The sequence below is a fragment of the Vibrio sp. 2134-1 genome (assembly GCF_033339495.1).
Genome location: NZ_JAWOUS010000011.1, coordinates 1 through 115,343, shown reverse-complemented (window position 1 = coordinate 115,343; position 115,343 = coordinate 1). Strand labels below are relative to the sequence as shown.

Sequence of the window (115,343 nt, the reverse complement as noted above, 5' to 3'; positions counted from 1 at the left end):
CTAGGCGTGACCGATTTAGGGCAAAACTCTGACAATCTAACACGGTAACCACGTTCTTCAAGATAAAGCACTTTATCTAATGCGAGCCAGATCTCCAACGGACGTTGAAAAACAAGTTGCACTAAGCTCATTCTCTCCATTTGCCAGAAGCGTTGTTCGCTTAACTTTTCAAAATGAGAGAAATCGATTTCTTGAGGAAGAACAATGCCTTTTTGCTCCGCTGCCCAGCGACATAAAGATTCAAAACCATCACTTAATTGCGACTTACGGATACTCGGCACAGGCTGATACTCTGCCATTCCCAAAGCTTGTCGCGTGATCAAATCAAACCCAAGACGAAACATCATTTCCTGCTGACGATGACGACGCACGCGCTCTCCTCCTGTCACCGTTTGTTGTAATGGGATACGCAGTTCTTGCTTAGACAATGAGAGAGAAGAAGCCCTGCCCGATTCCGACATCGGCTGGTATTGTTCCGACTGAATCAAGTGGTAACAACAAGGTGATATGGTCATCGCAGCAATCCCATTTTCACTGCCGTACTGCATTAGACGAACGTGAAGGTCACCGCATGCATGCAGTGCTACTGCGTGTTGCGTTGGCTTAAACACGGCTTTCGCTTTGCTATCAAACGCGTCGCCTTGAATAAACGTCATCTTCCAATGATGTTCATTGGCTGCTTGTTGCCCCGAATCGCACAGTGCTTGTTGGTATTCAAAGCTGGTTACAGGCTGATCGGTTTGCGTTGTCAGGATTCGCCCCAAGTAACCTTTACCTGAGCACCATTCTAGCCATTCTTCGCCACAGTGTTGTTGAATTGCAGCTTCACCCATCGAGCTAATTTGCTCCAACTTACGTCCCGGAATACCGTTATCTAAACCACGAGCGAGTTCCAAGCCGTTTAACGACAAAAGCTCTAAATGAGTCAGTTCTGCGAGTTGTTCAAGCTCAGGCAAAAACGGACTAAGTGCTTTTAACGCGAGTTCTGGTGCTGCTTTGTATTCTTCGATTTGAGAGGGAGTAAGAGACGCTAGCCATTGGCACAGTCGAGGATGTTGCTCCTGCCAAGGTAATGATGTGTGAATGCTGCTTTTAAAAGGCTCGAATCGCCACAAAGATTGGTTTTCGATTAAGCAGTCATTAATAAACTGAAATTGCGTTTTCATAGCTCCCCCTACAACGAGCGCATTGTAGAGGGAATCGAAACATCAATGAAGTGTTATCTCACCGGAAGCTCGATGTCTTTAAACATCTCTTCGATTTCTGCATTAGACTTCAACGAAATCGCCTGCTCAACCACTGGACGCGTTAAGTGCGGTGCAAAACGCTCCATAAAATCGAACATGTAAGAGCGTAAGAATGTACCACGGCGGAAGCCGATGCTCGTGGTGCTCGCGCCAAACAAATGGCTCGCATCTATTGCAACCAAGTCACCGTCCTGCTCTTCATCCACAGCCATGCTTGCAATCACACCCACACCAATACCCATACGAACGTAAGTTTTAATGACGTCTGCATCAGTTGCCGTGAACACCACTCGCGGGGTTAAACCTTCGCGGTTGAATGCTGTATCCAGCTCTGAACGACCAGTAAAACCGAACACGTAAGTGACTAATGGGTAAGCGGCAAGATCACTGATCGTTACTTTGTCTTTCTTCGCTAGTGGGTGGTCTTTAGGCACAACTATTGAACGATTCCAGTGATAACAAGGCAGCATGATGGCATCTTGATATAAGTGAAGCGCTTCTGTCGCAATCGCAAAATTCGCTGTGCCTTTAGCTATCGCCTCAGACATTTGTGACGGTGTACCTTGGTGCATGTGTAACGACACTTTTGGATAACGAGAAGTAAAACCTTTGATGACATCTGGCAGTGCATAACGAGCCTGCGTATGTGTCGTGGTGATATTCAGCGTCCCCATTTCTGGATGGGTGTGCTCTCCAGCCACCGCTTTGATACTTTCTACACGAGCGAGAATTTCTTGCGAGATACGTACAATTTCTTCACCAGCTGGCGTCACTTGCGTTAAGTGCTTACCGCTACGTTCAAAAATCTGAATGCCTAACTCATCTTCCAGCAACCGAACCTGTTTACTGATACCTGGCTGAGAGGTATATAAGCTTTCCGCCGTTGCAGATACATTCAGATTATGGTTTACAACCTCAACAATATACTTCAGCTGCTGCAGTTTCATCGTAATCCCTTACTTATTCATGAGAGAGTTTATTGGCCACTCAAGCGAGCGATATAATAATTAGTTATAACGCGTTCAAATCGAAATGAACAGCAATTTCTAACTTATACCTCAATCACATACTAATAATCTTCAAGCAAGAAACAATATGCACAAAGTTGAGCCAATAAATGACCGAAGTTCTATGATGTGACTTCTATCAGTAACTAAAACGTGGGAGAGACAAAATAATCAAACAAATAAGGTGCCGAGTAAGATAAGATTCATGTATTCTTTAACGCTAGCCGCAGAAAAGTAAAGCAGACGCAAAGATATGAATATTGGTTTAATAATCGCTTTGGTAGCCATCCTACTGGTGTTAATCCTAGGCTATAACATTATGTTGCAATATAAGGTTAAAGTTGAAACCGCAAAAAGGCAGGAATCAGCGCGATATGTAGCCTTGATAGATGGTACTGAAGAGTTGATTGGTCATGCGCACCATATCCCTTTTAGTAAAGAGCTGTTGCTGTGTCTAAACAATCGTATTCTTGACGCGCTAGAGAGCATGCATGAGCTGGACCCGAAGAACAAGCAACTTGCTCAACGTATCGAAAATATGAAGCAGCAGATTACGCAGCTAAAAGAGAATGGTCCTACTGGCGAGAGTACCACTTTCAAGATGCCGAGTAGTGACAAACAAGCTATCGTCATGCTTAAGCTGGTTAAACGACTTCGCGACACTATCCGTAACGAGCACAACAAAGGCCGATTGGATACCCAGACTTACGTCACTGAAAATGCGCGCTTGGAAACGATGCAAATTCGCATCAACATTGAAAATGTCATCAAAAGAGCAAATGACTCTATCGCTCGTGGTCAACCAGGCACCGCACTTCAACTGCTGCGTAAAGGTATCGATGCTTTGAGCACTAAGAGCGATCCTTATTCTATTCAAGCGAAACAAAAGCTTGAAGAGATGTTAGGTGACTTAGATAAAAAGCGCCAAGATAAAAGCGATGCCGAAATGCAGCAGATTGCTGACAAAGAGCGTGACAATGACATGGAAGCTCTCTTCGGCGAGAAGAAAAAGTGGTAACATTCACTTCAGGTCAAAAAAGGCTGCAATTGCAGCCTTTTTTCTATCCGCAAGACAACGGATATGCCCAATAAAAATGTGAAGTACTAAAACTAAAATGATGAATCTAGACGCCTATCAAGATCTTCTTGCTCCCATTAACCAATTTCTGCAATGCAGTACACCTGATGAATGGGTAGAGGAAGCAAAGAAACCAGAGAACCTTCAAACCATTTTGTTAGACCACCTACTGTGCGAACTAAAAGCAGGCCAATCTGCCATGTTTTTAATTCGTAAGTATGCCGTTGACCAATCCAGTTCACATGCTCTACTTGACTGGTTTAAGCCCTACGAAGATTTTGCTTACCGTAACGTAGGCTCATTGGAAACTTTAAAAGGCAAGAGCAATATTTCTAAGTCAATCATGGCTAAGTCCGACTCACCATACAGCCAAGATTTGATCGATAAGATGGTGCTTTTGATAAAAGAGGAGTTACACCACTTTTATCAAGTTTTAGAGATCATGGAAAGTCGTGGAATTGAGTATAAAAATATTCCAGCAAGTCGCTATGCTAAAGGACTGATTTCGCATATGAAGACTCATGAGCCAGAAACGCTGATCGATAAACTCATCATTGGTGCGTACATCGAAGCCCGATCTTGTGAGCGTTTTGCCAAACTAGCACCACATATGGATGACGATATCGCAAAGTTCTACATTTCTTTATTACGTTCTGAAGCACGCCATTACCAGGATTATCTTGTATTAGCGGAGCAAATCGCAGGCAAAGATATCAGCGAGCGCATCGCCTACTTTGGACGTATAGAGGCAGATTTAATTTCTACGCCAGATACAGATTTTAAGTTTCACAGTGGTATTCCAGCCTAGCGAGCATATTCTCCCAAGGTTGAGCATACTCTGAACTTATATAGACAGAGAATAAATAAGCCGGACATTTCGTCCGGCTTATTTATTGTAGCAATGAGGTTAGGAATAAAGCTGAAACACAACAGCTAGAGCTGGAATGAACCCATTCGAGTTTTCAAGTTGTGCGCTAGGCTACTAATCTGCTGACAAGCCACAGCCGTTTGTGAAGCTCCCTCAGCCATCTCTGTTGAAGCACTATTAATATGCTCCACACTGCGATTCAGCTCTTCGGATACAGAATTCTGCTCACTGCACGCCGTTGCGATTTGTGTGCTCATTTGCGCTATGTTATCGACAGAATGTTCAATTTCTTTTATCTGGCTATCAGCATCATTAACTTGCTCAACACACTGAGAAATACCCTCCTGACAATCACGGCTTGAATGCCCTATTTTACTGCTGCTCTCTTGTAGCTGATTAACAATTTCCACAATTTGTGAAGTGGAGTCTTGAGTGCGTTGCGCCAGAGAACGAACCTCATCTGCCACAACAGCAAACCCACGTCCTTGTTCACCAGCCCGAGCGGCTTCAATTGCGGCGTTCAGTGCTAACAAGTTTGTTTGCTCCGCAATCCCGCGGATCACATCGACGACCACATTGATATTGTTTGAGCTCGATTCAAGCTCACGTGCCAGTTCATCTGATTCTTGGATCGTATGTGATACACGCTCAATTACTGCGATAGTTTGTTGTAACGTCACCGTTCCTTGCTTTGCCACTTCCGCAGCCGAATAAGCAGAGGTTGCGCCAACTTCGGTACTTTGTGCCACTTCACTTACAGCAGCTTGCATTTCTGTCATCGCAGAAGCCACCGAGCTAAGTTCAATTTGTTGATTTTGCATACCAGAAGCGGTCTGAGAAGAAATAGCACTCACTTCCTCTACTGCTGCCGTTAGCTGAATCGTTGAGTCATTAATCTCAGAAACCAACAAATGTAAGTTTGTTTGCATACCGACAAGCTCTTTGAGCAGCGTTCCTAACTCGTCTTTGCTCAATTCGCTTTCGTCGATTTGATTATTCAATTGACCCTTGGCGATTTTGGAAGCGAATTCCAGTGCTCGATCAACAGGCCCGCAGATGACTCGAGAAAGCAACATGGCAGACATTACCATGACCAATGCGACGACAAGCGCACCAACAGCAGCGCTGTATTGTGTAAATGCCGCTTCACTTTGTACTTCTTCGCCAATCAAATTCACCAACTCATCGTTCAACGCGAGGGTATCATCCAAGCTGCTCAACGCTTTTGAGTAGGTATCGAAACTTGATAAAATTACATCATTTGCACTTTCAGCATCGCCTTGGCTTAGCAATACGTTGTAAGTCTTCGTTTCTTTGATGTATTGATTCCAAGTTTCTTTAAAAACGCTAAAGGACTGCGTTTCACGCTTATTAAGGTCGAGCTTTTCGTATTCTGCAATACCAGCCTGCACATCAGAACGCCATTGGTCGAGGCCTTTTAACCACTCACCAATTTTGGGGTGATTTGCGTTTGGCAATAAAGAGAACTCATCTTTACGCACTTTAGTAATATCAACTTGGATACCTTTCAAAATCGCAACAGAAGGTAAACTTTTATCTGTTAACACTGAGATGTCTTTATTCAGTGTTAACAAACCTTGCACCAACATTACTGACACTAAACCAAACACGGCAAAAACGGTTAAATAACTAACCGATATTTTCTTTACGACACTTAAGTCTTTAATACGCATGCACTTTCTCCCCGCAGCCTTTCCAAACCTCTCACTTAAGTGAAAGCTTAACCTCTAAAACACACTGTTTTTTGCGCTCGATATCATTGAACGCTCTTATATACATCGGCTTGAGAGATCAAATCTTGACCAGTAATTGATAGTTTTATCACATGCTATTTTAGAGATAGGCTCGTATGCTCCGTATTGTGTCTACATCTTTTCATGAGCGCTTCTCGGCGCAGATCCAAGATCTCATCGATGAGCTTTTCTTTCGCGTTTATCCCAAAATGCTGGGCATAATTTTTTACTTTTGCTATCTCATTAGGCTGCAAGCGGTACACCTCTTTCTTTAAACGCGCTTCTGCTTCACTTCTAATCAGACCTTGCTCTTGTAACAATTTAATGATGGTTTCATCGGTTGGATTTACTGCTCTAGCCATGGTGCTCCATCTATCAATTTGAGTTCTAGCCATATGGCTAGATGAATGACGCCGCACAACTTATAGAGCAAAGATGACAGCTTGATTGCAGTGAATGCAATTCGTTGACTGTTGGTATTATTTTCCACCGCTTCAACGGCAACACACTCAATACCTCCACCCTCACCATTGAATAAAGATCACATTCTGATAACAATTTTCAGCACTGACTTAGATGTCATCCATATTTAACGTGCAAGTAACATTTATAAACAAGAATGATTACTCTAGTTCAAATGATGGAAAAATAAGATGAAATTTTCGCAGTGGAGCCTTTTATTAAGTAGCTTGATAGCGTTACCCAGCATTGCAGATACCGACGTTTACCTAACGAATAACTCTGATCAACCGTTAACTATTCAAGTAAAACATGAAGGCAGCGATTTGCTTCAATACGGAGACGAGTGGCAACAACATGTGCAGGTACTTGGTCCGTGGGAAACTAAATCTGTATTAAGCTTCAACCGCTGGGAGGGCGTGAAATCAAATCAAACTTACCGTTTTGAAACTGTGGTTTCTAGCCCCGAAGGTGAAAGCATAACACTCAATCAAATAATGGAAGGCCATTGGTACAATTCGACCATTGAATACGGCTTATCCGCAGCCGATGTCGAGTTATCTCTCAAAGATGATCGTAACATTCATCGTGCCAACACTAACGCTTTTGGTACGAGAGAAACCGAACTGGCATTTAAGTCAGACAGTACCGCTCGATATGATGATCTTTACTACACCATCACGCCAAGCAAGGTAGCGGAGTCTGTCGACAACGAAGAACAAAACCTTAAGTTGATGACTTATAACATCTGGGCGTTGACGGCTATTGCATCGCACATTGGAGATCGTTACGAACTGATTCCTCAACATGTAAAAGGTTACGATGTTTTGGCGCTGCAAGAGGTGTTTGCCAGCGGCCGTGAAGCATTCTTACGTGAGTTAGCCAAGGAATATCCTTACCAAACAAAGATGTTAGATAAAGAAGGCGTTAATATTCATGATGGTGGCGTAATCATAGTTAGTCGCTACCCTATCGTGAATGAAGCGCAATATGTCTTTCCCGATTGCTCTGGTACAGACTGCTTTGCCGATAAAGGCGTAAATTATGCGGAAATAATTAAAGGTGGTCAGGCTTACCATGTGTTTGCTACCCATACCGCATCTTTCGATACAGACACCGCCCGTGAGTATCGTCAGCGCCAGTTCAAACAAATCCGCGCACTCGCCCAATCTCTTGACATTCCTTCAAGCGAAACTGTGGTATACAGCGGCGACTTTAACGTAAACAAAAGAAAGTTCCCTGGTGACTACCAACAAATGATCGCTAACTTAAGTGCCATAGAGCCTCACTACTCTGGTTACACGGAGTCAACCTTTGATCCCCGTATCAATAACTTCGCAGGTGAAGCGTTATCAGGTGGCGAAAACGTGGAATACCTTGACTATGTTATGGTGAGTAGTGAATACGGGGTGAAATCATTCAATGACAACCGTGTAGACGTGCCGCGCACAACCGTAGAGAGTTTATGGAAACACTACAACCTTTCTGACCATTTCCCAGTAAGCGCAACAATCAAGCCATGAAGAAAATCGCTTTGATAATCATGTCCGCCATTATGGCGGGCATGATATTTTTAACTTTCAGTCACGATGTTCAAAAAGAAGAGCTCGCTTCCTCTCCTTCCCCTAAGACAAAAAATCAGAATGTCTCCAGTACATCACCACAAACAAGCAGCTTCGTGCCCGATACGGATACTTCACCACAAACAGCTAACCTCCCTTCCACAGTTCAAATAACGACTGAGCGATTAACTCAACTCAAAGGCAGGAAACTTGTCGCTGAACTTGAGACGTTTTGGCATGAGTGTATGTTGAACCGTAGTTGTGAAGAGCAGATCGCCTTGTTTGAGGCGCATTTATCTTTAGCTCGATTCCAGCTTTTGGCGAACTACCCTCAGCTCAGCAGCCAATGGCAAGAGAGTGTAGGAAATTTGTTATTTGATGAGCAGCAATCACTGGCGTCGCGTATTGCACAGCTGAAGAACGAAGCAAGACGCATCTGGGGAGAATTGGCTGATGTTGTTTTCGCGGATGAGTTCGCGCTGTACGATTTCAACTTAGAAGCCCAAAAGCTGGACACTCAAAGCCCAGATAACTTTTTGCGATCTTTCGAGCAACTCACCATTGACTGGCAAGAACATGCAGATGCTATCGGGCTAACAAGCGACCAGGAAAAATATGAGCGTGCAGTCGCCCTGATACCCAATAGCATGAGCTTTCCAGATCGCCAAACTATCATCGCAGAGCTGCAAAAAACTTACTTAACGAAGGACGAAAGCGAAGAGATTCACGCTCGTGAGCAACAAATTGCTGAGCAAAAAGAGCAAGTCAGAGGTTACCAACAAGCATTGCAACAACTTGAGTCCAGGCTCAGAAAAGAGAGAGCCACAAGCCATTCAAATTTGTCAGAACCGGAATGGCAAAGCTATTACCAACAAGAAGTCGCGGATTTTCGTCGTGAATTTTTTTCTTCTTAACAATGCGCTTTGACTGACTGGGAACTTAAAAAGGCACGTTGCTAACCAGCCGTCGTGCCTTATGTTCAACTCTCTACTTTTAATTCAGAATAAATTTAAACCAAATACATCTTTCACATCAAATAGCACTTTTTCGGTTTTCTCGCGAGAACGCTCACTACCTTGTTTTAAAATATCAATCAGCTGCGCTTTATCATTCAAATACATAGCGCGCTTTTCTCGAATAGGGCGAAGCATTTCTTGTAAGCATTCTTCTAACACTTTCTTGGTCAAACCATCACCTAATCCACCTCGTCGATAATGGTCTTTTAGCTGTTCGACATAATTTTTATCAGGATGAAAAGCATCGAGGTAGATGAATACAATATTCCCTTCGACTTGGCCAGGGTCCTCAATTTTCAGATGATTGGGATCGGTATACATAGATTTCACTGCCGCGGAAATCTCCTTTTCGGAGGCGCCTAAGTTGATTGCGTTCCCCATGCTTTTAGACATCTTATTTTTACCGTCAGTACTCGGCAAACGAGGTGCATCGCTAAGTAATGGACGGCATTCTCTAAGAACCTCTTTTCCACCCAAATGGTTTATTTTTCTCACGATTTCATTAGTTTGCTCTAACATCGGCAGTTGGTCATCACCCACTGGTACTAGCGTCGCATGAAACCCCGTAATATCAGCAGCTTGAGAAATTGGATACGTTAAAAAGCCTGCGGGAATAGAGCGTTCAAAACCTTTACTCTGAATCTCATTTTTAACCGTAGGGTTTCTCTCTAATCGTGCGATAGAAACAAGATTACTGTAATACATTGTCAACTCGGCTAACGCTGGAATTTGAGACTGCAACGTGATCGTAGTTTGAGCGGGGTTGATACCAACAGCCAAATAATCTGCAACGACATTGAGAATATTAGAGAATACCTTTGATGGGTTATGCGCGTTATCCGTCAGCCCTTGCATGTCCGCAACCAAGATCGTTTGCTCGTGCTCCGTTTGCAATTTGACTCGTTGTTGCAATGAACCAATATAGTGCCCGAGGTGTAATGGACCTGTTGCTCGATCTCCGGTAAGTATAATTTCACGCTGAGATGTATTTTTATGGCTATTCATATTTGTCTCCAAGTATTTAATAGATCGCTACTGGAGATAAAAAGATCAAACACTCTTAGCTACCATCCTGCAGCTTAAGAATGTAAGTATTCCGCGCCGCTCTATTTAGAGCGCCACCAAGAGAAGGTTGTTAATGAAGGGCGAACGTGTATTTTCATGTTTTTTAAACTAACAGCACACACCGCAGAACTCAATCTGTTTTGTACTGAATTAGTGTGAGTGTTCCAACAGCCAATTAAGAGGATTACATTGGTAAAGACATCGCAATGACCAAAACCGCACCAAATACCGAACCAGAGACAAACGCACACAGTACAGTTTTGTTGTGTTTCCTTTTCATTGATGAACTCCTATCCATAACTACGATGACCAGCCCTCACATCTAATACGCATGTGGATGCATCACGACAACGAGTTAACCAACATATCGCTCGTAGGACCAGTACCGCTTTGTTAAATTGGGACCTCGTCCATAACTTGGAGTGTAAATGACTCCGGAACCTACAACAGAAGAAAATTTCATCACGTTACTGTCCTACCCTCCGGGTTTGTGGCTTAATAGGCAGCAGGAACACTTTTTTCTTTTACTGCGGATACTTACATGGAAGCTGTTTTACATCAGTTGCAATTCTCTTTGTCGATAACCGGACCTATCTGTTTGATGTTGGTACTTGGCGTTCTTTTTAAGCGCTTTGGTCTAATCAACGATAATTTTATCGAAGTAGGCTCTAAACTGGTGTTTCAAGTTACCTTGCCTGCAATGTTATTTGTCAGCATTGTGGCTTCAGAACACGACTTTTCCGCGGCAAGTGGATTCGTCAATTTCGGCGTCATCGCTAGTATTTCGTTTTTCATTTTCACCTACCTTTCCGTCAAACTTCTGTTCAAAGCGTCGCCTGACCAAGGCGTTCTCATCCAAGGTGGGTTCCGAGCAAATACAGGTATTATTGGTATCGCTTACGTTGCCAATGCGTATGGTTCTCAAGGTGTGGCGCTAGCAGCGCTCTATGTCGCGGTCACCACATTTATTTATAACGTCCAAGCGGTAATTTGCTTATCGCCCAAGGGGGCAACGTCTGCCTCGCAAGCAGCAAAGATGATGGGCCGAACACTGACTAGGAATCCGCTCATAATCTCCATTGTTCTAGGAATGGCTTTTTATTTACTCGCTATTCCAGTACCGAATGTGGTTATTGATGCAGGAGACTACTTGTCCAAAATGACATTGCCTTTGGCGCTGTTGTGTACGGGTGGCTCACTTGACTTTAGCTTGATGAGAAAAGAGAAAGGTCCATCTTGGTTTGCGAGCAGTTACAAGCTCATCGTAGCGCCAGTCATCATCACCATGGGAGCTTACTTAGTAGGATTTCGAGGAATTGAGCTAGGTATTCTTTTCTTTATGAACGCCTCTCCAGTCGCTGCTGCCAGCTATGTCATGGCGCGTTCCATGGGGGGCAATGCCACATTAGCTGCAAATATCATCGCACTCACTACGGTGCTTTCTACCGTGACCTGTACGTTGGGCATCCTATTTCTTAAGTTCTACAACTTAATATAATTGGCCAGCGATAAAATAAAGACGCTAGACGGCATTGATGTAAGTTACTGGTCGTGATTCGCAAAAGTGAGCTTTCTTACCAGACGAAAAAATTCACTCGCTTCAGATTCCGACAAACAAGAAAAAAACTCTTTCTGTAAATTCGTCATGATTTGATGAACTTGCTTTAAAGCATTTGCCCCCTCTTTTGTCATGCTTAGCATTTTAAGGCGCTGATTCGATTTACTTTTAGAAACTTGAACAAACCCTCTCTTTTCCAGATTGTCCACCATCCGCTTTGCTACACTTCGCTCAGTTCGAACCGCATCAGCTAACGCTTGCTGGCTCATAGGCTGAAATTCTTCTAAAGCGGCCAGTGCACTTGCCATTTCTAGTGTCATCAAATTTTGCCGAGAGAGCTCGGCTTGGGCACGATTGCGGTACATGCGCTGCATCACACCACAAACAAACATAGGACTTTGATCCAAAACGGAAATTGGGGAAATTTTCTGATCTTTCATCGTCGTTTTTCTTCTTTAGGCTTTCATTCGGCCGAAAAGGCTGTGCTGATACTGCACACAACACGCCGTCTTTCAGGCTCGCGTCATAGACGGTAACCACCAAGTGAAAACATAAAATAAAGAGCGCCGAAGCGCCCTTTAATCGTGTTTATTATCACTAGTATAACTCAGTTAAAACAACCAAGTCCTACTCGCTTTGCTGAGTGGGTTTAGTGCTGGTCTCAGACAACTCTGCCTCCGACTCTTTTCTCGCACGTCGATCAAACAATCGCTCAACCACTACAAAGAAGATTGGGACGAAGAATATACCCAATATCGTGGCACTGATCATGCCACCAAGTACGCCGGTACCCACTGCGTTTTGACCTGCCGATCCCACACCTGAACTGATAGCAAGTGGTACCACACCCAAACCAAAAGCAAGCGATGTCATGATAATTGGGCGCAGACGAACGCGAACAGCATGTAAGGTTGCTTCGATAAGCCCAGCGCCTTTCTCATAGTAGTCCTTTGCAAACTCAACAATCAGAATGGCGTTTTTGGTTGCCAAGCCGACCGTCGTTAATAAGCTCACCTGGAAGAACACATCGTTATCCATACTGCGCGTCATTACCGCAAGCACAGCACCAAGCACACCAAGAGGAACAACTAACACCACGGCGAAAGGTACTGACCAACTTTCATACAAAGCGGCAAGAACTAAGAATACGACGAGGATAGATAGCGCATATAGCATCGGCGCTTGGTTTCCGGAAAGGCGCTCTTCATACGAAATACCATTCCAGTTCACCGTGAAGCCTTCCGGTAGCTTTTCTACCATTGCTTCAATTTCTTCCATGGCTTCACCAGTACTTACACCAGGAGCTGCACCGCCTTGAATATTCATTGCTGGCAAACCATCAAAGCGCTGCAAAAGAGGAGAACCATAGGTCCACTCGCCACTCGCAAAAGCAGAGAAAGGCACCATCTCTCCTTTAGCGTTGCGTACGTACCATGAATCGAAGTCTTTTGGCTGCATGCGGTATTCCGCATCACTTTGCACCATCACTTTCTTCACACGACCGCGGTCAATATAATCGTTAATGTAAGCCCCGCCCCATGCAGCTGACAGGATTTGGTTTACGTCATTGATACTGACATCCAAAGCACGAAGTTTGACGTGGTCAATGTTCACTTTGTACATTGGCGCATCTGCCTGACCGTTTGGACGAACACCAACAAGTTTCGGGTTTTGTGCTGCCATGCCCAGAAGTTGCCCTTGAGCCGCAACTAATGCATCGTGCCCTTTATTCAACGAGTCTTGGAGATAGAAATCGAAACCTGTCGAGTTACCTAGCTCTTGAATCGCTGGAGGGGCGAACGCAAACACCAAAGCTTCTTTAATAGTAGAGAAGTACCCCATCGCTCGGCCCGTAATGGAAGCGGCATCGGCGCCTGGCGCTTCACGCTCAGACCAATCTTTCAGGCCGATAAATGCCATACCCATATTTTGGCCTTGGCCTGCGAAACTAAATCCAGCAACGGAGAAGACAGATTTTACATTGTCTTTTTCGTCTACTAGATAAAAGTCACGCATTTTCTCAAGTGTTTTTTCCGTCTGCTCTTGTGTTGAGTTAGGCGGCAAAATAGCCATTGAGAATACTGTGCCTTGGTCTTCATCTGGCAAAAATGACGTTGGAAGGTTCATAAATAACCAGCCAGCACCTGCACTCATTGCCAAAAATACAACCAACATGCGACCTGTGCGTTTTAAAAGTTTAGCAACACCGGTTTCATAGCCAGCTGTCATCGCATCAAACTTGCGGTTAAACCAGCCAAAGAAGCCTTTCTTTTCTAGAAGCTCAGCATCGCCTTTTTTCAGTAATGTTGCACATAATGCTGGAGTCAGAATTATCGCAACCAAAACGGAAAGCGTCATAGCCGCCACAATAGTTATTGAAAACTGACGGTAAATAACCCCGGTAGAACCAGACATAAACGCCATAGGGACGAATACCGCTGAAAGCGTCAACCCCACACCAATCAGGGCACCAGTGATCTGCCCCATCGATTTTTTGGTCGCTTCTTTGGGCTCCAACCCATCTTCATGCATCACACGCTCGACGTTTTCCACCACAACGATGGCATCATCCACCAGCAAACCGATAGCCAGAACCATCGCGAACATGGTTAACGTGTTTACGCTAAATCCAGTCGCGTACAAAATAGCGAAGGTTCCGAGCAATACGACAGGCACTGCGATCGTTGGAATGATCGTCGCACGGAAGTTCTGCAAGAACAGGTACATGATTAAGAACACAAGAAGAATAGCTTCTAATAGCGTTTTAACCACTTCTTGAATCGAGGCTTTGACGAATGGCGTTGTTTCAAATGGGTACGCAATCTGCAACCCTTCTGGGAACGTTGCACTCAGTTGTTCTAAGCGCTCTTTTACCGCATTGGCTGTCTCAAGCGCGTTTGCGCCAGTACCTAATGAAATACCTAACCCCGACGCTGGGAAGCCATTATATTGGCCTCGAATATCATAACTTTCTGCACCACGCTCAACGCGAGCTACATCTTTCAAATAAACATTCGAACCACTGGCGTCGGACTTAAGAATGATGTCTTGGAACTCTTCTACACTGCTCAAACGACTTGCAGAAGAAATCGTAGCATTCAACAACTGACCTTCCTGCGCAGGTGCCGCACCCAGTTGACCTGAAGAAACTTGCGCGTTCTGTTCACTGATCGCGTTCGCTACATCGATTGCGGTCAAGTTGAACTGCGTAAGCTTAAATGGATCCAGCCAAACTCGCATCGCATACTGCGCACCAAACGCCTGCACTTGTCCTACGCCAGTTACACGACTTATCGGGTCTTGAATATTCGTTACAACAAAGTCGCCGATATCGTTTTCTGTAAAGTCAGGATCTTCAGAATAAACTGCGACAACCATGAGAAATGCCGTATTGGATTTATTGACGACAATACCTTGGTTTTGTACCTCCATCGGCAATGAAGTCAATGCCAATTGCAGTTTGTTCTGCACCTGTACTTGCGCGATATCAGGATCAGCTTCGCTATCAAACGTCAGGGTAATTGTCGCATTACCAAATGCATCACTGCTCGATGATAGGTAGCGAAGGTAATCTAATCCCGTCATGTTTTGCTCGATAACTTGCGTTACCGAGTCTTCAACGGTTTTTGCTGATGCACCTGGATAGCGAGCACTGATGGTGATCGTCGTCGGTGAAATCGTTGGGTATTGCGAGACGGGTAAATTGAATAATGACATTACCCCCGCCAACATCGTTAGAATCGCGAGAACCCAAGCAAATACCGGACGATCGATAAAAAATCGTGCCATGATTACTCCTGTTCACCGTTTTGGATAGTTACCGAACTGCCTGGCCCTACCTTTTGTAAACCGGCGGTAATGACTTTATCACCCGCGTTCAAACCATCAATAATGCGCCATTGGCTATTGATCGCTTCAGCAGTCTTCACTGGTTTCGCTTCCACTTTGTTCTCGCCATTAACCGTCATCACTGTCGCTTTACCTGTCGCATCACGAGATACCGTATTTTGTGGTATTAGAATCGCATCAGGGTCGACACCAGTAATGACCGTCGCACGAACAAACATTCCAGGTAGCAACAAACCGTCAGGGTTTGGGAATTCGGCACGAAGCGTCACGCTGCCCGTACTTTCGTTCACATTGACCTCAGTAAATTTCATTGTGCCTTTGTGTTCGTAAGTGCTGCCATCTTCAAGCATCAATGTAACTTGCGCAGAGTCATCTTCTTGCATATGGCCTTGGGAGAGTGATGCTTTCAAACGCAGCAGTTGCGCGGATGATTGCACAATATCAACATTGATAGGGTCAAGCTGCTGAATGGTCGCTAATTTGGCAGCTTGGTTAGCCGTAACCAACGCACCCGCTGTCACACTCGATTTACCGATCACCCCGCTAATCGGAGCTTTGACTTGCGTATAATCTAAGTTGATTTTTGCTGTGTTGATCTTGGCTTTTGCGACTAGGACCTGCGCTTTCGCTTCTTTGTATGCCGCTTCTGCTTCATCCAAGTCTTGTTGGCTGATGGATTTTTTGGTGATCAAGGTTCTGTAACGCTTCACCGTGGCATAGGTCGACTCTGCCGCAGCTTGCGCACGGATTAATTCCGCTTCAGCGCTCAGCAAATCCGCCTGAAATGACGAATCATCAATTTGATATAGCGACTGTCCTTGTTCAACAAATCCACCTTCAACAAAATTTCGTTCCGAAATAATGCCAGTAACTTGCGGACGAACTTCTGCTTCTTTGAATGCTCGGCTACGACCCGGCAACTCTACTGTCAATGCTTGGCGCGTTGGCTGCACTGTTAACACTTCTACTTCGGTTGCGGGCGCAGGACCACCACCTTGGCTCGATCCTTCTTCGCTAGGTTGACATCCAACCACAAAAAGGCTCGACGCAATCAGCAGAGATAGCGTGGTTTTACGTCTCATGAATTTTTCTCTCTTATCTACCGACAAGCCTTCAAGATTCCTTATTAAAAGCTTCTAGAATGACTTAATAATGACTAAAGGATGTATATCCAGAACAAATTAATTAGGATGATAAATACCCAGTGTTGTACATACAACAAAATTTACAGTTCTATACGCTTACGAAAAACGTTTATGGTAAAGGTGTTATGAAGTTCTCAAATTTGAAGATTTTGGGTTGGAAATCACATTTTCCTGTGTGCAATTGCAATGGTTAAAAAGCAGCAAAAGTGATGATAAAAGCATCATCACGCTGTACAGAGTTTGTTACCGCTGTCTAGGGTTATTTGCCCACTCTGGTATACGAACTAAAGTGAGAAAGGAATGTAAATATAGTCGAAATTTCACAAGTCAGGTTCGCCACTTATCTAAAAAATAACCCGCTAAGAAGCGGGTTATTTCGTCAGTGAGATTGCTGTTCTCAAGCTTATACTTTGAACTGACTGACCTGATGATCTAAACGTTGAGTTTGCTCTGACAACATGGCTAAAGAAGCTTGCGCTTGGTTTACGATTTCCACAATTGAAGTGCTACTGTCTGCAATGCCTTGTACGTTGCTATTTACTTCGTCACTTACTGTACTTTGCTGGCTCGCAGCCGTTGCAATGTGTGTATTCATCTCGTTCATACGTGAAATCGCGTTCAAGATTTCAGAAAGGGATTCACTCGCTCGGCCAGCGGACTTGATCGTTTCATCACTGCTATTTTGGCTACCGCGCATCACTGCTACAGCTTGTCCTGCACCAGATTGTAGCTTTTCAATCATGGTTTGGATTTCTCCCGTACTCTGTTGCGTACGACTGGCTAAAGAACGAACCTCGTCCGCTACCACAGCAAAGCCTCGCCCTTGCTCTCCAGCGCGAGCCGCTTCAATGGCTGCGTTAAGCGCTAATAAGTTTGTTTGCTCGGCAATACCACGAATTACATCCAGTACGGACGCAATGTTACTCACATCATGATCCAATGTGTTAATGACGTGGCTTGCGCTTTCGATTTCACTTGCGAGGCTACGAATTGAGCTAACCGTTTGATCCAAAATAACATTGGTATTGGTAAGTTCATCATTCGCTGTTTGGCTCGCAACCGCAGCTTCGTTAGCGCTATCGCTTACATTTCTGCTGGTGACTTGCATTTCATGCACTGCCGCCGCTACCGCCTCACTATCTTTTTGCTGAGAAACGGTCGAGTTCGCGATGGTCGTGGTCAACGAGCTAAGATTTGCCATTTCGTTACGTAAGGTATTTGAGCTTTCAATTACCTGAGCGACTGTCATTTGAATTTTGGACACAAACTGGTTAAATGCGTCTGCTAAATTGCCAATTTCGTCTTGTGTTTTTACATCGATTCGCTGACTTAGATCACCTTCACCGGACGCAATTTCTGTCATCGCATTTTTAATATCATTGATAGGCTTCACAACCGTTTGTAACAACAAAAAAGCCATCGCGATAGCGGCAAAAATAACAATCACAATGCCAGCCTCAAGAATGAGTTCTGCTCTTGTTGCAGCCGCTGATATCTCGTCCTTCAATTGGTTTTGCTTTTCTTCTATTGCATCTTTTACAACGTTAAGCTGCGCTCTAACCTCGATAAATTGGTCTTCAAAGGTATGTTTGTGCTCATTATAGTAACCACGCCATTGAGATTGAGGTAAACGTAGCATCGCTTCATAACTTACTAACCATTTTTCACCCAAAGAGACAAGCGTTCGAACTTCATTACCATGTGTAGAAGGCATCACACCGGCTTGTGATAGCTCAATCATTTGTTCCATACGTGGCAGTGCTTTGTAGGCGTTGTCTTTGTATTCACCGATGTGATGATCAATATCGTTTTGAGTATCAGAAAGAGCAACACCTTGGATTGCAGATGTAGCTTGGTAAAGATCGCGGTAAGCATCCTCAATCGTTAATAAGTTCGGCACGATCTGTTCGTTGAGTGTCTCACTCAATTCAGATTGCTTCCAACCTGTCATAACGTTTAATACAGAGCTCACAATAAACAATCCAATAATCAATGACAGCGGAATCACTATCTTCTGCTTGATCGTTAAGTTCTGGAACATGAATAGACTCTCTTTATTTATGGTATACAAACTGCCGAAAATTATATCAAACAAATAGAGTATACTATTAGGTAAAATAGACTATTCAACATGAAATCTAATGACTTTTTGACAAGGGTTCTAATTTCAACAATTAGTTGATTTTATAGAAAATTTAACAAATAGATCTTTTCAAAATATGCAAATTAAAATGCTCTTTCAAAACGAAAAATATGTAACAGAAAGTGAATTAAAAGGGACCACATTTTGAAGAATAGATCGAATCAATGATTTACTGAGAACACATACAAAACACAGTTCTTGGATTGAGCACCACCGCGGAATATGCAAAGGTCCGAACATTTCTTCTAAAGCTCAAAAAAACCATTGTTTATCTGACGTGTTTAAGGGTACTCCTTGATGATGTTAGTCGTGATGTTGGCAGACAGGATGCTTACAAGTTTTCGAAGTTAACCAGTAGCACAGTGAACGATTCAGATTTTCTTGAGCGCCAAGGCAATAAAAAAGTTTGCTATTTTCCTCTCAAGAGACGCATTAAAGAAAATAATGCAACCTAGTCACAAAGTCTTGCTACATCTTCAGAAAAGAATGATGTTGCTAAACAAATCTGGTGCAGCATACACATTGAAGCTAAACTCGTTTAAGGAACTTTTTCATATCAATATGAGAAAACATAGATTTCTCAAAGTTACATCAACCATTCAACGATTAAACTAATGTTAGCGTACCGGTACGTCCGAAAACTCCATGCATGAACCATTTAAAAGAGCCAAAATGTTCCAACCCAACTTCGCCTCAGTGGAGTGGCGAGTCGTTTCGCTCGCTCTCCTACTCTCTCTACCTCATACTGCTCATGCGGATCCACTAGATAAGGAAATTAGCAACCTTCTTCAACAACGTTTTTCTATCGCGGTGTTGCTGTCCGATACTGACGCAATTGCGTTTGGTATTGGCGACTTTGATCCGAATGCATTATTTGATACCGCCAACCCAGAGTTCGGGACTGACGAGTCAATCAATGAACGTCGAAGCAAATCCGTATATGTTCTCCCTTACACGACTAACTTTGACATAGAGGGCAGCGAGGATTTACATGAGCTGTCGTTTAAGGCATTTACGATACAAACAGAGAATGATCTCAAACTATTCGGCACAAGTAAGGATCTTCTCAAGGAAAGGACATACGGTGCATCGATTGGTTATGGGTATCTATACAAAGCAAGTGAAAACGTCACCCTTAGCACCAGAACGACGACTCACCTTATGCGTTATGAAAACTCATTCTCTACCGATAATAAACTTTCCTCCATCATTGGAAGAATCCTAGACGGCCGTGCCGTTAACGTTTCAGCATGGGCGGCAATAGTTCAACCATCCATTAAAGCCAAATACACGTCTCCCACAAGTTGGGGGAAATGGCATGCCAGTTCGACATTGAATTCATTCATTGGGCACAGCTGGGGAAGCGCAAATAACGGCAATATAGGCAACCCTAAAGGTTGGTACCTATCTAATGAAATCACCGGTTACTACAATATTTATCACGGTGAGCAAGCTTTATTTACTGGGATTAAAAGAGTCGACCTTTCGCATGATTTAAGCGATGAACTGGGAAGTCCGCATTACTACGAAGCTTCTATAGGATGGCTATTTTATGCACCAAAGCCCTTTGATTGGTTGGACAATTTCGGCATAGGCGTTAACTTCAACTACGGCTCGACTCTCAGAGGTGGCAGCATTCAACTTTACTACAACAAACAATAACGCTGTCAGTACAGGAACCAGTTGGTAGCATATATAACAAGAAGAACTAGAAGACACAAAAGGAATGGCAGAGTTAGCGTCTTCGCAAACTTTTTCATGAGACTTGGGTTATCAAACACCACACCTTCCGCTTCTCTTACCCTTCGCTCTTCGTCAAAATGCCATTTAATGGCTAAGTAGGCTCCTATCCCTAATACAATAAGCTTAAAAGCTCCAGCAAAGTAAGGAAAGAAATTAGCCCAACTGTCGTTCATTATCCATCTCCATCAAATTCAATATCAGCTTTGCGGTGGCAGAATCCAAGATTCATGTAGAATGCCCCCCCCTCAAAGTCAGACTCTCTGGCTAGCGTCAGTCTACTGCTCGAGATAGCTGTCCACAACTCTCTTTACCATATCGGCATTTATTAATTATTTAATAAATAACAAGAAAGACACTAGCACACTTGCTGAAAAGTAAGTGTCAGTTTGGATTGAAACTCATCAGGAATCGAAAATGGTCCACAGTCGACTTGTTGATCTAGTGAAAGCCGAATTACCTAGCTTTAAATCGTTCGCTAGTATAAAAATGTAGCCTATCGCACTTCTGGTCGAGTCCTAACAAACTTATGATGCATATGTCATTAGCGGTGCAATTTTAAGTTTATCAATTAGCTAAAGTTTCCCACCTTAACTGTCAGTAAGCTTGCTGTGTTTGAGACGATCTCGACATGACTAGTGTATAAATAGTATGGAGGTTCAAAGTGAAGGCAAGGCAAATTTCCTTACTAAAAATATTGTTTCTGTAATTTTATTTCAGGATTATCGAAACCATCATAAGGATAATTCGAACTAATCTTAATCCATGCTCCTTCAGTTACATTTGCTTTCTTTTACTCACTTCTCGCGACTATTAGTGGTATTTTGAGACAATTTCCTACACTCCTTTCTTTGTCTTAGTTGATATAAATCATGGTTAGAAGAAAACAGAATCACCTGTATTTCTCGATACATGAATCCAAACTGCCCGACTTTTCGTAACTAAATTACAGATAGACACGATTTTTAGTATGGCACGTTTTTGAGGAACCAAGATGTTAGATACCCTCATGCTGTCGCGGATCCAGTTCGCGGCCAATATCAGCTTTCACATTCTCTTCCCGACCATCACCATCGCGTTGGCATGGATGTTGGTGTTTTTCAAGTGGCGATATAACCGCACACAAGCCCCCGTATGGCTCGATGTTTATTACTTCTGGGTCAAGATATTCGCTCTCACTTTCGCCTTGGGTGTGGTATCCGGCATTACGATGAGTTTCCAGTTTGGTACCAACTGGCCAGGCTTTATGGAACGAGTCGGAAACGTAGCTGGACCATTGCTCGGATACGAAGTGATGACCGCCTTCTTTATGGAAGCCACCTTCCTGGGTGTAATGCTTTTTGGACGAGGACGAGTACCGGAATGGGTTCATACTCTCGCCACCGTTCTGGTTGCTGTTGGGACAAGTATGTCCGCATTTTGGATTCTGGTGCTTAACAGCTGGATGCACACACCAAGTGGCTATGAAGTGATTGACGGCATTGTTCATGTGACCAGTTGGAAAGAAGTCATTTTCAATCCTTCTTTACCGTACCGTCTTCTACACACGCTATTAGCATCGGCGCTGACTGCCAGCTTCTTGATTGCAGGTATCTCGGCTTATCAAATAATGAAAAAGCCAGATCACCGTTCAGCCAAACTTAGCCTAAAAGTCGCGCTGTTCGCGGCGGCTGGATTTATCCCGATACAAATCTTTGTCGGTGACCTGCACGGGTTAAACACGCTTGAACATCAACCTGCAAAAATAGCAGCAATGGAAGGTGTGTGGGAGACCGAGCAAGGCGCGCCCCTTCTTCTGTTTGCGATGCCAAATGAAGAAACTCGCAGCAATGATTTTGAAGTGGGCATCCCAAAGCTGGCGAGTTTGATTCTTACGCATGACTTAGACGGGGAAATCCAGGGACTTAACGAGTTTGCGCCTGACCACCCGCCAGTGAAGCCCTTGTTCTTTGGTTTCCGCGTGATGGTTGGTGTGGGTGTTCTTATGCTGCTGGTTAGCTGGTATGGCGCGGTGAAGCTAGCACGCAAAAAAGCGCTACCTAAACCTTACCTATACACAGTATTAGCTATGACGTTCTCTGGTTGGATAGCCACACTGGCGGGTTGGTATGTTACTGAGATTGGTCGACAACCTTGGTTGGTCAGCGGTGTATTGCGAACATCCGAAGCCGTCACCACGGTTGCGAGCAGTAGCGTGATGACTTCGCTCATTATGTACTTAGCCATTTATGCTGCATTGCTGGTTGCGTACATCCATACCCTATTCTATTTGGCGCGCAAAGACGTTGCAGCCCATGAAGTCCCACTGACACAACAAGAGGCCTAATCATGCTCAACTATCTACCAGAAATTTATCTTCTGCTGCTTGGCTTCTCGGTCTTTATGTATGCCGTGCTCGACGGCTACGACCTTGGCGTCGGTATCCTGTTGCCAAGTGATAATGAAGCGCAACGTGACCGAATGATAGCCTCTATCGGCCCTTTCTGGGACGCGAACGAAACGTGGTTGGTGTTAGCCGTTGGTATTTTGTTGATTGCCTTTCCTACCGCTCACAGTTTGATTTTAACGGAGCTTTATATGCCTACTGCCATAATGCTTATCGCACTGATCATGCGTGGCGTAGCGTTCGACTTCCGAGCCAAAGCCAACTCGGATCATAAACCTCATTGGGATTGGTGCTTCCGAATTGGCTCACTAATCACCGCACTAACTCAGGGTTACATGGTGGGTCGTTACATCATGGGATTTGAACAATCAACCGAAGCATTTGGCTTTGCTTGGTTAAGCGCACTTTGTGTAGCGGCGGCGTACGTTTACATCGGTGGCGCATGGTTAGTACTAAAAACGGAAGGTGATTTGCAAATACGCTCGGCCCGTTGGTCTCGCCGTGCTGGTTGGTTAGCGGCCTTAGGAATTTTGGTGGTTAGCGTTGTAAACCCGATTGTAAATCAACAAGTTGCCTTGCGTTGGTTCAGCTTCCCAGAAATCTTGTTGCTTGCCCCAGTTCCGTTAATTGTATTGGCAACCATCTTCCTAGTTGATCGCTATTTGCGTCAGGTTCCAATGGTGAATGATCTGGGTGTGCGCTGGCCTTTCTTTGGTGTCACTGTCATTTTCGCGTTGAGCTTTCTCGGGCTTGCGTATAGCTTCTTCCCAGAAGTTGTGCCGGGATTAATGACCGCACAAGAAGCCGCCTCCTCGCCTGCGACGTTAATAATCGTGGGCTACGGTGTGATGATTGTTATGCCGGTGATATTGCTTTACACCTTTGTGGTATACCGGATCTTCAAAGGCAAAGCGACAGAACTTAGCTACAAGTAGGAAAGGGAATTCCTCAACAAAGCGCCGCTGCTCATGCGGCGTTTTTTTTGCAGTACTCAACGACTAAAGTATCTACCCAAGGCGACTGAGTGGGAACGCTGAGAGAATGTAGCGGCAGCCAGTAGTTTGTTCCTAACTAGAACGAGATAACCGTTTCTCAACTATAGCGATACAGGCACAAAAACAGAAAGAATATTTGATGTTACAGAAGGTAGACCGCCACTTTAAAACGCTTTGAGTATTTTTTGCGCTCAATGAGGTGCAAGTATACTTATGCTTTTTATGACTTGTGAACACTCAATTGCATGTTATGTTGCTGTTGAAATCGTACATGAAATAAGGACAAGAACATGAAGATAAGATGCAAAACGACGCAAAGCATTGAAAAATTTAACCCTGATGACCTCAATCCAAACACAGATCTCTTTGGTATGATTGCTGTTGTATTCGTGTTCATGGCTGTTTTGCTTAGCATCTAGTAGTGCTACGTTCATTCTTATGGCCGTATTCATACCTCATGTGATATGGGTGCTAAATTCTAGATTAAAGCGGATAGGCTAACCCGCACCAATCAGATTATGGCTGCCTCTGTATAGCATCTTCAATTTTGGCGTTGTATCGAGGTGAGATGTGAATAGTTGGCTTGTAGATAGAATGGCGCTTGCACCTTGAGCACTCTTGTGTACTTTCAATGACGCATTACTTTAGTGTAGATACGAAAAAAGGCCTGATAAATCAGACCTTTTAGAATGTGGCGGTGAGTGAGAGATTCGAACTCTCGATACGTTGCCGTATACACACTTTCCAGGCGTGCTCCTTCAGCCACTCGGACAACTCACCGAATCAAATTTTGGTTAGCATCATTGGCTAACGAGGCGCTAATTTAATGATTATGTGCCTGATGGTCAAGGCTAAACATAAAAAAAAGCGCCCTTTTCGAATCGATTGCTCACTAAGTAACTAAATTGAGCAAAACTGGGGCATTTACATGCTTTGAGAATAACCGGGAACACGGAACCAACGGCGGCACATGTCCAAGAAGTACCCATACAACACACCCATGCCACAAGAAATAACAGCGTTACTTGCCACTGCGGTCACAATTTGATCTGTAGACGCGCCAACTGCGAATAAAATACCCGCATAAACTGGAGATTGAAATAGTACATAAGCGACCAGATCAGAGATGTTCTTCATAAAGGAAGACGGTGACACCTTACTACCTTGATGCAGCACCCAATCACGAAAAACCCCATACGGCCAAGCAATAGCGATATTCACTGGAATCGATAGCGTACGCGATGCTAGAGATTGCTCAAATGTCATCCCTGAAATCAAAATCTCGACAATCATCCCTGTGATAAAGCAAAAAACAACCATAGCAAAGGTATCCGCTGCGGCGTGACGAATACAAAATGGTCCACGAGACTTCATTTACAAAACCCTTAAAATCAAACACTGCAATTAATAAAAATAATAAAACTATTAACCACTAAAAAGACATCAAGCCAGTTAATGATGCAATTAGAACACACACAAACTAGCTTATGGCTCTGTATTTAAAATTAAGTTGTAAATTTATAACCAACTTTTAAAGTAAAAGTAGTTTTTTTCACCAATGGCGAGTAAAAACGCCTAAAATCACGTAAAAATGGTACAAAAACACGGATTTCACTTACATAAAAAGGGGTTACGATAATTATTTTGACGTAAAGTTAGAACAAAACTCGGACTGTAAACAGTCACTCCTATAGCTTATGCTACCAAGCTGCGAAAATTCAGAGTATTACCAATATAATCACAGTAGAAGGTCTTGCTGTTTTACTCGTAAAAGTAAAACTGCAAGCCTGTTCATTGCGGGTTAGAAGAGTTTGTGACGAAGCTGGATGACGTATGAATAGTAAGAACAATTCACAGTTGCGCCATATTGATTCAGTTATGGTGAGGCCAGCAAAATCGTTAATGTATCGATATCATCTTGGTCTGGGGATTGCTGACGCTTTAAGTTACTTCTTATCCGTTCAGCGACTGAAGAAACGTCGTCACTGAGTTCAAGGGGAGCCTCCGCAATGATCGCTGAAATAGCCTCAAGTGCTTCATTAAGATGTCCATTATCTAGAGCGACATAGAAGTTGAGTAACCACTTTTCAGCATTAAAGCTATCTGCTGCATTTCCATCAAAGTCCGATTGGTACTGATATAACTGTGTCGCATGAAGATACAGTGCATCATTTAATTCAGACTCCACTATTGGTTTCGCTATTATGTGGTCTGCTCCTACATTAATCATACGTTCTTGTGTTTCTTTGAACACATCCGCTGTACAGCCAAAAATCAGTACCGACTTAGCAGGTGAACTCATTGCTCGAATGGCTGATATGGCCCCAACGCCATCTAGAACAGGCATATGATTATCCATCAGTATCAAATCAAATGGTTTGATCGCAACCTCATCGACTGCAAGCTGACCATTTTCGACACTTGTGCACTCAAAGCCCTTGGCTCGGAGGAAAGTTTCCATAATGATCGCATTTGTTCGGTTGTCTTCAACAATGAGTGCTTTCAACCCTTTACAGTTCAATTTATGTGTATTGATTGACTCTACTTTACCTGGCTTGCAAGGTGTAAGGGCAATTTCGACAGTAAAAGTCGTTCCAGCGTCCTCCTGACTCTCTACAACCACTTGCCCACCCATATGTTCCGCGATTTCTTTGACTATTGCTAAACCAAGCCCTGTACCACCAAACCGCCTAGTCGTTGATGACTCCGCTTGCTCAAAAGGACGAAAAATGCGTTTTTGTGCCTCTTTTGAAATACCAATTCCTGTATCTTTTACCTTTAGTATCAGCTTGGTGCCTGCCTTACTCGATTTCTCGGCTAGCTCTACCTCTACGATGCCACGATCGGTGAACTTAACAGCGTTATTGAGTAGATTGAACAGTACTTGACGCAAACGGGCTTTGTCATTGTTGTACCAACGACCCGTTGGTAAATGCGAGACGACTCTAAAGCGAAGACCTTTTTCTGCACATAGAGTTTGATAAACACTCTTGATACTGCCGATAATCGACTCAATTGGGAAAGGCTTATTTTCAAACTCAACATGCCCTTGTTCAATTTTTGAGTAATCTAAAATCTCATTGAGTAATGTCATCATGTGATCACCTGAATCATAAAGTGTTCTCAGGTGCTTACGCTGCTCATCGGTAAGTGGTGTTTTTAACAGTATCTGGGCAGTTCCTAGTACACCGTTCATTGGTGTGCGAATCTCGTGGGACAATGTGGCTAAGAATGCCGTTTTAGCGTTTGTCGAAGCCTGAGCTTTTATTCTCTCCTGCTCTAAATAGATCGTCTTTTCATTGAACTTCTCGATAAGCTGTCCGATTTCGTCATCGCTATCGTAGTCAATATCTATGATCCCACCAGTTTTCGAGTCATCAATCTTAGCGGCAATGCGAACAATTGGTTCAACAATATAGCGATTCAGTAAGTAGTAACCGACCAAGACACACAAGAGCAAAAATGGAATGATCCTCCCCTCAACGCTCATCACTTGTTCAAACACTTGATCGGCGACTTTAGCTTTTGCGTTGACAACTTCCATGCGCCAATCGAACTCTCCGAAATCAAGCTCGCTGACATAAATTTCGTCCGTCAGTTGAAAGTTGTGCTCAATAATCACGTTTGAGTCAGCATCGCGAACCACTACCCCCAAAGAATGCTGGTTCGTGTGCTCTCGAATAAACTGAAAAAGTGCATCAAGTGATAGGTCTACCGTTACAACTCCAGCGAATCGACCGTTTTGGTAGTACGGAGAAGACGCGGTAATCATCTGGACCTGAGTAAAGGTATCGATGTAAACCGTAGACCAACTAACAGAACCTACCGGAGCATCGGCGGCAGCGACATACCAGGGTTCATTATCATAACCGCCAGATTCGGGGTTATTGTAGGAGTGAATTTGGTCAATACCACTATCACTGTTTTTATTGAAGAATAGACTTTTATATCTCCATTGTTCTGCTTTGAGTTCGGGTTTAGGCCATACGCCACCACTAACAAGCATCTTGTCACTCAATTGAAGTATATGTGGAATTATTGTGTTGAGAGATTGAATATTTTCAGTCCCTTGGGCTAGCCCTACTAAGCTGCTCAATACACCTGTAGAACTGAGGAGGGGCTCTTTTATCTCAAGAGCCAGGAGTTGGGTACGTAACTCTAGGTTTTGCTCTAGCTTTTGTCTAACCGGTGGCTCAACAACCAAATAGGCGACAGAACCGATAGTGGCGATAAAGAAGCACAGGTAAAGTGTTAGGGCGAGAATGCTTTTTTTTCTAAGTGATGAGCGAATTTCCATAGATGTGTGAATCATTCCCTAATATCGATTTATCACTAATTGATTGGTAAGATGAGCGCAATCAACCAGCCCATTAACAAATGGTATTCTATTTTGAAACTACAAGACATCCTTTCTCTCCCAGAACTTGACGGTAAACTACTAAACCTAGCAAAAACTCAAGGCTTTGTAACAGCGATGGCTGCAGCGCCAAACGTATTAATGCCTCAAGAGTGGTTGCCATTCTTATGGGGTGGAGAAGAAACAGCGCCATTTACTGACGGTGAGCAACTAGAGCAATACATTGACGAGATTGTACAAATGTGGAACCAAACTCGTCCCGCTCTCCTAGAAGGCACTTGGCAGTGGCCTGCAGGGTGCGCGCTAGATGAGCAAGACATTGTAACAAGTCAGGCTCGCGATTTCTGTGAAGGTGTATTACAAGGCTGGCAACTTGCGCGTGATGACTGGGAAACGTTGATGCCTGAGGATAGCGAAGATAATGCCCTACTCGGTGGTGTTTTACTTTCTCTTACTATGCTTTACGACCCAGAAACGACCATTGAAACATTGGCCGAACAAGGTATGGAAGGCTTAGAGCAGTTTGAGGAAATCTTCAATGCAATGCCAGTGATGTTATGCGGTCTTACCCAGCGCGGTGTTGCATTAGCTGAAGAACAATAGACGCAACGCTGTCGACCATCAAGATTGAACGGCTGAATAGACAAAAAGCTCTCCAAATGGAGAGCTTTTTTGATCATGTTAAAATTACATGTGGAATATACCGCGCCATATCTTGAGTCACTAAGCTACTGTCTTCCCTAATCGAAATACCGGCAGCTCTATCATTGACCAACCAACTGCCAATTAACGTATGGTTTTGCCCAAACTTAGGTAGTGGATGGTATTGCTGGACGATATTGAATTGAGATTCATAAGGCCCTGACGTTTTAACAAAACGTTTTCCATCGATGACGATCTCGATGTTCGCGCCCTCTCGAGAAAATAGTGGCTTGATGACATAATCTCTCATAGTGTTCGCTTTTGAATCGTTAGCAAAATAAGCGGGCAAAAGGTTCGGGTGGTTAGGAAAGCGCTCCCACAATAACGGTAAAAGTGCTTTATTGGATAGAATCGACTTCCACATCGGTTCTAACCAGTTTACGTTCGCAGTCGCTAAGTACTTCGCATATTCCTCTTCAAACATAAACTCCCAAGGGTAAAGCTTAAACATCCAACGAATCGCTCTGTCGTCAGCATCCACAAACAGACCATCTTCCGTCACTCCAATATCTTCGACATGCACGAATGCCGTTGCTAACCCTGCCTCTCGCGCGCAATCCTCTAAATACTGGACAGTCCCTTTATCTTCTTCAGTGTACTTGCAGCAGCTAAAGTGAAGTGTTTGTCCTGGTTGGTATTTTGCTATTTCGGCAAAGCGCTCGATCAAAAAGTCTTGAAGAATATTGAATTGATCCGCGCTCTGGTGAACTCGACCTTTATTTACAACATCTTCTAGCCACACCCACTGCCAAAAGCCAGTTTCAAACAAGCTGGTTGGCGTATCCGCATTGTTTTCCAGTAATTTTGCTGGCGAGGTCCCGTTGTACGCGAAATCCAGCCGCGAATAAAGCGAAGGTTCGCTTCGTCTCCATGAAGAAGCGACCTGCTCCCACATAGATTCAGGGATCGCACATTGCGTCAGCAACCGCTCACTCCGAACGACTTCATCCACAATAGCCAGGCACATCTGATGCAGCTCTTCAGTGGGCGCTTCTATATCGCGCTCAATTTGCTCCAGCGTGAATTGATAGTAAGCACTCTCATCCCAATACGGTTGGTCATACATGGTATGGAAACCAAAACCAAACTGGCGTGCTAATTCACGCCAGTTTTCGCGCTCTTGTATTTCTCGTCGAAACATAGTGCTTTTTAACCGCCTCGACTGACCGACACCGCTTTACCAAACCCGCCTCGAGACATCGCCCTGCCAATGGTGCCGCCACCACGTTTGTTAAGGCTATTCGTCGCGACTTTGGTCGGCTGATTTCGGTAGGAGCCAAAGAATTGTCCTGCTCCATTATAGAATTTGGATTTATAACGGTACATCGGCTCTGAGTAATAGCTCTTGTTATAACCTTTCAACCCGCTTAATGAGCGACTGTAAAAAAAACCGCCAAAGTTAGGTACATAAGCTCGGGAACTGGAACTGTAGTAACAATCATCCTCGTAGAAATCATTCTCGCATTCGAACTCGCTGCGGTAGCGAGGGGCATTTTGTTCGGCACGAGCTAAAGCTTCTTGGTATGCAATGTCACACTGTTCACTAAACTCAGGCGAGTTAGATTTACACTCATCGGCATCAGAAAAAATGTACCCTTCTGTTTTTGACTCGTACGTAGCAAAGAAGAAAATACCACCAAAGGCAGCAAAGGGAAGAATTTTCCCAAGCTTTAAGCTTTTGTCCATGGAAGAACGTTTAACGTTAGAACTCCGCTTCATCGTTCCTCCTAGTAAGTCATGCAAGCGGCATTCAATACGCCGACCGAAACAGAAACTGCTGCTAATACGATACCGGCTGGCAGTTCATCTTTTTCGATACGCTCTGCCACTTTCGGAAGTAAAATAAAGCGTACAATTGCAAATGCGATAATTTGAGCAAGCATTGCGACAACGCCCCAAACCATAAAATCGACGATATTGACTGAGTTTTTTGCCGCCCCCGAAATCGCGAGACAGTAACCAAGGAAAGCCCCACTTAGCGCAATCGCTGCTGCTGTATTTTGTTTTTCTTTAATCAGATGCCACTCATCGTATGGCGTCAACTTGACGTAGATGAACTTAAACGCCAATACAAAAATAATAGAAACAGAGAAATAGAGTAAAAAGTTTGGGAAGCCTGCTAACAGGCCGGCAATCATGTGCATTATTGTTCCTTGTTCATTTCTTTCCAGGCAAAATCTTCAATACGTTCATCTGCAATGTAAAACAGCTTGGTACTCGCGGGTACTTCAGCATCTAAATCTGGGTTGAGTTGAATACCATCGCCAATATCAAAAGCAATCAGCGTGGCATGATGGCGTCTTTTGAGAAAAACGAAGAGATTCTCAATAGTGGTGGCAGACTGCCCCTCAGGATAAATAACTGAGTATTGCGTCATACCTCGTGTTGAAGCCAAAAGCTCCTGATGAAGCGCACTTGAGCCCGGGTCAACCGCCGCTTTTGCCAACATTTCTGCGCCAACAGCAGGTATGCATTCCGCTTTCGGGCAATGCTGACTTAGAAGTCGGCCTAGCGCTTCATCTTTAAAGTAAGCGACCAAATGAGCGGAAGGGTTTACAGATGCGCAGTATAGAGCGGCTGACAAGGTAATGTCGTCCGAGAGATTATCCACAATAATGCAAGCGGCTTCGGCAATATTGGCGTTTTTCATCTCTTGCGAATCGGTATAACTGGTCACTTTGATAAAACTGATTTCGCCAGGTAACGGGTTCTCTATTTCTGAACGGCTGCATAAAACAATCGGGCGCTTTCCCTCTTCTTCATGTTGTAACATGCGAATAAGGTGCATCGTTCTCGATCCATTCCAGCCCAACAATACAATATGGTTTTCCACTCTTACTCTCCGTTTTCCTAAAATACCCGCTCGCCAATAGTCCATCGCTGCTCCAGCGACACGCCCCAATAATGCGGCGAATAAGCTCAAACCGCCGGGGATTACAAATAGTACGACAACCCATTTACCCATATCTGTTACTGGAGAATGGTCGCCATAACCCACCGTACTCGCCGTAACCATGAGGTAATAGATAAAGTTAGCGAAACTGTCTGTTAATGCTGTTTCACCAGCGAGAACCAGCAGCCACCATGAAAGGCTCACATATAAGCCACTAAAGATGAGAAGGCTTCGGTTGCTCAATTTAAAAAGGTGGGAACTAAGCCACTTTTTAACTACTAACCACACCGCCATAAATTTATGACCTCGATATTCATTGATTGCATCAATAGTAACTCATTGATAGTAAGACACAAAAAAACCAGCCATATTCGGCTGGTTTTTGAGATTTACTTTCAGTTACGCCTACTTTTTAAGCATTACCTTTCACTTGCATATTTAGCTGCTCAGCAAAATCTAGCATGCGGTTCAGTGGGATAAGTGATTTCACACGTAGCGCTTCATCAACAAAAATTTCGTGCTCTTCACCACCTTCACTAAGCGCTTTCTCAATTGCTTTCAAACCGTTCATTGCCATCCAAGGACAGTGTGCACAGCTGCGACATGTTGCGCCTGCACCTGCGGTTGGCGCTTCGATAAGTTCTTTCTCTGGCACAAGTTGCTGCATTTTAAAGAAAATGCCTTTGTCTGTCGCAACGATCATTTGTTTGTGAGGAAGCTCTTTCGCTGCTTTGATCAGCTGACTCGTTGATCCAACGGCATCGGCAAGTTCTACGACGCTTGCTGGTGACTCAGGGTGAACCAAAATAGCCGCATCTGGATACACGCTCTTCATTTTTCGTAGCGCATCAGCAGAGAACTCATCATGAACCACACACTCACCCTGCCAAAGCAGCATATCTGCGCCAGTTTTGTTAGCGATGTACGATCCTAGGTGACGGTCTGGTCCCCAAATAATTGGCTTATCTTCAGCGTCTAAGTGTTCCACGATTTCAAGCGCAATGCTCGATGTAACGACCCAGTCGGCACGGGCTTTAACCGCTGCTGAAGTATTTGCGTAAACTACAACCGTATGATCAGGGTGAGCATCACAAAACTCGCTGAACTTATCCGCAGGACAGCCAAGGTCAAGCGAACATTCCGCTTCCAACGTTGGCATTAGAATGCGCTTTTCTGGTGTCAGAATTTTGGCCGACTCGCCCATAAAGCGAACACCACCAATAATCAATGTACTTGCAGGGTGACGATTACCAAACTTCGCCATTTCCAACGAGTCACCAACAAACCCGCCAGTGTCTTCAGCTAGGGCTTGAATCTCAGGGTCGGTATAGTAGTGCGCGATAAGTACCGCATCTTTTTCTTTGAGTAACTTTTTAATACGCTCAATGTAAGATGCTTTTTCTTCTTCGCTTAATGGAACTGGTTTCGGTGGGAATGGGTAAACAGTGTCGATTTTATCTAATATATGGCTCATTGCTCTTGCTCTACGCAACTTCCTTTAATCCGAGTATTGTAACCTCGTTAATTTTCAAAAACCAACTTGTCGCGGGGATTTCTAGCGGTCTAGCCGTATATCTTTGTTACAGGTAGCATTTCCGAGTAGCGAAATTCGGTGCAACATAAGGTCAGAGGCTCTGCATCATTGCTATCGACTTAGCCGTTCTGCACCAACAGAAAATGGAAAAGAAAAAGGAAGCCGAAGCTTCCTTTTCAAAACATAACGTCTTACAGCTTAGAGCTGGCAAGTTTTGCAGATGCACTACCTGGGTATTCATCAACCACTTGTTGGTAGTACTTTTTCGCTTGAGCTGCATTGTTATTACGCTCAGCGATTTCGCCTAACTTAAGCAACGCATCGGCTCGCTTATTGGAGTCTTTATAAGACACCACAGCGGCAAAACTTTTCACTGCATCCTCATCCTGCTTTTTAGCGAAGTACAACTGACCTAACCAGTAGTGAGAATTCGCTGAATATGTAGAATCAGGATAATCTTTCTGGAACTGCTGGAACGCTGCAATTGCGCCAGTGTAATCACGCTTTTTGAGAATGAGGTCAACTGCATTCTGATATGCCGTTTGCTCATCAACATTTGGAGTGTACTGACCACCTGTTTTCACAGGTTGTGCTTCTTGTGCAGGTGCGGATTTTATCTCTCCACGAACACGATCCAGCTCGACAAACAACTCACGTTGACGTTGCAACATTTGTTTCATTTCGTAGCTATTTCGCTCTAATTGACCACGCAATTCACTGATCTCTTGTGACATTTGGTCAATTTGCTGTTGCATTTGGAGCTGAACGCGATTGCGATTTTGTAGCAAACGTTCTAGACGCTCTACTTCCGTTTCAGATGAACGGCTCTTAGAGACGGATGATGTGCTGTTGAGATCGGATACTGGAGCTGGTGCAGCGAACGCAAAGTTCGCTGCACTTGCCAGTAACGTAAGCGCAACAGCGCGCTTAGTGTTACTGAACATGAGGATTACCTCGAATTAGTATACTAGAACCGCGCGACGGTTCTTAGCGTAAACTTCATCTGATTGACCTAGAAGAAGTGGCTTCTCTTCACCGTAGCTAACGATTGAGATTTGGTCAGCTTGAACACCTAGTGCTTGTAGGTAGTTCGCTACTGCTTGTGCACGACGCTCACCTAGAGCGATGTTGTACTCAGGAGTACCACGCTCATCAGCGTGACCTTCGATAGTTACGTTAAGTGCTGGGTTCTTGCTTAGGTAAGAAGCGTGAGCCGCTAGCATCTCTTCGTAATCTGCTGCAATTGTTGAGTTGTCAAAAGCAAAGTAGATTGTTTGAGTTTCACGTAGCGCTTGCTCTTTTAGCTCTTGCTCTGTCAACTGACCGCTTTGATCAATTGGCGTAGCTACTGTTGTTTCCACTGCGCCATTGTTGTTTGTTGCTGCACCAGTGTTAGAAGCAGCGTCGTCGCTTGAACTACACGCTGTAACAGCCATTACAGGAAGCGCGATTAGTAGCCCTTTTAGAACCTTGTTCAGTTGCATCTTATTTTCCTTTATTAATCAAACTTATTACTACAAAAACGGTGACCATGCAGGCGCTCGAACACGCCCATTTGTTGCCGGTAATCTAGCTTTGAATCGACCATCAATTGACACCATCGATAGTACGTTTTTCTTGTTGTAAATCGAGCTATACACAACCATGCCACCGTTTGGGGCAATACTAGGAGACTCATCAAGCAAGGTCTTAGTTAAGACTTGAAGAGCACCAGTTTCCAAATCTTGTTTCGCCAAATTAAATCCTGCGTTGCTGCGGTTCACCATAACTAGGAATCGCCCATCAGGAGTAATCTGACCACCCAAATTTTGGCTGCCTTGCCAAGTCAAACGGTCAATAGAACCGCTGCCCAAATTTACTTGATAAATCTGTGGTTTACCACCCCTATCCGATGTGAAAATCAACGATTTTCCATCCGGATGCCAGAACGGTTCCGTATTATTTGATCTGCCACGCGTAATTTGCGTCAGCTTACGAGTGTTAAGGTCAAACGTATAAACATGAAGCGAGCCTGTTTTAGAAAGAACAATCGCTAACTTATTGCCATCTGGCGAAAATCTTGGCGCACCATTGTGACGTGGGTATGAAGTAATTTTCTCACGTTCACCGGTGTAGATGTTCATGATGAAGATTTCTGCTTGGCCATTTTGGAAGCTAACATATGCAAGCTTTTTACCATCGGGTGACCACGCTGGTGACATTAATGGTTGCTTAGAGCGTAAAACCAGACGCTCATTGTAGCCATCGTAATCAGCGACTCGAAGTTGGTAAGGGAAACGGTCTTTATCGTTCACTACCACATATGCGATACGAGTCATGAAAGCGCCACGGTCGCCAGTTAACTGCTCATACACCAAATCAGAGATACGGTGAGCGTACTCACGCATACGAGGCCCTTGAACAGTGGCTACTTTATTGAACAGCACATGATCTTTTGACAGGACTAATTCACCGTCACTACCAAGCGCCTTACTCTTCCCACCTGTTAACTGACCACGCACAATATCAACAAGTTGATAGTTGATAACGTAGTCACCTTGGTCGTTTTGCTTGATTGAACCAGTCAATAGCGCATCCACACCTAAATTGGTCCAAGCATCAAAATTAACTTCTGATTCACTGAACGGTGTTTGTGGCATTTTGCTCGTTGGAACTGGGCTGAATTTACCACTACGTTGTAAATCCGAGGCGATAACAGCAGAAACATCCGTTGGAAGCGCTTGTGTGCCCTCCCACTTAAACGGAACAACAGCAATTGGTCGTGCTGAATCAATACCATCGGTAATGACCAACTCTAATGCGGCATTCGCCACATTTGTCATACTGCTAAACAGTACAAACATTCCTAGTAAAAGGCGTCTAATCACGTCTTATTCCTTATTCTAGTATTCAACGGTTAAGTTGATATCTCTAACTTTATCAATAACATCTCTATCTTTAGGCATCGGAAAGTTGCCAACTTGGGCTACTGCACTTTTGGCTGCACTACAAAGACGAGAGTCACCGTTTAACACAGTAACATTACTCACAATACCATCAGTCCCAGTTGGAACTAGCTTCACATTAAGCCTACACGACTTTCCCACAAGATAATCGTCCTTAATGATACGACTCTCTATCAATTGTTTGTAAATTGCACCATAGCGGTCAACTTCAGATTGCACATGTTGATTTTTCGCTTGCTGATTCTGTTCTGACTCACTCTCGAGACCCGCAAAAATATCATCTAACGCGGCTTCTTGAGCTTTACGCTCACGCTCGGCACGCTCAGCTGCTTCTCTCGCTTTACGCTCTCGCTCCGCTGCCTCTTTTGCCGCTTTCTCTTTTGCAATGCGCTCTTGTTCAGCTTTTTCAGCAGCTTCACGCTCACGACGTGCTTTTTCTTCCGCTTCTTTTGCTGCTTTTTCACGAGCTAAACGTTCTTGCTCAGCTTTTGCTATAGCCGCTTCTTTTGCTAAACGCTCCTGCTCAGCTTTACGCACGGCTTCTTCTTTTGCCTTGCGCTCTTTTTCTAGCTTAGCAGCTCGCTCTTTTTCTTTGCGAACACGTTCTTCTTCCTGCTTGCGCTCTTGCTCTTTTTTCTTACGTGCAGCTTCTGCTTCTCGTGCCGCTTGAGCATCTTTCGCTTGCTGCTCTTTCAACTTGCGAATTTGCTCTTCTTCAGCTTTGCGGTTTTTTTCTAGCTGCTCTGCTTCGCGTCTCAGTTTATCAAGACGCTCTTGTTCTTTTTTCGCTGCCTTTTCGCGTTGCTGGCGAATTTCTTTCGCTTGTTGCTGCACAAGTTTTGGATCGATGACAACAGCTTGAACCATTTGCCCTGTAGGCTCTGGTTTAGACATGTTGAAGTCCGTCCCCCAAAGCAGGGCTGCAACTAGAATTGCATGCAAACCAACCGATATTGCTATCGGTTTGGCGTATTGGTTGGGTTTCTTCTTGTGATCTTTCATAGATAATTGATGTCTATTCCCTGATATCGGTCATTAGACCTACCTTAGGGATACCAGCTCGACTTAGTTCATCTAGCAATAGAACAACATCGGCATATGGTGTTGCCGCGTCGCCACCTACCGCAACTGGTGAATCCGGCTTAACCTCTCGCTCCGCTTTCACTCGCACAATAACATCTTGCAACGACAAACCTCGCTGAACTTCTTCATCATTTACGCTTAGGCCTAAATTACCCTCGCTATCAATTTCGATGATAATAAAGCTACTGTCAGTCTCGCCAGCAAGGTCTTGCATAGATTCTGCGGTCGATGTTTTCGGAAGATCAACGTCGACGCCTTGAGTCACAAATGGAGCGGTCGCCATAAAAATGATCAACAGTACGAGCATTACGTCGATATACGGAACAACGTTGATCTCCGCTGTCATTTTTCGCTTTTTAGGTTGATAACCCGCCATGCTTTATTCCTTATCCGCGCTGTCTCGGCCAGCCATCGCTTGACGATGAAGGATGCTGTGGAATTCTTCAGAAAATGTTGCGTAAGTGTGCTCTAGTTTACTCACTTTATTGCTTAGGCGGTTGTACGCCATTACTGCCGGAATAGCCGCAAATAGCCCCATCGCTGTCGCGATAAGTGCCTCGGCGATACCCGGTGCAACCATAGACAACGTAGCTTGCTTTACTTCACCCAGCGCAATAAAGGCGTGCATGATGCCCCAAACGGTACCAAATAGGCCGATATAAGGGCTTATAGAACCGACTGTTGCCAAAAACGGTAAGCTTGTTTCTAGCTCATCTACTTCACGAGAAACAGCAACGCGCATTGCGCGGCCAGTGCCTTCCATGATGTAAGCTGGTGAATTTGCGTTGCTCTTACGTAGGCGAGCAAACTCTGTAAAACCTGCGTAGAAGATTTCTTCTGTGCCTTCAATTTCGTCTTTACGCGCTTTTACTTTTTGGTAAAGCTGAGAAAGATCAGTACCCGACCAAAATTTGTCTTCAAACTGCTCTGCATTTTTTGATGCTTGAGAAAGCACTTTGCTGCGCTTGATGATCATTGCCCATGACACAATTGACATGCCAAGCAACGTCAGCATCACAAGCTTTACCAACAGACTGGCCTGAAGAAAGAGATCTAAAATGGAAATATCAGCAGTCACTATTTGTTAGCTCCGAATTTATAAAGGTTGGAATAGCTATTGGTTTCATTTTCTTATTATCGATACATGCTACCTTAACCGAGGCCTTGCACAATATCTTGCCTTGATCATTGACCAACTCTTGACAGAATTGCAGAGAAGCACGTTTTATTTCTGACACTCGGGTTACGACTGTCAGATGCTCGTCCAGCCTAGCCCCTTGGTTGAAATCGATATCCATGTGTCGGACAACAAAGCCGATATTTTGTTCCAGTAACACATGTTGAGAAATGCCTTTAGCACGTAACATCTCTGTCCGTGCGCGCTCAAAGAATTTTAGATAATTAGAATGATATACAACACCGCCCGCATCAGTGTCTTCATAGTACACGGTGATCGGCCAGTGAAAGAGATTTGATGTGCCTTGCAAGGGAGTACCAATATATTCAATTCTTTAAAGTAATTACTATAACTGAAGCGACAGCAATTGGTACCGAGCTAAGGAAATATTTTTGAAATTTGTAGAAAAAATAAAAGCTAGGCGAGATACCTAGCTTTTATTCGATGATTTAGTAACCGACTTTATTACAGCATATTTCAGCCTAAATGAAATAAAGTGCCGTTAGATAAATTAAGATAGCTAACGAGAAATAAGGACTAAACAAAACTTGCCAGTACCAGTTTCTTGGCTTGAAGCCCACCCCATACACCATGCTTGAACATACAGACCAAATCAGTGCTGGTGCGATGATTGAGTTAAAACCACCAATTGCTTGATGGTAAGCTTCAGGGTCCCACATCACCAATCCTACGTGCATAAAGCCAAGGATGAGAGATAAGACTCGTAGCAGAGTCTTATCCATTGGTGCGTGAAGTTTCGCTACCTTATCAGCGAGGTTACTCACTGTCTTTATCCATCATTTCTGAGTGCTCTAGCCAAAGAGCGTTGATGATACCGAATGCACAAGCAAGTAGTACACCTAGAATCCATGCGAAATACCACATAGTAAATGCTCCTTAGTAAAGTGAGTTTTTGTTGTCTTCAATGTACTGGTCATCAAGGCGACCAAACATCTTGTAGTAAGTCCAAGATGTGTAGCCAAGGATGATTGGCACCATAACAAACGCAACGCCTGTCATTAGGTTCAGAGTCAGCTCAGATGACGTTGCATCCCACATTGTTAAGCTGTGGCTTGGCATTAAGTCTGAAGGCATGATGAATGGGAACATCGCAAAACCTGCAGTAAAGATAACACCAGCAACACCCAAGCTTGAAGTAATGAACGAAATCGCACATTTTTCAAGACGAGATGCCAATACAGCGAGAAGCGGCATTGCAACACCTAATACAGGAGCAGCCCATAGTAGTGGGTAGTTTTCAAAGTTCTTCATCCACGCACCAGCTTCACGGATAACCTCTTTGTTTAGAGGGTTAGAAGCAGCGTTAGTGTCGATACCGCCAACAATGACGTAACCATCGATATTTTGGATCCAGAAACCAGCCGCTACAAACGCAGCAACCGTCAGTAAACCAGCCAACTGAGCAACGTTGCGCGCACGCACATGCACTTCGCCTGTTGTTTTCATTTGTAGCCAAGTAGAACCTTGCATCAAAATCATGAACAAGCTTACTAGACCACACAACAGTGCAAATGGGTTTAGTAGACCAAAGAATGAGCCATGGTATGTTGGCATCAAGAACTCACTCAATTGGAATGGTACACCTTGTAGAAGGTTGCCAAACGCTACACCAAAGATGATTGGCGGAACAAAACCACTGATTGAGATACAGATATCCCAGGTATTGCGCCATTTTGGATCTTCGATTTTAGAGCGGTAGTCTAGGCCCAGAGGACGAAGCCATAGCGCTGCTAGTGTCAAAATCATCGCTAAGTAGAAGCCTGAAAATGACGTTGCGTAAACCAAAGGCCAAGCTGCGAACAGTGCACCACCAGCAGTGATAAGCCAAACTTGGTTACCATCCCAGTGAGGAGCAATTGAGTTAATCATGACACGGCGTTGCGTGTCGTTTTTACCGATGATAGGTACAAGCGCGCCTACACCCATATCGAAACCGTCTGTTACTGCAAAACCAACTAGTAGAACACCGATTAGTACCCACCAGATGAGTCGCAAGATTTCGTAATCAAACATCTTGTTATCTCCTTACCTTACGCTTCTACTTGGCGACTAACTTTGTCTTCAACAGAGTCAGCATTTTGCTCGAAGTGGTAGCGACCCGTTTTCAGGCTACTTGGGCCTTTACGAGCGAATTTCAACATTAGGTAAACTTCTGCAATCAGGAATACCGTGTATAGCGCCAGAATTGCGAAGAGTGAAGTCCAGATTTCACCTGCAGTTAGCGCAGAAGCTGCAACATGCACTGGTAGAATTTCACCTACAGCCCAAGGCTGACGGCCGTACTCAGCGACGAACCAACCCGCTTCAATTGCAATCCAAGGTAGTGGAATGCTAAATAGTGCAGCTTTTAGAATCCATTGTTTCTGTTCAATCTTCTGACGACACGTTTGGATAAACGCCGCACCAAAGACAAACAACATGATGAAGCCACAAGCAACCATGATACGGAATGACCAGAATAGCGGCCATACTGTTGGGATTGAGTCGTCCGCAGCAGCTTGGATTTGCTCTTCTGTTGCATCAACAACATTGTCTGTGTAGCGCTTTAGAAGTAGACCGTAACCTAGGTCACCTTTCACTTCATCAAACGCAGTCATGTTTTCTTCTGACTTATCGCCCGCACGAAGCTTCTCTAGAAGTTCATAAGCGTACATGCCGTCACGAATACGATCGACGTGTTCATCACGTAAATCACGAAGACCTGTTACTTGCTCATCAAAAGAGCGTGTCGCGATAATACCCATTACGTAAGGGATCTTAATTGCGTAATCGGTATGCATCGTTTCCTGGTTAGGAACACCAAATAACGTAAATGCGGCAGGTGCAGGTTCAGTGTGCCACTCTGCTTCAATTGCAGCGAGTTTCACTTTTTGAACTTCACCAAGCTCGTAGCCAGATTCGTCACCAAGAACGATGGTAGATAAGATAGCTGCAATACCGAAAGAAGCAGCAATAGCAAACGAACGACGAGCAAACGCAATGTCACGACCTTTTAATAGGTAGTATGAACTGATGCCTAGAATAAACATTGCGCCACAAGTGTAACCAGAAGCAACCGTATGCACGAACTTAACCTGAGCAACTGGGTTTAGTACAACCTCAGAGAAGCTCACCATTTCCATTCGCATGGTTTCGAAGTTGAAATCTGCGCCTACTGGGTTTTGCATCCAGCCGTTTGCGATAAGAATCCAAAGAGCAGAGAAGTTAGAGCCTAGTGCCACAAGCCAGGTAACCGCTAAGTGTTGGCGTTTAGATAGACGATCCCACCCGAAGAAGAATAGACCAACAAAAGTTGACTCCAGGAAGAATGCGACAAGTGCTTCGATCGCTAGCGGTGCACCGAAGATATCACCTACATAGTGGGAGTAGTAAGACCAGTTCGTACCAAACTGGAACTCCATGGTAAGGCCTGTCGCCACACCAAGTGCAAAGTTAATACCGAATAGCTTACCCCAGAACTTGGTCATGTCCTTATAGATTTGCTTGTTCGTCATTACGTACATCGATTCCATAATGGCCAGAAGGAAGGCCATACCAAGGGTCAATGGTACGAATAGGAAGTGATACATCGCTGTCAGTGCAAACTGCAACCGCGATAGATCAACTACGTCAATCATGGTAACTCCTATGTGTCGGCTGAATGACACTCTCTACATATTGCAATCCATATTCAGGTGTTATTTACACTTGAAAAATGTTGAATTATCACAACTCATTGTTGCAAAAATGTGCTTCATTGGTTAGTTAATTGTTAAGCATCAGCTAATATAGCTGGGGCTAATATTACTTGTAAAAACAGATTGTTTCAAAAGGTTTATAGCCGTAACGCGCTTTGATATACATCAATGTTTATGCGCGGATTTTGCACAAAAATCCATCACATTGATCTAGATCAACCAGTATTGGATACGGATGTTAAGAGAGAGTAATCAGGAGAGAAATTAACCAGTTGCAAGCAAACATCGAGTTAACAATCAATGCTTTTTACTTACTAAACCAGTATGAGAAAAAATTCAAAAAATGTGAGTTTGGTCAACTTTAATGAAGCGCTGGGCAACAAAGGCCCAGCGAGGGAATCTTATTTTTCAATTCCGAAATGCAAATACGCACGATCTGTCGCGATTCTTCCACGCGGAGTGCGTTGTAAATAACCTTGCTGAATAAGATAAGGTTCAAGAACGTCTTCAATAGTGTCCTTTTCTTCACCTATCGCCGCTGCCATGTTGTCGAGCCCGACCGGACCACCACCAAATTTTTCCATAATCGCGAGTAGTAGCTTACGGTCCATGTAATCGAAGCCTTCGGCGTCCACATCAAGCATATTCAACGCCTTATCGGCAACATCGGCACAAATGTGACCATTGCCTTTTACTTCCGCATAATCACGAACACGGCGTAGCAAACGGTTAGCAATACGTGGTGTGCCACGCGCACGTCTTGCCACTTCCAATGCACCTTCAGGTTCCATTGATAAACCTAAACAATCCGCGCTTCGCTGCACGATATCTTGGAGGTCTTTTATCTTATAAAACTCAAGGCGCTGAGTAATACCAAAGCGGTCGCGCAATGGTGACGTTAAAGAGCCCGCTCGGGTCGTCGCACCAATTAACGTAAATGGTGGTAAATCGATCTTAATAGAACGAGCGGCCGGACCTTCACCGATCATAATATCCAGTTGATAATCTTCCATCGCCGGATACAGCACCTCTTCAACCATCGGGCTCAAGCGGTGGATCTCATCGATGAACAACACATCGTTTTCTTCGAGGTTGGTTAACAGCGCGGCCAAATCGCCTGCTTTCTCAAGTACAGGGCCTGAAGTAGTGCGAATGTTCACTTCCATTTCATTGGCAACGATATTCGCAAGTGTGGTTTTACCCAAACCTGGGGGACCAAAAATCAAAAGGTGATCAAGTGCTTCGCTACGTAACTGAGCAGCTTTAATGAAGATCTCCATTTGGTCACGGACATGGTCCTGACCTTGGTAATCCGCTAATTTTTTTGGCCGAATAGCACGATCAATGACATCTTCATCACGAAAGGCAGGGTTTTCTGGCGCGATTAAACGATCGGCTTCAATCATCTTTTTACCTTGAAAAATGGTTACCTGAGAGAATAATGCCGCTCGTTTAACAGCAAGTGGCATATTTCTATATCTCGTCATCCTGTACAGCGACGAAGGAGCGTGATACAGGATCTTCTATCCGAGCGATTTATGGTCAAATTGTTTCATTAACCGCTCAGCGTGCTGCTATTAGATTCCCAGTCTCGCCAGGCTCGCTGGAATGACACAAAAAAACATCGTTAAGCGATTGGCATTAACCTTAGAGAATGAGTTATCTTGAACAAATGTTCACTGTGCAACCAGCGTTACACCATTGATTTTAGAGCTTCACGGATCATTTGCTCACTGCTCATGTCCGGTTTAGCGATCTGAGATACCACTTTCGACGCTTGAGTCGGCTTGTAACCTAGAGCTAGAAGCGCACTGATTGCCTCTTCTTCTGCGTTGTTGGATGTTGCACCAGAATCCGCAGGAGCAGCATCCGTAAATGGCGTAAATAGATCGCCAGCGCCCCACCCTTTCAAGCGGTCTTTCATTTCAACAACCAATCGCTCTGCGGTTTTCTTGCCAACGCCTGGAAGCTTAACCAGCGTAGAAACGTCTTCATGTTCCACACAAGTAACAAATTGCGTTGCTGTCATACCAGAGAGAATACCAAGACCGAGTTTAGGACCAACGCCATTGGCTTTGATCACTTCACGGAAAAGTGCTCGTTCTTTTACCGTGTTGAAACCGTATAGCAATTGCGCATCTTCACGGACAACAAAGTGAGTATAAATAATGGCTTCTTCGCCAACATTTGGCAGTTCGTAAAAACAGCTCATTGGCATCTGGACTTCATAGCCAATGCCATTAACTTCAATTAATACTTCAGGTGGTTGTTTTTCAATCAGTATGCCACGAAGACGTCCAATCACTATAAATACTCTTGGGAAATGAATTTGCGACAGGATAATAAAGAACTGGATAGACATCCAGTTAATTTTATCGATAGCGCCCTTTTCTGGCACTGGTTGCTTTGCCCGCTAACGCAACGAGAGTCTTGTTAGTATTGGCATGACAAATCGCCACACCTAAAGCATCGGCTGCATCCGCTTGAGGCTTGGCGGGCAGTTTAAGCATCTGCTGAACCATATGCTGAACTTGCGCTTTGTCCGCACCACCAGTACCGACGACAGCTTGCTTAATAAGACGCGCGGCGTATTCGTATACCGGCAACTCTGCATTCACCGCAGCAACAATTGCGCTGCCACGAGCCTGGCCAAGCTTTAATGCTGAATCCGCATTTTTAGCCATAAACACTTGTTCAATCGCAAATACGTCCGGTTGAAACTGAGTAATGATTTCCGTGACGCCAGCGTAAATCTGCTTAAGACGGCCCGGAAGTTCTTTTTCTGAAGTACGAATACAGCCACTACCAAGGTATTGCAAATGGCGTCCATTTTGACGAATGACCCCATAACCGGTAATGCGTGAACCTGGGTCAATGCCCAAAATAATTGACATGAATGTTCCTAAAAAGGAGGCCGAATACGGCCTCAATTTCTTATTATTACTTCTAGCTTACTTTCTAACTTCGGAGCGAATACCGCTCACCGCACATTGAGTTTACTCTAGAGAGGCTGCAACGTCGTCAGAGATGTCACCGTTGTGATAAACCTCCTGAACATCGTCCAGATCTTCTAAAGCGTCAATCAAACGAAGCAGTTTTGGCGCAGTGTCCACATCCAGTTCTGCTTTCGTTGAAGGGATAAGCGACACTTCGGCGTTTTCCGCCTCAAAACCTGCAGCATCAAGGGCATCTTTTACGAGTCCAAAATCGCTTGGCGCGGTGTAAACATCAATCGAGCCATCTTCTGATGTTTCGATGTCATCAGCGCCACTTTCTAACGCCACTTCCATCACCGCATCTTCATCTAAACCTGGGGCGTATGAGATCACGCCTTTCTTGTCGAAAAGATAGTTTACACTACCATCCGTACCCAGATTGCCTCCTGACTTCGAGAACGCATGGCGTACGCCAGATACTGTGCGATTTCGGTTATCCGTCATACATTCGACCATGACCGCAGTGCCACCCGGACCATAACCTTCATAGATTACGGTTTCCATATTGTCATCGCCTTCACCACCAGCACCTCGGCTGACAGCGCGGTTGACAGTGTCACGCGTCATGTTGTTAGACAACGCTTTATCAATTGCAGCTCGCAAACGTGGGTTATTTTCTGGCTCACCGCCTCCCTCTTTTGCAGCAACAACGATTTCACGGATTAATTTGGTAAAGATTTTGCCGCGCTTCGCATCTTGCGCTGCTTTACGGTGACGAATATTCGCCCATTTACTATGACCTGCCATAATTCACCTTTTAATGTATTTTGACGCTTAATAGCAAACATGAGCTAAAAAGCGTTGCTTGGGAAATTGCTTTGGAAGTTTCTTAGGTTTATTTAAACAAAAACTCCCGCAGTTGCGGGAGTTTTCTTCAAATGTTGTGCGCTTATTCTGCGTCTTTTTCTTTCGCTGCAGTCACTGCGATTGCTAGCTCTTCTAGCGCTGCTGGGTTCGCAATACTTGGTGCGTCTGTTAGTAGACACGCCGCTGCTGTTGTTTTAGGGAACGCGATAACATCACGGATGTTCTCTGTGCCACATAGCAGCATTACTAGACGGTCTAGACCAAATGCAAGACCAGCATGTGGAGGCGTACCGAATTTCAGCGCATCAAGCAGGAAGCCGAACTTAAGCTGTTGCTCTTCAGGTGTGATGCCTAGAATATCAAATACGGCTTCTTGCATATCTGCGTTGTGGATACGAACAGAACCGCCGCCCACTTCGTAACCATTTAGAACCATATCATAAGCGTTAGAGTTTGCCGCAGCTGGGTTCGCTTTTAACTCTTCCGCAGTCACACCTAGAGGCGATGTGAATGGGTGGTGCATCGCGTGTAGGTTGCCTTCGTCATCTTCTTCGAACATTGGGAAGTCAACAACCCATAGTGGAGCCCATGCTGATTCGTCAGTTAGCTCTAGATCTTTACCTAGCTTCAGACGCAGTGCGCCCATAGCTTCTGCAACGATGCCCGCTTTATCAGCGCCAAATAGGATGATATCGCCAGATTCCGCTTGAGTACGATCTAGAATGCCGTTGATCACGTCTTCATTTAGGAACTTAGCGACTGGAGATTGGATACCTTCCATGCCCGCTGCACGGTCGTTAACCTTCATCCAAGCTAGACCTTTCGCACCGTAGATGCCAACGAATTCACCGTAGCCATCAATTTGCTTACGAGTCAGAGAAGCGCCACCTGGAACGCGAATAACGGCAACACGGCCTTTTTCGTCGTTTGCTGGACCTGAGAATACTTTGAACTCAACATCTTTCACTAGGTCAGCAACGTCTACTAGTTCCAGTGGGTTACGTAGGTCTGGCTTGTCCGAACCGAAACGACGAATCGCTTCGCTGAACGGCATTACTGGGAATTCACCTAGGTCAACGTTTAGTAGCTCTTGCCACATTTCACGAACCATTTTCTCAGTCGTTGCACGAACTTGGTCAGCCGTCATGAATGACGTTTCGATATCGATCTGAGTGAATTCTGGTTGACGGTCAGCACGCAAGTCTTCATCACGGAAACACTTAACGATTTGGTAGTAACGGTCAAAACCAGACATCATTAGAAGCTGTTTGAATAGCTGTGGAGACTGAGGAAGCGCGTAGAAGCTGCCTTTGTGAACACGGCTAGGTACTAGGTAGTCACGAGCGCCTTCTGGTGTCGCTTTTGTTAGTACTGGTGTTTCGATGTCTAGGAAGCCGTTGTCATCTAGGAAACGACGAACAAAGCTAGACGCTTTAGCACGTAGCTTGATGCGGTCGCTCATTTCTGGACGACGTAGATCTAGGTAACGATACTTCAGGCGCTGCTCTTCAGAGTTCTTTTGGTTGAAGTCTAGAGGCAGAACATCAGAACGGTTGATGATTTCAAGACCTTTCGCAAGGATCTCGACTTCACCTGTTGCCATGTCTTTGTTTGCTTGGCTCTCTGGGCGAACGCGCACTTCACCCGTTAGTTTGATACAGAATTCATTACGAAGTGTGTTCGCCACTTCATACGCATCCGCCATATCTGGATCAACAACTACCTGAACGATACCTTCGCGATCTCGCATATCAATAAAAATAAGACCGCCTAAATCACGACGACGGTTAACCCAGCCGCAAAGTTCTACAGTTTGTCCTGCAAGGGACTTGTTCAGGTGACCACAGTAATGGGTACGCATAATGAAATTCCCAATCTCTCAAATGTTGTTAACTACGCTCTGTCAGCCTCATTGCTAAGCAGAGTAAAGATTCAGTTATACGCTGAATGTCCACGAAAATCGACTACTCAACATACAATTACGTGTGTTTTATCATTCACTGGTGCTTTTTAGTACAACAAATGTTCAAAAGCGCACCAAAGCGAAAAAATTGGGGAGGATTATAGCGTGAAATTACCTATTTCAGCAAAACTCTCGTAAAGTATTCACACGAGTAGCAAGCAGTAAAGAATAATGGATAACTTACCTCTTCGACTTGGATTGACGATGTGGTCGCACAATCAATGGCAACAAAGTTTTTACGGCAGCGGGACAAAGCCCGCTGAACGTTTAGAAAGGTATGCGCAAGTGTTTCATACCGTGGAAGGCAACACGACATTTTATGCCACACCGACGCTCAATACAGTGCAAAACTGGAGAGCCGCAACCCACGATGATTTTCGCTTTACTTTCAAACTTCCTAAAGCCATCACTCATGAGCAAATGCTAAGAGGTTGCAGCGAACAACTGAGAGACTTCATGAAGGTCATGGAGCCTTTGCATGACCGTGTGGGCCAATGGACAATTCAATTACCAGCCGCATTTGGTCCTGAGCACCTTGATCGACTGAAAAAGTTCTGTGCGAGCTTTCCACCTAACTTCCCTCTCGGTGTTGAGGTTCGTCATATGGCATTTTTCTCCAAAGGCGAAGAAGAGCGAGCACTTAACCAATGGTTAGTAGAGAATAATATTGACCGTATTATTATGGATAGCCGCCCAGTCTTTGCCGCTAAGCCCGACAATGAGGCGATTATTGATGCACAAATGAAAAAACCACGAGTCCCTGTTCACGCCATTGCTACCGCTTCACACCCTTTGATTCGCTTTATTGGTCATCCAGAAGAACAGCAAAACTACGAGTTTTTTAAACCATGGCTCAGCAAGTTGCCACAATGGATTGCCGAAGGTAAACAGCCATATGTCATGATCCATACCGCAGACAATATAATTGCGCCAGAGTTGGCCGCAAACCTATATAAAGACATACAAAAGCGTATCACACTCCCTGAGTTATCACCTTTCCCAGCTGACGATGGCAACTCGCAGTTACAGATGTTCTAACGCAACACATGACAGAGGCGCGAAATTCCCATAAAATACGCGCCTTTTTTGGTGCCTGACATTTTCAGGCGGCTTGTATGCAGAGACTTAGTTATGAACCCTAAGAGCAATCCAGATACTATTTTTTCGGCTCCAATCGATAAAATTGGGGATTTCACGTTCGATGAACGCGTAGCGGAAGTATTTCCTGACATGATTCAACGATCGGTACCGGGTTACAGCAATATCATTTCTGCAATCGGTATGCTGGCAGAGCGTTTTGTAAAACCTCACTCAAACATCTATGACCTTGGCTGTTCTTTGGGTGCTGCAACATTGTCTATGCGTCGCCATATCAAACAAGAAGGTTGCCAAATCATCGCAGTGGACAACTCTCCAGCGATGGTTGAGCGTTGTAAACTTCACGTCAACGCTTACCGCAGTGACACTCCTGTGGATGTAGTAGAAGCAGACATTCGCAATATCGAAATTGAAAACGCATCCGTTGTGGTATTGAACTTCACACTGCAGTTCCTTTCTCCAGAAGACCGCTATGCTCTACTAGAGAAAATCTACGCGGGTCTGCGTCCGGGCGGTATTTTGATTCTGTCTGAAAAGTTCGTGTTTGAAGATGAAGTGTCGAACGAACTGTTAATTGACCTTCACCACGACTTTAAACGTGCGAATGGTTATAGCGAACTAGAAATCAGCCAAAAGCGCAGCGCGATAGAAAACGTAATGCGCCCAGATTCAAAGAAAGAACATAAAGAGCGTTTCGCTAAAATTGGCTTTTCTAGCTACGATGTTTGGTTCCAATGCTTTAACTTCGGCTCCATGTTCGCGATTAAATAGACCATGCATACAAAGCCTGAACCATACCGATTTCGGCTTTTGTTAATAATTTATACCCATCAACTCAGCGATTAACTAACTATGTTTAACTTTGCAAATTTCTACCAATTGATTGCCCAAGACACCCGTCTTCAACCTTGGCTTAATGTGCTTCCACAACAGCTAACGGATTGGCAAAATGCAGAGCACGGTGACTTTGGTCGCTGGTTGAAAGCCCTGAACAAAATCCCAGCGGGTAGACCGGACAACATCGACATTGTTGATTCTGTCACGATTTCAAACAATGAGCCCATGCCTCAAGGGGAACTTAAAAAGCTAGAAAGCTTACTTCGTACATTCCATCCTTGGCGCAAAGGCCCATACAACGTACACGGCATCCATATTGATACTGAGTGGCGCAGTGATTGGAAATGGGACCGCGTGCTTCCGCATATTTCACCATTAAAGAATCGCAGCGTACTCGATGTTGGTTGTGGTAACGGCTACCACATGTGGCGCATGCTAGGCGAAGGTGCACGCTTAACTGTCGGTATCGATCCATCTCACCTGTTTCTAATTCAGTTCGAAGCAATTCGTAAACTAATGGGCGATGACCAACGTGCGCACCTATTGCCATTGGGCATTGAACAGCTACCTAAGTTAGAAGCGTTCGATACGGTATTCAGCATGGGCGTTCTTTACCATCGCCGCTCGCCTCTCGATCATTTAGTGCAACTAAAAGATCAATTGGTATCTGGTGGTGAACTCGTATTGGAAACACTCGTTATTGAAGGTGATGAGAATGCAGTACTGGTCCCGACTTCTCGTTACGCGCAAATGCGTAATGTCTATTTCTTCCCTTCAGCAAAAGCCCTAAAAGTGTGGTTAGAATTGGTCGGTTTTGAAGATGTTCGTATCGTTGATGAAAACATCACATCCGTAGATGAACAACGTACCACAGATTGGATGACGCATAACTCTCTACCTGACTACTTAGATCCGAACGACCCAAGCAAGACTGTAGAAGGCTACCCTGCCCCTCGCCGCGCGGTTCTTGTCGCTCGCAAATCATAATTCGCTGAGATTCCTGACATTGTCTTAACTCATTTTACGAGTTAAGACATTACCCTCTTTCCTCGTAATGAGCGAGTTTGTTTTTTGAATCCATTTGTCACGTCAAAATATAAGCACGCTCTAAATAAGGATGCGCTTTTATGTCCTTGATTTTTGGCTTTTCATCACTATTCCTCAAACAATAAGTAATAGAGAAACATTCTTACTTGTGAGGCTTTATCGATATAAGCTAAACTCCTAAAAAATAAACAACTTAATCCAATCCCAAGGTTTTCAATGTTATTACGATTGACCCCGATTGTTGCCATCGCCTTACTATCTGGATGCTCACTAACCAAAGGCGAACAGTACCACCAAGAAACGTTAGCGGCGATTCAAAATTCAGAAGCGAATGTCAATAATCGCATTACCAACCTAGAGCTACAGCTCAGCAACCAATCGGACTATATCGACAGCCTTGAAGAACAAGTCGATAAACTACAGGTTGAACTTCTTACATTTCGCGATGAAGCAATGGCAGAAGTAAAAAAACCGAAAGAGCCGATTATTGTCCAATCTCCCGCTCCTGTGGAACCAACCCCAACTCACGATATTGTCCTTGGCTCTATCGAAAAGGTCACGGTAGAGTCGATTAAGCAAACTTTTGATGCACGTATCGACACTGGTGCTGCGACGTCGTCTTTAAATGCCGTTGATATTGAAGAGTTCGAAAGAAATGGCAAAAAATGGGTCCGATTCCACTTAGCAGACACCAGTAAATCCGAAGAAGAGAAAAGTACTTGGATCGAAGCTCCTGTCATTCGCTACGTCAAAATCCGCCAGGTTACCAGTGAAGAGTTAGAACGCCGCGCTGTGGTAGAACTTTGGGTGCGCGTTGGAAAAATTCATGAAAAAGCGCAATTTACGTTGGCAGATCGCTCACATATGAACCATCCTATTTTACTGGGTAGAGAATTTATGCGCGACATAGCACTTGTCGATGTAAGTCGTACCTATATCCAAACGGACGAAGATAAAAAATAATAAGGTAGATTATGACGTCAAAAATACCGTTTTACCTTTCTATCATCTTATTGGTGATTGCGGGCATTGCTCTGAGTGTTTTCAGACATGAAAACTACGGCGTGCCTTGGACGCCAGGCGAAACTCGCCAGGTGTGGGATGTAGAAGCTCGTATTGAGTTCAATGCTAACGGCAACGAAGTAAAAGCGTCACTTGCAGCACCTCATACGCAAAGTGGTTACACACTTATCGGTGAATCTGCTTCTTCATCAGGTTATGGCGTTTCCTACATCAATGACGATTCAGGCCGTCGTGCAGAATGGTCAATTCGCCAAGCTCAAGGGCCACAAACCATATACTACAAAGCCCAGTTCTTAGTAGACCCTCAGGCTAAAGTCACTCCGTTACCGCCAACGGAAGACATTACGCCACCAACGCTATCAGCACCACAAGCAGCAGCGGCAAATGCCCTTATCGAACGTGCGATGAGTCGCTCAGCCGATAATGTGACGTTTACTCGTGAGCTTATCAAAGCGCTTAATGACCCTGATAGCCAAAACTCGTCGCTACTACTGAACGATTTCAGCCGTACTGATGCACTGCATAACATTTTGCTTACCGCAGGTATACAGAGCAAAACCGTCGGTGTTATCGAACTAGAAGATGGTCGTCGACGCCAAACAATTCAACCAATGGTTCAGGTTTGGTCAGGTAAAGATTGGGTACTGTTTTCGCCAAAATCCGAACAAAAAGCAGTGAAACCCAACTTGTTAGTGTGGGATGAATCAAACGTATCCTTACTTGACCTTGTTGGTGGTAAAAATAGCCAAGTGCATTTCTCGATGATTAAGCAAGAAATGACACCACAACAAGCTACAAACAACAAAATAGAAGCAGATGGATTACTGAATATTTCAATTCATAGCCTACCTTTGGAAGAGCAAGCGATGTTCAAAACCATCATGCTCATCCCTATTGGTGCTCTGATCGTTGTGTTCTTGCGTGTGATTATCGGCCTGAAAACATCCGGTACCTTTATGCCTGTGTTGATTGCCGTTGCTTTTGTTCAAACTCAACTATTAACGGGTATTGTCGGTTTCTTGCTAATTGTAGGTACAGGCCTGATTATTCGAAGCTATTTGTCTAGGTTGAACTTATTGCTGGTAGCAAGGATATCTGCGGTCATTATTACCGTTATTATGATCATCTCGGTGTTCACCGTTGTTGCGTTTAAAATGGGCTTAACAGAAGGCCTAACAATTACCTTCTTCCCTATGATCATCTTGTCTTGGACGATTGAACGTATGTCAATCCTATGGGAAGAAGAAGGTGCGAAGGAAGTTGCTCTGCAAGGTGGTGGTTCATTGCTGACAGCGGTATTAGTTTACCTTGCAATGACGAACTCATACATTCAACACTTAACCTTTAACTTCATTGGTCTACAGTTGATTGTTCTGGCCGGTATTCTATTACTAGGTACTTACACCGGTTACCGCCTCACTGAGCTACGACGCTTCAAACCACTAGCGGAGGACTAAACGATGTTCGAAAGTTTTACTTCGCCGTCTAAGCTTCGCCATAAAGGCATTATGGGGATGAACAAGCGTAACCACAGCTATATTGGCCGTTACAATGATCGTTCTAAATACCCACTTGTCGATGACAAGCTAAAGACCAAAATTATTGCACAGGCAGCAGGAGCAACAGTTCCTGCCCTGATCGGTGTCATTCATAACCAAGCTGAAGTTAAGACTATCCACAAAATGGTTGAGAACTGGCCTGGTTTTGTAATCAAACCTGCACAAGGTAGTGGCGGTAAAGGCATTCTGGTTGTTACGTCTCACAAAAACGGGGTATATACCAAACCCTCCGGCTCTACAATTGGTAGGGATGAGGTCGAGCGTCACATTAGTAATGCGCTTGCTGGCCTTTTCTCTCTTGGTGGTAAAAATGACGTTGCTGTGGTTGAAAACTTAATCAAGTTTGATGACTGTTTTGATGGCTTCAGTTATGAAGGCGTACCAGATGTTCGGATCATCGTATTTAAAGGTTATCCAGTTATGGCGATGATGCGCTGTTCTACAGCGGCTTCCGACGGCAAAGCAAACCTTCACCAAGGTGCGGTAGGAGTAGGCATTGACATCGCGACAGGTAAAGCCGTCAGAGCGGTGCAGTTCGATCATCCAGTGACTCATCACCCTGATACAGGTAAAGACCTTTCGACCCTTCAAGTACCGCATTGGGAGCGCTTGCTGGAGCTTGCGTCAAGTGCCTGGGAAATGACAGGTTTGGGATACATGGGTACGGATATGGTGCTGGATAAAGATGAAGGGCCTATGGTTTTAGAGCTTAACGCTCGCCCTGGTCTGGCAATCCAAATCGCTAATGGTGCAGGCTTGCTTCCTCGTTTGAAACACATAGAGAGCCTTGGCACACCTGCTGAGTATCCAAAACCGATTGAACGCGTCGCTTACGCGGCAGAGCAGTTCGGTGTGAAGCCGTTGTTCTAACCCTTCGACATAATGTTCGTTATTACTCGCCAGTAATTGTCATGATTACTGGCGTTTTTGTTCCCGCATCCAAAAACCTTGCACTTGCTCTCCTTATTAAACACATCCTTCTCATATATAAGTTGAATCAATGATCGAGCTAACAAAATCAACATAGATCGTTTCTTTTCTACTTTGCCTTTTGAGTATGATGAGAGCTCCCCTTACTCAACTTGAGAGGTTGGGAAATGCTAATAAAAGAAACAAATAATGATGAACCAGAGCTTGAAGAACAAGAGAGCTTAGACCAACACCTACAACGCTTGTCTGAGCTTTCTGTCCAAGCACTTGAAGAGCTTGCTGAAATGATCGAAGTCAGGGACGATATTCCAGAGGAATAAACGTCGCTTCCTCATTAAGTTCCGCTAATAAGCCGAGACTGCCGTCCTACAGTCTCGGCTTGTCTTATGTTGTTCGAAGCCTGCCTCGCAAACAGATACAAAAACGCCCGCGTTCATTGCGAGCGTTTTGTTAGATTCGAAGTTTACGATTCAAACTCTTCAATCATCTCTTGTGCTTCAGTCTTAGGCTTATCCGTTTGACCAAAACCACGCAGACCAACCACGTGTACGTGTTCGTGATCTTTAAACACCTTACGCACCAGTTTGTAGGTCGTACCTTTCTCTGGGCTGATGTTTTCAGGCGCCGCGATAAGAAGCTGCATATCCAGACGGTCACACAATTCGAACAATGTCGCGATCGATTTCGCATCCAGACGCGCTGCTTCATCCAAGAAAAGCAAACGACAAGGCACAATGTCTTTGCTGCGTAGACGACGAGACTCTTCTTCCCAGCTTTGAACAACCATCAGAAGGATTGACTGACCGGTACCGATCGCTTCACCTGTTGATAGCGCGCCAGACTCTGCTTGTAGCCAACCGTCTGTACCACGGTTCACTTCTACACTTAGCTCTAGGTAGTTACGGTAATCCAGTAGCTCTTCACCCAGAACCTGAGGAGAACGTTGACCCATATCGATATGTGGGTTCACGCGTTGGAACAGTTTCGCCATTGCTTCAGAGAAGGTAAAGCGAGTCGATTCAAACAGATCTTTATGCTGCTCTTGCTGTGTCGCTAGTCCGTTCAGTAGCACTTCGTGACTTTCACGAATCTTCACGTTTAGACGTACGCCCTTCACCTGACCAAACGAGATGTTCGACAAACCTTGGTTCAGCATACGAATACGGTTTTGCTCACGCTGAATCGTCTTCTTAATGATACTCGCTACTGACTCAGAGCTGATCGCTAAGCGGTTTTCACGTTGCGTTAGCTCTTCCGTTAGACGCGCCAGCTCGACTTCCATCTCTTCGATCGCTTCTACTGGATCATCAGTACGGATGATATCCTGACGAATACGTTCACGAAGATGTTGGTAAACCGCAATGTAGAACAGAACTTTACGCTCTGGGCGAGCGTTGTCTTCTGATAGACGCAGCGCATCACGCAGGTCGTCATTGTTCGCAACCGCTAGACGCAGCGCACCCAGTGATTTATCCGACATCGAACGCAGTTCATCCGCTGACATGTAAGCCAGTTCACGCTTGTGTAGACGACGCTCAACATCGTTCTCACGCGCCAAACGAAGTACTGAACACCAGCCGGCTTTCGCTGCAACAACAAAGGTACGCAGCTCAACGTATTCTTTCTGAACTTTCTTCAGACGTTTCGCCAAGCCTTTCATCTCGAGTTCAGTAGAGGTGATCGTGCGCTCGTATTCGCTCTTACGGCTGCGAGACGTGTGTAGACGCTCGTGCAATTCGTCACGACGACGCATTGCGCGCTCTTCTGCACCTTCGTCAGCGTTCACGCCAAACTCTTGAAGCTCTTGTTTGAACTCTTGAACCGTTTCCAGTTTCGCTTGGTGTGAACTCTTCAATGAAGCTAATACTTGGTTGTATTGGTTCATTTGACCTTGCGATTGCTTCAACTCTTCACGAGAGCGTGTACGCATTTGTTCAGCTTGAACCAGTTTAGCTTTTAGCTGCTCGCTCAGTTCGCTGCTCTTGTTCAGTAGGTCTACTGAATCTGAGTAAGCGAAGTAGTGACGACGTTCAACGAGATCCGAGAGTGCAAAGATTTGCTTCTTAAGATCTTGTAGCCGCTCGTCTGCCGCTTTGTATTCTGCTTCTAGTGCATCGAATTGCTCTGGGTCAGCATCAAGCGCAGACGCAATATTCTCTAATTGCGCGACGGCTTTTGCATGGTTGCTTAAGAAGTTCTTCGCCTCTGCAAGCTGAGCGATTTTCTCTTCTAGCTCATCAAAACGCGCTTGCAATGACTCATCTTCAACAAGCACCATGTGTGACGCTAGCTTGTCCAGAGAAGACAACGCTTGCTTGCTGGTTTGAAGCTGAGAACGTTGTTGTTGCTCTTTCGCATCCAGATCCGCCAGCACGCGAGCAATTTGGTTACGCTTATCACGAATAGTTGCCAGTGCTTGTTCTGGATCGGCGTCAAAAGCAACCTGAATGTGGTTAGACACAAATAGGTTAAACGCTTGGTACAAGCGCTGCATTTTCTGAGAATCAAACGCCGCTTTTGCGTGTTTCTCTACCACTTCTTCTCGTTCGTTACGCAGCAACTCTAGACGCTGCTCACGTGCCGCACGGCCAAACAATGGGATCTCAGGCAAGCGAGAGTAACGCATTTGGCGATCGTTCATACGAACGCAAACCGCGCCCTCTAACTCTTCTGCATCGAACGAGCTGTCATCAAAGGCATCGATGTCACCTTCAATGATGTACAAGTCTTCTGGACAGTCGTCTAGCTCTACCAGTTTCTCTTCGATGCCTGACAAGTCAGAAACAACGATAGCGTGACGAGCCGGACCGTACATCGCACTGAAGTAAGGCGCGTCATCAATCGTGATGTCATCGTAGATCTCAGACAGCAATACACCGCCCAGCGTATCTGCCAAACCTTTCAGGCGAGGGTCATTTGAACCACCAGGAGAAGCAAGACGCTCAATCTCAGAGTCTAGCTGGCTACGGCGCTCAGCAAGCTTATCTTTAGCTAAAGACAGCTCCCTTTCTTGTTCAAGGACAACTTGCATGTGGTTCATTACCGCATGGCGATCCTCAAGCTCTTCACCGCTCTGCTCTCTCAGTTTCTCTAGCGCATCGTTCGCCGCAATCCAAGCTGGTGCTATTGCTTCAAGCTTACTGATTTCTGCCACCGCGTTTTGCTCTAGACGGCGCTGTTCACCACGCTGATCACGAACTTCTTCTTGAGCTATCTCTAGTGATTCGATTTGCGTCGCATGACGTTCACGTTCTTGTTCAAACGTAACCTCATCGGTTAGTTCAACGTGATATTGCTTTTTGTATTCAGCAACCAGTTCACGTGCTTGACGCTGCTGGTTAAGGCTGCGTTCGAGATCACGGTGTTGTGCTCGCCATTGCTGTTCGTTTTGCGCGATTTGTTGTGACTCACGCGCTTTCGCAATTGCGGTTTTCGCATGTTCAGACGCGTCTTTGCGCTCAACTTGACCAACGATGCTTTGTACTAGTTTAAGCGCGGTTTCAAACTGCTCTGCCGCTGCAGAAGACATGTCCAGCTTGTGCTTAACCGATAGCAACGCATTGGTGTTTTCTGATTCTTTGCTCTTAAGCTCAGAGACAAGCGCTTGAGCCGATTCCGCCGTTAGGCTGTCATCGCCAAGTAGCTTCTTCGCTTTCTCCAGCGCTTGAACTGCTTGTTGATATTGAAGGGCGCGAGTTTGCTGAACGTCAAGAGCTTGCTGGTAATCAGCAAGTTGCGTCTTAAGGCTATCCACCTCTTCTTCTGCAACGGTAGCTTGCTCTTCAGCCATCATCACGCGTTCTTGCGCTTCTTCCACTACCATCATTTGTTCTTCAAGACGCTCGCTCAGCTCTTCAAGATCTTCTTGGTAGCGTTCGATCTTCTCTTGCTGACGCAGCGCGTTTTGCACAAGTTGCAAGTGATCAGAAGCCGCTTGGTAGTCTTGCTCTAAAGAAGATTCTGACTCGATCAGCAGTTCCAGCTCTTCTTGAACGCGGTTAAGCAGATTGTTTTGCTCAATCAAGGTCTCGCGAGAACCAAATAACTCTGAACGCAAAGACAATGTCTGTTCTAGTTTTTTACGGCGCTCGTTGGCATGGCGCATATAGTCCGCCGCCACGTAGTTGGTCGACTCTGTAATCAAGTGTTTGAACAAGTCACGGTCTGCTTGCGTGGTTTTGATCGCTTCTAGCGTCATGCGGTTTTCACGCAACGCCGATTCCATATCTTGGAACGCTTTCTTCACGCCGCCGTTTTGTGGCAAAAGGTAGTCACGTAGCGAGCGTGTAATCGCACTTGAGATACCACCGTAAAGCGATGCTTCAATCAGGCGGTAGAATTTAGAACGGTCACCAGAGTTACGCAGTTTCTTCGGAATCACACCGAATTCAAACATTTGCGCGTGGTAATCCACGATAGAAGAGAACGCTTTGAACTGAACACCTTCAAATTCCGCGATCGATTCTTTTACTTCGTTGATTTGACGTACACGAGCTTGAGTCGCAGATACGCTTTCAACCAAGATATCCGTTGGTTTCACATGGCTTGGAAGACCTTGGATAACAAACGGTTTGATGTCTACCTTCTTATCACGACCCGCAACTTGCTGCAGTTTTACTGCAAACAACAGGCGTTGGTTACGTGAGTTCACCACGTCTAGCGCCGCATAACATGCGCCCGGCTGTAGCTTACCGTACAAACCTTTGTCGCGAGACGATTGGCTGCTGCCTGCTTCTGTCGTGTTACGGAAGTGCAGCAGCGTTTGGTCAGGAATCAATGCGGTGATGAACGCCGCCATTGTGGTTGATTTACCTGCACCGTTACCACCTGATAGCGTGGTGACCAGACCATCGATGTCAAACGTACGGGCAAAGAAGCCGTTCCAGTTGACCATGGTCAGCGATTGGTATTTACCGCGTTCAATCATGCTCATGCTTCACCCTCTTCTGTTGTTTCTTCTTGGGCTTGATCGTCTTGATCTTCTTCAGACAATAAGCTGCCTTGGCTTGGCTCTTTGGTGTGCACTACTGCTTCACCATCACGGATCAGACGCAGCTGCGCTTCACGCATGTCATCGCCAATACGTACATCGGCACCAAAGCGGAATACCGCTTCACTGATGCTGAATTTACCGGTTTCACCGATGTTGATGATCATGCCTAGGCGACGCAGACGACGAAGTGACGTACGTACTTTTTCAAACAGCTTTTCTTTATCGAGGTCAGAACCAGTCGCACGGTTCGTCACTAGCTTCATCAGCTTGTTTTCATCTGCTAGAGCAAGCAGTTCGTCGTACAGCTCTTGGTTAGTGAAGATGCCTTCGTGCGCAAGACGCTCTGGGCTTAGATAAAGGAAACACAGTACCTTACCCACCAGCATATCCAGTTCAGAAAGAACACTACGGCCAATCAGAGACGTTGAACGAGGACGAAGATAGAAGAAACCTTCTGGCGCTTTCACCAATTCGGTGTTGTAGCGTTGGTAGAAAGAAGAAAGCTCAAGTTCGAAATCCGACAGCAACGCGTGGTTGTCTAGATCTTCACTTGAGATATGACGCCCTGCTCGAAGCATGCTGTCTAGCGCTGGGAACAGAGGGTTAGAAATTGCTTTTGCCAGATTCTCTGACATGTATTCATTAGTATCGGTCGATGACATTCGCTTGTACCTTTGCCCCAAATTCGTTGATTGCTTTCCAGTCTGGTTGAATCGCTTGGTAATCCGATTCTGAATACCCTAGACGTACAGCTTGATCGACGATAATGCGAGCTAAATCAAAATGATGAGTGTAAGGGTGCTGTGCAAGGTAATCTCGCAGTACCACACTCAAATCGATTGGTGTGCCTTGATCTTTATGCGCTTTTAGCATGTCACCAATTCGTTCAGACAGCTCATCATTGACTTGTTGAAACTCTTCGTATTCTACTTCCATCGGAACTTGACCCGTGACCTCGTCATCACGCAGTACTAGGGCCTCATCACGAAGGTCAGAAAGCCTCTCCGCATCTGCATAAGTCAGATACCAAGGCGCATCGAAGTAATCTTTGACGGATTGACGCAGACGCGAGCTAAACGCACGGTTCTTATCCATATCGATTGCAGTACGAATAAACTTGTGCACGTGTCGGTCATAACCAATCCAAAGGTCGATCGCTTGCTGGCCCCAGCTTGTGATTCGGTCCAGCTTCATTTGCAGACCAAACAAGGCTTCTTCGATAAACTCCAGCTCAGGGTCACCGTAAACAATTTCTTGAATATCGAGGATCTGAGTTTGCAGTTCATCACTGGCGGCTTGCAGCGTATCTTGAAGTTCACGCAACGTGCTTGATGTTTCTGACAGAAGTGCTTCACAGTTGTTGATCGCTTCGCGCCAGTCCTTGTTAAGCAGGTCAGCAATCTGTTGTTTCACTGACTGTTGCTGCTCATCCATAACACGTTGGTTGAGGTCAATTTGATCGAAAATTTCGCCTACAGAATATTTTAAAACACCGTATACGTTTTTCTTCCAGTGACCCGGTGTGCCACCTTTTTGTGCTGCCTCAATCGCTTTCGCCATTTCATCCGCTACCATGGATAGCTGGATAGATAGACGCAGTTTTGAGAACTCACGATGACGCACGTAGTAGTCGGTTATTCCTATCGCTAATGGCGACAAGCGGTAAATGCTCGCTCCGTCAGTAATCTCACTGACAAAACGGCTCATAAGACGCTGCTTAACCATCTCGTTGATCGCATTGTTCGCACGAAAAGCGGAGGCTTCGCCGGTCTCATCAAATAGTCGAGTGACGATGGCAAATGCATCATGCAGTTCACCTTCACCCAGTTCTTCATCGAACCTTTCATTACTCAGTACGGCAATGGCTATCAAAAATGCCAATCGCTCTGTGGTCAGGTTCAACGAGAAATCGTGCTGCTTAACCCAGCCAACCAGCTCATCGATTGGTTGCTCTGCAGCATTGAGAGTCATCTCACTCATTGTTATTCCTGTTTATCGTTCTTTTTAGCCCACACATGAATGTAGCGGCCTAATGAGAGGTATGGCTCTTGTCGACAAAGTTGTTTTTCTAGCGCCAACACATCTTCAAACTCGTAATCACCCATGTATTCCATATTGCCTATGTAATCACTAAATGAGCGAATACCAGATTTGCCACAAATATTAAAACCTGAATTTTCTATCCACTGGTAGACTTCTTCAGGTTTTAAGCCTTTTTGCGGCTGTAGTTTAAATCTTTTTCGGTGAGGCATGCCGTCTAATATATGAGGAATGTTGCCACAAACCACGTTTTTATAGACTAAACCGTGGTGGTTGTAGAACATGACTGATGCGATGCCTCCCGGTTTTACTTGTTCTAGAACTGTTTCAAGTGCGGCCTTAGGATCAACCAGCCACTCCATCACAGCGTGGAACATAGCCAGATCGACCCGTCCATCCATATGTTCACCGATGGATTGGACAGGCGAATGAATCAGGCGATACTGCTCAAGCAAACCGTTTTTTTCAATATCCTGCTTAGCCAACTGCAGCATTTCCGAAGATAGATCACATAAAGCGATTCGATGTCCGAGCTTAGCAAGCTTTTGCGACATTTGTGCCAAACCACCACCAGCGTCTAACACTTCTAGGGGTTGCTGGTCAGCATCTAATTCACTTAGAATCTGTAGAAAATCTTCCCACACAATGATTTGGCGGATCTCCCCTTTATCGGAGCCGTAAATATTTTTTGCAAATTTGTGGGCGATATCGTCGAAATTGCGGTCTTCTGTCACTTCTGCTGAGTTATCATAACGGATTGTGCCGCTATTCTGGCACAAGGAAAGCAGGAATAAAGAGGGATACCCTCATTTTTATTATCAATTGATGTTTTTTCGGACTATTTATGTATGTTTGAGCTGAAAAAAGTAGTGTCAGCCATGCTTATGCCCCTTCCGGCATTGCTGCTGATAGGCTTGTTGGGTCTTGCTCTCATTAGTTTTACTACAAAACGTAAAACTGGCTGCTTCGTTGTTCTATTCTCTTTTGTTGGCATTTTTCTTGTTGCCTTCCAACCTGTTTCAACCAAGCTTCTTATGCCGTTAGAGCGAGAGCATAAAGCCTTTTTGCCAGTTTCTGGCACCATCGACTACGTGATGGTTTTAGGGAATGGTCATGTTATCGATGACGAAATTCCACCCACCTCGCAGTTAAGCCGTGCAGCATTAATGCGCTTAACTGAGGGCATTCGTATTTTAAGAATGTATCCAGGCGCGAAATTAATCTTATCCGGCTATGCTGGCGGATCTGAAATTAGCCACGCGAGAATGATGGCGAACGTTGCCCTAGCCTTAGGTGTAGCAAAATCCGATATCATTTTATTAGAGGATGCAAAGGATACGTGGGAAGAGGCACGTCAAGCGGCTGCATTCGTTCAGCAAAAGGAGATTGTGTTAGTCACCTCTGCAAGCCACATGAGCCGTGCATTGTATGAGTTCAACGCAGCAGGCATTAAACCAATCCCAGCTCCGACCAACTTCTTAGCTATTAGCGAAATCAGTCAACCTTGGGATAAATACTCACCTAAAGCGCGTTACTTAGAACAAACAGAGCTTTATTGGCATGAGTACTTGGGCAGTATTTGGCAAAGGTTGCGTGATACTGTCGGCCAAACACCAATGGTTGAAGCAAACTAGTATTATCTTGAAGCCACAAAAAAGGAGAGCCGAAGCTCTCCTTTTTCTTTTTACGATTGAGTTATGTTCAAACTAGTCACCAGCAAACATATAGCCCTCGCCGTGTACCGTTACAAAAATCTGTGGGTTCTTAGGATCGAACTCCATTTTTGCGCGCATACGTCGAATAAGAACATCAATGGTGCGGTCATTCGGCGCATCCACTCGATGGCTGATCATGTTCAAAATACGCTCACGACTTAACACCTGGTTAGGGTAAGACGATAATGCCACCAAAAGTTCATACTCTGCTTTAGTTAGTTTTACTGGCTCACCGTTGCGGCTAAGTGCGCGACGTTGAATGTCGAATGTCCACTCCCCAAAGCGCACAATGTGCTCTTCACTGGTTTCATTCGCTTTCGAGCTGCCACTGCGCGCTGCTGAAATACGCCACAGCAAGTTTTTAACGCGAACTAACAGCTCTCTCAGTTCAAAAGGTTTTGTCACATAATCGTCAGCACCCATTTCTAGGCCTACGATTTTATCAATGCTATCCGTGCGTCCTGTTACTAATATGATACCAATATCCGATTGGCTACGTAACTCACGAGTAAGCATCAGGCCGTCTTCACCAGGCAGGTTAATATCCAGCATGATCAGGTCTACATCGCCCGCTTGCAAAACTTCACGCATTTCCGCGCCACTCTCTGCTTCGCTGACTTGGTAGCCCTCATTTTGGAAATATCCCGCAAGCTTACTACGAGTTACAACATCATCTTCTACGACTAATACGTGATAGCTCATTTACACCACTTTTCTGTCTTCTTATTATCCAAGACGTATTCTATTCATAACTAGTAACATTTCTAGTCATAGATACATTAAAACGCAAGATTTAGCGTTTTTATTGATTCAAAACAAGCTTACCCACTGCTATTAATAAACGGTCATTTTTGACCATAAAACATAACAATTATAGTTACTGCTATTCATTTTAATTGATTACACTTAGGGGATATCCCTAATTGACTTTGTGATGCATGACTTGAAGCATCATTCAGGAGCCCAAAATGCAAGAAGTGAAAGCTTTTAATGAAAAACGCGCTGAAATTTACTGGTGGTTTTCGAGCTTGTTCGCAAAAGAACTAACAGAGAAAGAATTGGAAGCCTATCACAGTGTTGAAATTCGCAGTTTTCTCGCAGGCTTAGGTGAAAATGAGTCGCTGAAACCAGCCGTTGATAGCCTAGTTGATGCGCTGAATCGGTTACAAGATCGTGAAGATGCACAACTAGAGCTTGCAGCTGACTTTTGTGAACTGTTTTTGAAGACAGAAAAATACGGCGCTCTTCCTTACGCATCCATGTACATTGGTGAATCAGGTTTACTGAATGACAAGCCAGCTGAGGAAATGGAAAAGTTGATGGCTGAATTTGGCGTTCAAGTAGACGAAAACCTAAAGGAACCTGCGGATCACTTAGCCGTTGAGCTCGACTTTCTCGGGAACATGATTATCCGCTCAAACGAGCTTGAACAAGAAAAACACATGGAAGAAGCCTTCGTTAAACAAAACGACTTTATCCAGCAACAATTGATGTCTTGGTTACCTCAGTTTTCAGACAAATGTAAACAATTCGACGAATTTGGATTTTACTCGAGTGTCGCGAAACTATTAGTTGCATTTTGTAAACTAGACAGCGCCTACCTTCTTGGTGAATAATTGCCGCCTATTTTTAGGGAGCCTGCCTATCGGGCTTCCTGTATGCCGAAAGTGACCAATTGTAAGTAACTTGGGTATAATATTCGTTTGCCTTAACTTAGCGCAAAGACGCTTGGTTATTTAGCAGTCAAAATGTGACTTCAAATACACAAATCTCGTGCTGAAAACATTGCTAGTCAGTCCACATAGGGCTAAAATGTGAGCGCAAACGATTAAATATGATTTATATGTAAACCGCTGAAATATAGCGGTTTTTGTGTTTTCTTAACAGGTTGATGGCAATTTCTCATCAGATAGAAAAAAGATAAAATTCATCGACCGATGCTGCTACGCACCCTTTTGTCGCACTTGGATCAACCGCTGCCGAGACACTTAGCGCCAATTTTATATTGCTAGGTGTGAAACCATTAGAGCATCAGGTACATCCAATACGACATATTTCAGTAGCTCGATACAGGACACCATTTATGGCCACGATAAAAGACGTTGCTCGCTTAGCCGGCGTTTCCACTACGACAGTTTCGCACGTTATCAATAAAACGCGTTTCGTTGCAGAAGCAACGCAAGAAAAAGTAATGAAAGCCGTTGACGAGCTGAATTACGCGCCAAGTGCCGTTGCACGCAGCCTAAAATGCAACTCAACTCGTACGATTGGCATGTTAGTAACTCAATCAACTAACCTATTTTTCTCAGAAGTGATTGATGGCGTTGAGAGCTACTGTTACCGCCAAGGCTATACTCTGATTTTATGTAACACAGGCGGGATTTACGAAAAACAACGCGATTACATTCGTATGCTGGCTGAAAAGCGCGTTGATGGCATCCTAGTGATGTGTTCTGACTTAACCGAAGAACTAAAAGAGATGCTTGACCGTCATGCGGACATTCCTAAAGTGGTCATGGATTGGGGCCCAGAGAGCTCGCAAGCAGACAAAATCATGGATAACTCAGAAGAAGGTGGCTACATTGCGACCAAACATCTGATTGACAATGGTCATACGGATATCGCTTGTCTAAGCGGTCATTTTGAAAAGCTTGCTTGCCAAGAGCGCATTGCAGGTTTCCGTCGCGCAATGAGCGAAGCGAACCTAGCTGTAAATGAAGACTGGATCCTTGAAGGTAACTTTGAATGTGATACGGCCGTATTAGTTGCAGATAAAATTACCGCAATGGACAAGCGCCCGACGGCGGTATTCTGTTTTAACGACACAATGGCTCTCGGCCTAATGAGCCGCTTGCAACAAAACGGGATCAAAATTCCTGAAGATATTTCAGTGATCGGCTACGACAACATCGAGCTTGCAGAATACTTCTCTCCACCGCTAACGACTATCCACCAACCTAAACGTCGTGTTGGTAAAAATGCATTCGAAATTCTACTTGAGCGTATCAAAGATAAAGAACACGAAAAACGAATTTTCGAAATGCAACCTGAGCTTGTAATTCGAAATACTGTGAAAAAAATGAACTAAATTTCACTGTATTTAACACGGTTAAATAAGCGCTCTACAGGGGCGCTTATTTTTTTGGAAAAATTAAGCATTCTCTAATACTTCACACCACTCTAATAACAATTGACTAACGTTAACTCCCTGTTTTATATAAATGTAATATATATTAAGAACTCCTTTTCAAAGGCCAATTTGCACCTTTCCATATGCAAAATAGAGCATTCAATCTATCATTTTTATTGAACCGAAATCACACTTTTAACGCTAAACCGTGATGTTAATTCAATATAAGAAGTATGCTCATTGTGTCACGCACAGGGCAAACCATTCGAAAGAGTGGGACGCAAAGCCTCCGGCCTGAACCATATTACGATATGGAAGGTAGCGGGGTTACCGATGGCAAGTGTGTAAGCAATGACTTTACTCTGTAATGACATTGTTTTTACGCATGTTTGCTACTCTCTCGGACCTGACTTTTGGTGGCGTAATATTAATTACACCGAGATAACAAAACATGGATAAACCGATACTCAAAGACTCTATGAAGCTATTTGAGGCACTTGGTAATATCAAGTCGCGCTCAATGTTTGGTGGCTTCGGACTATTCGCTGATGAAACAATGTTTGCACTAGTGGTAAACAATCAGCTTCATATCAGAGCAGACCAAAAAACTTCATCTGACTTCGAGAAACAAGGGCTAAAGCCTTACGTTTATAAAAAACGTGGCTTTCCAGTCGTTACAAAGTACTACGCTATTTCCAGCGATTTATGGGAATCAAGCGAACGCTTAATCGAAGTAGCGAATCAATCATTGAAAAAGGCAAAGCTTGAGAAAGAACAGCAAGCAAGTACAAAGCCTAACCGTTTGAAAGATTTGCCTAACTTACGACTGGCTACCGAGCGCATGCTAAAAAAAGCCGGCATCGAATCCGTAGAGAAGCTTGAAGAGGAAGGTGCGCTTAACGCCTATAAAGCGATAAGAGATACGCACTCTGCAACCGTCAACATTGAGTTGCTATGGGCACTAGAAGGTGCTATCAACGGCACTCATTGGAGTGTGGTACCTCAAGCTCGCCGAGATGAGTTGATGAACGGCCTCCAATAAAAGTCGGCCTAAAAACTATCTTGTAAAACCGCAGTCTAATCTGCGGTTTTTTTGTGAAATTTTTTCGGTTTTCCTACTGTCTTATTACATATATCCCAAATTGGAATCAAAATTATGAATAAGAAACTGATATTAGGTCTCATCCTACTAGCGGCTATCGTCTTTTTAGGTATTAACTTTGGCCAGTATTTAACCTTAGAGAATGCAAAAGCCCAACAAGAAGCACTAACTACATACATCGATCAGAATTTTGTATTCTCGGCTGCGATTTACTTTTTTACCTACATTGCAATTACCGCTTTTTCTATCCCAGGAGCGGCAGTAGTCACCTTACTTGGTGCAGCCTTATTTGGTTTTTGGACAAGCTTGCTACTGGTTTCTTTCGCTAGCACTATGGGGGCAACACTGGCCTTCTTGAGCAGCCGATACTTATTGCGTGACTGGGTACAAAACAAATTCGGAAATAAACTCAACGCAATTAATCAAGGTGTCGAAAAAGACGGAGCTTTTTATCTATTTTCCTTGCGTCTAATCCCTGTATTCCCTTTCTTTCTAATCAACTTACTGATGGGCTTAACGCCGATGTCTGTAGGTAGATTTTATCTCACTAGCCAAATAGGTATGCTGCCAGGCACAGCCGTATATCTGAATGCAGGTACTCAATTAGCAACAATTGAAAGCCTATCGGGCATTGTTTCACCCGCAGTATTAGCGTCTTTTGCGCTATTGGGACTATTTCCAATCATCACTAAATGGGTTATGGATAAAGTAAGGCCGACACCAAGTCAGCAAAACTCGTAATTGGTGAAGTGGGTATTTTGATGAAAATATTTATCGCTAAAAACCCAGCAGAAGCACACATTGTATGTGAGCTGCTTAAAGTGGAACAAATTTACTGTGAAGTTCGTGGAGAAGGTATTTTCGGCTTAAAAGGAGAACTGCCGTTTGGTGATGATACCGATCCTTATGTGTGGCTTTTTGACACTGCACAAAAGATGAAAGCTGAAGAAATAGTAAAAGCATATCGAAAACAATCCGATAGGCATGAGTATCAAGATTGGCAATGCCCAAAATGTCATGAAATAAACGAAGGGCAATTTGGTGCATGTTGGCAATGTGGATATCAACTAGGAGAGCTATAGCGGCTCTCCTATTCAGTGGATACACTCAGTTTTAAGCACATACAGCTTGCTGTTTAATAAACTCGATGGAGTGTTGATTGAAGTCTTCTGGACGCTCTACATTGCATACATGACCACAATTCGGGATTTCTCGTAGAATGCTGAGCTTATGTGCTGCAACCATTTCTTTGACAGGTTTAATAAACATGTAATCCCTGTCGCCCATTAAGTAGAGAGTCGGAATGGGTAACTCTCGATCTTTAAAATATTTCATTAACGGATTTACATCAGCAGCAAGAATAAACCAACGTTTAAATTCTTTTTGGCAAAGCTTCTTGGCTTCGCGAATAAAAAGGTGGCGAGATTCTCGTTGGCTTCTTTGAGGCATAACAATATAAGCGAACAGTTTGTAGAGCCACATGTACGGTAGGATATGCTTACAAAAATTACCTAATTTCACCAATATCTGAGAACGAGTGTTAAGCCTTGTGACAGCACCGCCGAGCACCATCGAACGTACGCGCTCTGATGACAATTCAGCAAGGTTTCGAACAATAATGGTACCAAGCGACATACCGACAAAATGAGCGGATTGGATCTTTAAATGGTCCAATACTTTCAAAATATCTTGAGTAACTTCCGTAAAGGTATAACGGCTAGCAATGAGCTCTTTAAGTAACTGATTTGACTTTCCATGCCCTCTTAAATCGATCAACAATAAGTTAAAGTGTTGCTTGTAAGCTTTAATTTGCTTGAACCAGATAGAAGAGCTACCACCAGCACCGTGCACAAATACAACCCACTCATGACTAGTAGGGTGCAAATAGGTTTTATGAAAAAGTAGCGGCTGGGTCATATTCAGTATCAAAAAGATCGTGCTATTGAGTAAAAAGCCATCCTACCACACTCCCCTTACTCAAGATAATAAAGGCACCTCATTCGGCGCCTTTCGTTACAATTTTAAGTCAAACTAACGCTGAGTGGTAAAGCTGCAAATAAGATTCTGCGGCCTTTTGCCAACAAAAGTCTTGTTGCATCGCATGCAACTGTACTTTATTCACTTCAGGCTCGTTTTGAGCGTAGAGCAACAGTGCCCTTAGCATCGTTAACAACAATGCCTGCGGTGTCGGTTCGAAAAAAACAAACCCCGTTGCTTCAGATGGGTTTACATCATAATCGCTAACGCTGTCCTTTAAGCCACCAACACCGCGTACTATCGGCAATGTACCGTAAGCCATACTATAGATTTGATTCAAACCACATGGTTCAAACTCAGAAGGCATCAAGAAGAAATCAGAACCAGCTTCAACGATATGCGCAAGTTCATTGTCATACGCTTCTACAAAGGCAAATTTGCTAGAAAACTGCGCGGTAACCTCTCGTAGCTGAGCGGCAAGAACAGGGTCTCCGGTCCCAACGACAACTAGCTGAACATCGTGCTTCAAAAAATCGGCCAAAGCAGGCAACAAGTAATGAACGCCTTTCTGCTGGGTCAATCGACAAACCATACCGAACATAGCTACATTTTTTTCGGGCAAATTTAGTCGTTGTTGTAATGCTTTTTTACAAGCTTTCTTCCCTTGCGACATACTTTGCTGGTCGGCGCAGTAATTAACCGGCAAGTAGGTATCCGTTTCCGGATTCCAAGCGCTGTAATCACAACCATTCAAGATGCCGACTAAGTCCTGTGCACGTTGCTGAAACTCCCAAGCCATGCCGTGACTGCCAAGCTCTGTTTTTAGTTCCTCTGCGTACGTAGGGCTAACCGCGTTTATCTTATCTGCATTCATTACGCCAGCTTTAAGCATCGTAATATGCGTTGCACTCACCGCAGCATCGGGAACGTTTCTACAATGAAACTCTGGCAAACACTGCACGTCTTCATAACTAAATACGCCTTTAAAGACCGCATTGTGAATTGAAATGACGCTTTTAGTATGAGCAAAGAACGGATCATTGCCATACCTGTGCTTGAGCAAAAATGGAACAAGACCTGTGTGCCAATCGTTCGCGTGTATGATATTAGGTTGAAAGGCGAGCTTGGGTAACATGTCGAGACATGCTGCACTAAAAAACGCAAAGCGCTCGCCGTTATCAGTATACGCTTGGTTGTTCTCCGCATACATTGATGGTCGATTGAAATACGGCGGACAATCAATCAGGTAAACAGGATTTTGACCTAACATGAGCCGCAAAACTCGATACTCCGTATGCGGCCATGATGTTAATTTTGTTTCTAATACAACTTCTGCGTCTGCGAGTTTATCAATACTACTGTACGCAGGGATGGTAATTCTTACGTCTTGCTGTAGGTTTTGAAGGGCTTCCGGTAGTGCCTTGGCAACATCTGCCAAGCCACCACTTTTAATGAGGCCTTCAACCTCAGAAGCTACAAACAGAATAGATAAGTTGTTAGTAGCCAACTCGAGCTCCTTTCGGAATAACAACAATGCCCTCCTCAGACACGTGGAAGTGTTTTTTATCTTCTTGAAGATTCACACCAATCTGAGTACCAGGAGCAATATCGGCATCCTTGTCGACAATCACACGACGTAAAACACAGCCTTCGCCAATTTTTACGTCACCAAGAAGTATACATTCGCTGATATCGCAAGCAGAAGCAATATTACTGCGAAAACCAAGCACCGACTTTTCGATTCTTGAGCCTCTAACATAGCTGCCATTACACACTAAACTATCGATTATCTGCACACGACCATTATCAGAGTCGGTAAATGTCGCAGGTGGCAATGGTGGGTAGTAGGTGTGCAATGGCCATTTACGGTTGTACAGCGAAAATGGTGCATCTTTTTCTAGCAGATCCATATGCGCTTGCCAGTACGCATCAATAGTTCCGACATCACGCCAGTACACCTCTTCTTTTTCGCCACTGATTTTGTTGGTACTGAAGTCATACACGAACACATCACCTCTAGGGAACATCTTTGGAATGATGTCCTTTCCAAAATCATGTGATGAAGCTTCATTATCCGCATCTTCGACCAACTCTGAGAACAGTACCTGAGCTTCAAAAACATAGTTACCCATTGAAACTAAAGCGTAATCAGGGTCACCAGGAATCGACTTCGGATTTGCTGGTTTTTCTTCAAAGCCAATCATACGACCTTCACTATCCACTTCGATAACCCCAAATTGCGACGCCTCTTTTAGTGGCATGCGCAATGCAGATACCGTCAAAGAAGCCTGCTTTTCTGAGTGGAAGTTCAGCATTTGTTTGATATCCATCTTATAGATATGGTCAGAGCCAAAAATACAAACTTGCTCTGGTTCTTCTAATTCCATAAAACGCAGGTTTTGATAGATCGCGTCCGCCGTCCCTTCGTACCAACGTTTACCAGTACGCATTTGAGCGGGAATAGGATCGATAAAGCGGTCTGTAATGCCGTTGATGTTCCACCCCTTTTTTAAGTGATGGAATAAAGATTGAGATTTAAATTGGGTTAGGACGTAAATGCGCATCAAATCCGCATTAACAAAATTGTTTAGAGCAAAATCGATCAATCGATAACTACCACCAAACGGTACCGAAGGTTTACTGCGAGATTCCGTTAAAGGTCTCAAACGAGAGCCTTCACCGCCAGCAAGAATCATTCCCAAAACACCAGCCATTTGTTGTTCTCCATATCGTTATAGCTTGGATTTGGTACTCGCTTGAATGAGTCATACTCGGGGAGTCAAGCGAATACATTTAGCAACCGTCTCTGAGTTTCTGTGAACTCTTACAACACGGATAAAAAAGCTACGGCACTTCCAGTATGCAACGTCCACTCTTTCCTTATTTTTTGACGCAAACAATGCACACAGTTGCACTAATTTTTGTAATAAATTATCTAAGCGGGTTCTAAATTACAATTTTTAATACGCCATTCTGTGTACCATACAGCTCTTGCGTACTCAAGACGATATCTAGATCACACATGGAAAAGCAAACGATTACATTGTGAAAACAATTTACGAACGGATTCACTACACCGCCGATTTTTTAGCCTAATGTATAACAAATATGTGAATGCAAAATGAAAGTTACAACGAATATTTTTTACATAAAAAATACATCAGCGACTACGAAATATTGATGCTGGGATCTTCTTGCGTCAGCAAAACTCAGTCAAAGCAGCAAAGATCTATACGAACAACACAGTGGCCTTTACGCAAAAACAAAACGCAAAAAAGGCAGCGATATCGCTGCCTTTTTACATTACTTAGATCGTACGTTTTTATGCTTTCGCTTTTTTACGCTTATCAGTGACTTCCCACTTACCGTCAACAAAGAGCGCTGTCCAACCAGATGGTTTGCCATTCTCTTCCGAACGAACGTAGTTCTCTTTTGTTTTGCGACTAAAGCGTACGACTGCAGGACGACCATCAGGATCTTCTTGCGGTGCGGTCGCTAGGTATTTGAACTTCTCAGGTAAACGCTCTTCAAAACGTGCCAGTTCAGCAACCAAAGGAGCACGTGTCTCGCGCGATTTCGGGAAGTTGCTTGCCGCCATAAATAGACCTGAAGCACCATCACGAAGTACGAAATACGCATCTGAGTTTTCACATGGCAACTCGGGGAAATGAACAGGATCTTCTTTCGGGGGCGCGACTTCGCCATTCTTCAAGATCTTACGAGTGTTCTTACACGTTTCGCTCGTACAATCCATGTATTTACCAAAGCGACCGTTCTTAAGCACCATATCAGAGCCACATTTGTCACATTCAACAACTGGACCATCGTAGCCTTTTACTTTGAACTCGCCGTATTCAACAAGGTAGCCTTCACAATTCGGGTTATTACCACAAACATGCATCTTACGCTTGTCATCAATCAGGTATGCGTCCATCGCTGTTTCACAGATCGGACAACGCTTTTTAGCGCGCAGAGCTGCGGTTTCAACGTCTTCTTCTAGAACGTTAATAATACCTTCTTCGTCACCCAAGTTGATGGTTGTCTTACAACGCTCTTTTGGTGGTAACGCGTAACCTGAACAGCCTAAGAACACACCTGTCGAAGCAGTACGGATGCCCATTGGACGGCTACACGTCGGACACTCGATATCCGTCATGACGATGTGGTTTAACTTCATACCGCCTTCTGACTCATCCAGCTCCGCTTTTTCAAGATCGCCAGTAAAATCAGCAAAGAAGTTGTCTAACACAGCTTTCCAGTTCACTTCACCTTCAGCGATTTGGTCCAATTTCTGTTCCATACGCGCAGTAAAGTCGTAGTTCATCAAATCGTTAAAGCTGTCATCAAGGCGGTCAGTAACAATTTCACCCATTTTTTCAGCGTAGAAACGGCGCTGATCAACTTTCACGTAGCCACGATCTTGAATCGTAGAAATGATCGATGCGTAAGTCGACGGACGACCAATACCTCGTTTCTCCAGCTCTTTAACCAGTGCTGCTTCAGTGTAGCGCGCAGGTGGCTTTGTAAAGTGCTGTTTAGGGTCAAGTGACTCTAAGCTTAGCTTATCGCCAAGTTGTACCGCAGGAAGGATTGTATCCTCGTTTTTGCCCATTGGACGCTGTACACGAGTCCAGCCGTCAAATTTAAGGATACGGCCTTTCGCTTTAAGCGTGTATTCTGCCGCTTTTACACTGATGGTTGTTGAATCGTATTCTGCTGGCGTCATTTGACACGCTACAAACTGATTCCAAATCAAAGCATAAAGTTTGTGCGCATCAGCATCGACACCTTGCAGGTCTTCCGCCTTAACACCCACATTTGAAGGGCGGATCGCTTCGTGCGCTTCCTGTGCCCCTTCTTTGCTACCGTACGTCAATGGTTTCGCTGGCAGGTACTTATCACCAAACTCAGAACCAATAAAGTCACGTACAGCGTCCACAGCCTCGGCACTTAGGTTAGTCGAGTCCGTACGCATATAAGTGATGTAACCGGCCTCATAGAGGCGCTGAGCTAGCATCATGGTCTTTTTCACGCCGTAGCCCAGACGTGTACTTGCTGCCTGTTGAAGCGTAGAGGTGATGTAAGGTGCTGAAGGCTTGCTCTTTGTAGGGCGGTCTTCACGCTTACATACTTCGTAACTTGCATTCTCAAGTACAGACATCGCTGCTTTGGTTTCTGCCTCATTAACTGGCTTAAACGCAGAACCGTCTTTCTGAGCAACAAGCAGTTTAAAGTCCACTTTGTCTTTCGTTTTCGTATTCGCATGAATGTCCCAGAATTCTTCTGGTACAAACGCGTTAATCTCACGCTCACGCTCAACTAACAATTTCACCGCAACAGACTGCACTCGACCAGCAGATAAGCCACGAGCCACTTTTTTCCAAAGTAGAGGTGAAACCATAAAACCAACGACACGGTCCATGAAGCGACGTGCTTGTTGGGCATTTACACCATCCATGTTCAGCTCGCCAGGTGTCTGGAAAGCTTGTTGGATCGCGTTTTTCGTAATTTCGTTAAAAACTACACGTTTGTATCGCTCTTCATCGCCACCGATGATCTCACGAAGGTGCCATGCGATTGCTTCCCCTTCGCGGTCCAAATCGGTTGCGAGATAAACGCAATCTGCGTCTTTGGCGAGTTTTTGTAGTTCGTTGACAACTTTTTCTTTGCCTGGAAGGATTTGGTAATTCGCTTCCCAGTCATGATATGGGTTAATCCCCATCTTTTTGATCAACGCTTTACGGTCTTTCTCTTTTTTAACGCGCGCTTTCTCTTCCGGACTCATCCCTTTAGTTGAGATGGCTGCGGCTTTTTTCTCACCAGTGCTTTGACCGGCCGTAGGCAGATCACGCACATGACCAACACTAGACTTAACAATAAAGTCTTTACCAAGGTACTTATTTATCGTCTTTGCCTTGGCTGGTGACTCTACTATAACGAGTGATTTACCCATAACTGACTCTAACGTCCTTCATAATAATGCGGGTAGAAACCTTGTTTAAAGGCCACCCGCATAATGTTCTATTTCATTGCTTCTTTTTTTACTATTGTGCGAGATGAAAAGAAGATCAACTGCTTTTTTGAAATTCAGATCCGATTGGTTGACAATTCATCGTCTTTATACTTCAAAGAGACAGGGTTCTGAAAGGTATTGAGCGGCATATCTAAACAGGCAAACTTAGCATCCGCTAATCCAATGCAATAAATTTTGTTACCCATCACAAAATAGTTTGGTTCAATGCTCTGCCATCTTCCTCCGCATCATGCTTATACTCTAAAAATTGATCTGTTTAGTCTTACTGAACGATTGACTGAATTAATCATGCAAACCCATTTTAGTTGTAGGTATACTCAGCGTTCTTAACTGAATAGGATGGTAGAAAGAATATGTCTGATAGAACGTTTATCGAAGAGTTCGACCTTCTTTTGATCGCTAACCAAATCATCCAAGAGCACGATGATTACATCGAGGGAATGCGAGCAACAAGTGTAGAAGAAAAAGAAGGTGTTTTAGTTTTTAAAGGTGAATACTTCCTTGATGACAAAGGTTTACCAACTTCAAATACGACTGCAGTATTCAATATGTTCAAATACTTAGCGCATCACCTTTCTAAGGAATTTACGCTGGTTAAATAGTATTGGGAAACAAAAAAGCCAGAGTGTTATTCACTCTGGCTTTCCTGTTTCAGGTCAGAATATTTAGCAGCTTAAAGCCTTAAGTTTGTCGAAGTAGTCAGGGAACGTTTTCGACGTACACTTTGGATCGTTAATCGTCACAGGCGTATCACTAAGTGCCACCAGCGAAAAACACATCGCCATTCGATGATCATCGTAAGTATCAATCGCAGCATGCTTTAACTGAGAGACAGGTTTGACGATGATGTAGTCTTCCCCTTCTTCCACTTCCGCACCAACTTTACGTAACTCAGTCGCCATAGCTGACAAACGGTCTGTTTCTTTTACACGCCAGTTATAAACGTTACGAATAGCGGTAGTGCCTTCGGCAAATAACGCTGTTGTCGCGATGGTCATTGCAGCATCAGGGATATGGTTGTAATCCATATCAATGCCTTTTAATTGACCAACACGTGAAATTACGTAGTCATCACCCCATTCAATTTCTGCACCCATTTTTTCAAGCGCATCAGCAAATTGAATATCACCTTGAATGCTGTTTTTACCGATACCCGTGACTTTAACTTCTCCGCCTTTGATGGCTGCCGCCGCCAAGAAGTAAGAAGCAGAAGACGCGTCACCTTCAACCAAGAAATCACCTGGAGCGATGTATTGCTGACCGGCTGGGATCACAAACTCTTGATAGTCGTTGTTGATCACATCGACTCCAAACTGCTTCATGATATGCAGGGTGATATCGATATAAGGCTTAGAAACCAAATCGCCTTCGATGTTGATGCGAATTTCACCTTCAGCCAATGGCGCAGACATTAAGAAAGCGGTCAAGAACTGACTTGAAATGGACCCATCGATAGAAACTGTACCTGCTTTTAGGCCAGTACCAATTATTTTGAGAGGCGGAAAGTTCTCGTTTTCCATGTACTCAACGTTCGCACCAGCATCTTTCAGTGCCGTGACAAGGTGACCAATTGGACGCTCTTTCATACGAGGTTCGCCCGTCAGTACATACTCCCCTTCTCCAAGACAAAGAGCCGCAGCTAATGGTCGCATCGCAGTGCCAGCATTGCCGAGAAATAATTCTACTGGTTCTGAGACAGAAAACGGACGCCCAAGGCCTTCAACGAGACATTCTGTTTTATCTTCGGAAAGTTGGTATTGAACGCCTAGTTTAGTCAGCGCATTCAGCATATGACGAATATCATCACTGTCGAGGAGATTAGTAAGGCGAGTTCTGCCTTTAGCAAGAGCAGCAAGTAAAAGAGCTCGATTAGAAACGCTTTTAGAGCCAGGAAGGTTCACTTCCCCTTGAATTTTATTGATAGGTTGTAACGTTAGGCTTTCCATTAAAAGTTGATAATCCTTTGTGCCCTCAACATACGATTTTTTATGAGGGCTAAACAATTCTTCGTGAATTCAGACTACCCAAAAAAACACGACAAAACCAGAGTAAATCGGCGCTAATTTATGAATATCCTCAAGCAGCCTAAAGATACAGAATTAAAGGCATTGCCAGCGATGTAAATAAGAGCGAAAGAAGCACGGCGAAACAGCAAACTATTTCGACTTGATTTGACAATAAGCCAGCCCGACTGTACATGCCTGATTAAGCTTCGTTAGGCTAAAACAACCTAGGGTTAATAAGTGATATCAACCCTGACTCCATCATCAAAATATAAAATACGAACTTCATCCCCTCGACTAAATAACATATTTTTATCAACATCTTGGATGACATTAATTAGCTTATCACCCTTCACTTTGATGAGTAGCTCAACTAACTTATATTCAACCGTGTATTGGTAATTACTTTGGTTTTGAGCAACTGCGGCACCTGCAAGCGCACCCACTGCCGTCGCGACTTCTCTTCCCGTACCGCCACCAAATTGATTACCGACTAAACCACCGATAGTGGCACCAAGTAGTGTCTTCCAACCGTTACTTTTCGATTGAACAACCTCTTGTTGAGTAATATAACGGACAGAGTCAATCTTCCCGTAAACTACTTCATTAACTGGCTTGGCAACATTTCTTTCATAGGCTGCGTTGGCGACAAGTGGTAAAAACAGTATGATCCCAAGCCATACTTTTACGATATTTCTTAACCAGGTCATCATAAACTCCTCTGACTCCAATGTTGGTAACGACTTCTTATGGCTATTTATTTAACTGAACTCGATGAAACGTTCAACTTTCCCTCACCCTATAAAGCACTCAGCGACCCCAATGGTTTGCTGGCTTTTGGTGGTGACTTAAACCCCATGAGAATCCTCAATGGTTACTATCAAGGCATTTTCCCTTGGTATGGTCCTGGTGAACCTATTTTATGGTGGAGCCCTTCTCCGCGCGCTGTGTTTGACCCATTGCAGTTTAAGCCATCTAAAAGTCTCAAAAAATTTCAGCGTAAACATAACTATAAAGTAACACTCAATTTCGCGACAGAAGAAGTGATTAGACTATGTTCTTCAACACGCCCTGCAGAGGAAACATGGCTCAACGAGGAAATGCAAGCTTCCTACATTGAGTTAGCCAAACTTGGTCACTGTCACTCTGTAGAAGTATGGCATGACAACAACCTGATTGGCGGACTATATGGCATTTGCGTGGGCCAACTTTTTTGCGGAGAGTCGATGTTTAGTCTAAAAGATAACGCATCCAAAATTGCATTGTGGTACTTATGCAACCATTTGGCGTCAAAGCAAGGTCAATTAATCGATTGCCAAGTTATGAATTCTCACTTGGCATCACTTGGCGCATTTGAACTTGAGCGTGACGAATTTATGCAAAAACTACTATCTTTAAGAGAAAAGCAAACACTATTTGATGCCTATCAGCCCCAAGTTTTGCAGGATTCAGTATGAGTACGGATATACAACATATTCGAATAGGGTTGACGAATAATCACCCTTGTAGTTATTTGCCTGAACGGCAAGAGCGGGTTGCGGTGGCACTTGATGAAAGGCTGCATACTGAAGAAAATTACCAGTTGCTCATGGCTAACGGTTTTCGTCGTAGCGGAGATACCATATATAAACCGCATTGCGAGCATTGCACCGCTTGCCAGCCAATTCGAGTATCGATTCCAGACGTTAGATTATCAAAAAGTCAGAAGAGGCTGCTTAATAAAGCACAGTCTTTACGCTGGGAAATGAACCCTGAAATGGATGAGGAATGGTTTGAGCTTTACAGTCGGTACATCTGCAAACGGCATAAAAACGGCACTATGTACCCACCAAAGCGTGATGAGTTTGCTCGATTTGCTCAAACGAGCTGGCTGACAACGTCGTTTTTACACATTTACGATGAATCAGATCAATTGCTCGCCATTGCAGTGACAGATTTGATGCCACAATGCTCGAGTGCTTTTTATACTTTTTTTGACCCTGACTACGAGTTATCTCTTGGCACGTTAGCAGTGCTTTATCAAATTAAATACTGCCAAGAAAACAAACAACAGTGGCTATATTTGGGATATCAGATTGATGAGTGCCCAGCAATGAGCTACAAAACACGCTTTCAACGCCACCAAAGGCTAGTAAATCAGCGTTGGCGAGGGTAGAATACGCCTCAACTTTACATAATTACTATTTAGCGGCAGAATATAGCCCGCTAATATTGCCTAATTTCTAAAGAGGATTAAATGGCTAAAGAAGACGTAATCGAGATGCAAGGCACAGTCCTTGACACTCTACCAAACACTATGTTCCGTGTTGAACTTGAAAACGGTCACGTTGTGACTGCTCACATCTCTGGCAAGATGCGTAAGAACTACATCCGTATCCTAACGGGTGACAAAGTAACTGTAGAGATGACTCCATACGACCTGTCAAAAGGCCGCATCGTCTTCCGCGCTCGTTAATCTCTGATTTTCGGATGCAATAAAAAACGGAGCAAGCTGCTCCGTTTTTTATTGCATAATTTTTCCGATTTAGTTCAGATAAAAAAGCGCACGATCTTCTCGTGCGCTTTTGCGTTTGTTACCGACTAACGATTAATGCATCGCTGTCTCTTTCTCACTTAAGTATTCAAACTCAAGCGTATCGTTGACCAGCGTTACTTTCACTGTACCGCCGTCAACTAAAGATCCAAACAACAGTTCGTTAGCCAAAGGCTTCTTAAGCTGTTCTTGGATAACACGCCCCATTGGGCGAGCCCCCATAGCTTTGTCATAACCTTTATGTGCTAACCAATGGCGAGCGTCTTGCGATACTTCCATTGAAACGCCTCTCGCATCAAGTTGCACTTGCAGTTCGACAATGAACTTATCAACCACTTGATGGATAACGCTTTCATCAAGGCTGTTAAACCAGATGATGTTATCAAGACGGTTACGGAACTCAGGAGTAAACACCTTCTTAATTTCCGCCATTGCATCATGACTGTTGTCTTGTTGAATCAAACCAATTGATTTCTTCTCGGTTTCCGCCACTCCTGCGTTAGTTGTCATAACAAGAATGACATTACGGAAGTCTGCTTTGCGACCATTGTTGTCCGTTAGCGTACCGTTATCCATGACTTGCAACAGCAGGTTAAAGATATCAGGGTGCGCTTTTTCAATCTCATCAAGTAATACGACTGAATGTGGGTGCTTAATAACAGCATCAGTTAGCAAACCACCTTGGTCATAACCGACATAACCAGGAGGCGCACCAATTAAGCGACTTACGGAGTGACGCTCACCATACTCAGACATATCAAAACGAAGTAGCTCGATACCTAGAAGCTTAGATAACTGCACCGTCACCTCTGTTTTACCAACCCCTGTTGGGCCTGCAAACAAGAATGAACCAACAGGTTTGTTGTCTACACCTAAACCTGCACGTGTCAGCTTGATCGCCTCGGATAATGCATCAATCGCATTATCTTGACCGAATACCAACATCTTCATTTTGCTATCTAAGTTTTTCAAAATGTCTTTATCTGAAGAAGAAACCGACTTCTCTGGAATTCGCGCCATTTTGGCAACCATTGATTCGATATCAGCCACTCCGACCGTTTTTTTACGACGGCTTGCAGGAGCAAGACGACTACGAGCACCAGCTTCATCAATGACATCAATGGCCTTATCTGGTAGATGGCGTTCATTAATGTATTTAGCCGACAGTTCTACCGCGGCACGCAGTGCTTTATTGGTATAACGTACTTCATGGTGAGCTTCGTACTTCGGCTTCAAGCCCATCAAGATTTTAGTTGTATCATCCAATGAAGGCTCTACAACGTCTATCTTTTGGAAACGGCGAGACAACGCACGCTCTTTCTCGAAAATGTTGCTGTATTCTTGGTATGTCGTCGAACCAATACAACGCAACTTACCGCTACTTAAAAGAGGCTTAATAAGATTTGCTGCATCGACTTGACCACCAGATGCCGCGCCTGCACCGATGATGGTATGTATTTCATCGATGAACAAAATGGCATCTTCTTCTTTTTCAAGTTGTTTCAAAATCGCCTTGAAGCGTTTTTCAAAATCACCGCGGTATTTGGTACCAGCGAGCAAAGAGCCAATATCTAGTGAATAAATCACGCTGTTTTGAATAACCTCAGGGACCTGCCCTTCGACAATTCTCCATGCAAGACCTTCCGCTATGGCTGTTTTACCAACCCCTGCCTCACCCACTAGTAGTGGATTATTCTTGCGGCGTCGACAAAGTACCTGAATAGTGCGCTCTAACTCTTTATCACGTCCAATGAGTGGGTCGATGTTTCCATCTTTAGCGACTTGATTAAGATTCGTCGCAAAGCTTTCTAAGCGTTCTTCAGAATTAGGCTCTTCAACACTTTCTGAGCTAAACGAGTCTGATGATGAATCCTCACCTGCACCTGATGCTTTAGTAATACCGTGGGAGATGAAGTTAACAATATCTAATCGGGAGATGTCATTTTTCTTCAGAAGGTAAGCGGCATGCGACTCTTGCTCACTGAAGATAGCAACAAGCACGTTGGCGCCTGTTACTTCATTACGACCAGACGACTGTACATGAAAGACGGCGCGTTGTAGTACACGTTGAAAACTCAAAGTCGGCTGCGTTTCACGCGTCTCATCACTATCTGGGATAAGAGGCGTAGTTTGATCGATGAAAATATCGAGTTCGTTGCGTAAAGCGTCAAGATCCGCCTTACAAGCTAGAAGGGCTTCCTTAGCTGCATCATTTTCCAACAATGCAAGTAGGAGGTGTTCGACAGTCATAAACTCGTGGCGTTTATCTCGCGCCCGAGCAAATGCACCGTTAAGGCTTGACTCTAGTTCTTTATTTAGCATAAGTACCTCCCGAAAAAACAACTGGGGTTGTTCGAGCAAGTCTTCTTTGTTTACGCTTGCTCCATAGTGCAAAGTAGCGGATGTTCATTTTCCCTTGCGTACATCGTAACTTGCGCTACTTTTGTCTCGGCAATTTCTGCGCTGTATGTGCCGCAGATTGCCTTTCCTTCATAGTGGACCTGAAGCATGATTTGAGTTGCTTTATCAATATCATGTGAGAAAAATCGCTCAAGCACCTCTATGACGAAATCCATAGGTGTATAGTCATCATTATTGAGTACGACATTGTACAGCTTAGGTGGCTGGACTTTCGTACTTTCTCGCTCCAGAAGATCAGAGTCCGGAGTGACCCATTCAAAATTTTTACTCATGGCAATCTAAAGATATCGTATCAAAGGGTTGATGTTTTCGACCTATAAAAACAATCTACCACAAGCATGCAGCGCGGTGTAGTGAGTTATGGCACCGAATTCGATCTTTGATCGATAAAAGTTGCTACCTAATATAGAGACTAATGCACGTCTTGATACGGCGCAAATAAAAGATGCTTGTCGATAAGTTACACATTTTTTCTTATAAAAGAACTTTCTATTTATTGCTTTCGGACTATTGCAAACCGCCCCATCATCTTCTACCTGGATCACACTTCCTCATTGAGAATACGGTAATTATCACGAAAACTTCATTTTTTATTCAGTCAGAGGATTCTTCTACCATAAGCAACACGGACAGTATGGCTTTTTCAGTATGAACCACTTCATAGGCAAATTGACTAAACTTCTGCGTATATACGAAAAACTGTTTGCAAATTTGTTAATCTCAAAAGTGATTTGTTTTCAATTATGTTTCTGTTTGTTGCTCACTGCTATTGACTGTCGAAATTCATTGACTACAGTGGAAAGTGTCGATGCATAAATCATCATTTTGAAACCTCTCTTCTTTAAGTGGTTTGATGAATGTGACTTATCATTGATTTGACGTTTGTTGGCATTCGCTGACAATGGTAGTACCAAGTTAAAGGTATAACTTGGTTGCAGTAACAACATCAGTAAAAAATGCATGAGGGATGTAAAGCATGGCTACAGGTACAGTAAAGTGGTTTAACAATGCCAAAGGATTTGGGTTTATTTGTTCAGATGAAGAAGAGGGAGATATCTTTGCCCACTACTCAACTATCCAGATGGACGGTTATCGTACACTGAAAGCAGGCCAACAAGTCTCTTACGAGATTGAAAAAGGTCCCAAAGGCTGTCACGCGAGTAGCGTCGTGCCTCTTGAAGGCCAAGCCAAATAATTAGAGCGCTGTCGAAATATAAAAATATTGCTCTCGAAACGTCAAGTTGATGTTTTGAAGAGAAAAATAAACCCGCCAAGATAGCGGGTTTCTTACTATTTAGAGCACGTGTTACAAAAGGAACACTTACAACGCACTTACAGGATAGGAAACACGCCGAAAACGACGTGTTTTTTAACACTAACTTACTTGTTAATGATTGCGTTAAAGGTTTCGCTTGGACGCATCAATTTAGAAACCAATGCATCGTCTAGTAAGTAGTAACCTCCTAGCTCACCTTTCACGCCTTGCGCATTATTTAGCTCAGCAACGATCGTTTCTTCCTGCTCTGACAGCGCTTTTGCAATTGGTGCAAATTCAGCAGCAAGATCCGCATCATCCGTTTGCTCTGAAAGCGCTTTCGCCCAGTAAAGTGCAAGATAGAAGTGGCTTCCACGGTTATCTAGCTCACCCACTTTGCGTGACGGAGATTTGTTGGTGTCTAAAAACTCACCGGTCGCTTTATCTAGTGTATCTGCGAGAACCTGAGCCTTAGGATTGTTTGTCACTACACTTAAATGCTCTAACGAAGCTGCAAGCGCTAGGAACTCGCCCAAAGAATCCCAACGAAGGTGATTCTCTTTTTCTACTTGTTGAACGTGCTTAGGAGCAGAACCACCAGCGCCTGTTTCAAATAGACCACCACCATTCATCAATGGAACAATAGATAGCATCTTAGCAGACGTACCTAACTCTAGAATTGGGAACAAGTCTGTTAGGTAGTCACGAAGAACATTACCTGTAACAGAGATAGTATCTAGGCCCGCTTTCATACGCTCTAGTGAGTACTTACAAGCTTCAACAGGAGATAGGATCTTAATCTCTAGACCGTCAGTATCGTGATCTGGTAGGTAGGCGTTTACTTTCTTGATGAGCTCAGCATCGTGCGCGCGGTTTTCATCTAGCCAGAATACAGCTGGAACACCTGTTGCACGTGCGCGAGTCACTGCTAGTTTAACCCAATCTTGGATTGGTGCGTCTTTAACCTGACACATACGGAAGATATCACCTTCTTCAACCGCTTGCTCTAACAGTACGTTACCTGAAGCATCAACAACGCGAACAGTACCCGCAGCGTCTAGAATGAATGTCTTGTCGTGAGAACCATACTCTTCAGCTTTCTGAGCCATTAGACCAACGTTAGGTACGCTACCCATAGTGGTTGGATCAAATGCGCCGTGCTCTTTACAGAAATCAATAACCGCTTGGTAAATACCTGCGTAGCTACGATCTGGAATCATCGCTTTGGTGTCTTTTTGTTTACCATCTGGTCCCCACATTTGACCCGAAGAGCGAAGCATTGCTGGCATAGAAGCATCTACAATAATGTCACTTGGTACATGTAAGTTTGTGATACCACGATCAGAGTCAACCATCGCAAGTTCTGGTTGAGTTTGGTAAACCGCTTGAATGGCCGCTTCAATTTCTGCTTTTTGCGCTTCAGGTAGAGACTCAATTTTTGAGTAAACATCACCGATGCCATTGTTTACATCAACGCCTAGCTCTTCAAACAGCTTACCGTACTTATCGAAAACGTCTTTGTAGTAAACTTTTACGGCATGGCCGAAAATGACAGGGTCAGAAACTTTCATCATCGTCGCTTTCATATGAAGAGACAGCAGCACGTCTTGCGCTTTCGCTTCAGCAATCTCTTTCTCGAAAAATTCAACCAACGCCTTCTTCTTCATTACTGAAGTATCAATGACTTCTTTATCTAGTAATGGGAACGCAGACTTAAGCTCTTTAACTGTACCATCATTACCGACAAACTCGATTTTGACCTCTGTTGCACCAGAGATAGTTGTAGACTTTTCGCTACCAAAGAAGTCATTGTCTGACATGCTCGCAACATGAGACTTAGATTCTGCTGACCATGCACCCATTGAGTGTGGGTTTTTCTTCGCGTAGTTCTTAACCGAAGTCGGAGCACGACGGTCTGAGTTACCTTCACGAAGTACTGGGTTAACCGCACTACCTTTGATTTTGTCGTAAGCCGCTTTAATCGCTTTCTCTTCGTACGTGCTCGGCTCTTCTGGGTAGTTTGGTAAATCGTAACCTTTCGCCTGAAGCTCTTTAATCGCCGCTTTAAGCTGAGGAACTGAAGCTGAAATGTTAGGTAGCTTGATGATATTTGCTTCTGGAGTTTGAGCTAGTTCACCAAGCTCAGTCAACGCATCGCCAATGCGCTGTTCTTCTTTTAGATGCTCTGGGAAGTTAGCGATAATTCGACCTGCTAGTGAAATATCACGAGTATCTACATTGATGCCAGACGATGCTGTGAATGATTGAATGATTGGTAGTAATGAATAAGTTGCTAGCGCCGGCGCTTCATCAGTGATGGTGTAGATAATTGTAGGTTTTTCTGTAGGCATGAAATTTCCCTATTTTTTAATCAACTTGTTGGCTGATCAACTCAGCGTCTGAGTTGGTTTAATTGACGCATTGCTGCACGTTAGCAGTACATGTCTCCTCACTAACGCCACATGCGGTTCGCACTCTTTGTTGTAGTTTGAAGCTCTAAGCTCTGAATCCATGAGTGCACTGATATAATTAAACAAATAACACGAATTAGTCTATCATTCTGTGCGCGTTTGTTAGTTTTAGGCGCGCAAATCATATCCGATCATGAGAAAACTTAAAACTTTCAAACACAGTTCATTTACATTTTTGCAGGGTAGTTAACATGTCATCTCGTACAGGTCAGGAAAAAGGTCGCAGTCGTAACCAGTCTAAAACGGACCATTTTAAACACTCAGGAGCTCGCAATGGCTCGAAGACTCGTACTCAGCAAGACCGCCGCCCTAATCGCCCAACAAAAAGCCAAAAGCCAAAAGTGGCCCCTAAAGATCGTAAAGTCATTATTTTCAATAAGCCTTACGATACGCTCAGTCAATTTACCGATGGCGATGGTCGCAAAACGTTAGCGGACTATATCCCAATCAAAAATGTCTATGCGGCTGGCCGATTGGACCGAGACAGCGAAGGTTTGATGGTACTCACTAACGATGGCATCTTGCAGGCGAAGTTAACGCAGCCAAAGTCAAAATCGCCGAAGACTTATTGGGTTCAAGTCGATGGCGCTCCTCAGGAGCAAGATCTTGAAAAATTGAGGAAGGGAGTAGAGCTAAAAGATGGTATGACTCTACCAGCCGAAGTTGAAGTTATTCCAGAACCACAAGTCTGGGACAGAACTCCTCCGGTTCGTTTTCGCGCAAATATCCCTACCACTTGGTTAGCCATTACCATTATCGAAGGAAGAAATCGTCAGGTGCGTCGCATGACTGCGCACATTGGCTTCCCTACTTTGCGCCTCATTCGTCATTCGATGGGTGATATCGTCCTTAACGACCTAATGCCTGGTGAATGGAGAGAAATCTCTCTCTAATAAGCAGAAAAGATAAAAGCAGGCTTAAAGCCTGCTTTTTAGATTCGTACTTTTTCAGTTAAGCCCTATCTAATGAACTAAGGGATTACTGCTCAGCAAGCCAGTTTTTAAATGCCTCTTTTTCCGCCGGAGACGCTTTCTGGTACATAGTCTTTAATACATCAACCATTGGGCTGTCGTTCGATGCGGCTGTTGAACGGGTATCACTAGTCTCAACTCGAGGCTCGATATCACTTACTGATTGTTGATGCTGATTCACAGTTACATAACTAACGGCAACACTCGCGATACCGCCAGCAATATTGTAGTTACGAGATTCTTGAGGGTAATTACGACCAATTTGAACACCATCTGACTCTAATACATCTTCGACCAAAGCAATAGGTTGGCCTTTGGTATCCAGTAATTGCCAATCTAGAGGCGAGATGTTGTTTTGCGCTTGGCGAAGAGTTTTAAACTCTGGCAGTTCAAACGTTAGCTTTTCGTTTTCAGCATCAAATTTAGCAACGATTACATCACTGTAAACCGTCTTAAGGTTTTCGTTAATTTCGAATGTAGGTTGATATTTGAAGACAATTTGATTCGTTCCGTCAGGTAGTTCGATTGTCTTCTCACTAGAAAAAAGACCACCTTCTAGATCTGGCTTCTCCATGTTGACGGCCAATAACTTCACGTCTTCTGGAACCACTAAAGTCGTTGCAGCGTAGAGGTTTGTACTGGCAAAAATAGACAGTGCCATTGCCACTTTTAATGATAACTGCATAGAATTTTTCATCCTTATCTTCATAGTAAAAGACCCAGCATATAGCTGGGTCTTACAATATCAAACTGGGTATTGATTACCAGTAGAAACGAGCACCAACACCGAAGTTAGTTGCGTCGTCTGTGTCTTTGTTGTCGAAGTCAGTACCTTCGAAAGTGTAACCCGCTTCTGCGAATACACGTGCCCATTTAGAGAACTTGTATTCAACACCAGCGTAGAACCAAGAAGAGTCTGCGTCTACTTTACCTGCTTCGTCAGTAGACTGAGCTAGGTACTCGTAACCAGAGTATAGAGTTGTTTTAGGAGCAACAGCGAACATACCAGCTACAACGATGTAGTGTGAATCAACTGTTGATTTACCTAGCTTATCTTCGTTTTCGTTGTAGTAGTACGTAGCACCTAGAGTGTGCTCGTTTAGTGCGTACTCAGCAGTTACTTCAAAAGATAGGTTTTCGTTATCAGTACGCTCTGTGTGAGAAACTGTTTGCTCTACACCATTAAGAACTAGTTTTTTCTCTTTAGTTACGTTGATGTCGTTGTTCGCAGTAAGTACACCAGCGTGTAGAGATAGGTCGTTGAAAGATTTACCAACGAATACTTCTAGTACTTCTTCGTTAGAATCTTTTTCGCCTAGCGCGTAACCAGCTTTTAGCCAGAATGCGTCATTTTCGTAAGCGTATTTGATTTGAGAATCGTTGTTCCAAGCGTGACCGTATGCAGTTTCCGCTGCGTTACCACCGAAGAAGTAAGAGTAATCTGCGAAGTATACGTCATCAGCCCAAGTACCTTCTTTACCGAAGCGAAGAGTACCCATATCACCCATATCAAAGCCGATGATGTGGCGACGTACGTATACAGAGTCATCTGTACGCTCGCTTGAATCAGCACCTGCGTCGTAGTTGTCACCTAGAGCAACACCGATTTCAACTTCACCCAGAACTTTTAGGCTTTCGTCAACAACGTAAACCGCGTTCACACCAGTACGAGAAGAGCTAGTGTTTAGCTCTGCTGTGTGATCAGTTTTTTCTGTGAATAGAAGAGTTGGACGTAGCTGACCGTAGAAATCTACAGAACCTTCTTCAGATTTGAATACTTCAGCTGCGTTCACTGAAGTTGCAGACGCAACTACAGCTAGTGCTAATAGAGTTTTTTTCATAATTAATCCACTGCCTTTTCTTAGTTCGGGATATCCTTGTCCGGTTCCCTTTTTTATATGTTTGAGGTAGAGCGTTAACAAAACGTTATACAGCACCTCCTCAAAATCTGGAGCTAAGAGTGCAAAAGATTATTCTAGCTGTCAAATTTTCTAAATACCAATGTAAAAAAAACAAAATACCATTACAAAACAACAGCTTAATAAGTTTACCTTTATTTATTCGACGAACATCTAACCAATCCCCATTATTATTTGTAATTTACAAAATTATTAACAAATGGTTTTTTAATCCAATAAGTAAATTTTAAAAAAACAAAAAAAGAATAAAAACCTACAAATCAGACCAAGTTGGAGTTTTATATTTTTCATATAATGAAATTAATTTCATTAAGATAAGGTTCAATATTTTTTTGTGAAGGAGATCTACATTCCTTATAAAAGCATTCCGTTTTGTGAACTACTGTACAACTAGTGATGTGTGCTACTATTCGCCTCCAACGCATTTGAGGCCCGTATGCTGACCAGTAACATTCAAAAATCGATTCGTAATAGCTATCAAAACCTTCAAGATCAACTTGATAACTTTGTGCCTAGAAGAGCACAAAACTACCTTGTTGCAGAGATTGCAAAAACGCTGTGCGGTCAGTATCACAAATCTAACCGAATACTCGTTGCAGAAGCAGGGACTGGAATTGGTAAATCGCTCTCTTATCTAATGGCGACCATTCCCGTGGCTGTACATAACAATAGGAAAGTGGTTATCTCAACGGCGACCGTCGCTCTGCAAGAGCAGCTCATAAATAAAGACCTCCCTCTTTTTCGTCGGATTACCGACCGAGAGTTTTCTTTTATTTTGGCAAAAGGCCGTCAACGCTATTGTTGTGCAGAAAAGCTCGCCACTGCTAGCGGTGCTGATGGTGGCCAGTTAGCCATGTTTGAAACCAAACCTAAGCAAAAAGATATAGAGCTGTTAGAAACAATGCATCGCTCTCTTGCGCAAGGTAAATGGGACGGTGACCGTGATTCTTGGCCTAAACCCATCGACGATAAGCTTTGGCAACTGATTGTCAGTGATAAACACAGTTGCAATAACAGTTTACCAGGCCACCGCGGCTGCCCATTCCAAAAAGCGCGCTCAGAGTTGGATAAAAACGATGTCATCATTGCTAACCACTCTCTCGTCATGGCAGACGCAGATTTAGGTGGCGGCGTGATTTTACCTGAGCCAGAAAATACAATATACGTCTTCGACGAGGCACATCACTTACCTCACGTCGCTCGTGACCATGCTTCAGCATCTGCGAGTTTAAAAGGCGCGGCAGCATGGCTTGAGAAGTTAAATCAGTCGATTAGTAAGTTTTCATCACTCGCAGACGAGAAACGCGTAGCTCGATTTCGCAACGACCTTCAAGACGCGGTTCAGAACTTGATACCGGCACTGACTCAATTGCCCAAACAGTTCGACCCAGCTCAATTTGAAGAGGGTATCTACCGCTTCGAACACGGTGAACTACCTGAGTGGCTAGAGAACCAATCCAAAGAACTAAAACAGTTCAGTAAAAAAGCAAATCAGAGTGTGGCAAAAATTGCCGACCTTATTGCGGAAAGAGTAAAAGACGGGGAGCTTGCGACAAGGTTGGCTGAACCAGCGCTTGCAGAGCTCGGTTTCTACATTCAAAGGTTAGAAAACCTAGCGCAAGTATGGCATTTAATGGCTGAACCAACTCGTGAAAAAGGTGCGCCTTTAGCTCGCTGGTTAGAAACCCACCCCGATCGCGAGGGTGATTTCATTGTGAGTGTTTCGCCACTTGAAATTGGATGGCAACTCGACCAACAGATTTGGAGCAGATGTATTGGCGCCATTTTGGTTTCCGCAACGATGCGTGCATTAAACTCTTTCCATTACTTTTGCCATCAGGTTGGTATTGATGGAAAACCAGAATCAGGCACTCAGTTTTTAGCGCTTGCGTCACCATTCGATTACCAAAACCAGGCAGAATTGCTCATCCCTGCGATGAAATATGAACCACCAGCGCCTCAATTTACTGAATATCTTATCGAGATATTGCCTAAGTACTTGGAAGACAAGAAAGCCAACTTAGTATTATTCTCATCCTATTGGCAGATGAACCAAGTCGCGAAGGCACTCTCTTCGGAGTTCATAAAAAAAGGCTGGGCGTTGCAAGTTCAAGGTGAAAGCTCACGTCAAGAAATTCTAAAAAAACATAAAAAATTAATAGAATCAAATAAAACCAGCATCTTATTTGGTACTGGCAGTTTCTCTGAGGGGCTAGATTTACCTGGCGAATTACTTGAAAACTTGGTGATTACAAAAATTCCATTTGGTGTTCCAACCTCCCCTGTTGAGCAGGCTCATTCCGAATACATCGAGAAAAAAGGAGGAAACCCGTTTATGCAAATAACTGTACCTGACGCAAGCAAAAAGCTGATCCAGAGCGTAGGTCGCTTACTGCGTAAAGAGAGAGATTCTGGTAGAGTAACGATTCTTGATCGACGCCTAGTCACTAAGCGATACGGACAAGCCTTAATCGACTCACTACCTCCATTTAAACGTAAAATAGAATATTAGAAGAATCACCATTTATGGAAATGATTGAGCCAACCATGCTGTTGGTGTTGGCGCTTGTCGCTTTTGTCGCAGGATTTATTGATGCAGTTGCCGGTGGTGGTGGCATGCTTACCGTACCTGCTCTACTTTCGCTAGGCTTGCCGCCTCATATTGCACTAGGCACCAATAAACTTGCCGCTACCTTTGCTTCTTCTACTGCAGCATTTACGTACTACAAAAAACGTCTATTCAAACCTCAATGCTGGAGGCGCGCATTCGTGGCAACACTCGTCGGAGCGACATTAGGTACGCTATTTGTAGATGCGATTAGTACGGATTGGCTGGAAAAAGGATTGCCGCTTGTTATTTTGGCGGCAGCGTTGTATACCGTTTTTCATAAAACACCCCACTCTGCTCATCAAAGTCCAATACCCGAGCCTTGCCCCAAACTTCATAAAAAACAGTACATACAAGGCTTATCAATCGGATTCTACGACGGACTCGCAGGGCCTGGAACTGGGGCTTTTTGGACAGTAAGTTCAATGGCGCTCTACCGGCTGAATATCTTGCTCGCCTCTGGCTTAGCAAAAGCAATGAACTTTACCAGTAACTTTACCTCTTTGATCACTTTTGCATTCCTCGGACATATCAACTGGGTGCTAGGCTTAACAATGGGAGTATGTTTAATGGCTGGTGCTTTTGTTGGCGCGCACTCCGCTATTAGATTTGGTTCTAAATTCATTCGTCCTGTATTTGTTACTGTCGTCAGCATACTAGCCATTAAATTGGCTTATGACGCATGGTTTGTAGGTTTGTCATGAACATTTCTCAACTCCAGGAAAATCTAGAACAAATGGCGAAGCAAGCCGCTGTTCTTGACCGTCAAAGAGGCGAACATCATGTTCCGCTTTTTGATGAGCGTTTATTTGGTTGCCGCTCTCGCTTACTTACTCCTTGCGTAAAAGAAGCAAAAGCGACGCTGGATGCGATTGTGCATGAGCAAAATGAAGGTAAGCTCACCGCTTTGCGTGCTGAGTACCTCACTGAACGGTTAGTGGCGCAAATCGGTGCGATTCAACGCGAGATTTCTACCACTAAAATTCGTAAGAATGAAATCAAACATAGCAGCCATTTCCGCAAGCCTATCAACGTGCTTTATCAAGAACTCGCTCAACACCAAGAGTGGGCAAGACGCTTGCGCGAGATGGTGTTAGAAAAAGAACGTGCTGTCGAAAGCGCTCCTAGTTTTATGCGTGCCGACGCTCAAAAAGTATTACTAGCAACCGAGCAACGTTTAGCGCGTTGTGAAGCAGCACTTCTTAAGCTAGAGAACCAAATTACACATAGGGAAAAACATCAATAATGGCTGACCAAACAACCTCGCCTTTAGATGACGCACCTGAAGAGATCAAACTGGCTGTCGATTTAATCTATTTGCTTGAGAGCAATGAGATAGATCCAGAAGTTGCGCTTAACGCTTTAAAGATCGTGCAAAACGACTTAGAAAACAAATTAAAAGCAAAGTAGCTCAGAGCGTTTCAATCCTTTCACCGAGACTCATTTTCAGTGCTCTTACACAATGATACTATTCATAAAAAAGTACGCCCCCAAAAGGATAAATAATGAAAGTAATCAGCTTTAACATCAATGGACTACGTGCGCGACTGCACCAACTCCAAGCGCTAATCGACAAACACCAACCTGATGTGATTGGTCTTCAGGAAATTAAAGTTCACGATGAAGCATTCCCGATTGAAGCTGTCGAAGCCATGGGCTACAAAGTGTATTTCCATGGTCAAAAAGCACATTACGGCGTAGCAATGCTTTGTAAGCAAGAGCCTCTACACGTACAAAAAGGGTTCCCGACGGATAACGAGGAACATCAAAAGCGCATGATCATGGCAACGTTTTTAAATGAAAACGGCGAAAAGGTCACTGTGCTAAACGGCTATTTCCCTCAAGGGGATAACATCAGCCACGAAACCAAATTCCCATACAAGCGCCAATTCTATAAAGATCTGATGACCTACCTAAACGATCATCACAATAACGACGAGCAATTGATTGTTATGGGTGACATCAACATCAGCCCTATTGATGCAGATATCGGTATCGGCGAGCCAAACCGTAAACGTTGGCTAAAAACAGGTAAATGTTCATTCCAACCTGAAGAGCGCGAATGGTTGAAAACCTTACTAGACTGGGGCTTTGTGGACACCTTCCGTAAGCTATACCCAGAGGTGAACGATCAATTTTCGTGGTTTGACTACCGTTCTCGCGGTTTTGATGATAACCGTGGCCTACGAATTGATGTCATTTTGGCAACCCCTTCTCTAGCGGAAAAGTGTATTGAATCTGGTATCGACTATGAGCTTCGTGGTATCGAGAAGCCTTCAGATCACGCACCAATCTGGTCAACATTTAAGTAATATATTGCAAAGCTATAAGCGAGACTCAACGCTAAGCTTAGTCCAATAAAAAGGGAGACTCAGTCTCCCTTTTTCATACAAATTACCACTTAATCACTAATTCAGCGGCCAAACCGTTTGACCATCAATAGTTATCGGTGTTTGAGCAAATTCGTTCAGACAGTAGCCTGTATTACTACTTGCAAAGTAAGTGAGCGGCATCGGCGGTAGATTCAGCGCCACAACCTGCTGTTTCGCTTTTTCTGTGAACGAGAACCCCCACATATCGAGATAGTTAGTCATATCTCGCTGAGAGATGTTGCTCAGAGCAATAAGTAACCAGTCGTTGTTCGAGATGCTATTTGCTTCTTCCCGAGAGTAGTTGGCGAAACCAATGCTCAATCGTCTCTCATCCCAAAGCGCATCGTCCGATTTTAAGCGGTTAAACTCACGTTCAATCAGGTGCAAGCGCGCCAATAAATGCCAACCATTTTTAAGCACACCTTCATGCTGCGCCGCCATCATCATTTGAATGTAAACACGAGCGCCCCAACTCCAACTGGTTTGATTTTGCGCAGCCATGTATGCGTTTGGATCCGCTTGAGTTCGGCTAGCTTGCAATAATTCAAACTGGCCTTTGAAATCCAAGGTTTGGCAAGTTGAAACTTTCCCCGTATTCTGGAAGAAACGAGACTTACTATAATACGAGTAGTAATTGGTCGTTGAATGCCCTTCCCAGCCTGAAAATCGGAATCGACCTTTTTCTAAACCATGACCAAGCTCATGTAAATCACCGTGACCGAGTGGGCTGAATGACCAGTAAGCATCGTAAGGGTTACCCGAACAACCATAACCACACGTCGCTTGGTCAGCGTTCATGTGCTTCACTATATCAATATTGGCGATTTCCCAACCTTGGTTTTGGGCGTATTGAATAATTTCAGGCACTTCATCTATGCCCGGCCCTTGGAAACCTGCCAGCACATGCGGGTAGTTGTGAACATATTCTTCTGTTGCAAGCGCCATTTCCGAAGGGGTAGACCACATTTCATCGTTGACCGACTCCAACATTTTGTCGCGCTTTGAGTGTACTTCAAACCCAGGAGTGATCAGCTCAGCCCAATCGAATAAATTGGCTTCTAACTGTTGAATAAAAGCGTCGTTGTCCTTCTCACTTCTCCAAACTGGATGCTGTGCCACATGATTAAATTTCAGTTCAACCGGAACATCATTTTTGTCAAAGTGAACCTGTACTGGACCACCATAAGGAGAAGTCAGCGTGATGGTTTCACCCGGCTTCACTTCATAGCCGAATGAAGTCAGCAGTTTTGGTCGCGTGTATCCATCTTTGCTGAACTCATGAGTTGCACCACTTCTTAAAGTGTTGATGACAATCTTAGTCGCCACATCATTGCTGTCATTACGTTTAACCGTAAAGGTTTCCCCAGGAAGCGCATACACACCAGCCGAACGGAAGTTACGCTTTGATTCCATATTAATCGTTGCACTGATTCTCTTTATGTCAGGGCTAAACTCACTACGGCTGAAGTTCCCCATATTTGGTTGTTTTGGGTTTACGCTTCGGCTGTTGTATTGCACGTAATCGGCAAAGTACGACTTTAGGAATTCGGTCGTTTGGGTTGATTGTTTGTCCATCGGGAAGACAACCGTTTGACGATAATGATCAGCCAGCAATACCATGAGTTTTTCGTATTGGTAGCCGTTTTGATTAAACAAATCTACTTTTAGTTCATCAAGCTTTTGCAACCAATGGCGAATGCTGTTTGCCCCTGCATAAAATTGACTGTCCATATTCGCAGTGTCAGGGCAGGATTTGTCATCACACTTTGACAAGTCAACGTTGAAATTTTGAGATTCAAAACGAGACAACAGCGCTTGTTGTGTGATGACAGAGTCCGGCACAACGTTCATCAACGATGAAGGTTCCCAGTCGACCAAGCCTAACTTACGCCAATAGTTATCTCCCACATAATCAACATGGAATTTTTCCAAAATGTCTTGGCCAAGATCAGTTAGTCCTCCATCCCAATGCAGGTATAGAACAGGAATTTGGGCTTGCTCAGCGTATTCCAAAGCTTCGAGTACTGGTTTGTTGGTATCTCCAGATTGCAGATGCTGTGACAAGATCAATAAGTTTGGAGTATTGGTTTGCAAGCAGTTAAGTAGCTTCGAACCATCGCATAGGTTGGCCTCGTTAAACGCCAACTCTTGTGAAACATTGTCTTTCAGCCAATTCCGAGTCGCTTGCTCATCCGGAAAGTAATAAGACTGATCCATTTGCGCGATGACGACGTTTGAAGTAACTCCGCCCGACAACCAAGTGACCAGGTTACTTAACCATTGCGTCATCGCAGAGTTGGAAGAGTCGGGAAAACGTTGTGCCGTTCTAAATGGGTTACTCCCTAATAGTGCGTAACGTTGACCATTAGACTTTTCCCCGGCAACGCCAATTGACAGAGCTTGATCTTTGTAACCGCTTGCCATGGCCTTATTGGTCATCAAGATGGTGTCGTTGAAGCCATACTGAGGTGCCAAGATCGCGGCATCATGGGTTGGATCCCAATAAAGACCTGAAAGGTTTTTCGCAATTGCAGATTTGATCGTATTCGACTGCATCTTGTGAGCTTCTACAACCTGACGACTTTTACGAATGAATTCGCTCGGGTCAGAAACGAGCAGTGCATTACCAGTTTCAAGAGCTTGTTGAACTGGAGCTGGCGTTGGTTTTACTTGAGCATTAGGTTGTGATTCTCCCTCTCCCCCACCACATCCTGTGGCTAAGGCGGCAATGCCCAACGATAGAATTGTTTTTTTCATTTTTACTTACTAAACAATGAGTTTACCGAATGTTAATGTAAGTTGATGAATAATAAGAAAGAGTCTTTTACATCGACTGAAAAAATAGGAATGAAGATAACAAAATTATCAAAAGCAATAGCACCCACTCCGATGCTATTGCCTCTATTGATAATTAGCTTAAAGGACGCAGATAAGCTAAGAAACGCTTCTCTGCCACTTTGAAACACCACAAGATCATAAACGTCAGTGCCATGTAGAACAGCCCCGCCGTCAGGAAAGACTCAAATGGTGCATAGTAGCGCGAGTTAACTAGACGCGCAGCACCAGTTAAATCCATGATGGTAACGATGCCCGCGACTGCACTTCCGTGCAGCATAAATATGACCTCGTTGGAATAAGCGGGTAATGCTCGACGCAATGCACTCGGCAAGATAATACGTCTGTATGTCATAAACTTACTCATGCCATAGGCTTTCGCAGCTTCCACCTCACCTTTCGGCAAACCATTAATCGCACCACGAATAATTTCTGCGGTGTAAGCCGATGTATTCAGAATAAAAGCGACCAAAGCACAGAACCAAGCGTTCTCCCACAAGGTATCTTTCACAGGGAAAAACTGATCCATGCCGTAGTAAATCAAATACAGCTGAACCAATAGCGGCGTTCCACGGAAAAAGTAAATGAATCCCCAAGAAGGTAAGCTTAGAGCGTAATTGGTACTATTGCGTGCCACGGCTAATGGGATAGAGACACACAAGCCAATAACCAACGCTAATCCCACTAACCAAACTGTTGTCCAAAGTCCCTGAAGATAAGTTGGAAAGCTTTCAATAATCAAAGAAAAGTCCATAACTTACCTCGCATGAATACTGAACTTACGCTCAACAAGCTTGAGTAGCCCGGTCGAAACGCTGGTAAAAAATAGAAAGATGAGCGCGACAGCCATGTAAAAGGTGAACGGCATTTTGGTCGTACCTGCTGCCAATGAGCTCATTCTCACCATGTCATCCAGACCAATAATGGAAACTAACGCTGTGGTCTTAAGTAACACTAACCAGTTATTACCAAATCCAGGTAATGCATGACGAATCATCTGAGGAAGTAAGATTCTTCTAAACGATAAAGCAGAGCTCATCCCATAAGCTTTCGCCGCTTCTAATTCACCCTTGTCCACCGCCATGATCGCTCCACGAAAAGTCTCCGCCATGTAGGCGCCAAAGATAAAACCAATCGTGAGTACACCAGCAATAAATGGGCTGACATCAATATAATCAGGTAAGTAAGACGTCCATTCATGGTTTGGATCACTCGAGGCAAACCACTCGTTGAGCGTTTCGTTGATGGAGTAAAGGCTGTTATTTAAAAGTATTTGTCCACCAAAGAAAATTAGCATCATCAGAACCAAATCTGGAATGCCGCGAATGACGGTGGTGTAAAGAGTGGCAATCGCCCTTGCCCATTTGTAAGGCGCTAACTTAGCTAATGCGCCAAGCATGCCTAAGACCATGGCGAGAATGAGTGAAAGCACTGCAACTTCTATTGTTACTAAAGCTCCTTTCAAAATCGAAGCTTCGTATCCTTGTAAATCTAGCATAGGTGAGTTCCTAATCCCTAAACTCAAAAAATCGACCGTTGACTACTTCTAGGAACAAGCCAACGGTCGCTTAATTACGGTTTATTCACCGTACACATCGTAGTTAAAGTATTTACCAGCAATTTCTTGGTAAACACCTTTCTCACGTAGTGAAATAATTGCTGCGTCGAGTTTCTTCGTTAGATCTTTGTCTTGTTTACGAACAGCGATACCCATACCTTCGCCAAACCATTTTGGATCGGTTAACGATGGTCCAACAAACTCATAAGCTTCGCCACCTGCTTTGTTGATCACACCCTCTTCTAGAGCAGAAGCATCACCTAAAACGGCAGCAATTCGACCATTTTCTAGATCAAGATACGCTTCATCAAAAGAGCCATAACGCACAATTTCAACATCATCGCCGTAGTTGTCAGTTAAGTACTTGTCATGTGTCGTCGCACGTTGCACGCCAATTTTGACATCTTTAAGATTATCAAAATCTAGACCCGCACCTTTCTTAGCGATAAATTTATTTGGAATTTGTGCGTACTTGCCAGTGAAATCGACTTTTTTCTTGCGCTCTTCAGTGATAGACATTGCTGCGATGATGGCATCGTACTTACGTGCAAGCAGAGAAGGAATAATACCATCCCAATCTTGAGCGACGATTTTGCACTTCACTTGCATCTCTTCACAGAGTGCATTTGCCATGTCTACGTCAAAGCCTTTTATTGAGCCATCAGTTTCTGTCCAGCTAAACGGAGGGTAAGCACCTTCGATACCAAAGCGAACTGTTTTCCATTCTTTCGCTTGGGCAACACCTGATACTGCCGTTGCAGCAATCGTTGCTGCTAATAACCACTTTTTCATTTCCATACTCCTGTGATTGCTATTTTATTTCGTTTTGTTTGTTGTGTTGGCTTAGGAGGCAATAGTCTGCCGCCTAACAAATATTAGTAAATGGATGAGATAAACTGCTGTAATCGTTCTGAATCCGGGTTTGTAAATAGCTTAGCTGGATTTCCCTGTTCTTCCACTAAGCCTTGATGTAAAAACATCACATGGTTTGATACGTCACGCGCAAACGCCATTTCGTGCGTGACCACCAGCATAGTTCGCCCTTCATCTGCCAAATCTCTCATTACCCCCAGAACTTCTCCTACAAGTTCTGGGTCAAGCGCAGAAGTTGGCTCGTCAAACAACATCACCTCTGGGTCAACTGCTAGCGCACGGGCAATAGCTGCACGTTGCTGCTGGCCGCCAGATAAGTGCCCAGGGTAATAATCTTTACGCTCATACAAGCCTACTTTCTTAAGCAAAACTTCTGCATTTTCAATCGCTTGAGCTTTTGGCACGCCTAAGACATGAACAGGCGCCTCAATCACGTTTTCTAGTACGGTTAGGTGAGACCAGAGGTTGAAACCTTGGAAAACCATTGCCAGGCGTGAACGAATACGTTGGACTTGCTTTTCATTAGCAGGAACAGATTCACCTGCTCTGTTGTTCTTCATTTGGATTAATTCACCATTTACCCAAATTTCGCCCGCGGTGGGCGTTTCTAGCAAGTTGATACATCTGAGAAAGGTACTCTTACCTGAGCCGGAAGAGCCAATGATGGAGATAACATCTCCTTTGTGCGCGGCAAGTGAAATGCCTTTTAAAACTTCATTTTGTCCAAATGTTTTGTGCAGGTCTTTTATATCTAGCGCTGGTACATCATTCATGCGCCCTACTCCCTGTGTTTTTGTCACTGCAATTAAGGGACTCCGCCCTCTCTAATTCGGAACAAATTAGCACCGCCCTCTGAAACTTGCAACAAATTATTAACCTAAATAATTCGAATAGAAAGATACGATAGACAAATTAATATGCAATATATAGCAACATATTCTTCAAAAGTTGAATATTAAATATAAAAAAGCCCCTTTCAAAGGGGCTTAATAAATTTACAAAAGTGTTAAGACGCTACTTAACCAATACCATAAAATCAGATTTCTGAGCATTCGTATTGACCTTCTCAGAATCAACTTCACTGATCACAAGACCATCGTGATCCACTTTAAGATCGGTCACATCACCATGAGAGAAAAGAGAAACAAAGTCATAGCTATTTAGGTTTGCTTCAGCAGACTCCACGACAATAGATTGTGAGTAATCACTGGTAGAAGAAACTTTCAAATCTTGCTTCACACTGTCATCGAATGTGTAGTAGTACAATTCCGGAACAACGACATCACTCTCTAAAGTTGTAAATATCTTGTGTGTTACTCGGTGTAGTGTTCCAGAGTTAGACTCTGCACGATATGCGAGGCGGCTAAAGCCTTTATCTTGGTCAGTGAAAGCAAAACCAGTATCAATAGTTGAGCCTCTCACCACATGCGACGCAGGCAGAGCATTTAGGTTGTAGTAAGCACTTGGATCAATTGAGATATCCCAATTTGCGTCCTGATACATCTTTTGGTTCAGCACTACCGTCCAACCATTGATAGGTTTTTCAGCTGCAACACTGTAAGTCCAAGTTTCCGTTTTTGGCTCAAGCGGGTGGTAGAACTTCGTCGTTGACATAGGTAGCTCTGCAACTTCGTAGTTGTAATCACCAACAAGTACACTGATGTCTAAAGTGTCATATTTAAAAAGTGTTGGGTTCAAGATTGGAGAAGAACCATTCATGCCAACCAACGGCAATGGTGATTCACTCGACCAATCGCGAATACCATACTGGTGCAGTTCTGTTTTCGCTGCGTCTGCATATTGTAGCACGACTGTCGACTCCATCTTCGAACCAATTGCTCTTACATCCAAAGAATCAATAGAATAGGTAGGCTTAGACTCTTTCGCAATTTTAGATATGAAGTTGTACTCTAAGCCACCAGCCTCCGTTGCTTCATATTTAAGGTCAGTTCGGGTAGCTTTACGGAAGTTGCCATTTTTATTGCAAGCAGACACCGCCTCTCGATTCATTGAGAACGTTGAGTTTCTAAGGTTATTGTCCTTTAAAAAATCTCGACCGAAGCTGTTTGCCGTAAATACTGTTCCAGAAGCATCAAGCAACTGATAAGTAAAATAGCCGTCCTCAGGAATGTCTTCTAGAACAAATTTCAAAGTAGTGCCTGATGGGTAGATAAAGTCGCCTTGACGGACACCATTCTTGTCTGAATAGAAACCGACGACCTTACCTCCTGTTAGCTGTGCACTTACGGCTGGTTGATAGGTCAATACCTGCTCGATGCCGTTGCCATCTACTCTTCGGTCGTAAATAGTACAGCTGTCTTTTTGTGCATTTGTTTCACTAATGACATTTGGAGCTGCAAAAGTAAAAGTGAATGTAGTTCTTGGTGTGGAACTACCGCCACCGCCGCCACCGCCGCCGCAACCGACCATTAACCCTGAGATGATTGCCACTAGTGGCAGTACTTTAAGCTGTTTCATGTCTTTTTCCTAAACTGAGCGGCAATGATTAGCCAAAAAATTGTCTTTGCTCTGTCCAAAGCAAGAATAAAGCCAGCTTTATATAATCATCGTGAATATTGACATTTAATCTGCATCTCGTGCAAAAGGACAAAAAGTTCTAATTTTATGCAACTTGTGTAATGAAATTACACAAGATCTCCGCATCTCATTCGCATGCCAGAAACTTTCTGTAGTTTTATTTCACAACCATTCTTAAAGTGATCTAAATCAATCACCCTAAATGGCTATCTTGCTAGACTCCTGCCAAAAGATGAGGCTTTTTTTGTGCCTCAACACAATAAGTTATTAGCTATGCTTAGGCACAGTGTCGACGTGTAACAAATCTAACAATAGCTAGCATAAGCGTGCCGCAGGATGCGGATTAACACAATTGAATGAAGAATTCATAACTTTTAAATATATGAGGAATCTATGTCAGACGCAGTTAACAAAACGCACTCTGATTCAGATATCGAGACCAAGAGCTACCGTGAGCTTCATCGTCCAGCATCTGAGTTCGCAAGCCGTTCAGACTACCTAGACCACGAACTACAAATTATGAAGCCACGTCGTTTTGGCTTGAACTTGCCAGGTCGTGACTTCCGCTTTGAGCTTGAAGACCTTGTTCCAGCACTTGCTGGTACTATCGGTATTATCGCAATGTACTCTGCGGTAATGATGTCTTGGGCTGAAGGTCTTACTGCAGCATGGGACCACGTAAACTTAGGCAAGGACTTTGCTATCGAAGTTGCGCGTGTAGAAATGCTCATCCCTGCACTTCTTTTCTGTGTACTTGCCTCTGGTTTTATTAACCCTAAAGCCAACCTAGCAGGCAACCACGGCCCAATGATCCCTCTTATTGGTACCATCGCTCTTGCTGGTGCTCACCCTCTTGCATTAGCAATTCTCATTGGTGTGTTTGGTTTGATTTTGAGCCTCTTAAAAGGTGGGTCAAAACTGGTTAACCTCACCTCTGAAGGTACGGCTGGTGGCCTTCTTATTTTCTTAGGTTTAACCGGAACCATGAGCCAAATTAACTCTATTCAAGCTTGGGCTGTTGGTTTGCAATCCGATACGGTTGCCGCTGGTAGCATGGGTTACATCGGTCTAATTGTTCTTGCGGTTACCATTGGCTTATACGCGTTCCTTGCTAAAGTGAACAAACGCTGGCTAGCGATCCCTGTTTGTGCCTTCACTGGGCTTGCAATCGCACTTGCTCTTGGCGCAGGCTTCGATATTAAATTCGTAACCGAGACAGGCCTTCCAAACCTAAATCCAATCTACTGGTGGGGTTCAACAGAAGAAGGTTGGATGCTTGGTCTTCCTAATATGGAACACTTCATCGCTTCTCTACCATTCGCCATTCTTGCGGTAGCAATGTGGTCACCTGACTTCTTGGGTCACCGTATCTTCCAAGAGATGAACTACCCACGTAAGAGTGAGAAAGTGCTGATGGACGTTGATGACACAATGACAATGTGTTCCGTTCGCCAAATGGTCGGTACTGCAGTGGGTGGTGGTAACATCACATCATCTTGGGGGACTTACATGATCCCTGCTGCAATCGCGAAACGCCCTATTCCTGCTGGCGCCATCTTACTAGGCTCTCTATGTATTATTGTTGCAATCCTTGGTTTTCCTATGGACGTTGCAGTATGGCCTCCAGTTATGCGCGTTGCTCTTCTCGTTGGTGTATCTCTACCACTGCTTGAAGCTGGCATGCAGATGGTGAAGGACTCGAAAGACTCACAAGCAGCAGGCATTTGTATCTTTGGTTCTGCCGTTGTTAACCCAGTTCTAGCTTGGGCACTAACTATGCTTTTAGATAACAACGGTTTAATTGGAGATAAAGAGCGCGCGTCTCGCCTATCATTTGTAGACAAGATTGTGATCCCAGTAAGCGTACTTGTTATCTGTTTAGTTGCTATGCTTGCAGTTGGTATGCTTGAAGGCCAGTATGGCATCCAAGCTTGGCTATAAGCTAGCAGTCCAGAAATTTGTGGGTAGCGCTCGTCGCTACCCCATTTTTATCGAGATTTTTGAGGATTTATTGATTTAGTTTAAGGTTTGCAAAAAAATTTTAGTTTAACCTCTAACTGTTGCTTAAAAAGAGAAACGTTAAAACTAGTGACAATATTTATAGTTTTGTAAATCGAATACGTAAATTTAAGACTATAAATATTGTTATTCATAAGAGTGTACTGTTCCCCTCTTTTATCTGGGGATAGCTGGCTCAACGGCGAAGCAGTACGTATTTTTTTCTACTAAAAAGGTAGGTATGTCATGGCAGAGCAATTTGCTAAAGCTTGGGAAGGTTTTGCTGCAGGCGACTGGCAAAACGAAGTAAACGTTCGTGATTTCATTCAGAAGAACTACACTCCGTACGAAGGCGACGAATCTTTCCTAGTTTCTGAAGGTACTGAAGCGACTAACAAGCTTTGGGCTAAGGTAATGGAAGGCATCAAACAAGAGAACGCGACTCACGCTCCTGTTGATTTTGATACTTCAGTTATCTCTACCATCACTGCTCACGATGCAGGCTACATCGAAAAAGACCTAGAAACTATCGTAGGTCTTCAAACTGACGCTCCTCTAAAACGTGCGATCATCCCTAACGGTGGTATCCGCATGGTTGAAGGTTCATGCAAAGCCTACGACCGCGAGCTAGACCCACAAGTTAAAAAAATCTACACAGAATACCGTAAAACTCACAACCAAGGCGTTTTCGATATCTACACTCCTCAAATCATGGCGTGTCGTAAATCTGGCGTACTGACTGGTCTTCCAGATGCATACGGTCGTGGTCGTATCATCGGTGACTACCGTCGTGTTGCTCTATACGGTATTGACTTCCTAATGAAGGATAAATTCGCGCAGTTCTCTTCTCTACAAGAGCGTTTTGAGAACGGCGAAGACCTACAAATGACAATGCAGCTTCGTGAAGAGATCGCAGAGCAACACCGTGCTCTAGGTCAAATCAAAGAAATGGCTGCAAAATACGGTTGTGATATTTCTCGTCCTGCTGAAACTGCGCAAGAAGCTATTCAGTGGACTTACTTCGGTTACCTAGCTGCTGTTAAATCTCAAAACGGTGCGGCTATGTCTCTAGGTCGTACTTCTACGTTCCTAGACATCTTCATCGAACGTGATATCGCGGCTGGTAAGCTAACTGAAGAACAAGCTCAGGAAATGATCGACCACTTCGTAATGAAACTACGTATGGTTCGTTTCCTACGTACTCCTGAGTACGATGATCTATTCTCTGGCGACCCTATCTGGGCAACTGAGTCTATGGGTGGTATGGGTCTTGACGGTCGTACGCTAGTTACTCGTACAAACTTCCGTTTCCTAAACTCACTATACACTATGGGTCCTTCTCCAGAGCCAAACATCACTGTTCTTTGGTCTGAGCAACTACCTGAAGGCTTCAAGAAGTTCTGTGCGAAAGTATCTATCGATACTTCTTCTATTCAGTACGAAAATGACGACCTAATGCGTCCAGACATGAACTCTGACGACTACGCGATCGCATGTTGTGTATCTCCAATGGTTGTTGGTAAGCAAATGCAGTTCTTCGGTGCTCGTGCGAACCTTGCGAAAACAATGCTTTACACCATCAACGGTGGTGTGGATGAGAAGCTAAAAATCCAAGTTGGCCCGCAAATGCCTAAGATCGAAGGCGATGTTCTTAACTACGATGAACTGTGGGAGAAAATGGACCACTTCATGGATTGGCTAGCGAAACAATATGTGACTGCACTAAACGCTATCCACTTCATGCACGATAAGTACAGCTACGAAGCGGCACTAATGGCTCTACACGACCGTGACGTTAAACGTACTATGGCTTGTGGTATTGCTGGTCTATCTGTTGCGGCTGACTCACTATCTGCAATTAAATACGCAAAAGTGAAGCCAATTCGTGACGAAGACGGTCTAGCAATCGACTTCGAAATCGAAGGCGATTACCCTAAATTCGGTAACAACGACCCACGCGTTGATGACATTGCATGTGAACTTGTTTCTGTATTTATGGGCAAAATCCGTAAGCTTAAGACTTACCGTGATGCAATCCCTACTCAGTCAATTCTTACTATCACTTCAAACGTGGTTTACGGTAAGAAAACTGGTAACACGCCTGACGGTCGTCGTGCTGGTGCTCCATTTGCTCCAGGTGCAAACCCAATGCACGGTCGTGACGAGAAAGGTGCTGTAGCATCACTAACTTCAGTTGCTAAACTGCCGTTTGCTGACGCACAAGATGGTATCTCTTACACATTCTCTATCGTACCTAACGCGCTAGGTAAAGATGAGGGTTCACAACGCGCTAACCTTGCTGGTCTTATGGATGGTTACTTCCACCACGAAGCGGGTATCGAAGGTGGCCAACACCTAAACGTGAACGTTCTTAACCGTGAAACTCTAGAAGACGCAGTTAAGCACCCAGAGAAATACCCTCAGCTAACAATCCGTGTATCTGGTTATGCTGTTCGCTTCAACTCTCTAACTGCAGAGCAACAAGCTGACGTAATCGCGCGTACATTCACTGAGTCTCTATAAGACTATAGCGAAATAACGTTCTAGTAATACAACAAAGGCTGATGCTAAGTAGCATCAGCCTTTTTTTATTTCTTGAATGAAAGTTGTGATATCGCGAAAGACTTTTGCCCGCATTCTTACGTATGATGCGAAAAAAGTTAGCAAATAAAGTCTATGAGATTTAGTAAATTAATTATTCTTACCCTTCTTTCTCCAGTTGCAATAGCATCCACTAAGTCTACGGTTTCTTTTACCATCGACAACGATGGTATTTTTGGCGTCGATCAAGACTATACGAATGGTGTTTTCCTTTCTTACGCGACAGACCAACTGACACAAGAAAGCCAATGGAAATGGCTGAGTCTAGCTAACTCAGAGCACGCCAATATCGATAAAATAGAGTTGGTTCTTGGCCACAAAATGTGGACTCCAAGCGACATTGAAGCCGATTATCCACTAATCAATGATCGCCCATATGCCGGTTACCTACACACCGAAATCAACTACCTTTCCCTAACGAGTGACAAAGCTGTACGGTACAATTTCACCATAGGAGCTACGGGTGAAAGTTCGCTATCAGAAAAGGCGCAAGAAATCGTTCACGGCATAACAGGATCGACGGACCCTCAAGGTTGGGATTACCAGATTGAAGATAAAGTTGCGTTCAGCCTTGGTTACCGCGTATTTAACAAATTGATGCGCAGCGAAGAACAAAAAACACAATGGGAGATTACCAACATTAACGACATCAATGCGGGTAACTTCCGTAGTGATGTCTCTCAAGGCGTCATGTTTCGTTGGGGTACAAACCTAGCGAATAGCATCGGAGCCGCCAATATCAGCGTCGAAAGCCCTTTCTCAGCAAGTATGATCGCTCAGAACACGTCGAGTTGGTTCTTGTTCACCGGGTTTGAAGGTCGTTACCGCTTTAATGACATGACTATCGAAGGAGATCGTCCTGGCATTCCTGAACCGTCAGCGCCATACGACGTCACACTGCAAAATTGGCAAGCAAGTGCCGTCGCGGGGGTATCTTGGTACAACCAAAATTACGGTGCAAGCATCACCTTTACAATTAAAACACCGGATTATGAAGAAGCCCAAACCGATGTTTATGGGACAGGCTCGTTCTCCGTGTTCGCCTTTTTCTAAAAACTGGATTATCCCAGCATCGAAGTCAATCTAGATACACGGCAAGTTCTCGGGGTAGGTATTAACCACCTCGTGTTCAAGCGTTTATGCAGATTGGCTCCATCTATTTTCTTTCTTCAAATAACCTTGCCTTTAGTACCGACAAAGCTGTTTTAACCCTGCTTTTTGTAATAAAATAACAGCTAGAATTTACTAGTAATGAGAGCAAAAGATGTCAACAGCTGGTCGTATTCACTCATTTGAGTCATGTGGTACCGTAGACGGACCTGGTATTCGATTTATCGTCTTCTTGCAAGGTTGTTTAATGCGCTGTAAGTATTGCCATAACCGCGATACTTGGGACACGCATGATGGCAAAGAAGTCACGGTTGAAGAAATCATTTCCGAAGCGAAAAGTTACCGCCACTTCATGAATGCATCAGGTGGTGGCGTTACTTGTTCTGGCGGCGAAGCGATGCTTCAACCGGAATTCGTACGTGATTTTTTCCGCGCAGCTAAAGCCGAAGGCATTCATACATGTCTAGATACTAACGGTTATGTTCGTAAGCACACTGATGTTATCGATGAAGTACTGGATGCAACAGACTTAGTCATGCTTGACATCAAACACATGAAAGACGAAGTGCACCAAGATCTCATCGGTGTATCCAACCGACGCACATTGGACTTTGCTCGTTACTTGCAAAAAATCGGAAAGAAAACATGGATTCGCTATGTCGTCGTGCCTGGTTACACAGATGACCCAGAAGCAGCACACATGCTTGGTGAATTTATTAAAGACATGGATAACATCGAAAAGGTCGAGTTACTTCCTTACCACAAATTAGGGGCTCATAAGTGGGAAGCGTTAGGCTTAGAATACCCACTCGAGGGCGTAAACCCGCCACCGAAAGAAACCATGGATGAAATTCAATCCATTCTTGCTCAATACAACGATAACGTAAAATACTAAGTGAACCGCAAGACTAACCTCTTTAAAATACCAGCTTATTGCTGGTATTTTTTTGATTATATCTAAGCCTTATCAGTGAGTTTCTCTGCGGTCATTTAGGTAGAAAAAGAACGATAGAAATGATTGCGTCATGTTCGCATAGGAAGGAAGTAACATGGATTTGTTTAACTTAGGCTCTCTTGTTGTCTCAATTTGGATAGTAGTAGTCTACTGCCTACCAGATTGGAAAAAAGTCGTTTGGCCCAAACTGGAAAAAGAAAAAGGATTTCAGCACCTCGTTTTTGCAACGCTCTTCTTTTTCAGTATTTTATGGACAGCTCAAGCAGGTGTAAAAGAAGGATTACAGATTCATTTTCTTGCACTAACAACGCTGACGATGATGTATGGTTGGCGTATGGCATTTCTAATCACTATCCCTGCAATGCTGGTCAACCACCTACTACATGATGTGTCATTGTTACTCTTACCCACATCGTTAGTTCTATCTGCCCTAATTCCGATTTTCATTAGTTACTTAGTGTTTCTTCTGAGTTACCACTACTTGCCAAGAAACATTTTTGTTTTCATCTTCGTTGCTGGATTTTTCAATGGCGCGATAACAGGAAGTCTGCACCTCATCATTAACTCTTTTTATCACCTATCAGTTGGTCACTACGATTGGGAAACCATTCAACATAACTACTTTGTTTTTGTGCCGTTGCTCGCCTTTCCAGAAGGTCTATTAAATGGTATGGCACTGGCGGTTTTAACCGTATTCAAGCCAGAGTGGCTGAGAGTATTTTCAGACCGAGACTACATATACAATCATTACCATAAATAAGTGTTTTCAAACTGGTCAAAAGTGGCAGTTCTTGCCATTTTTTAGTATTAAATATGTGTTGAGATCATGTTTCACTCATGTCTTAAGCGTTAACCTAAGCACATTAAAAATGTATTAGATATCTAGTGAGGTCACCATGGAAATGTCAAACGCTCAACGTTTGATTCTATCAAACCAATACAACCTTATGTCTCAACTTGATCCAAGTAATGCGGCCAAATACAAACGCTTACAAACGATCGTTGAACGTGGTTATGAACTACAAATGCGAGAGTTGAACAAAGATTTCGGCTGCCTCTCAGAAGCAGAATGTCGTGAGATCATCGACGTTATGGAGATGTATCATGCGATGCAAGAATCTTACAACATGCTAGACGATGAAGATCGCAGCAACGTAGATCAGCGCCGCTTGAAGTTCTTGGGATTTGATATCGCTTCAGAAGCACAACAAGTACATTACGTACGTTTTCTCATCGATTCTGAAGGTTTGTACCCTCAGTTTGACAAGGCAGATCATCACTTTAACAGCCAAATGCCGATGCTAGATAAATACCGCCGTATGCTGCAAACTTGGCGTAACTGCCCTCGTCAGTATCATTTATGTGAAAACGAACTAGCGCAAATCTTCAGCGCATAAAATGGTCGTCTAAGAATGAGGAGAGCGCCCGCTCTCCTTGTTATTTACCCTGTCACAAACTTATCTAAGACTTTGCTCTCTTCCTACCTCTTTCACTTGCCTTGCTCAATGTAGAACAACGAATCACTGAGACTCTTCCGTCTTTGCCAAATATTTGATTTCTATTGCACCTATTCACGACATAAATTCGTCCTTAATAAAAGAGTGATTCAAATGTCACTTTTACAATAAATTCATAATTGTTAAGCAAAATTGCAAATCCCCGACTAGGCTTAAGTAGAGAAAGGCTGTGATTGAAAAATTCATATCCACCGCTCACCGTTGTAACGAAAAAACCGTCCATAAAGCAAAGTCTTTGGTGTCGCCAATCTTACATTCTGTACGAACCAAATGTGATAACAGGACGTATATTCAAACAACAACGAGCATAACTGTTGGTGGAAAGCCTGAATCAACGTTCGTCGGTAGACTGACTATTAAAGGGGGAAGCGACATGAGTATTTTCGACCACTATCAATCAAGATATGAAGCTGCAAAAGATGAAGAGATGTCGTTACAGGAGTTTTTAGCCCTGTGTAAAGATGACAAAAGCGCTTATGCTAATGCAGCAGAACGCCTACTGATGGCGATTGGTGAACCAGAGATAATCGATACGGCAAAAGATCCTAGACTAAGCCGAATCTTCTCGAATCGTGTTATCTCTCGTTATGAAACCTTTAAAGACTTTTATGGCATGGAAGATGCCATAGAACAAATTGTGTCTTACCTAAAACATGCGGCGCAAGGCCTAGAAGAGCGTAAGCAGATTCTTTACCTACTCGGCCCTGTAGGTGGCGGTAAGTCTTCGCTTGCAGAAAAGCTTAAGGCTCTGATGGAACAGATGCCTATTTATGTTCTTACTGCTAACGGCGAACGCAGCCCAGTGAATGACCATCCATTCTGCCTATTCAAAGCCACAGAAGATGGCGATATTTTGAAAAAAGAGTATGGCATCGAGCACCGTTATCTTCGCTCGATCATGTCTCCTTGGGCCGCTAAACGTCTTCACGAGTTTGGTGGTGATATCACCAAATTTAAAGTAGTGAAAGTACGCCCTTCTATCCTTGACCAAATCGGTATTGCCAAAACTGAACCAGGCGATGAAAACAACCAAGATATCTCATCATTGGTTGGTAAAGTCGATATTCGTAAGCTTGAACACTATTCGCAAGACGATCCAGACGCTTACAGCTACTCCGGTGCGCTGTGTAAAGCAAACCAAGGTTTAATGGAATTCGTTGAGATGTTCAAAGCACCAATCAAAGTGCTTCACCCGCTGTTAACAGCAACGCAAGAAGGCAACTTCAACGGTACAGAAGGCCTTTCTGCGATTCCATTCGACGGTATGATTCTGGCTCACTCAAACGAATCTGAGTGGCAGACCTTCCGTAACAACAAGAACAATGAAGCGTTCTTGGACCGTGTTTATATTGTGAAAGTACCTTACTGTCTACGTGTTTCAGAAGAAGTCAAAATCTACCAAAAACTTCTTGAAAACAGTGAGTTGTCTCAAGCCCCTTGTTCACCAAGCACGCTCGAGACTCTGGCACAATTCAGTATTCTTTCTCGACTTAAAGAGCCTGAAAACTCGTCCATCTTCTCTAAGATGCGCGTATACGACGGTGAAACGCTGAAAGATACGGATCCAAAGGCAAAAAGCTATCAAGAGTATCGTGATTATGCTGGTGTCGATGAAGGCATGAACGGTCTCTCAACACGTTTTGCCTTTAAGATTTTGTCACGCGTATTTAACTTCGACCAAACCGAAGTGGCAGCCAACCCTGTACATCTATTCTATGTGATTGAACAACAGGTTGAGCGCGAACAGTTCCCTGCTGAAACAGCAGAGAAATATCTCGAGTTCTTGAAAGGCTACCTAGTACCTCGATACGTTGAATTTATCGGTAAAGAGATTCAGACCGCTTATCTTGAGTCTTACTCTGAATACGGCCAAAACATCTTCGACCGATATGTCACCTATGCAGACTTCTGGATTCAAGACCAAGAGTACCGAGATCCAGAAACTGGTCAGCTATTTGATCGCTCTTCACTGAATGCTGAGCTAGAGAAGATCGAAAAAACAGCTGGTATTTCTAACCCGAAAGATTTCCGAAACGAAATCGTTAACTTTGTGCTTCGTGCGAAAGCGAATAACAATGGTCAAAACCCGGTTTGGACCAGCTACGAAAAACTGCGCACAGTAATCGAGAAGAAAATGTTCTCCAATACCGAAGAGCTACTTCCGGTTATCTCATTTAATGCGAAAACCTCTTCTGAAGATCAGAAGAAGCACGACGACTTTGTCGCTCGCATGATGGAAAAAGGCTATACCGAGAAACAGGTTCGCCTACTTTCTGAGTGGTACCTACGAGTACGTAAGTCATCCTAACCCAGTATTGAGTTAGGTCGCTTGTGAAACATGAAGAGGGCTATTTCATGGCGCAATTTATAGACCGAAGGCTCAATGGCAAGAACAAGAGCGCTGTTAATCGACAGCGCTTCTTGAAGCGCCACAAAGAGCAAATAAAAGAGTCGGTAGCAGACGCAGTGAATCGACGCTCGATTACGAATACGGAAACGGGCGAAGACGTCTCTATCCCTCACAAAGACATCAACGAGCCTATATTTCATCAAGGCAAAGGTGGTGTTCGCGAACGAGTTCATCCCGGTAACGACCAATTCATTACTGGTGATAAAATTGAGCGTCCCAAAGGTGGCGGTCAGGGTAGCGGCTCAGGAGAAGGGAACGCCAGTCCAGATGGAGAAGGCCAAGACGAATTTGTATTCCAAATATCAAAAGATGAGTACCTCGATATTTTGTTCGAAGATCTCGAGCTGCCTAATCTAGAAAAAAACCAAATTGCCAAAATCACTGAATGGAAAACACACCGTGCAGGCTTTCAAACTGCCGGTATCCCTTCCAATATCGCCGTAGTACGTTCTCTGCAACAATCTCTTGCGCGCCGTACTGCAATGACTGCTGGTAAGAAACGACTTCTTAAAGAGTTAGAAGACGAACTTGCTCGCATCAAAAATATTGAACCTGCTCAGCAGTTTGAAGAGAACCGCTTGAAGGCTGAAATTGAAGAACTGCGCAAGAAAATCGAAAGCGTGCCTTTCATCGATACCTTCGACTTACGCTTCAAGAACTATGAGAAACGCCCGGTACCATCGAGCCAAGCGGTCATGTTCTGTCTAATGGACGTATCCGGTTCGATGGATCAGGCAACGAAAGACATCGCAAAACGCTTCTATGTTCTTTTGTACTTGTTCTTAACTCGTACCTACGAGAATGTCGAAGTCGTCTTTATCCGCCACCATACCCAAGCGAAGGAAGTGGACGAGCACGAATTTTTCTACTCACAAGAAACCGGGGGTACCATTGTATCTAGCGCGCTCAAGTTAATGGATGAAATAGTAAAAGAGCGATACCCGATTGGTCAGTGGAACATATATGCAGCTCAAGCATCCGACGGTGACAACTGGGCAGATGATTCGCCAAGATGCCGGGATCTGTTAGTGAACAAATTACTTCCAAACTGTCAGTACTACTCTTACATAGAGATCACGCGGCGCTCGCACCAAACTCTATGGCATGAGTACGAAAAACTCACTGAAGAGTTTCCTAATTTCGCAATGAAAAACATTCGCTCTGTGGAGGATATTTTCCCAGTCTTTCGTGAACTATTCCAAAAAGAAACGGCGTAAGGAGGCTAGCGATGAATACCGCAACGAGAAACCTCTCAGGAGAGGCGCCTAAGAAGCGTAACAGTAAAGTGTTGCCAGATGGACCAGATTGGACATTTGAGCTGTTAGAGCGATACCACAAAGAAATTAAGCGTGTCGCGGAGCATTATCGCCTAGACACTTACCCTAACCAAATAGAAGTGATTACTTCAGAGCAGATGATGGATGCCTATTCAAGTATCGGCATGCCAATCAATTACAACCACTGGTCATTTGGTAAAAAATTCATTCAAACAGAGCAGAACTATAAACATGGTCAAATGGGGTTAGCCTACGAGATTGTGATTAACTCAGACCCTTGTATTGCTTATTTGATGGAAGAAAATACGGTAACAATGCAAGCACTCGTGATAGCGCACGCGTGTTACGGCCATAACTCTTTTTTCAAAGGTAATTACCTATTCCAAACGTGGACTGACGCCAGCTCTATTATCGACTATCTGCTGTTCGCGAAAAAGTATTTAGCCGAGTGTGAAGAACGGTATGGCGTAAAAGAAGTGGAAAAGCTGCTCGACTCTTGTCATGCGTTAATGAACTTTGGTGTAGACCGCTACAAGCGTCCAGAGAAAATCTCAATTACAGAGGAAAAAGCAAGACAAGAAGAACGCGAAGCATACCTACAATCTCAAGTTAATGAGCTTTGGCGCACCGTACCGACAGCCAAGACGAAAGAGGAAGACATTAAAGAGCGATTCCCAAGCGAGCCTCAGGAAAACTTGCTCTACTTCTTCGAAAAACATGCGCCGTTGCTAGAGCCGTGGCAACGTGAAGTTGTTCGGATCGTCCGTAAGATCAGTCAGTATTTTTATCCGCAAAAACAAACGCAAGTCATGAATGAGGGCTGGGCAACGTTCTGGCACTACACCATACTCAACCATCTTTATGATGAGGGCTTGGTGTCTGAAAAATTCATTCTAGAGTTCTTACATAGCCACACCAGTGTCGTGGCTCAGCCGCCTTATAACAGTCCTTACTTTAATGGCATTAACCCCTACGCGTTAGGCTTTGCCATGTTCCGAGATATTAAGCGTATCTGTGAAGAACCAACTGATGAGGACAAAGAGTGGTTTCCAGACCTAGCAGGAACCGACTGGTTAGATGCAGTGCATTTCGCGATGCATAATTTCAAAGATGAAAGCTTTATTAGCCAATACCTTTCTCCGAAATTAATGCGTGATTTCAAGTTGTTTGCGATCAACGATGATGATCATAAGAACTTTATTGAAGTCGCTGCGATACACGATGAGATGGGTTATAAACGCATTAGAGAAACCCTAGCCGCTCAGTATAACTTATCTAATCTTGAGCCAAACATTCAGGTGTTTAATGTCGATGTCCGTGGTGATCGATCGCTTACGTTGCAGTACGTTCCTCACAACCGCATCCCACTTGATGATAGTTACGAAGAAGTTCTAAAGCACGTGTATCGATTATGGGGCTTTGATGTCATTCTCCAAGAAGTGAAAGACACCGGTCACCGAGAGGTCTTAGCGACCTGCCCTAAACGGAACCAATACGACACTAACATTTAACTAATACCTCGATACAAGTAAAGTAAATTACCACCTTCTAAAGAAGGTGGCTTTGTGTGAGCCCCCTAAAAGGGGGCCTTTGTTTAGTCCAGCGC

General features: G+C 44.1%; 98 protein-coding genes, 1 tRNA gene and 1 riboswitch (1 of these 100 running past the window's edge). Of the genes, 43 read left to right on the top strand and 56 right to left on the bottom strand.

The features are described from left to right. Together R7R78_RS13880 and cysB are read right to left on the bottom strand one after the other, a co-directional pair. Nucleotides 1-1,166 carry the 5' portion of a methyltransferase gene (locus R7R78_RS13880; RefSeq protein ID WP_054702685.1) on the bottom strand. It extends 31 nt beyond the left edge of the window, so 1,166 of the gene's 1,197 nt are visible here — the first part of the coding sequence; its start codon is at nucleotides 1,164-1,166; the stop codon falls past the left edge of the window. A 53-nt stretch (nucleotides 1,167-1,219) separates the two neighbouring features. After that, nucleotides 1,220-2,194, bottom strand: coding sequence for an HTH-type transcriptional regulator CysB (gene cysB, locus R7R78_RS13875; RefSeq protein WP_005388967.1), 975 nt, complete (start codon nucleotides 2,192-2,194; stop codon nucleotides 1,220-1,222). Nucleotides 2,195-2,507: 313 nt separating this feature from the next. Between cysB and R7R78_RS13870 the strand changes: the two genes are divergently transcribed. After that, entirely contained in the window at nucleotides 2,508-3,272 is a 765-nt protein-coding gene (locus R7R78_RS13870; protein WP_005378247.1) for a hypothetical protein, read from the top strand. Between the two features lie 97 nt (nucleotides 3,273-3,369). Continuing rightward, nucleotides 3,370-4,140: a tRNA isopentenyl-2-thiomethyl-A-37 hydroxylase MiaE gene (gene miaE, locus R7R78_RS13865; RefSeq protein WP_005388968.1), complete on the top strand. Its 771-nt coding sequence runs from the start codon at nucleotides 3,370-3,372 to the stop codon at nucleotides 4,138-4,140. A gap of 125 nt (nucleotides 4,141-4,265) precedes the next feature. Here the strand turns inward: miaE and R7R78_RS13860 are convergent, their stop codons facing one another. Beyond that, nucleotides 4,266-5,894 (bottom strand): methyl-accepting chemotaxis protein, encoded by a 1,629-nt coding sequence (locus R7R78_RS13860; RefSeq protein ID WP_225473799.1) that lies wholly within the window; start codon nucleotides 5,892-5,894, stop codon nucleotides 4,266-4,268. A gap of 155 nt (nucleotides 5,895-6,049) precedes the next feature. Then, nucleotides 6,050-6,316 (bottom strand): hypothetical protein, encoded by a 267-nt coding sequence (locus R7R78_RS13855; protein ID WP_005388970.1) that lies wholly within the window; start codon nucleotides 6,314-6,316, stop codon nucleotides 6,050-6,052. A 291-nt stretch (nucleotides 6,317-6,607) separates the two neighbouring features. On the opposite strand from R7R78_RS13855, the gene R7R78_RS13850 reads away from it, so the two are divergent. Both R7R78_RS13850 and R7R78_RS13845 read left to right on the top strand, forming a co-directional pair. Next, nucleotides 6,608-7,936, top strand: coding sequence for a sphingomyelin phosphodiesterase (locus R7R78_RS13850; protein ID WP_225473797.1), 1,329 nt, complete (start codon nucleotides 6,608-6,610; stop codon nucleotides 7,934-7,936). Continuing rightward, nucleotides 7,933-8,889: an ATP-dependent dsDNA exonuclease gene (locus tag R7R78_RS13845; RefSeq protein ID WP_225473795.1), complete on the top strand. Its 957-nt coding sequence runs from the start codon at nucleotides 7,933-7,935 to the stop codon at nucleotides 8,887-8,889. The genes R7R78_RS13850 and R7R78_RS13845 overlap by 4 nt, the downstream gene beginning before the upstream one ends. A gap of 84 nt (nucleotides 8,890-8,973) precedes the next feature. Here the strand turns inward: R7R78_RS13845 and trpS are convergent, their stop codons facing one another. Then, entirely contained in the window at nucleotides 8,974-9,996 is a 1,023-nt protein-coding gene (gene trpS, locus R7R78_RS13840; RefSeq protein WP_115385859.1) for a tryptophan--tRNA ligase, read from the bottom strand. A gap of 601 nt (nucleotides 9,997-10,597) precedes the next feature. On the opposite strand from trpS, the gene R7R78_RS13835 reads away from it, so the two are divergent. After that, nucleotides 10,598-11,554, top strand: coding sequence for an AEC family transporter (locus R7R78_RS13835; RefSeq protein ID WP_005388415.1), 957 nt, complete (start codon nucleotides 10,598-10,600; stop codon nucleotides 11,552-11,554). A gap of 44 nt (nucleotides 11,555-11,598) precedes the next feature. Here the strand turns inward: R7R78_RS13835 and R7R78_RS13830 are convergent, their stop codons facing one another. From R7R78_RS13830 to R7R78_RS13815, 4 genes are all read right to left on the bottom strand, one after another. Then, complete coding sequence (locus tag R7R78_RS13830; RefSeq protein WP_017635039.1) at nucleotides 11,599-12,054, bottom strand: MarR family winged helix-turn-helix transcriptional regulator; 456 nt, start codon at nucleotides 12,052-12,054, stop codon at nucleotides 11,599-11,601. Nucleotides 12,055-12,241: 187 nt separating this feature from the next. Next, entirely contained in the window at nucleotides 12,242-15,403 is a 3,162-nt protein-coding gene (locus tag R7R78_RS13825; RefSeq protein WP_005378264.1) for an efflux RND transporter permease subunit, read from the bottom strand. A gap of 2 nt (nucleotides 15,404-15,405) precedes the next feature. Further along, nucleotides 15,406-16,545 carry an efflux RND transporter periplasmic adaptor subunit gene (locus R7R78_RS13820; protein ID WP_053349487.1) on the bottom strand — a complete coding sequence of 380 codons (1,140 nt, stop codon included), beginning with the start codon at nucleotides 16,543-16,545 and terminating at the stop codon, nucleotides 15,406-15,408. A 466-nt stretch (nucleotides 16,546-17,011) separates the two neighbouring features. Beyond that, complete coding sequence (locus R7R78_RS13815) at nucleotides 17,012-18,649, bottom strand: methyl-accepting chemotaxis protein (RefSeq protein ID WP_225473794.1); 1,638 nt, start codon at nucleotides 18,647-18,649, stop codon at nucleotides 17,012-17,014. A gap of 774 nt (nucleotides 18,650-19,423) precedes the next feature. On the opposite strand from R7R78_RS13815, the gene R7R78_RS13810 reads away from it, so the two are divergent. After that, on the top strand, nucleotides 19,424-20,413 hold the full coding sequence (locus R7R78_RS13810) for a Solitary outer membrane autotransporter beta-barrel domain (protein ID WP_005388404.1): 990 nt from the start codon (nucleotides 19,424-19,426) through the stop codon (nucleotides 20,411-20,413). A gap of 5 nt (nucleotides 20,414-20,418) precedes the next feature. Here R7R78_RS13810 and R7R78_RS13805 read toward each other — a convergent pair whose 3' ends face one another. Continuing rightward, nucleotides 20,419-20,667 carry a hypothetical protein gene (locus R7R78_RS13805; protein WP_005378271.1) on the bottom strand — a complete coding sequence of 83 codons (249 nt, stop codon included), beginning with the start codon at nucleotides 20,665-20,667 and terminating at the stop codon, nucleotides 20,419-20,421. 818 nt (nucleotides 20,668-21,485) lie between these two features. On the opposite strand from R7R78_RS13805, the gene R7R78_RS13800 reads away from it, so the two are divergent. The 3 genes from R7R78_RS13800 (at nucleotide 21,486) to R7R78_RS13790 (ending at nucleotide 24,291) form a co-directional block, all read left to right on the top strand. Continuing rightward, complete coding sequence (locus R7R78_RS13800; RefSeq protein WP_170897169.1) at nucleotides 21,486-22,817, top strand: cytochrome ubiquinol oxidase subunit I; 1,332 nt, start codon at nucleotides 21,486-21,488, stop codon at nucleotides 22,815-22,817. 2 nt (nucleotides 22,818-22,819) lie between these two features. After that, nucleotides 22,820-23,812, top strand: a complete 993-nt coding sequence (locus R7R78_RS13795; protein WP_149191924.1) for a cytochrome d ubiquinol oxidase subunit II — start codon at nucleotides 22,820-22,822, stop codon at nucleotides 23,810-23,812. A gap of 350 nt (nucleotides 23,813-24,162) precedes the next feature. Further along, nucleotides 24,163-24,291, top strand: a complete 129-nt coding sequence (locus R7R78_RS13790; RefSeq protein ID WP_017635045.1) for a hypothetical protein — start codon at nucleotides 24,163-24,165, stop codon at nucleotides 24,289-24,291. A 273-nt stretch (nucleotides 24,292-24,564) separates the two neighbouring features. On the opposite strand, the gene R7R78_RS13785 is transcribed toward R7R78_RS13790, so the two are convergent. The 3 genes from R7R78_RS13785 to R7R78_RS13775 all read right to left on the bottom strand — a co-directional run bounded on the left by R7R78_RS13785 (nucleotide 24,565) and on the right by R7R78_RS13775 (nucleotide 28,169). Further along, nucleotides 24,565-24,652, bottom strand: a tRNA-Ser gene (locus R7R78_RS13785). A gap of 144 nt (nucleotides 24,653-24,796) precedes the next feature. Next, on the bottom strand, nucleotides 24,797-25,246 hold the full coding sequence (locus R7R78_RS13780) for an L-alanine exporter AlaE (RefSeq protein WP_005378276.1): 450 nt from the start codon (nucleotides 25,244-25,246) through the stop codon (nucleotides 24,797-24,799). Between the two features lie 502 nt (nucleotides 25,247-25,748). Further along, complete coding sequence (locus tag R7R78_RS13775; RefSeq protein WP_033905057.1) at nucleotides 25,749-28,169, bottom strand: hybrid sensor histidine kinase/response regulator; 2,421 nt, start codon at nucleotides 28,167-28,169, stop codon at nucleotides 25,749-25,751. Nucleotides 28,170-28,220: 51 nt separating this feature from the next. On the opposite strand from R7R78_RS13775, the gene R7R78_RS13770 reads away from it, so the two are divergent. After that, on the top strand, nucleotides 28,221-28,832 hold the full coding sequence (locus R7R78_RS13770) for a YecA family protein (protein ID WP_005378278.1): 612 nt from the start codon (nucleotides 28,221-28,223) through the stop codon (nucleotides 28,830-28,832). A 73-nt stretch (nucleotides 28,833-28,905) separates the two neighbouring features. Here R7R78_RS13770 and R7R78_RS13765 read toward each other — a convergent pair whose 3' ends face one another. From R7R78_RS13765 to aspS, 21 genes are all read right to left on the bottom strand, one after another. After that, complete coding sequence (locus R7R78_RS13765) at nucleotides 28,906-30,072, bottom strand: glutathionylspermidine synthase family protein (protein ID WP_033905056.1); 1,167 nt, start codon at nucleotides 30,070-30,072, stop codon at nucleotides 28,906-28,908. 8 nt (nucleotides 30,073-30,080) lie between these two features. Next, complete coding sequence (locus tag R7R78_RS13760; protein WP_025766906.1) at nucleotides 30,081-30,650, bottom strand: DUF1190 domain-containing protein; 570 nt, start codon at nucleotides 30,648-30,650, stop codon at nucleotides 30,081-30,083. An 8-nt stretch (nucleotides 30,651-30,658) separates the two neighbouring features. After that, complete coding sequence (locus R7R78_RS13755) at nucleotides 30,659-31,075, bottom strand: DUF350 domain-containing protein (protein WP_005378281.1); 417 nt, start codon at nucleotides 31,073-31,075, stop codon at nucleotides 30,659-30,661. Continuing rightward, on the bottom strand, nucleotides 31,075-32,118 hold the full coding sequence (locus tag R7R78_RS13750) for a potassium channel protein (protein WP_017820047.1): 1,044 nt from the start codon (nucleotides 32,116-32,118) through the stop codon (nucleotides 31,075-31,077). Before R7R78_RS13750 ends, R7R78_RS13755 begins: the two co-directional genes overlap by 1 nt. 118 nt (nucleotides 32,119-32,236) lie before the next feature. Next, nucleotides 32,237-33,298 (bottom strand): quinolinate synthase NadA, encoded by a 1,062-nt coding sequence (gene nadA, locus R7R78_RS13745; protein WP_017820046.1) that lies wholly within the window; start codon nucleotides 33,296-33,298, stop codon nucleotides 32,237-32,239. A gap of 251 nt (nucleotides 33,299-33,549) precedes the next feature. Beyond that, entirely contained in the window at nucleotides 33,550-34,302 is a 753-nt protein-coding gene (ybgF, locus tag R7R78_RS13740; RefSeq protein ID WP_167415111.1) for a tol-pal system protein YbgF, read from the bottom strand. 15 nt (nucleotides 34,303-34,317) lie between these two features. Continuing rightward, nucleotides 34,318-34,842: a peptidoglycan-associated lipoprotein Pal gene (gene pal, locus R7R78_RS13735; RefSeq protein ID WP_005378293.1), complete on the bottom strand. Its 525-nt coding sequence runs from the start codon at nucleotides 34,840-34,842 to the stop codon at nucleotides 34,318-34,320. Between the two features lie 30 nt (nucleotides 34,843-34,872). Further along, nucleotides 34,873-36,225, bottom strand: a complete 1,353-nt coding sequence (gene tolB / locus R7R78_RS13730; RefSeq protein ID WP_005387925.1) for a Tol-Pal system beta propeller repeat protein TolB — start codon at nucleotides 36,223-36,225, stop codon at nucleotides 34,873-34,875. Nucleotides 36,226-36,240: 15 nt separating this feature from the next. Beyond that, entirely contained in the window at nucleotides 36,241-37,305 is a 1,065-nt protein-coding gene (gene tolA / locus R7R78_RS13725; protein WP_053303231.1) for a cell envelope integrity protein TolA, read from the bottom strand. A gap of 13 nt (nucleotides 37,306-37,318) precedes the next feature. Further along, nucleotides 37,319-37,762, bottom strand: coding sequence for an ExbD/TolR family protein (locus R7R78_RS13720; protein WP_005378298.1), 444 nt, complete (start codon nucleotides 37,760-37,762; stop codon nucleotides 37,319-37,321). 3 nt (nucleotides 37,763-37,765) lie between these two features. Next, nucleotides 37,766-38,464, bottom strand: coding sequence for a protein TolQ (gene tolQ, locus R7R78_RS13715; RefSeq protein ID WP_005378301.1), 699 nt, complete (start codon nucleotides 38,462-38,464; stop codon nucleotides 37,766-37,768). Continuing rightward, nucleotides 38,454-38,873 carry a tol-pal system-associated acyl-CoA thioesterase gene (gene ybgC / locus R7R78_RS13710; RefSeq protein ID WP_017820044.1) on the bottom strand — a complete coding sequence of 140 codons (420 nt, stop codon included), beginning with the start codon at nucleotides 38,871-38,873 and terminating at the stop codon, nucleotides 38,454-38,456. Before ybgC ends, tolQ begins: the two co-directional genes overlap by 11 nt. Nucleotides 38,874-39,045: 172 nt before the next feature. Beyond that, nucleotides 39,046-39,348, bottom strand: a complete 303-nt coding sequence (gene ybgE, locus R7R78_RS13705; RefSeq protein WP_005378304.1) for a cyd operon protein YbgE — start codon at nucleotides 39,346-39,348, stop codon at nucleotides 39,046-39,048. Further along, nucleotides 39,341-39,448, bottom strand: a complete 108-nt coding sequence (cydX, locus tag R7R78_RS13700) for a cytochrome bd-I oxidase subunit CydX (protein ID WP_000270284.1) — start codon at nucleotides 39,446-39,448, stop codon at nucleotides 39,341-39,343. Before cydX ends, ybgE begins: the two co-directional genes overlap by 8 nt. A 12-nt stretch (nucleotides 39,449-39,460) precedes the next feature. Further along, nucleotides 39,461-40,597 carry a cytochrome d ubiquinol oxidase subunit II gene (gene cydB, locus R7R78_RS13695; protein WP_006742909.1) on the bottom strand — a complete coding sequence of 379 codons (1,137 nt, stop codon included), beginning with the start codon at nucleotides 40,595-40,597 and terminating at the stop codon, nucleotides 39,461-39,463. A 17-nt stretch (nucleotides 40,598-40,614) separates the two neighbouring features. Then, nucleotides 40,615-42,201, bottom strand: coding sequence for a cytochrome ubiquinol oxidase subunit I (cydA, locus tag R7R78_RS13690; RefSeq protein ID WP_005378311.1), 1,587 nt, complete (start codon nucleotides 42,199-42,201; stop codon nucleotides 40,615-40,617). 461 nt (nucleotides 42,202-42,662) lie between these two features. Beyond that, entirely contained in the window at nucleotides 42,663-43,667 is a 1,005-nt protein-coding gene (gene ruvB, locus R7R78_RS13685; protein ID WP_005378312.1) for a Holliday junction branch migration DNA helicase RuvB, read from the bottom strand. 287 nt (nucleotides 43,668-43,954) lie between these two features. Beyond that, on the bottom strand, nucleotides 43,955-44,566 hold the full coding sequence (ruvA, locus tag R7R78_RS13680; RefSeq protein ID WP_005378313.1) for a Holliday junction branch migration protein RuvA: 612 nt from the start codon (nucleotides 44,564-44,566) through the stop codon (nucleotides 43,955-43,957). 67 nt (nucleotides 44,567-44,633) lie between these two features. After that, complete coding sequence (gene ruvC / locus R7R78_RS13675; RefSeq protein ID WP_012841980.1) at nucleotides 44,634-45,155, bottom strand: crossover junction endodeoxyribonuclease RuvC; 522 nt, start codon at nucleotides 45,153-45,155, stop codon at nucleotides 44,634-44,636. A 102-nt stretch (nucleotides 45,156-45,257) separates the two neighbouring features. Beyond that, on the bottom strand, nucleotides 45,258-46,004 hold the full coding sequence (locus R7R78_RS13670) for a YebC/PmpR family DNA-binding transcriptional regulator (protein WP_005390747.1): 747 nt from the start codon (nucleotides 46,002-46,004) through the stop codon (nucleotides 45,258-45,260). 142 nt (nucleotides 46,005-46,146) lie between these two features. Then, on the bottom strand, nucleotides 46,147-47,925 hold the full coding sequence (gene aspS / locus R7R78_RS13665) for an aspartate--tRNA ligase (RefSeq protein ID WP_005378401.1): 1,779 nt from the start codon (nucleotides 47,923-47,925) through the stop codon (nucleotides 46,147-46,149). 273 nt (nucleotides 47,926-48,198) lie between these two features. On the opposite strand from aspS, the gene R7R78_RS13660 reads away from it, so the two are divergent. The 7 genes from R7R78_RS13660 (at nucleotide 48,199) to R7R78_RS13630 (ending at nucleotide 54,841) form a co-directional block, all read left to right on the top strand. Then, entirely contained in the window at nucleotides 48,199-49,065 is an 867-nt protein-coding gene (locus R7R78_RS13660; RefSeq protein WP_167415110.1) for a DUF72 domain-containing protein, read from the top strand. A gap of 93 nt (nucleotides 49,066-49,158) precedes the next feature. Then, the gene (gene cmoA / locus R7R78_RS13655; RefSeq protein WP_054575109.1) at nucleotides 49,159-49,896 is read left to right on the top strand and encodes a carboxy-S-adenosyl-L-methionine synthase CmoA; all 738 of its coding nucleotides are present in this window, start codon (nucleotides 49,159-49,161) and stop codon (nucleotides 49,894-49,896) included. Nucleotides 49,897-49,977: 81 nt separating this feature from the next. Next, nucleotides 49,978-50,949: a tRNA 5-methoxyuridine(34)/uridine 5-oxyacetic acid(34) synthase CmoB gene (gene cmoB, locus R7R78_RS13650; protein ID WP_017820038.1), complete on the top strand. Its 972-nt coding sequence runs from the start codon at nucleotides 49,978-49,980 to the stop codon at nucleotides 50,947-50,949. Between the two features lie 276 nt (nucleotides 50,950-51,225). Then, a complete protein-coding gene (locus R7R78_RS13645; RefSeq protein ID WP_005378391.1) occupies nucleotides 51,226-51,972 on the top strand; it encodes an ATP-dependent zinc protease in 747 nt (248 codons plus the stop codon). Nucleotides 51,973-51,983: 11 nt separating this feature from the next. Then, nucleotides 51,984-53,489: an inactive transglutaminase family protein gene (locus tag R7R78_RS13640; protein WP_005378389.1), complete on the top strand. Its 1,506-nt coding sequence runs from the start codon at nucleotides 51,984-51,986 to the stop codon at nucleotides 53,487-53,489. Between the two features lie 3 nt (nucleotides 53,490-53,492). Next, a complete protein-coding gene (locus tag R7R78_RS13635) occupies nucleotides 53,493-54,461 on the top strand; it encodes an alpha-L-glutamate ligase-like protein (RefSeq protein ID WP_005378387.1) in 969 nt (322 codons plus the stop codon). A 227-nt stretch (nucleotides 54,462-54,688) separates the two neighbouring features. Next, nucleotides 54,689-54,841 carry a hypothetical protein gene (locus R7R78_RS13630; RefSeq protein WP_005378381.1) on the top strand — a complete coding sequence of 51 codons (153 nt, stop codon included), beginning with the start codon at nucleotides 54,689-54,691 and terminating at the stop codon, nucleotides 54,839-54,841. A 143-nt stretch (nucleotides 54,842-54,984) separates the two neighbouring features. On the opposite strand, the gene mukB is transcribed toward R7R78_RS13630, so the two are convergent. From mukB to cmoM, 4 genes are read right to left on the bottom strand one after another with little or no spacing between them, the layout of a single operon-like run. Next, nucleotides 54,985-59,448, bottom strand: coding sequence for a chromosome partition protein MukB (mukB, locus tag R7R78_RS13625; protein WP_033905342.1), 4,464 nt, complete (start codon nucleotides 59,446-59,448; stop codon nucleotides 54,985-54,987). A gap of 2 nt (nucleotides 59,449-59,450) precedes the next feature. Further along, a complete protein-coding gene (mukE, locus tag R7R78_RS13620; protein ID WP_005378379.1) occupies nucleotides 59,451-60,176 on the bottom strand; it encodes a chromosome partition protein MukE in 726 nt (241 codons plus the stop codon). Further along, nucleotides 60,157-61,494: a chromosome partition protein MukF gene (gene mukF, locus R7R78_RS13615; protein ID WP_017634722.1), complete on the bottom strand. Its 1,338-nt coding sequence runs from the start codon at nucleotides 61,492-61,494 to the stop codon at nucleotides 60,157-60,159. The genes mukE and mukF overlap by 20 nt, the downstream gene beginning before the upstream one ends. Nucleotides 61,495-61,496: 2 nt before the next feature. Then, nucleotides 61,497-62,288: a tRNA uridine 5-oxyacetic acid(34) methyltransferase CmoM gene (cmoM, locus tag R7R78_RS13610; protein ID WP_225473814.1), complete on the bottom strand. Its 792-nt coding sequence runs from the start codon at nucleotides 62,286-62,288 to the stop codon at nucleotides 61,497-61,499. A gap of 114 nt (nucleotides 62,289-62,402) precedes the next feature. Between cmoM and elyC the strand changes: the two genes are divergently transcribed. Continuing rightward, nucleotides 62,403-63,188, top strand: coding sequence for an envelope biogenesis factor ElyC (elyC, locus tag R7R78_RS13605; RefSeq protein ID WP_005387893.1), 786 nt, complete (start codon nucleotides 62,403-62,405; stop codon nucleotides 63,186-63,188). Between the two features lie 72 nt (nucleotides 63,189-63,260). Here elyC and torR read toward each other — a convergent pair whose 3' ends face one another. Further along, nucleotides 63,261-63,971, bottom strand: coding sequence for a two-component system response regulator TorR (gene torR / locus R7R78_RS13600; protein WP_005378370.1), 711 nt, complete (start codon nucleotides 63,969-63,971; stop codon nucleotides 63,261-63,263). A gap of 266 nt (nucleotides 63,972-64,237) precedes the next feature. On the opposite strand from torR, the gene torD reads away from it, so the two are divergent. The 5 genes from torD (at nucleotide 64,238) to R7R78_RS13575 (ending at nucleotide 68,583) form a co-directional block, all read left to right on the top strand. Further along, nucleotides 64,238-64,885: a molecular chaperone TorD gene (gene torD / locus R7R78_RS13595; RefSeq protein WP_017820035.1), complete on the top strand. Its 648-nt coding sequence runs from the start codon at nucleotides 64,238-64,240 to the stop codon at nucleotides 64,883-64,885. A 467-nt stretch (nucleotides 64,886-65,352) separates the two neighbouring features. After that, the gene (gene purR / locus R7R78_RS13590; RefSeq protein ID WP_005378368.1) at nucleotides 65,353-66,357 is read left to right on the top strand and encodes an HTH-type transcriptional repressor PurR; all 1,005 of its coding nucleotides are present in this window, start codon (nucleotides 65,353-65,355) and stop codon (nucleotides 66,355-66,357) included. 287 nt (nucleotides 66,358-66,644) lie between these two features. Beyond that, nucleotides 66,645-66,734: riboswitch (cyclic di-GMP riboswitch) on the top strand. 116 nt (nucleotides 66,735-66,850) lie between these two features. Continuing rightward, nucleotides 66,851-67,441 (top strand): TfoX/Sxy family DNA transformation protein, encoded by a 591-nt coding sequence (locus tag R7R78_RS13585; RefSeq protein WP_005378367.1) that lies wholly within the window; start codon nucleotides 66,851-66,853, stop codon nucleotides 67,439-67,441. Nucleotides 67,442-67,555: 114 nt separating this feature from the next. Next, nucleotides 67,556-68,242: a TVP38/TMEM64 family protein gene (locus R7R78_RS13580; RefSeq protein WP_225473793.1), complete on the top strand. Its 687-nt coding sequence runs from the start codon at nucleotides 67,556-67,558 to the stop codon at nucleotides 68,240-68,242. A gap of 20 nt (nucleotides 68,243-68,262) precedes the next feature. Beyond that, nucleotides 68,263-68,583 (top strand): DUF2007 domain-containing protein, encoded by a 321-nt coding sequence (locus R7R78_RS13575; protein WP_017820033.1) that lies wholly within the window; start codon nucleotides 68,263-68,265, stop codon nucleotides 68,581-68,583. A 31-nt stretch (nucleotides 68,584-68,614) separates the two neighbouring features. Here the strand turns inward: R7R78_RS13575 and R7R78_RS13570 are convergent, their stop codons facing one another. The 4 genes from R7R78_RS13570 to topA all read right to left on the bottom strand — a co-directional run bounded on the left by R7R78_RS13570 (nucleotide 68,615) and on the right by topA (nucleotide 75,431). Next, the gene (locus R7R78_RS13570; protein WP_005387891.1) at nucleotides 68,615-69,418 is read right to left on the bottom strand and encodes an alpha/beta fold hydrolase; all 804 of its coding nucleotides are present in this window, start codon (nucleotides 69,416-69,418) and stop codon (nucleotides 68,615-68,617) included. Between the two features lie 109 nt (nucleotides 69,419-69,527). Next, nucleotides 69,528-70,985, bottom strand: coding sequence for a glycogen synthase GlgA (gene glgA / locus R7R78_RS13565; protein WP_225473792.1), 1,458 nt, complete (start codon nucleotides 70,983-70,985; stop codon nucleotides 69,528-69,530). Continuing rightward, nucleotides 70,975-72,192 carry a glucose-1-phosphate adenylyltransferase gene (gene glgC, locus R7R78_RS13560; protein WP_017634726.1) on the bottom strand — a complete coding sequence of 406 codons (1,218 nt, stop codon included), beginning with the start codon at nucleotides 72,190-72,192 and terminating at the stop codon, nucleotides 70,975-70,977. The genes glgA and glgC overlap by 11 nt, the downstream gene beginning before the upstream one ends. 608 nt (nucleotides 72,193-72,800) lie before the next feature. Beyond that, complete coding sequence (gene topA, locus R7R78_RS13555; protein ID WP_225473790.1) at nucleotides 72,801-75,431, bottom strand: type I DNA topoisomerase; 2,631 nt, start codon at nucleotides 75,429-75,431, stop codon at nucleotides 72,801-72,803. A 434-nt stretch (nucleotides 75,432-75,865) separates the two neighbouring features. On the opposite strand from topA, the gene R7R78_RS13550 reads away from it, so the two are divergent. After that, nucleotides 75,866-76,114 carry a YciN family protein gene (locus tag R7R78_RS13550; RefSeq protein WP_005387884.1) on the top strand — a complete coding sequence of 83 codons (249 nt, stop codon included), beginning with the start codon at nucleotides 75,866-75,868 and terminating at the stop codon, nucleotides 76,112-76,114. Nucleotides 76,115-76,177: 63 nt separating this feature from the next. Here the strand turns inward: R7R78_RS13550 and aroA are convergent, their stop codons facing one another. Both aroA and R7R78_RS13540 read right to left on the bottom strand, forming a co-directional pair. Next, nucleotides 76,178-77,458 carry a 3-phosphoshikimate 1-carboxyvinyltransferase gene (aroA, locus tag R7R78_RS13545; RefSeq protein ID WP_005387883.1) on the bottom strand — a complete coding sequence of 427 codons (1,281 nt, stop codon included), beginning with the start codon at nucleotides 77,456-77,458 and terminating at the stop codon, nucleotides 76,178-76,180. Nucleotides 77,459-77,748: 290 nt separating this feature from the next. Further along, nucleotides 77,749-78,225 (bottom strand): glycine zipper 2TM domain-containing protein, encoded by a 477-nt coding sequence (locus tag R7R78_RS13540; RefSeq protein WP_005378348.1) that lies wholly within the window; start codon nucleotides 78,223-78,225, stop codon nucleotides 77,749-77,751. Between the two features lie 39 nt (nucleotides 78,226-78,264). On the opposite strand from R7R78_RS13540, the gene aat reads away from it, so the two are divergent. The 3 genes from aat to infA all read left to right on the top strand — a co-directional run bounded on the left by aat (nucleotide 78,265) and on the right by infA (nucleotide 79,970). Beyond that, nucleotides 78,265-78,972: a leucyl/phenylalanyl-tRNA--protein transferase gene (aat, locus tag R7R78_RS13535; RefSeq protein ID WP_005387881.1), complete on the top strand. Its 708-nt coding sequence runs from the start codon at nucleotides 78,265-78,267 to the stop codon at nucleotides 78,970-78,972. Further along, nucleotides 78,969-79,670 carry an arginyltransferase gene (locus R7R78_RS13530; RefSeq protein ID WP_225473788.1) on the top strand — a complete coding sequence of 234 codons (702 nt, stop codon included), beginning with the start codon at nucleotides 78,969-78,971 and terminating at the stop codon, nucleotides 79,668-79,670. Before aat ends, R7R78_RS13530 begins: the two co-directional genes overlap by 4 nt. Before the next feature lie 81 nt (nucleotides 79,671-79,751). Beyond that, on the top strand, nucleotides 79,752-79,970 hold the full coding sequence (gene infA, locus R7R78_RS13525; RefSeq protein ID WP_001040192.1) for a translation initiation factor IF-1: 219 nt from the start codon (nucleotides 79,752-79,754) through the stop codon (nucleotides 79,968-79,970). Nucleotides 79,971-80,102: 132 nt separating this feature from the next. Here infA and clpA read toward each other — a convergent pair whose 3' ends face one another. Together clpA and clpS are read right to left on the bottom strand one after the other, a co-directional pair. After that, entirely contained in the window at nucleotides 80,103-82,370 is a 2,268-nt protein-coding gene (gene clpA / locus R7R78_RS13520; protein ID WP_005387879.1) for an ATP-dependent Clp protease ATP-binding subunit ClpA, read from the bottom strand. Nucleotides 82,371-82,420: 50 nt separating this feature from the next. Further along, a complete protein-coding gene (gene clpS, locus R7R78_RS13515) occupies nucleotides 82,421-82,741 on the bottom strand; it encodes an ATP-dependent Clp protease adapter ClpS (protein ID WP_005378419.1) in 321 nt (106 codons plus the stop codon). Nucleotides 82,742-83,445: 704 nt separating this feature from the next. Between clpS and cspD the strand changes: the two genes are divergently transcribed. After that, nucleotides 83,446-83,664 (top strand): cold shock domain-containing protein CspD, encoded by a 219-nt coding sequence (gene cspD / locus R7R78_RS13510; protein ID WP_005378407.1) that lies wholly within the window; start codon nucleotides 83,446-83,448, stop codon nucleotides 83,662-83,664. Nucleotides 83,665-83,849: 185 nt separating this feature from the next. Here cspD and R7R78_RS13505 read toward each other — a convergent pair whose 3' ends face one another. After that, nucleotides 83,850-86,075, bottom strand: a complete 2,226-nt coding sequence (locus R7R78_RS13505) for an NADP-dependent isocitrate dehydrogenase (RefSeq protein ID WP_225473787.1) — start codon at nucleotides 86,073-86,075, stop codon at nucleotides 83,850-83,852. A 311-nt stretch (nucleotides 86,076-86,386) separates the two neighbouring features. Between R7R78_RS13505 and R7R78_RS13500 the strand changes: the two genes are divergently transcribed. Further along, complete coding sequence (locus R7R78_RS13500; protein ID WP_225473784.1) at nucleotides 86,387-87,088, top strand: pseudouridine synthase; 702 nt, start codon at nucleotides 86,387-86,389, stop codon at nucleotides 87,086-87,088. Nucleotides 87,089-87,173: 85 nt separating this feature from the next. On the opposite strand, the gene R7R78_RS13495 is transcribed toward R7R78_RS13500, so the two are convergent. Both R7R78_RS13495 and R7R78_RS13490 read right to left on the bottom strand, forming a co-directional pair. Next, nucleotides 87,174-87,851: a DUF2057 family protein gene (locus R7R78_RS13495; RefSeq protein WP_017634732.1), complete on the bottom strand. Its 678-nt coding sequence runs from the start codon at nucleotides 87,849-87,851 to the stop codon at nucleotides 87,174-87,176. 76 nt (nucleotides 87,852-87,927) lie between these two features. Next, entirely contained in the window at nucleotides 87,928-89,007 is a 1,080-nt protein-coding gene (locus R7R78_RS13490) for a porin (protein WP_005378424.1), read from the bottom strand. 514 nt (nucleotides 89,008-89,521) lie between these two features. Here R7R78_RS13490 and dinG point away from each other — a divergent pair. The 5 genes from dinG to xthA all read left to right on the top strand — a co-directional run bounded on the left by dinG (nucleotide 89,522) and on the right by xthA (nucleotide 94,005). Next, nucleotides 89,522-91,597, top strand: coding sequence for an ATP-dependent DNA helicase DinG (dinG, locus tag R7R78_RS13485; protein WP_053303240.1), 2,076 nt, complete (start codon nucleotides 89,522-89,524; stop codon nucleotides 91,595-91,597). A gap of 14 nt (nucleotides 91,598-91,611) precedes the next feature. After that, nucleotides 91,612-92,397, top strand: a complete 786-nt coding sequence (locus R7R78_RS13480) for a sulfite exporter TauE/SafE family protein (RefSeq protein WP_138940022.1) — start codon at nucleotides 91,612-91,614, stop codon at nucleotides 92,395-92,397. Further along, nucleotides 92,394-92,939 carry a primosomal replication protein gene (locus tag R7R78_RS13475; RefSeq protein ID WP_225473782.1) on the top strand — a complete coding sequence of 182 codons (546 nt, stop codon included), beginning with the start codon at nucleotides 92,394-92,396 and terminating at the stop codon, nucleotides 92,937-92,939. Before R7R78_RS13480 ends, R7R78_RS13475 begins: the two co-directional genes overlap by 4 nt. Continuing rightward, on the top strand, nucleotides 92,939-93,103 hold the full coding sequence (gene rsmS / locus R7R78_RS13470) for a pleiotropic regulatory protein RsmS (protein ID WP_137281831.1): 165 nt from the start codon (nucleotides 92,939-92,941) through the stop codon (nucleotides 93,101-93,103). Before R7R78_RS13475 ends, rsmS begins: the two co-directional genes overlap by 1 nt. A 95-nt stretch (nucleotides 93,104-93,198) precedes the next feature. Further along, complete coding sequence (gene xthA, locus R7R78_RS13465) at nucleotides 93,199-94,005, top strand: exodeoxyribonuclease III (protein ID WP_005378433.1); 807 nt, start codon at nucleotides 93,199-93,201, stop codon at nucleotides 94,003-94,005. 96 nt (nucleotides 94,006-94,101) lie between these two features. On the opposite strand, the gene R7R78_RS13460 is transcribed toward xthA, so the two are convergent. From R7R78_RS13460 to R7R78_RS13435, 6 genes are all read right to left on the bottom strand, one after another. Beyond that, entirely contained in the window at nucleotides 94,102-96,822 is a 2,721-nt protein-coding gene (locus R7R78_RS13460) for an ImpA family metalloprotease (protein ID WP_225473780.1), read from the bottom strand. Between the two features lie 154 nt (nucleotides 96,823-96,976). Beyond that, nucleotides 96,977-97,654: an ABC transporter permease gene (locus R7R78_RS13455; protein WP_005378435.1), complete on the bottom strand. Its 678-nt coding sequence runs from the start codon at nucleotides 97,652-97,654 to the stop codon at nucleotides 96,977-96,979. Between the two features lie 3 nt (nucleotides 97,655-97,657). Continuing rightward, nucleotides 97,658-98,398, bottom strand: coding sequence for an ABC transporter permease (locus R7R78_RS13450; RefSeq protein ID WP_005378436.1), 741 nt, complete (start codon nucleotides 98,396-98,398; stop codon nucleotides 97,658-97,660). An 81-nt stretch (nucleotides 98,399-98,479) separates the two neighbouring features. After that, on the bottom strand, nucleotides 98,480-99,250 hold the full coding sequence (locus R7R78_RS13445) for an ABC transporter substrate-binding protein (RefSeq protein WP_005378437.1): 771 nt from the start codon (nucleotides 99,248-99,250) through the stop codon (nucleotides 98,480-98,482). 83 nt (nucleotides 99,251-99,333) lie between these two features. Beyond that, complete coding sequence (locus R7R78_RS13440) at nucleotides 99,334-100,104, bottom strand: ABC transporter ATP-binding protein (protein ID WP_005378438.1); 771 nt, start codon at nucleotides 100,102-100,104, stop codon at nucleotides 99,334-99,336. 241 nt (nucleotides 100,105-100,345) lie between these two features. Beyond that, nucleotides 100,346-101,809 (bottom strand): 54K polar flagellar sheath protein A, encoded by a 1,464-nt coding sequence (locus R7R78_RS13435; RefSeq protein WP_225473778.1) that lies wholly within the window; start codon nucleotides 101,807-101,809, stop codon nucleotides 100,346-100,348. A gap of 453 nt (nucleotides 101,810-102,262) precedes the next feature. On the opposite strand from R7R78_RS13435, the gene R7R78_RS13430 reads away from it, so the two are divergent. From R7R78_RS13430 to R7R78_RS13390, 9 genes are all read left to right on the top strand, one after another. Continuing rightward, entirely contained in the window at nucleotides 102,263-103,810 is a 1,548-nt protein-coding gene (locus R7R78_RS13430; protein ID WP_005378441.1) for a DUF3360 family protein, read from the top strand. A gap of 303 nt (nucleotides 103,811-104,113) precedes the next feature. Continuing rightward, a complete protein-coding gene (gene pflB, locus R7R78_RS13425; protein WP_005378442.1) occupies nucleotides 104,114-106,390 on the top strand; it encodes a formate C-acetyltransferase in 2,277 nt (758 codons plus the stop codon). Nucleotides 106,391-106,543: 153 nt separating this feature from the next. Continuing rightward, nucleotides 106,544-107,521 carry a lipid A deacylase LpxR family protein gene (locus R7R78_RS13420; protein ID WP_005387855.1) on the top strand — a complete coding sequence of 326 codons (978 nt, stop codon included), beginning with the start codon at nucleotides 106,544-106,546 and terminating at the stop codon, nucleotides 107,519-107,521. A gap of 211 nt (nucleotides 107,522-107,732) precedes the next feature. Next, nucleotides 107,733-108,473 carry a pyruvate formate lyase 1-activating protein gene (pflA, locus tag R7R78_RS13415; RefSeq protein WP_005378444.1) on the top strand — a complete coding sequence of 247 codons (741 nt, stop codon included), beginning with the start codon at nucleotides 107,733-107,735 and terminating at the stop codon, nucleotides 108,471-108,473. A gap of 154 nt (nucleotides 108,474-108,627) precedes the next feature. After that, complete coding sequence (locus R7R78_RS13410; protein ID WP_064376273.1) at nucleotides 108,628-109,293, top strand: energy-coupling factor ABC transporter permease; 666 nt, start codon at nucleotides 108,628-108,630, stop codon at nucleotides 109,291-109,293. Nucleotides 109,294-109,429: 136 nt separating this feature from the next. Then, nucleotides 109,430-109,930: a YfbU family protein gene (locus tag R7R78_RS13405; protein WP_005378446.1), complete on the top strand. Its 501-nt coding sequence runs from the start codon at nucleotides 109,430-109,432 to the stop codon at nucleotides 109,928-109,930. Nucleotides 109,931-110,423: 493 nt separating this feature from the next. After that, nucleotides 110,424-112,358 (top strand): PrkA family serine protein kinase, encoded by a 1,935-nt coding sequence (locus R7R78_RS13400; RefSeq protein ID WP_005378447.1) that lies wholly within the window; start codon nucleotides 110,424-110,426, stop codon nucleotides 112,356-112,358. A 47-nt stretch (nucleotides 112,359-112,405) separates the two neighbouring features. Then, complete coding sequence (locus R7R78_RS13395; protein WP_005378448.1) at nucleotides 112,406-113,677, top strand: YeaH/YhbH family protein; 1,272 nt, start codon at nucleotides 112,406-112,408, stop codon at nucleotides 113,675-113,677. An 11-nt stretch (nucleotides 113,678-113,688) separates the two neighbouring features. Then, entirely contained in the window at nucleotides 113,689-115,248 is a 1,560-nt protein-coding gene (locus R7R78_RS13390; RefSeq protein WP_005378449.1) for a SpoVR family protein, read from the top strand. The last annotated feature ends 95 nt before the right edge of the window (nucleotides 115,249-115,343 follow it).

What these genes read in the sequence shown, in the direction of transcription:
- cysB (WP_005388967.1), bottom strand. Translation starts at nt 2,194, where the DNA reads ATGAAACTGCAGCAGCTGAAGTATATTGTTGAGGTTGTAAACCATAAT.
- R7R78_RS13870 (WP_005378247.1), top strand. Translation starts at nt 2,508, where the DNA reads ATGAATATTGGTTTAATAATCGCTTTGGTAGCCATCCTACTGGTGTTA.
- miaE (WP_005388968.1), top strand. Translation starts at nt 3,370, where the DNA reads ATGATGAATCTAGACGCCTATCAAGATCTTCTTGCTCCCATTAACCAA.
- R7R78_RS13860 (WP_225473799.1), bottom strand. Translation starts at nt 5,894, where the DNA reads ATGCGTATTAAAGACTTAAGTGTCGTAAAGAAAATATCGGTTAGTTAT.
- R7R78_RS13855 (WP_005388970.1), bottom strand. Translation starts at nt 6,316, where the DNA reads ATGGCTAGAGCAGTAAATCCAACCGATGAAACCATCATTAAATTGTTA.
- R7R78_RS13850 (WP_225473797.1), top strand. Translation starts at nt 6,608, where the DNA reads ATGAAATTTTCGCAGTGGAGCCTTTTATTAAGTAGCTTGATAGCGTTA.
- R7R78_RS13845 (WP_225473795.1), top strand. Translation starts at nt 7,933, where the DNA reads ATGAAGAAAATCGCTTTGATAATCATGTCCGCCATTATGGCGGGCATG.
- trpS (WP_115385859.1), bottom strand. Translation starts at nt 9,996, where the DNA reads ATGAATAGCCATAAAAATACATCTCAGCGTGAAATTATACTTACCGGA.
- R7R78_RS13835 (WP_005388415.1), top strand. Translation starts at nt 10,598, where the DNA reads ATGGAAGCTGTTTTACATCAGTTGCAATTCTCTTTGTCGATAACCGGA.
- R7R78_RS13830 (WP_017635039.1), bottom strand. Translation starts at nt 12,054, where the DNA reads ATGAAAGATCAGAAAATTTCCCCAATTTCCGTTTTGGATCAAAGTCCT.
- R7R78_RS13825 (WP_005378264.1), bottom strand. Translation starts at nt 15,403, where the DNA reads ATGGCACGATTTTTTATCGATCGTCCGGTATTTGCTTGGGTTCTCGCG.
- R7R78_RS13820 (WP_053349487.1), bottom strand. Translation starts at nt 16,545, where the DNA reads ATGAGACGTAAAACCACGCTATCTCTGCTGATTGCGTCGAGCCTTTTT.
- R7R78_RS13815 (WP_225473794.1), bottom strand. Translation starts at nt 18,649, where the DNA reads ATGTTCCAGAACTTAACGATCAAGCAGAAGATAGTGATTCCGCTGTCA.
- R7R78_RS13810 (WP_005388404.1), top strand. Translation starts at nt 19,424, where the DNA reads ATGTTCCAACCCAACTTCGCCTCAGTGGAGTGGCGAGTCGTTTCGCTC.
- R7R78_RS13805 (WP_005378271.1), bottom strand. Translation starts at nt 20,667, where the DNA reads ATGAACGACAGTTGGGCTAATTTCTTTCCTTACTTTGCTGGAGCTTTT.
- R7R78_RS13800 (WP_170897169.1), top strand. Translation starts at nt 21,486, where the DNA reads ATGTTAGATACCCTCATGCTGTCGCGGATCCAGTTCGCGGCCAATATC.
- R7R78_RS13795 (WP_149191924.1), top strand. Translation starts at nt 22,820, where the DNA reads ATGCTCAACTATCTACCAGAAATTTATCTTCTGCTGCTTGGCTTCTCG.
- R7R78_RS13790 (WP_017635045.1), top strand. Translation starts at nt 24,163, where the DNA reads ATGAAGATAAGATGCAAAACGACGCAAAGCATTGAAAAATTTAACCCT.
- R7R78_RS13780 (WP_005378276.1), bottom strand. Translation starts at nt 25,246, where the DNA reads ATGAAGTCTCGTGGACCATTTTGTATTCGTCACGCCGCAGCGGATACC.
- R7R78_RS13775 (WP_033905057.1), bottom strand. Translation starts at nt 28,169, where the DNA reads ATGGAAATTCGCTCATCACTTAGAAAAAAAAGCATTCTCGCCCTAACA.
- R7R78_RS13770 (WP_005378278.1), top strand. Translation starts at nt 28,221, where the DNA reads ATGAGCGCAATCAACCAGCCCATTAACAAATGGTATTCTATTTTGAAA.
- R7R78_RS13765 (WP_033905056.1), bottom strand. Translation starts at nt 30,072, where the DNA reads ATGTTTCGACGAGAAATACAAGAGCGCGAAAACTGGCGTGAATTAGCA.
- R7R78_RS13760 (WP_025766906.1), bottom strand. Translation starts at nt 30,650, where the DNA reads ATGAAGCGGAGTTCTAACGTTAAACGTTCTTCCATGGACAAAAGCTTA.
- R7R78_RS13755 (WP_005378281.1), bottom strand. Translation starts at nt 31,075, where the DNA reads ATGCACATGATTGCCGGCCTGTTAGCAGGCTTCCCAAACTTTTTACTC.
- R7R78_RS13750 (WP_017820047.1), bottom strand. Translation starts at nt 32,118, where the DNA reads ATGGCGGTGTGGTTAGTAGTTAAAAAGTGGCTTAGTTCCCACCTTTTT.
- nadA (WP_017820046.1), bottom strand. Translation starts at nt 33,298, where the DNA reads ATGAGCCATATATTAGATAAAATCGACACTGTTTACCCATTCCCACCG.
- ybgF (WP_167415111.1), bottom strand. Translation starts at nt 34,302, where the DNA reads ATGTTCAGTAACACTAAGCGCGCTGTTGCGCTTACGTTACTGGCAAGT.
- pal (WP_005378293.1), bottom strand. Translation starts at nt 34,842, where the DNA reads ATGCAACTGAACAAGGTTCTAAAAGGGCTACTAATCGCGCTTCCTGTA.
- tolA (WP_053303231.1), bottom strand. Translation starts at nt 37,305, where the DNA reads ATGAAAGATCACAAGAAGAAACCCAACCAATACGCCAAACCGATAGCA.
- R7R78_RS13720 (WP_005378298.1), bottom strand. Translation starts at nt 37,762, where the DNA reads ATGGCGGGTTATCAACCTAAAAAGCGAAAAATGACAGCGGAGATCAAC.
- cydX (WP_000270284.1), bottom strand. Translation starts at nt 39,448, where the DNA reads ATGTGGTATTTCGCATGGATTCTAGGTGTACTACTTGCTTGTGCATTC.
- cydB (WP_006742909.1), bottom strand. Translation starts at nt 40,597, where the DNA reads ATGTTTGATTACGAAATCTTGCGACTCATCTGGTGGGTACTAATCGGT.
- cydA (WP_005378311.1), bottom strand. Translation starts at nt 42,201, where the DNA reads ATGATTGACGTAGTTGATCTATCGCGGTTGCAGTTTGCACTGACAGCG.
- ruvB (WP_005378312.1), bottom strand. Translation starts at nt 43,667, where the DNA reads ATGATTGAAGCCGATCGTTTAATCGCGCCAGAAAACCCTGCCTTTCGT.
- ruvC (WP_012841980.1), bottom strand. Translation starts at nt 45,155, where the DNA reads ATGTCAATTATTTTGGGCATTGACCCAGGTTCACGCATTACCGGTTAT.
- R7R78_RS13670 (WP_005390747.1), bottom strand. Translation starts at nt 46,004, where the DNA reads ATGGCAGGTCATAGTAAATGGGCGAATATTCGTCACCGTAAAGCAGCG.
- aspS (WP_005378401.1), bottom strand. Translation starts at nt 47,925, where the DNA reads ATGCGTACCCATTACTGTGGTCACCTGAACAAGTCCCTTGCAGGACAA.
- R7R78_RS13660 (WP_167415110.1), top strand. Translation starts at nt 48,199, where the DNA reads ATGGATAACTTACCTCTTCGACTTGGATTGACGATGTGGTCGCACAAT.
- cmoA (WP_054575109.1), top strand. Translation starts at nt 49,159, where the DNA reads ATGAACCCTAAGAGCAATCCAGATACTATTTTTTCGGCTCCAATCGAT.
- cmoB (WP_017820038.1), top strand. Translation starts at nt 49,978, where the DNA reads ATGTTTAACTTTGCAAATTTCTACCAATTGATTGCCCAAGACACCCGT.
- R7R78_RS13645 (WP_005378391.1), top strand. Translation starts at nt 51,226, where the DNA reads ATGTTATTACGATTGACCCCGATTGTTGCCATCGCCTTACTATCTGGA.
- R7R78_RS13640 (WP_005378389.1), top strand. Translation starts at nt 51,984, where the DNA reads ATGACGTCAAAAATACCGTTTTACCTTTCTATCATCTTATTGGTGATT.
- R7R78_RS13635 (WP_005378387.1), top strand. Translation starts at nt 53,493, where the DNA reads ATGTTCGAAAGTTTTACTTCGCCGTCTAAGCTTCGCCATAAAGGCATT.
- R7R78_RS13630 (WP_005378381.1), top strand. Translation starts at nt 54,689, where the DNA reads ATGCTAATAAAAGAAACAAATAATGATGAACCAGAGCTTGAAGAACAA.
- mukB (WP_033905342.1), bottom strand. Translation starts at nt 59,448, where the DNA reads ATGATTGAACGCGGTAAATACCAATCGCTGACCATGGTCAACTGGAAC.
- mukE (WP_005378379.1), bottom strand. Translation starts at nt 60,176, where the DNA reads ATGTCATCGACCGATACTAATGAATACATGTCAGAGAATCTGGCAAAA.
- mukF (WP_017634722.1), bottom strand. Translation starts at nt 61,494, where the DNA reads ATGAGTGAGATGACTCTCAATGCTGCAGAGCAACCAATCGATGAGCTG.
- elyC (WP_005387893.1), top strand. Translation starts at nt 62,403, where the DNA reads ATGTTTGAGCTGAAAAAAGTAGTGTCAGCCATGCTTATGCCCCTTCCG.
- torR (WP_005378370.1), bottom strand. Translation starts at nt 63,971, where the DNA reads ATGAGCTATCACGTATTAGTCGTAGAAGATGATGTTGTAACTCGTAGT.
- torD (WP_017820035.1), top strand. Translation starts at nt 64,238, where the DNA reads ATGCAAGAAGTGAAAGCTTTTAATGAAAAACGCGCTGAAATTTACTGG.
- purR (WP_005378368.1), top strand. Translation starts at nt 65,353, where the DNA reads ATGGCCACGATAAAAGACGTTGCTCGCTTAGCCGGCGTTTCCACTACG.
- R7R78_RS13585 (WP_005378367.1), top strand. Translation starts at nt 66,851, where the DNA reads ATGGATAAACCGATACTCAAAGACTCTATGAAGCTATTTGAGGCACTT.
- R7R78_RS13580 (WP_225473793.1), top strand. Translation starts at nt 67,556, where the DNA reads ATGAATAAGAAACTGATATTAGGTCTCATCCTACTAGCGGCTATCGTC.
- R7R78_RS13575 (WP_017820033.1), top strand. Translation starts at nt 68,263, where the DNA reads ATGAAAATATTTATCGCTAAAAACCCAGCAGAAGCACACATTGTATGT.
- R7R78_RS13570 (WP_005387891.1), bottom strand. Translation starts at nt 69,418, where the DNA reads ATGACCCAGCCGCTACTTTTTCATAAAACCTATTTGCACCCTACTAGT.
- glgC (WP_017634726.1), bottom strand. Translation starts at nt 72,192, where the DNA reads ATGGCTGGTGTTTTGGGAATGATTCTTGCTGGCGGTGAAGGCTCTCGT.
- topA (WP_225473790.1), bottom strand. Translation starts at nt 75,431, where the DNA reads ATGGGTAAATCACTCGTTATAGTAGAGTCACCAGCCAAGGCAAAGACG.
- R7R78_RS13550 (WP_005387884.1), top strand. Translation starts at nt 75,866, where the DNA reads ATGTCTGATAGAACGTTTATCGAAGAGTTCGACCTTCTTTTGATCGCT.
- aroA (WP_005387883.1), bottom strand. Translation starts at nt 77,458, where the DNA reads ATGGAAAGCCTAACGTTACAACCTATCAATAAAATTCAAGGGGAAGTG.
- R7R78_RS13540 (WP_005378348.1), bottom strand. Translation starts at nt 78,225, where the DNA reads ATGACCTGGTTAAGAAATATCGTAAAAGTATGGCTTGGGATCATACTG.
- aat (WP_005387881.1), top strand. Translation starts at nt 78,265, where the DNA reads ATGGCTATTTATTTAACTGAACTCGATGAAACGTTCAACTTTCCCTCA.
- R7R78_RS13530 (WP_225473788.1), top strand. Translation starts at nt 78,969, where the DNA reads ATGAGTACGGATATACAACATATTCGAATAGGGTTGACGAATAATCAC.
- infA (WP_001040192.1), top strand. Translation starts at nt 79,752, where the DNA reads ATGGCTAAAGAAGACGTAATCGAGATGCAAGGCACAGTCCTTGACACT.
- clpA (WP_005387879.1), bottom strand. Translation starts at nt 82,370, where the DNA reads ATGCTAAATAAAGAACTAGAGTCAAGCCTTAACGGTGCATTTGCTCGG.
- clpS (WP_005378419.1), bottom strand. Translation starts at nt 82,741, where the DNA reads ATGAGTAAAAATTTTGAATGGGTCACTCCGGACTCTGATCTTCTGGAG.
- cspD (WP_005378407.1), top strand. Translation starts at nt 83,446, where the DNA reads ATGGCTACAGGTACAGTAAAGTGGTTTAACAATGCCAAAGGATTTGGG.
- R7R78_RS13505 (WP_225473787.1), bottom strand. Translation starts at nt 86,075, where the DNA reads ATGCCTACAGAAAAACCTACAATTATCTACACCATCACTGATGAAGCG.
- R7R78_RS13500 (WP_225473784.1), top strand. Translation starts at nt 86,387, where the DNA reads ATGTCATCTCGTACAGGTCAGGAAAAAGGTCGCAGTCGTAACCAGTCT.
- R7R78_RS13495 (WP_017634732.1), bottom strand. Translation starts at nt 87,851, where the DNA reads ATGCAGTTATCATTAAAAGTGGCAATGGCACTGTCTATTTTTGCCAGT.
- R7R78_RS13490 (WP_005378424.1), bottom strand. Translation starts at nt 89,007, where the DNA reads ATGAAAAAAACTCTATTAGCACTAGCTGTAGTTGCGTCTGCAACTTCA.
- dinG (WP_053303240.1), top strand. Translation starts at nt 89,522, where the DNA reads ATGCTGACCAGTAACATTCAAAAATCGATTCGTAATAGCTATCAAAAC.
- R7R78_RS13480 (WP_138940022.1), top strand. Translation starts at nt 91,612, where the DNA reads ATGGAAATGATTGAGCCAACCATGCTGTTGGTGTTGGCGCTTGTCGCT.
- R7R78_RS13475 (WP_225473782.1), top strand. Translation starts at nt 92,394, where the DNA reads ATGAACATTTCTCAACTCCAGGAAAATCTAGAACAAATGGCGAAGCAA.
- rsmS (WP_137281831.1), top strand. Translation starts at nt 92,939, where the DNA reads ATGGCTGACCAAACAACCTCGCCTTTAGATGACGCACCTGAAGAGATC.
- xthA (WP_005378433.1), top strand. Translation starts at nt 93,199, where the DNA reads ATGAAAGTAATCAGCTTTAACATCAATGGACTACGTGCGCGACTGCAC.
- R7R78_RS13460 (WP_225473780.1), bottom strand. Translation starts at nt 96,822, where the DNA reads ATGAAAAAAACAATTCTATCGTTGGGCATTGCCGCCTTAGCCACAGGA.
- R7R78_RS13455 (WP_005378435.1), bottom strand. Translation starts at nt 97,654, where the DNA reads ATGGACTTTTCTTTGATTATTGAAAGCTTTCCAACTTATCTTCAGGGA.
- R7R78_RS13450 (WP_005378436.1), bottom strand. Translation starts at nt 98,398, where the DNA reads ATGCTAGATTTACAAGGATACGAAGCTTCGATTTTGAAAGGAGCTTTA.
- R7R78_RS13445 (WP_005378437.1), bottom strand. Translation starts at nt 99,250, where the DNA reads ATGAAAAAGTGGTTATTAGCAGCAACGATTGCTGCAACGGCAGTATCA.
- R7R78_RS13440 (WP_005378438.1), bottom strand. Translation starts at nt 100,104, where the DNA reads ATGAATGATGTACCAGCGCTAGATATAAAAGACCTGCACAAAACATTT.
- R7R78_RS13435 (WP_225473778.1), bottom strand. Translation starts at nt 101,809, where the DNA reads ATGAAACAGCTTAAAGTACTGCCACTAGTGGCAATCATCTCAGGGTTA.
- R7R78_RS13430 (WP_005378441.1), top strand. Translation starts at nt 102,263, where the DNA reads ATGTCAGACGCAGTTAACAAAACGCACTCTGATTCAGATATCGAGACC.
- pflB (WP_005378442.1), top strand. Translation starts at nt 104,114, where the DNA reads ATGGCAGAGCAATTTGCTAAAGCTTGGGAAGGTTTTGCTGCAGGCGAC.
- R7R78_RS13420 (WP_005387855.1), top strand. Translation starts at nt 106,544, where the DNA reads ATGAGATTTAGTAAATTAATTATTCTTACCCTTCTTTCTCCAGTTGCA.
- pflA (WP_005378444.1), top strand. Translation starts at nt 107,733, where the DNA reads ATGTCAACAGCTGGTCGTATTCACTCATTTGAGTCATGTGGTACCGTA.
- R7R78_RS13410 (WP_064376273.1), top strand. Translation starts at nt 108,628, where the DNA reads ATGGATTTGTTTAACTTAGGCTCTCTTGTTGTCTCAATTTGGATAGTA.
- R7R78_RS13405 (WP_005378446.1), top strand. Translation starts at nt 109,430, where the DNA reads ATGGAAATGTCAAACGCTCAACGTTTGATTCTATCAAACCAATACAAC.
- R7R78_RS13400 (WP_005378447.1), top strand. Translation starts at nt 110,424, where the DNA reads ATGAGTATTTTCGACCACTATCAATCAAGATATGAAGCTGCAAAAGAT.
- R7R78_RS13395 (WP_005378448.1), top strand. Translation starts at nt 112,406, where the DNA reads ATGGCGCAATTTATAGACCGAAGGCTCAATGGCAAGAACAAGAGCGCT.
- R7R78_RS13390 (WP_005378449.1), top strand. Translation starts at nt 113,689, where the DNA reads ATGAATACCGCAACGAGAAACCTCTCAGGAGAGGCGCCTAAGAAGCGT.